This window comes from Streptomyces sp. NPDC018019 (assembly GCF_044327805.1).
In the GTDB taxonomy this organism is placed as follows: domain Bacteria; phylum Actinomycetota; class Actinomycetes; order Streptomycetales; family Streptomycetaceae; genus Streptomyces.
Genome location: NZ_JBIRGD010000021.1, coordinates 1 through 115,343 on the forward strand (window position 1 = coordinate 1; position 115,343 = coordinate 115,343).

90 protein-coding genes, 5 tRNA genes and 1 pseudogene (1 of these 96 running past the window's edge) are annotated in these 115,343 nt (G+C 72.7%); 55 read left to right on the forward strand and 41 right to left on the reverse strand.

The genetic code is table 11. The annotated features are described in order from the left end of the window. Positions 1-137 precede the first annotated feature (137 nt). Positions 138-593, reverse strand: coding sequence for a tellurite resistance TerB family protein (locus ACH4FX_RS29490; RefSeq protein WP_398484015.1), 456 nt, complete (start codon positions 591-593; stop codon positions 138-140). A gap of 185 nt (positions 594-778) precedes the next feature. Between ACH4FX_RS29490 and ACH4FX_RS29495 the strand changes: the two genes are divergently transcribed. Further along, positions 779-1,768, forward strand: coding sequence for a PrsW family intramembrane metalloprotease (locus ACH4FX_RS29495; RefSeq protein WP_398484017.1), 990 nt, complete (start codon positions 779-781; stop codon positions 1,766-1,768). A 105-nt stretch (positions 1,769-1,873) separates the two neighbouring features. Here the strand turns inward: ACH4FX_RS29495 and ACH4FX_RS29500 are convergent, their stop codons facing one another. Beyond that, positions 1,874-3,256 (reverse strand): alkaline phosphatase, encoded by a 1,383-nt coding sequence (locus tag ACH4FX_RS29500; protein ID WP_398484019.1) that lies wholly within the window; start codon positions 3,254-3,256, stop codon positions 1,874-1,876. A gap of 379 nt (positions 3,257-3,635) precedes the next feature. Between ACH4FX_RS29500 and ACH4FX_RS29505 the strand changes: the two genes are divergently transcribed. Then, positions 3,636-4,154, forward strand: a complete 519-nt coding sequence (locus ACH4FX_RS29505; RefSeq protein WP_398484021.1) for a DUF6344 domain-containing protein — start codon at positions 3,636-3,638, stop codon at positions 4,152-4,154. 14 nt (positions 4,155-4,168) lie between these two features. Here the strand turns inward: ACH4FX_RS29505 and ACH4FX_RS29510 are convergent, their stop codons facing one another. From ACH4FX_RS29510 to ACH4FX_RS29525, 4 genes are all read right to left on the reverse strand, one after another. Further along, complete coding sequence (locus tag ACH4FX_RS29510; protein WP_398484023.1) at positions 4,169-6,394, reverse strand: MFS transporter; 2,226 nt, start codon at positions 6,392-6,394, stop codon at positions 4,169-4,171. Positions 6,395-6,579: 185 nt separating this feature from the next. Continuing rightward, a complete protein-coding gene (locus ACH4FX_RS29515; RefSeq protein WP_398484025.1) occupies positions 6,580-7,182 on the reverse strand; it encodes a GNAT family N-acetyltransferase in 603 nt (200 codons plus the stop codon). Positions 7,183-7,406: 224 nt separating this feature from the next. Beyond that, entirely contained in the window at positions 7,407-8,711 is a 1,305-nt protein-coding gene (locus ACH4FX_RS29520; RefSeq protein WP_398484027.1) for a sensor histidine kinase, read from the reverse strand. A gap of 97 nt (positions 8,712-8,808) precedes the next feature. Continuing rightward, the gene (locus ACH4FX_RS29525) at positions 8,809-10,278 is read right to left on the reverse strand and encodes an MMPL family transporter (protein WP_398484029.1); all 1,470 of its coding nucleotides are present in this window, start codon (positions 10,276-10,278) and stop codon (positions 8,809-8,811) included. Positions 10,279-10,639: 361 nt separating this feature from the next. Between ACH4FX_RS29525 and ACH4FX_RS29530 the strand changes: the two genes are divergently transcribed. Genes ACH4FX_RS29530 through ACH4FX_RS29555 form a run of 6 tightly spaced genes read left to right on the forward strand, consistent with a single transcriptional unit; the run spans position 10,640 to position 16,106 of the window. Beyond that, positions 10,640-11,533: a 3-oxoacyl-[acyl-carrier-protein] synthase III C-terminal domain-containing protein gene (locus ACH4FX_RS29530; RefSeq protein WP_398484031.1), complete on the forward strand. Its 894-nt coding sequence runs from the start codon at positions 10,640-10,642 to the stop codon at positions 11,531-11,533. 26 nt (positions 11,534-11,559) lie between these two features. Next, positions 11,560-12,954: an ATP-grasp domain-containing protein gene (locus ACH4FX_RS29535; RefSeq protein ID WP_398484033.1), complete on the forward strand. Its 1,395-nt coding sequence runs from the start codon at positions 11,560-11,562 to the stop codon at positions 12,952-12,954. Next, complete coding sequence (locus tag ACH4FX_RS29540; RefSeq protein ID WP_398484035.1) at positions 12,944-14,236, forward strand: type III PLP-dependent enzyme; 1,293 nt, start codon at positions 12,944-12,946, stop codon at positions 14,234-14,236. Before ACH4FX_RS29535 ends, ACH4FX_RS29540 begins: the two co-directional genes overlap by 11 nt. A gap of 27 nt (positions 14,237-14,263) precedes the next feature. After that, positions 14,264-14,530: an acyl carrier protein gene (locus ACH4FX_RS29545; protein ID WP_398484037.1), complete on the forward strand. Its 267-nt coding sequence runs from the start codon at positions 14,264-14,266 to the stop codon at positions 14,528-14,530. Then, the gene (locus ACH4FX_RS29550; protein WP_398484039.1) at positions 14,527-15,372 is read left to right on the forward strand and encodes a hypothetical protein; all 846 of its coding nucleotides are present in this window, start codon (positions 14,527-14,529) and stop codon (positions 15,370-15,372) included. The genes ACH4FX_RS29545 and ACH4FX_RS29550 overlap by 4 nt, the downstream gene beginning before the upstream one ends. Next, a complete protein-coding gene (locus ACH4FX_RS29555) occupies positions 15,369-16,106 on the forward strand; it encodes a 4'-phosphopantetheinyl transferase family protein (RefSeq protein WP_398484041.1) in 738 nt (245 codons plus the stop codon). The genes ACH4FX_RS29550 and ACH4FX_RS29555 overlap by 4 nt, the downstream gene beginning before the upstream one ends. 79 nt (positions 16,107-16,185) lie before the next feature. Here the strand turns inward: ACH4FX_RS29555 and ACH4FX_RS29560 are convergent. Further along, positions 16,186-16,824, reverse strand: a pseudogene (locus tag ACH4FX_RS29560) (LuxR C-terminal-related transcriptional regulator); the annotation flags it as partial. A 263-nt stretch (positions 16,825-17,087) separates the two neighbouring features. Between ACH4FX_RS29560 and sbnB the strand changes: the two are divergent. The 7 genes from sbnB (at position 17,088) to ACH4FX_RS29595 (ending at position 36,391) form a co-directional block, all read left to right on the forward strand. Then, the gene (gene sbnB / locus ACH4FX_RS29565) at positions 17,088-18,131 is read left to right on the forward strand and encodes a 2,3-diaminopropionate biosynthesis protein SbnB (protein ID WP_398484043.1); all 1,044 of its coding nucleotides are present in this window, start codon (positions 17,088-17,090) and stop codon (positions 18,129-18,131) included. 47 nt (positions 18,132-18,178) lie between these two features. Continuing rightward, complete coding sequence (gene sbnA, locus ACH4FX_RS29570; RefSeq protein WP_398484045.1) at positions 18,179-19,162, forward strand: 2,3-diaminopropionate biosynthesis protein SbnA; 984 nt, start codon at positions 18,179-18,181, stop codon at positions 19,160-19,162. A 77-nt stretch (positions 19,163-19,239) separates the two neighbouring features. Further along, positions 19,240-27,171 (forward strand): amino acid adenylation domain-containing protein, encoded by a 7,932-nt coding sequence (locus ACH4FX_RS29575; protein ID WP_398484047.1) that lies wholly within the window; start codon positions 19,240-19,242, stop codon positions 27,169-27,171. A gap of 29 nt (positions 27,172-27,200) precedes the next feature. Beyond that, entirely contained in the window at positions 27,201-34,358 is a 7,158-nt protein-coding gene (locus ACH4FX_RS29580) for an amino acid adenylation domain-containing protein (RefSeq protein ID WP_398484049.1), read from the forward strand. 38 nt (positions 34,359-34,396) lie between these two features. Beyond that, positions 34,397-34,609, forward strand: a complete 213-nt coding sequence (locus tag ACH4FX_RS29585; protein ID WP_398484050.1) for an MbtH family protein — start codon at positions 34,397-34,399, stop codon at positions 34,607-34,609. Between the two features lie 5 nt (positions 34,610-34,614). Then, positions 34,615-35,580 carry an ATP-binding cassette domain-containing protein gene (locus ACH4FX_RS29590; RefSeq protein ID WP_398484052.1) on the forward strand — a complete coding sequence of 322 codons (966 nt, stop codon included), beginning with the start codon at positions 34,615-34,617 and terminating at the stop codon, positions 35,578-35,580. Further along, the gene (locus tag ACH4FX_RS29595; RefSeq protein ID WP_398484054.1) at positions 35,573-36,391 is read left to right on the forward strand and encodes an ABC transporter permease; all 819 of its coding nucleotides are present in this window, start codon (positions 35,573-35,575) and stop codon (positions 36,389-36,391) included. Before ACH4FX_RS29590 ends, ACH4FX_RS29595 begins: the two co-directional genes overlap by 8 nt. Before the next feature lie 119 nt (positions 36,392-36,510). On the opposite strand, the gene ACH4FX_RS29600 is transcribed toward ACH4FX_RS29595, so the two are convergent. Further along, complete coding sequence (locus ACH4FX_RS29600) at positions 36,511-37,257, reverse strand: BTAD domain-containing putative transcriptional regulator (RefSeq protein ID WP_398484056.1); 747 nt, start codon at positions 37,255-37,257, stop codon at positions 36,511-36,513. Between the two features lie 782 nt (positions 37,258-38,039). Here ACH4FX_RS29600 and ACH4FX_RS29605 point away from each other — a divergent pair. Continuing rightward, positions 38,040-39,014, forward strand: coding sequence for a D-alanyl-D-alanine carboxypeptidase family protein (locus ACH4FX_RS29605; RefSeq protein ID WP_398484058.1), 975 nt, complete (start codon positions 38,040-38,042; stop codon positions 39,012-39,014). Positions 39,015-39,154: 140 nt separating this feature from the next. On the opposite strand, the gene ACH4FX_RS29610 is transcribed toward ACH4FX_RS29605, so the two are convergent. Continuing rightward, complete coding sequence (locus tag ACH4FX_RS29610) at positions 39,155-40,384, reverse strand: MFS transporter (RefSeq protein WP_398484060.1); 1,230 nt, start codon at positions 40,382-40,384, stop codon at positions 39,155-39,157. Between the two features lie 86 nt (positions 40,385-40,470). On the opposite strand from ACH4FX_RS29610, the gene ACH4FX_RS29615 reads away from it, so the two are divergent. Beyond that, the gene (locus ACH4FX_RS29615; protein ID WP_398484062.1) at positions 40,471-40,890 is read left to right on the forward strand and encodes a MerR family transcriptional regulator; all 420 of its coding nucleotides are present in this window, start codon (positions 40,471-40,473) and stop codon (positions 40,888-40,890) included. Positions 40,891-41,079: 189 nt separating this feature from the next. On the opposite strand, the gene ACH4FX_RS29620 is transcribed toward ACH4FX_RS29615, so the two are convergent. Both ACH4FX_RS29620 and ACH4FX_RS29625 read right to left on the reverse strand, forming a co-directional pair. After that, entirely contained in the window at positions 41,080-41,751 is a 672-nt protein-coding gene (locus ACH4FX_RS29620) for a hypothetical protein (protein WP_398484063.1), read from the reverse strand. A gap of 213 nt (positions 41,752-41,964) precedes the next feature. Next, positions 41,965-42,038, reverse strand: a tRNA-Gly gene (locus tag ACH4FX_RS29625). Positions 42,039-42,644: 606 nt separating this feature from the next. On the opposite strand from ACH4FX_RS29625, the gene dcd reads away from it, so the two are divergent. From dcd to ACH4FX_RS29640, 3 genes are all read left to right on the forward strand, one after another. After that, positions 42,645-43,220: a dCTP deaminase gene (gene dcd, locus ACH4FX_RS29630; protein WP_398484065.1), complete on the forward strand. Its 576-nt coding sequence runs from the start codon at positions 42,645-42,647 to the stop codon at positions 43,218-43,220. Positions 43,221-43,236: 16 nt separating this feature from the next. Next, positions 43,237-43,734, forward strand: coding sequence for a phosphoribosyltransferase (locus tag ACH4FX_RS29635; RefSeq protein WP_030180867.1), 498 nt, complete (start codon positions 43,237-43,239; stop codon positions 43,732-43,734). 285 nt (positions 43,735-44,019) lie between these two features. Further along, positions 44,020-45,528 carry a ricin-type beta-trefoil lectin domain protein gene (locus ACH4FX_RS29640; protein ID WP_398484237.1) on the forward strand — a complete coding sequence of 503 codons (1,509 nt, stop codon included), beginning with the start codon at positions 44,020-44,022 and terminating at the stop codon, positions 45,526-45,528. Between the two features lie 72 nt (positions 45,529-45,600). On the opposite strand, the gene ACH4FX_RS29645 is transcribed toward ACH4FX_RS29640, so the two are convergent. From ACH4FX_RS29645 to ACH4FX_RS29660, 4 genes are all read right to left on the reverse strand, one after another. Then, positions 45,601-46,605 (reverse strand): Yip1 family protein, encoded by a 1,005-nt coding sequence (locus ACH4FX_RS29645; protein WP_398484239.1) that lies wholly within the window; start codon positions 46,603-46,605, stop codon positions 45,601-45,603. A 412-nt stretch (positions 46,606-47,017) separates the two neighbouring features. Next, entirely contained in the window at positions 47,018-48,028 is a 1,011-nt protein-coding gene (locus ACH4FX_RS29650; RefSeq protein WP_398484241.1) for an AraC family transcriptional regulator, read from the reverse strand. 241 nt (positions 48,029-48,269) lie between these two features. Beyond that, the gene (locus ACH4FX_RS29655) at positions 48,270-49,079 is read right to left on the reverse strand and encodes a trypsin-like serine peptidase (protein WP_398484067.1); all 810 of its coding nucleotides are present in this window, start codon (positions 49,077-49,079) and stop codon (positions 48,270-48,272) included. Between the two features lie 400 nt (positions 49,080-49,479). Then, positions 49,480-51,768 carry a (Fe-S)-binding protein gene (locus ACH4FX_RS29660; RefSeq protein ID WP_398484069.1) on the reverse strand — a complete coding sequence of 763 codons (2,289 nt, stop codon included), beginning with the start codon at positions 51,766-51,768 and terminating at the stop codon, positions 49,480-49,482. Positions 51,769-52,117: 349 nt separating this feature from the next. Here ACH4FX_RS29660 and dnaK point away from each other — a divergent pair, with 349 nt between their 5' ends. Genes dnaK through ACH4FX_RS29680 form a run of 4 tightly spaced genes read left to right on the forward strand, consistent with a single transcriptional unit; the run spans position 52,118 to position 56,312 of the window. Beyond that, positions 52,118-53,980, forward strand: coding sequence for a molecular chaperone DnaK (dnaK, locus tag ACH4FX_RS29665; RefSeq protein ID WP_398484071.1), 1,863 nt, complete (start codon positions 52,118-52,120; stop codon positions 53,978-53,980). Beyond that, a complete protein-coding gene (gene grpE / locus ACH4FX_RS29670; protein WP_398484073.1) occupies positions 53,977-54,636 on the forward strand; it encodes a nucleotide exchange factor GrpE in 660 nt (219 codons plus the stop codon). Before dnaK ends, grpE begins: the two co-directional genes overlap by 4 nt. A gap of 42 nt (positions 54,637-54,678) precedes the next feature. Further along, positions 54,679-55,854, forward strand: a complete 1,176-nt coding sequence (dnaJ, locus tag ACH4FX_RS29675; protein WP_398484075.1) for a molecular chaperone DnaJ — start codon at positions 54,679-54,681, stop codon at positions 55,852-55,854. A 5-nt stretch (positions 55,855-55,859) separates the two neighbouring features. Then, positions 55,860-56,312, forward strand: coding sequence for a heat shock protein transcriptional repressor HspR (locus tag ACH4FX_RS29680; RefSeq protein WP_398484243.1), 453 nt, complete (start codon positions 55,860-55,862; stop codon positions 56,310-56,312). Between the two features lie 60 nt (positions 56,313-56,372). On the opposite strand, the gene ACH4FX_RS29685 is transcribed toward ACH4FX_RS29680, so the two are convergent. The 3 genes from ACH4FX_RS29685 to ACH4FX_RS29695 all read right to left on the reverse strand — a co-directional run bounded on the left by ACH4FX_RS29685 (position 56,373) and on the right by ACH4FX_RS29695 (position 57,570). After that, a complete protein-coding gene (locus ACH4FX_RS29685) occupies positions 56,373-56,777 on the reverse strand; it encodes a hypothetical protein (protein ID WP_398484077.1) in 405 nt (134 codons plus the stop codon). Further along, complete coding sequence (locus ACH4FX_RS29690; RefSeq protein WP_398484078.1) at positions 56,774-57,022, reverse strand: hypothetical protein; 249 nt, start codon at positions 57,020-57,022, stop codon at positions 56,774-56,776. The genes ACH4FX_RS29685 and ACH4FX_RS29690 overlap by 4 nt, the downstream gene beginning before the upstream one ends. A gap of 143 nt (positions 57,023-57,165) precedes the next feature. Beyond that, positions 57,166-57,570 (reverse strand): pyridoxamine 5'-phosphate oxidase family protein, encoded by a 405-nt coding sequence (locus ACH4FX_RS29695; RefSeq protein WP_398484080.1) that lies wholly within the window; start codon positions 57,568-57,570, stop codon positions 57,166-57,168. Between the two features lie 439 nt (positions 57,571-58,009). Between ACH4FX_RS29695 and clpB the strand changes: the two genes are divergently transcribed. Further along, positions 58,010-60,658, forward strand: coding sequence for an ATP-dependent chaperone ClpB (clpB, locus tag ACH4FX_RS29700; RefSeq protein ID WP_398484082.1), 2,649 nt, complete (start codon positions 58,010-58,012; stop codon positions 60,656-60,658). 144 nt (positions 60,659-60,802) lie between these two features. Further along, on the forward strand, positions 60,803-61,339 hold the full coding sequence (locus tag ACH4FX_RS29705; RefSeq protein WP_398484084.1) for a YbjN domain-containing protein: 537 nt from the start codon (positions 60,803-60,805) through the stop codon (positions 61,337-61,339). An 88-nt stretch (positions 61,340-61,427) separates the two neighbouring features. Here the strand turns inward: ACH4FX_RS29705 and ACH4FX_RS29710 are convergent, their stop codons facing one another. Continuing rightward, the gene (locus ACH4FX_RS29710; RefSeq protein WP_398484086.1) at positions 61,428-62,642 is read right to left on the reverse strand and encodes a hypothetical protein; all 1,215 of its coding nucleotides are present in this window, start codon (positions 62,640-62,642) and stop codon (positions 61,428-61,430) included. Between the two features lie 147 nt (positions 62,643-62,789). Next, positions 62,790-63,968, reverse strand: a complete 1,179-nt coding sequence (locus ACH4FX_RS29715) for a pyridoxal phosphate-dependent aminotransferase (protein ID WP_398484088.1) — start codon at positions 63,966-63,968, stop codon at positions 62,790-62,792. Between the two features lie 271 nt (positions 63,969-64,239). On the opposite strand from ACH4FX_RS29715, the gene ACH4FX_RS29720 reads away from it, so the two are divergent. From ACH4FX_RS29720 to ACH4FX_RS29780, 13 genes are all read left to right on the forward strand, one after another. Further along, positions 64,240-64,533, forward strand: a complete 294-nt coding sequence (locus ACH4FX_RS29720; protein WP_398484090.1) for a hypothetical protein — start codon at positions 64,240-64,242, stop codon at positions 64,531-64,533. A gap of 300 nt (positions 64,534-64,833) precedes the next feature. Next, positions 64,834-65,352 carry a DUF2617 family protein gene (locus ACH4FX_RS29725; protein WP_398484092.1) on the forward strand — a complete coding sequence of 173 codons (519 nt, stop codon included), beginning with the start codon at positions 64,834-64,836 and terminating at the stop codon, positions 65,350-65,352. A 170-nt stretch (positions 65,353-65,522) separates the two neighbouring features. Next, positions 65,523-67,301, forward strand: coding sequence for a spermidine synthase (locus ACH4FX_RS29730; RefSeq protein WP_398484094.1), 1,779 nt, complete (start codon positions 65,523-65,525; stop codon positions 67,299-67,301). Positions 67,302-67,408: 107 nt separating this feature from the next. Then, a complete protein-coding gene (locus ACH4FX_RS29735) occupies positions 67,409-68,182 on the forward strand; it encodes an SRPBCC domain-containing protein (RefSeq protein ID WP_398484095.1) in 774 nt (257 codons plus the stop codon). 103 nt (positions 68,183-68,285) lie between these two features. Beyond that, on the forward strand, positions 68,286-69,134 hold the full coding sequence (locus ACH4FX_RS29740; RefSeq protein ID WP_398484097.1) for an aldose 1-epimerase: 849 nt from the start codon (positions 68,286-68,288) through the stop codon (positions 69,132-69,134). 66 nt (positions 69,135-69,200) lie between these two features. Then, on the forward strand, positions 69,201-69,743 hold the full coding sequence (gene pyrE / locus ACH4FX_RS29745) for an orotate phosphoribosyltransferase (protein WP_398484099.1): 543 nt from the start codon (positions 69,201-69,203) through the stop codon (positions 69,741-69,743). 195 nt (positions 69,744-69,938) lie between these two features. Further along, positions 69,939-70,961, forward strand: a complete 1,023-nt coding sequence (gene fbaA, locus ACH4FX_RS29750; RefSeq protein WP_398484101.1) for a class II fructose-bisphosphate aldolase — start codon at positions 69,939-69,941, stop codon at positions 70,959-70,961. Between the two features lie 833 nt (positions 70,962-71,794). Then, positions 71,795-72,208 carry a DUF3151 domain-containing protein gene (locus ACH4FX_RS29755; RefSeq protein ID WP_398484103.1) on the forward strand — a complete coding sequence of 138 codons (414 nt, stop codon included), beginning with the start codon at positions 71,795-71,797 and terminating at the stop codon, positions 72,206-72,208. A 224-nt stretch (positions 72,209-72,432) separates the two neighbouring features. Further along, on the forward strand, positions 72,433-73,299 hold the full coding sequence (locus ACH4FX_RS29760) for a tryptophan 2,3-dioxygenase family protein (RefSeq protein ID WP_398484105.1): 867 nt from the start codon (positions 72,433-72,435) through the stop codon (positions 73,297-73,299). Beyond that, complete coding sequence (gene kynU / locus ACH4FX_RS29765) at positions 73,292-74,476, forward strand: kynureninase (protein ID WP_398484107.1); 1,185 nt, start codon at positions 73,292-73,294, stop codon at positions 74,474-74,476. Before ACH4FX_RS29760 ends, kynU begins: the two co-directional genes overlap by 8 nt. Beyond that, on the forward strand, positions 74,473-75,225 hold the full coding sequence (locus ACH4FX_RS29770; RefSeq protein ID WP_398484109.1) for an alpha/beta hydrolase family protein: 753 nt from the start codon (positions 74,473-74,475) through the stop codon (positions 75,223-75,225). The genes kynU and ACH4FX_RS29770 overlap by 4 nt, the downstream gene beginning before the upstream one ends. 67 nt (positions 75,226-75,292) lie before the next feature. After that, positions 75,293-76,651, forward strand: a complete 1,359-nt coding sequence (locus ACH4FX_RS29775) for a sensor histidine kinase (RefSeq protein ID WP_398484111.1) — start codon at positions 75,293-75,295, stop codon at positions 76,649-76,651. Beyond that, positions 76,648-77,304: a response regulator gene (locus ACH4FX_RS29780; protein WP_398484113.1), complete on the forward strand. Its 657-nt coding sequence runs from the start codon at positions 76,648-76,650 to the stop codon at positions 77,302-77,304. Before ACH4FX_RS29775 ends, ACH4FX_RS29780 begins: the two co-directional genes overlap by 4 nt. 24 nt (positions 77,305-77,328) lie before the next feature. Here ACH4FX_RS29780 and ACH4FX_RS29785 read toward each other — a convergent pair whose 3' ends face one another. The 4 genes from ACH4FX_RS29785 to ACH4FX_RS29800 all read right to left on the reverse strand — a co-directional run bounded on the left by ACH4FX_RS29785 (position 77,329) and on the right by ACH4FX_RS29800 (position 81,353). Further along, positions 77,329-77,574 (reverse strand): hypothetical protein, encoded by a 246-nt coding sequence (locus ACH4FX_RS29785; protein WP_398484114.1) that lies wholly within the window; start codon positions 77,572-77,574, stop codon positions 77,329-77,331. Between the two features lie 90 nt (positions 77,575-77,664). After that, the gene (locus tag ACH4FX_RS29790) at positions 77,665-78,330 is read right to left on the reverse strand and encodes a DUF6082 family protein (protein WP_398484116.1); all 666 of its coding nucleotides are present in this window, start codon (positions 78,328-78,330) and stop codon (positions 77,665-77,667) included. Positions 78,331-78,771: 441 nt separating this feature from the next. After that, the gene (locus ACH4FX_RS29795) at positions 78,772-80,412 is read right to left on the reverse strand and encodes an ABC transporter permease (protein WP_398484118.1); all 1,641 of its coding nucleotides are present in this window, start codon (positions 80,410-80,412) and stop codon (positions 78,772-78,774) included. Then, positions 80,409-81,353, reverse strand: coding sequence for an ATP-binding cassette domain-containing protein (locus ACH4FX_RS29800; protein ID WP_398484120.1), 945 nt, complete (start codon positions 81,351-81,353; stop codon positions 80,409-80,411). The genes ACH4FX_RS29795 and ACH4FX_RS29800 overlap by 4 nt, the downstream gene beginning before the upstream one ends. Before the next feature lie 101 nt (positions 81,354-81,454). On the opposite strand from ACH4FX_RS29800, the gene ACH4FX_RS29805 reads away from it, so the two are divergent. Continuing rightward, positions 81,455-81,982, forward strand: coding sequence for a GbsR/MarR family transcriptional regulator (locus ACH4FX_RS29805; protein WP_398484122.1), 528 nt, complete (start codon positions 81,455-81,457; stop codon positions 81,980-81,982). A 24-nt stretch (positions 81,983-82,006) separates the two neighbouring features. On the opposite strand, the gene ACH4FX_RS29810 is transcribed toward ACH4FX_RS29805, so the two are convergent. Next, positions 82,007-82,954, reverse strand: coding sequence for a hypothetical protein (locus ACH4FX_RS29810; RefSeq protein ID WP_398484124.1), 948 nt, complete (start codon positions 82,952-82,954; stop codon positions 82,007-82,009). A 235-nt stretch (positions 82,955-83,189) separates the two neighbouring features. Here ACH4FX_RS29810 and ACH4FX_RS29815 point away from each other — a divergent pair, with 235 nt between their 5' ends. Further along, positions 83,190-84,476, forward strand: coding sequence for an adenylosuccinate synthase (locus ACH4FX_RS29815; RefSeq protein WP_398484126.1), 1,287 nt, complete (start codon positions 83,190-83,192; stop codon positions 84,474-84,476). Between the two features lie 140 nt (positions 84,477-84,616). Here ACH4FX_RS29815 and ACH4FX_RS29820 read toward each other — a convergent pair whose 3' ends face one another. The 3 genes from ACH4FX_RS29820 to ACH4FX_RS29830 form a co-directional block, all read right to left on the reverse strand. Next, positions 84,617-86,404, reverse strand: a complete 1,788-nt coding sequence (locus ACH4FX_RS29820; protein WP_398484128.1) for a serine/threonine-protein kinase — start codon at positions 86,402-86,404, stop codon at positions 84,617-84,619. 230 nt (positions 86,405-86,634) lie between these two features. Then, the gene (locus ACH4FX_RS29825; protein ID WP_398484130.1) at positions 86,635-87,150 is read right to left on the reverse strand and encodes a MarR family winged helix-turn-helix transcriptional regulator; all 516 of its coding nucleotides are present in this window, start codon (positions 87,148-87,150) and stop codon (positions 86,635-86,637) included. Continuing rightward, a complete protein-coding gene (locus tag ACH4FX_RS29830) occupies positions 87,147-87,878 on the reverse strand; it encodes a DJ-1/PfpI family protein (RefSeq protein WP_398484132.1) in 732 nt (243 codons plus the stop codon). The genes ACH4FX_RS29825 and ACH4FX_RS29830 overlap by 4 nt, the downstream gene beginning before the upstream one ends. Positions 87,879-88,109: 231 nt before the next feature. On the opposite strand from ACH4FX_RS29830, the gene ACH4FX_RS29835 reads away from it, so the two are divergent. Both ACH4FX_RS29835 and ACH4FX_RS29840 read left to right on the forward strand, forming a co-directional pair. Then, positions 88,110-88,781: a DUF4956 domain-containing protein gene (locus tag ACH4FX_RS29835; protein WP_398484134.1), complete on the forward strand. Its 672-nt coding sequence runs from the start codon at positions 88,110-88,112 to the stop codon at positions 88,779-88,781. After that, a complete protein-coding gene (locus ACH4FX_RS29840) occupies positions 88,778-89,617 on the forward strand; it encodes a polyphosphate polymerase domain-containing protein (RefSeq protein ID WP_398484135.1) in 840 nt (279 codons plus the stop codon). The genes ACH4FX_RS29835 and ACH4FX_RS29840 overlap by 4 nt, the downstream gene beginning before the upstream one ends. A 154-nt stretch (positions 89,618-89,771) precedes the next feature. Here ACH4FX_RS29840 and ACH4FX_RS29845 read toward each other — a convergent pair whose 3' ends face one another. Both ACH4FX_RS29845 and ACH4FX_RS29850 read right to left on the reverse strand, forming a co-directional pair. Next, the gene (locus tag ACH4FX_RS29845) at positions 89,772-91,166 is read right to left on the reverse strand and encodes a sensor histidine kinase (RefSeq protein WP_398484137.1); all 1,395 of its coding nucleotides are present in this window, start codon (positions 91,164-91,166) and stop codon (positions 89,772-89,774) included. A 2-nt stretch (positions 91,167-91,168) separates the two neighbouring features. After that, a complete protein-coding gene (locus tag ACH4FX_RS29850) occupies positions 91,169-91,969 on the reverse strand; it encodes a response regulator (protein ID WP_398484139.1) in 801 nt (266 codons plus the stop codon). A gap of 187 nt (positions 91,970-92,156) precedes the next feature. Between ACH4FX_RS29850 and ACH4FX_RS29855 the strand changes: the two genes are divergently transcribed. The 4 genes from ACH4FX_RS29855 (at position 92,157) to ACH4FX_RS29870 (ending at position 95,979) form a co-directional block, all read left to right on the forward strand. Further along, entirely contained in the window at positions 92,157-92,705 is a 549-nt protein-coding gene (locus ACH4FX_RS29855; RefSeq protein ID WP_398484141.1) for a hypothetical protein, read from the forward strand. A gap of 277 nt (positions 92,706-92,982) precedes the next feature. Then, positions 92,983-94,341, forward strand: coding sequence for an aspartate aminotransferase family protein (locus ACH4FX_RS29860; RefSeq protein ID WP_398484143.1), 1,359 nt, complete (start codon positions 92,983-92,985; stop codon positions 94,339-94,341). 260 nt (positions 94,342-94,601) lie between these two features. After that, positions 94,602-95,279: a GntR family transcriptional regulator gene (locus ACH4FX_RS29865; RefSeq protein ID WP_398484145.1), complete on the forward strand. Its 678-nt coding sequence runs from the start codon at positions 94,602-94,604 to the stop codon at positions 95,277-95,279. A gap of 49 nt (positions 95,280-95,328) precedes the next feature. Next, positions 95,329-95,979: a hypothetical protein gene (locus ACH4FX_RS29870; RefSeq protein ID WP_398484147.1), complete on the forward strand. Its 651-nt coding sequence runs from the start codon at positions 95,329-95,331 to the stop codon at positions 95,977-95,979. 192 nt (positions 95,980-96,171) lie between these two features. Here ACH4FX_RS29870 and ACH4FX_RS29875 read toward each other — a convergent pair whose 3' ends face one another. After that, positions 96,172-96,918, reverse strand: coding sequence for an SLATT domain-containing protein (locus tag ACH4FX_RS29875; RefSeq protein WP_398484149.1), 747 nt, complete (start codon positions 96,916-96,918; stop codon positions 96,172-96,174). A 299-nt stretch (positions 96,919-97,217) separates the two neighbouring features. Between ACH4FX_RS29875 and purD the strand changes: the two genes are divergently transcribed. The 3 genes from purD to ACH4FX_RS29890 all read left to right on the forward strand — a co-directional run bounded on the left by purD (position 97,218) and on the right by ACH4FX_RS29890 (position 102,902). Next, the gene (gene purD, locus ACH4FX_RS29880; protein ID WP_398484151.1) at positions 97,218-98,477 is read left to right on the forward strand and encodes a phosphoribosylamine--glycine ligase; all 1,260 of its coding nucleotides are present in this window, start codon (positions 97,218-97,220) and stop codon (positions 98,475-98,477) included. A 368-nt stretch (positions 98,478-98,845) separates the two neighbouring features. Continuing rightward, entirely contained in the window at positions 98,846-101,134 is a 2,289-nt protein-coding gene (locus ACH4FX_RS29885) for a hypothetical protein (RefSeq protein WP_398484244.1), read from the forward strand. A gap of 289 nt (positions 101,135-101,423) precedes the next feature. Beyond that, complete coding sequence (locus ACH4FX_RS29890; protein ID WP_398484153.1) at positions 101,424-102,902, forward strand: N,N-dimethylformamidase beta subunit family domain-containing protein; 1,479 nt, start codon at positions 101,424-101,426, stop codon at positions 102,900-102,902. A gap of 34 nt (positions 102,903-102,936) precedes the next feature. On the opposite strand, the gene ACH4FX_RS29895 is transcribed toward ACH4FX_RS29890, so the two are convergent. Then, positions 102,937-103,857, reverse strand: a complete 921-nt coding sequence (locus ACH4FX_RS29895; protein WP_398484155.1) for a LysR family transcriptional regulator — start codon at positions 103,855-103,857, stop codon at positions 102,937-102,939. A gap of 305 nt (positions 103,858-104,162) precedes the next feature. On the opposite strand from ACH4FX_RS29895, the gene ACH4FX_RS29900 reads away from it, so the two are divergent. Together ACH4FX_RS29900 and ACH4FX_RS29905 are read left to right on the forward strand one after the other, a co-directional pair. After that, a complete protein-coding gene (locus ACH4FX_RS29900) occupies positions 104,163-105,392 on the forward strand; it encodes an MFS transporter (RefSeq protein WP_398484246.1) in 1,230 nt (409 codons plus the stop codon). 296 nt (positions 105,393-105,688) lie between these two features. Further along, positions 105,689-106,591, forward strand: a complete 903-nt coding sequence (locus ACH4FX_RS29905; RefSeq protein ID WP_398484157.1) for a phosphoribosylaminoimidazolesuccinocarboxamide synthase — start codon at positions 105,689-105,691, stop codon at positions 106,589-106,591. Positions 106,592-106,699: 108 nt separating this feature from the next. On the opposite strand, the gene ACH4FX_RS29910 is transcribed toward ACH4FX_RS29905, so the two are convergent. The 9 genes from ACH4FX_RS29910 to ACH4FX_RS29950 all read right to left on the reverse strand — a co-directional run bounded on the left by ACH4FX_RS29910 (position 106,700) and on the right by ACH4FX_RS29950 (position 112,218). Then, positions 106,700-106,772, reverse strand: a tRNA-Gly gene (locus ACH4FX_RS29910). A gap of 34 nt (positions 106,773-106,806) precedes the next feature. Next, positions 106,807-107,436: a DNA-binding response regulator gene (locus ACH4FX_RS29915; RefSeq protein WP_398484159.1), complete on the reverse strand. Its 630-nt coding sequence runs from the start codon at positions 107,434-107,436 to the stop codon at positions 106,807-106,809. A 590-nt stretch (positions 107,437-108,026) separates the two neighbouring features. Next, complete coding sequence (locus ACH4FX_RS29920; RefSeq protein ID WP_398484161.1) at positions 108,027-109,436, reverse strand: sensor histidine kinase; 1,410 nt, start codon at positions 109,434-109,436, stop codon at positions 108,027-108,029. Beyond that, the gene (locus ACH4FX_RS29925) at positions 109,409-110,215 is read right to left on the reverse strand and encodes an ABC transporter permease (RefSeq protein ID WP_398484163.1); all 807 of its coding nucleotides are present in this window, start codon (positions 110,213-110,215) and stop codon (positions 109,409-109,411) included. Before ACH4FX_RS29925 ends, ACH4FX_RS29920 begins: the two co-directional genes overlap by 28 nt. Continuing rightward, positions 110,212-111,183: an ABC transporter ATP-binding protein gene (locus ACH4FX_RS29930; RefSeq protein WP_398484164.1), complete on the reverse strand. Its 972-nt coding sequence runs from the start codon at positions 111,181-111,183 to the stop codon at positions 110,212-110,214. Before ACH4FX_RS29930 ends, ACH4FX_RS29925 begins: the two co-directional genes overlap by 4 nt. A 172-nt stretch (positions 111,184-111,355) precedes the next feature. Then, positions 111,356-111,428: transfer RNA gene (locus ACH4FX_RS29935), tRNA-Gly, on the reverse strand. 75 nt (positions 111,429-111,503) lie between these two features. Next, positions 111,504-111,575 (reverse strand) — tRNA-Gly (locus ACH4FX_RS29940). 44 nt (positions 111,576-111,619) lie between these two features. Beyond that, a tRNA-Gly gene (locus tag ACH4FX_RS29945) sits at positions 111,620-111,691 on the reverse strand. 206 nt (positions 111,692-111,897) lie between these two features. After that, positions 111,898-112,218: an Lsr2 family protein gene (locus ACH4FX_RS29950; RefSeq protein WP_398484166.1), complete on the reverse strand. Its 321-nt coding sequence runs from the start codon at positions 112,216-112,218 to the stop codon at positions 111,898-111,900. Between the two features lie 300 nt (positions 112,219-112,518). Between ACH4FX_RS29950 and purS the strand changes: the two genes are divergently transcribed. The 3 genes in view from purS to purL are tightly spaced (each overlapping or abutting the next) and all read left to right on the forward strand, a layout consistent with a single transcriptional unit that may run on beyond the window. After that, positions 112,519-112,773 carry a phosphoribosylformylglycinamidine synthase subunit PurS gene (gene purS, locus ACH4FX_RS29955; RefSeq protein WP_398484168.1) on the forward strand — a complete coding sequence of 85 codons (255 nt, stop codon included), beginning with the start codon at positions 112,519-112,521 and terminating at the stop codon, positions 112,771-112,773. After that, positions 112,770-113,474 (forward strand): phosphoribosylformylglycinamidine synthase subunit PurQ, encoded by a 705-nt coding sequence (purQ, locus tag ACH4FX_RS29960; protein WP_398484170.1) that lies wholly within the window; start codon positions 112,770-112,772, stop codon positions 113,472-113,474. Before purS ends, purQ begins: the two co-directional genes overlap by 4 nt. Beyond that, positions 113,471-115,343: the 5' portion of a phosphoribosylformylglycinamidine synthase subunit PurL gene (gene purL / locus ACH4FX_RS29965; protein ID WP_398484171.1), read on the forward strand. It continues 377 nt past the right edge of the window; 1,873 of the gene's 2,250 nt are visible here — the first part of the coding sequence; its start codon is at positions 113,471-113,473; its stop codon lies off the right edge, out of view. Before purQ ends, purL begins: the two co-directional genes overlap by 4 nt.

The window sequence follows — 115,343 nt, forward strand, 5'->3', positions numbered from 1 at the left end:
CCTTTTTTGGGTTTGCCCGGGGGGGGGGGGGGGGGGGGGGGGGGGGGGGGGGGGGGGGGGGGGGGGGGGGGGGGGGGGGGCCGCGCCCCCGCCGCCGTGTGCCGTGCGCCTGGTGTGGGCGCGGGTGCCGGACCGGCTCAGAGGTCGAACTCGGCCGGCGGGATGTCCAGCGCGTAGCAGACCTCGCGCACCACGGCCTGCTCGGTCTTGTCGAAGTCGCCGTCGGCGCCGCCGATGACGATGCCGATCTGGATGACGGCGCGCGCCTCGACCGGCTTCTTCTTGACCTTGCCGATCTCCTGCATGAGGCCGACCTTCCCGAAGTCGAAGTCGGCGGTCAGCTTGTCGAGGTAGTCGTCGAAGCGGCGGCGCAGGTCGTCCGCGGAGAAGTTCTGCAGCACCTCGTTGGTGGCGATGAGCTGGGCCACCCGCTGCCGCTCGGAGGGGTCGACGTGCCCGTCGGCGGCGGCGACGAGCGCGCACATCGCCATGCTCGCGTCCCGGAAGGCGCCGCTCTTCAGTTCGTTCTTCTTCGCGACGAGCTGGGTCTGCATCGTCTGGGCGGAATCCTTGATCCGGTCCCACAGAGCCATGTGGATCTCCTTGTCGTTCCCGCGTGGTGCCGCGCATCGCTGCGATTCGAGTAATGCGCAAGCAAAATCTACAGGCTTGTAGATTCTGGCGCGGCGGGGTGGGGGTGGGGCCCGGCCGTTCGAGCTGCGCGCCCCGATCAAGTGATCGTAATGTGGGGCAAAACGGGCTCGATGAAGGGGGTTCCATGGGTTCCGTCTCCCCGCCCGCCGCGCCCGGCCCGCCGTCCGGCGCGCCTGGTCCTCCGCCTGCCGCATCCGGCGGCCCGTCCGGGGCCCCGGACGGGCCGGCACGTCCCGGCCTCTGGAAACGGTGTCTGGGCGGCGGCCTGCTGCTGTGGGTGCTCACCGCCGTCGTCACGTACGCGACCCGCAACACCACGCTGCTGCCGACCCTCATCCTCCTGGGCAGCTTCCTGGTCCCGGCCGCCTTCGTCCTGTGGGCGTACGAGAAGCACGGCCGTGCCCTGGGTGCCCACGTCCTGCTCAGCTGCTTCTTCGTCGGCGGCATCCTGGGCGTGCTGGGTGCCTCGGTGATGGAGTACTACCTGCTGCACCCGTCGCTGTGGATGTTCGTCGGCGTCGGGCTGATCGAGGAAGCGGTCAAGCTGCTCGCGCTGGTGTTCGTGGTCCGCCGGTGGCCGCGCCTGCGGGGTCTGCGGGCGGGCATGGTGCTGGGCGCCGCGGTCGGCTTCGGCTTCGCGGCCTTCGAGAGCGCCGGGTACGCCTTCAACGCCGTCGTCACGATGCAGGGCCTCAACCTGCGGGCGCTGCTGGAGACGGAGATCCTGCGCGGCCTGCTGGCGCCGTTCGGGCACGGCCTGTGGACGGCCATCGCGGGCGGCGTACTGCTGCGCTTCCGTGCGCCGGACGGGCGGTTCCGCCTCGCCGGGCCGGTGCTCGGCACGTACCTCGGTGTCTCGCTGCTGCACGCCCTGTGGGACTCCATGCACGGCATCGCGCTCTGGCTGGTCGCCCGGCTCACCTCGTCCGGCCTGGACCGCACGCTCTTCGCCCAGGGCTACCTCCCGCGCCCGAGCAGCGGCCAGAAGCATCTGTTCACCCTGTTCGCCGACGGTGGGCTCGTCGTCGTCTCGCTGATCGCCGTGGCCTGGCTGGTCTCCCTGGCGCGGAGCGGACGGAACGGGCCGGACCGGGGCGCCAGGGGCGGCGGCTGACGCGCCGTACGACGGCGGAGGGCCGGGGCACCCGCCCCGGCCCTCCGTTTCCCCCGTACCCCGAAGCCCCCCTCGGGTGTTCAGGTGGTCATGCCCGTCCCGGGCTCAGCGCAGCCGCAGCGCGGTGCGGAGGGTGGTGAACAGCTGCGTCTGGTCGGTGACGCCGAGCACGCGGTACGCCTGCGGGCCCTGCGCGGCGATCCGCACCTGCGTACCGGTGTGCTCCTGTGACTTGCCCGGCGTGTTGGTCGAGTAGTTGACCTTCAGCTTGCCGCCCTCGTCGGTGACGAGCGTCGAGGACAGACCGGGCGGGTTGGCGTCCAGCGGCACGATCTGGCTGGAGTGGCCGTGGTCGGCGGTGGTGACGACGAGCGTGTCGGGGTGCTTGGCGGCGTAGTCCCGGGCCACCTTGACGGCGCGGTCGAAGGCCGCGGTCTCGCCGATCTGCCCGCAGGGGTCGGCCGCGTGGTCCTGCTTGTCGATCGAGGCGCCCTCGACCTGGAGGAAGAAGCCCTTGTCCCGGCCGTGGCCGCGCTGCGCCCGCTGCTTCTTCTCCAGCAGCTGGATGGCCTTGGCGGCCTGCTCGTCCAGGGCGGGTGTGCCCTTGGAACGCTGCGGGTTGCTGGTGGTGCAGCGCTGCGGGCCGGTGCCGCCGACGGCGGCGGGCTTGCCGGTCCACTCCACGGGCACGTTGCCCGGCGCCAACAGCCCGAGCACCGGCTTGCCGCCCGCGACGCTCTGGACGCGCCGGAGGCCGTCCCGGTCCGTGACGATCTGGTAGCCCAGCTTGCGGGCCTGCTCGGCCACCGTCAGGCCCTTGTAGGGCCCCTCGGTGATCTTCTGGTCGAAGCGCTGCCTGCCGCCGCCGAGGAGCACGTCCACCTTGTGGTTCACGCTCTGCTCGGCGATCGAGCCGGGCCCGCCCTTGCTGATCTTGTCGGTGGGGCACTTGGCCATGTCGGCCGGACCCTGGCAGCTGCGGTCGGTGGCGTGCGCGGCGAGCACGGCCGGGGTGGCGTCGGTCAGCTCGGCGGTGGTGACGGAACCGGTGGCGTAACCGTTCTTCTGCGCCAGCTCCAGGATGGTCGGCAGCGCCTTGTCGCTGTCCGGCGTCTTGGAGATCCGGCCGTTGACGGTCTTGTGCCCGGTGGCCCAGCCGCTGCCGCTGGCCGCGGAGTCCGTGACGTAGTCCGGCTTCCCGTGCTCGTCCACGGCGTACGTCGTGTACGTGCCGGTCATCGGGAACCCGTCCATGTTCAGCCGCCCGGCGGCCCCCACGGTGTAGTCCCGGGCGAGGGTGATCTCGCTGTCCCCCATCCCGTCACCGATCAGCAGGATGACGTTCTTCGCCGCCCCGCCCCGGACCGCCCGCTCCACCTGGTGCTCGGACCCGAAAGCCGCGGCCCCCGCGGGCACGGCCGCCGCGGTGGCGAGCGCCACGGCGGCACCGGTGATGACGCTGCGGCGGGACAGGCGCAGTCTTCGCATGAAGTACTCCTCTTCGCACGTCGGCCGGTTGCCGACGCAGCGAAGCCCACCAGCCCCCGGTGAACCGCACATGACCGGCACACGGCGTCCTGGCCGCCGCCACGTCAACGGGGGTGGTCGGCGGGGCGGGGCGCCGCCGGGCCGGGAGCGGCGGCGGAAGATCCGGCGCTCCGTTCGACCGACCGGGTGGTGTTCATCCGAAGAACGGCGAATCGCGGGCGGGGGTGCTCGTGTTCGAGGGGCGTCTACACATCATGAGGAAAGTACGCAAATCGGTCATCGGGACAAGCGTCTCCGCGGCGCTGTGCCACCGCGTCACCGCGGAGCCGTCCCGAGGGCCGGGGAATGACCGCAGGACCGAGCAGAGAAGAGAGGGATCATGGCCGCCACCAAGGTCACGAGACTCTGGGCCGCTTTCGTCGTCGTCATCGTCAGGATGCTTGCCGCACTGGGATTCCGCACTCCCGCCGCCGCCACCGCCGCCCCGGCCCCCGCCGTGGGCGGGGACGGGGACAGGACGGCCGAGGCGTGGGCGTGGGACGAGGGGGTGGACGTCCCGCACGTACGGCAGGAACGGCACGTGCGGGAGGAAGTCCCCGAGGAAGTCCCCGACGCGTACGAGGACTTCGGGTACCCGTACGCACGGCCGGTGTACGCCGGGCCGCGGATGCTGTACGGACGTACCTTGCCGCCGACGATGAAGCAACGCATCCGCGCCGAGGCGCACGGTGCGGCGCCGAGCTCGCGCAGTGTGCTCGCCGACGCCTTCGACGCCCCGTACGCCGGGCCGGTGGGTGCGCCGGTGGGCGCGCCGCCGGTCCGGGCCGCGGCGCTGCCGTCGGCCCGCGGCGCGGTGCCCGCCGCCCGCCGGCCCGAGCGCGTGCTCTGCCCCGCCTGAAAGCCGGACCGGCATCAACCGGACTGCGGCCGCGGCCTCGTGGCGGCCTCGTGGGTGAGGTGGAAGTCGAGGCGGCGTTCCCGGTCACCGGTGGCGAGCGTGACCCGGTCGGCGTGCGGCGGGTAGCCGGCGGCCGTCAGGGTGCGGGCACCGCCCGTGAGACCGGTGAAGGCGAAGGTGCCGTCCGGACCGGTCACGGTGCGTACGGCGGATGAGCCGTCCGGTTCTCGGAGCGTGACGACGGCGTCCGGCAGCGGGCGGCCGTGCGGGTCCCGTACGGTGCCGCGGAGGACGGCCGCCGGGTCGAGCCGGACATCCTGGCGTACGGATGTGCCGGTGTCCGCGAGGGAGCGTGCGTGTGGCCGGTGGCCGGCGGCGCTCAGGATCAGGGTCAGTTCGCCCGGCGGGAGACCGGACAGCTCCCAGTCGCCGTGTGCGTCGGCGGTCGTGGTGGCCACGACCTCGCCGTCCGCGTCGGTGAGCACGACGCGTCCGCCGTCGAGCGGAGTGCCGTCGGTGCCGCCGAGGAGGGTGCCGCGGCAGTGGCGGGGACGTGACGGGCCGGCCGGGGCGGGCACATGCGGGGTGGCGGGCAGCGGCGTGGTGGCGCCGGTGGTGCCCGCCCCATGGGCGGTGGCGTTCGGTAGGGGGTCGTGGGCGGCGTGCGCCCCGGTTTCCCGGGTGCGGGTTTCGTCGTCCTGGGCGACCAGTTCGAAGGCACCGGTCTCCGTTTCGCCGCGGGCCAGCAGACGCGGCCCGGCCGCCGTGCGCGGGGACGGGAGGAACGCGGCGAACACCAGGCCGATGGCGACCGCGCCGGTGGCGATGGCGAACGAGGTGCGGAAGCCGGCCATGGTCGGCACCGTCACCGCGCCCGCCGGGGCGGACATGTGCGCCAGCACCATGCCGATGACCGCGCTCGACACCGAGGTGCCGATCGAGCGCATGAGGGTGTTCAGGCCGTTGGCGGCGCTGGTCTCCGACGGATCGACGGCGCCGATGATCAGCGCGGGCAGCGAGGAGTACGCCAGGCCGATGCCCGCGCCGACCACGACCGAGATGATCACGGTCTGCCAGGCGGCGCTCATCAGGCCCAGGCCCGCGCCGTAGCCGACGGCGATGACCAGCATGCCGAGTATCAGGGTGGTCTTGGGGCCGCGGCGGGCGGAGATCCGCGCGTACACCGGGGCGGTGAGCATCATCGTCAGGCCGAGCGGAGCCACGCACAGGCCCGCGACCACCATCGACTGGCCCAGCCCGTAGCCGGTGGACGCCGGGAGCTGGAGGAGCTGCGGCAGGACGAGCGAGATCGCGTAGAAGGCGACGCCGACCATGATGGACGTGAGATTGGTGAGCAGTACCTCGCGGCGCGCGGTGGTGCGCAGGTCCACCAGCGGTGCGGCGACGCGCAGTTCGTAGACGCCCCACAGGACCAGCAGGGCGAGCGCGCCGCCGAACAGGCCGAGGGTGGTGGGTGAACCCCAGCCCCAGTCGCTGCCCTTGGTGATCGGCAGCAGCAGGCAGACCAGACCGCCGGTCAGCCCGATGGCACCGAGCGCGTCGAACCGGCCGGTGGCCCGTACGGCGGACTCGGGGACGCAGACGACGCTGAGCACCATGGCCAGGACGCCCAGGCCCGCGGCGCCGAAGAACAGCGCGTGCCAGTCGGTCTGCTGGGCGACCAGGGACGCGGCGGGCAGCGCGAGGCCGCCGCCGACGCCGATGGAGGAGCTCATCAAAGCCATGGCGGAGCCGAGGCGTTCGCGCGGCAGCTGGTCGCGCATGATGCCGATGCCGAGCGGGATGGCGCCCATGGCGAAGCCCTGGAGCGCCCGGCCCACCAGCATCGTGACCATGTCAACAGTGAAGCCGCAGATCAGCGAGCCGGCGACCATGAAGGCGAGGCTGGTCAGCAGCATCCGGCGCTTGCCGTGGAGATCGCCGAGGCGGCCCATGATGGGGGTGGCCACGGCGCCGGTGAGCAGGGTGGCGGTCATGACCCAGGTGGCGTTGCCGGGGGCGGTGGCCAGCAGGGCCGGCAGGTCCTTGATGACGGGGACCAGCATCGTCTGCATGACGGCGACGACGATGCCGGTGAAGGCGAGGACGGGGACGACCGCTCCGCTGCCGGTCCGCCGGGTTCCCCGCGCGGTGTCGAGGGGCGGTGCGGTGGGCTCGGGCAGGGGATGCGCGGCGGCGTGCGCCGGGTCCCCGGCGCGCTGGTCCGTCATCTGCGGCATACGTGCGGCCTCCGGTCGGTGCAAGTGGATGCCCCTTGAACGCATTTCTGGGCGTGGGCATTCCAACGGGCTCCGGTGGGGCGGCACTCGGGCCGGAGGGAGGTGGACGCGTCGTAGTACTCGGCTGCGGGCCCGGCCCGGGCCCCGGAATGGCCGGATCCGGCCGCTACTGCCGAACTATCAGCTCAGATCCGCGGCTTGCGGGTCATGGCCCAGGCGCGGGGGCCGCCGCCGGGCAGGACGAGATCGGCCGTCACCTCGAAGCCGAGGTGCTCGTAGAAGCGCACGTTGCGCTCGTCGGCCGTCTCCAGGAAGGCGGGTACGCCCGCCGCGTCGGCGGCCGCCAGCCCGGGACGGATCACCGCGCGGCCCAGGCCGCGGCCCTGCCGGTCCGGGTCCACACCGACCGAGCCGAGGAACCACACCGGTTCGGTGGGCCGGTGCGGGGCCATGGCGGCCTCGGCCTGCGCGGCGGTCTCGGCACGGTCCCCGGCGACCTCCGCGAACAGCGGGCCGATCTCGGCGAACACCGCGCCCGCGTCATCGGTCTCCGGCGTGGTCCACACGGCCACCGCGTCGCCGTCGTCGGCCACCCAGACCCGGCCGTGGTCCAGGCCGATGCGGGTGACGAACAGTTCGTTGAAGCGGTGCAGCCGCCCGAGGTGGTCGTCGGCCGCGATGGTGTGGCGGGTGAAGGGGTAGTCGGCGAAGGCGCGCTGGAGGGTGCGCAGGGCCCGGGGCAGGTCCGCACGGGTGGCGGGGCGGACTACGGGGGTGTGCGTGGTCATGCGGGGCATCGGTTCCGTTCGGTCGGTGGCCGGCCGCTCCTTGAGCGCCGTAACGGTGACGGCGTGGGCGAGACCCGCGGGGAGCCAGCGCCCTGGCACGTCATGGCGACTTTGCAAGCTCTTGATGATCGGACGCCAGTGGCCGCGCGTCGCGGGCCGTGCATTCAGGCCAACGGGCCCAGGTCGGCGTGCGACCTGGGCCCGGCGTGGGGGGAGGGGAGGGGTCAGGGCATGACCGTCAGCGCGCAAGGGATCTGGAGGCTGACGGTGGTGGGGCCGCCGACCGGGCTGCTGATGCCGAGGGTGCCGTCGAACGCGGCCAGCCGCCGCTGCACGCCCTGGAGGCCGGTGCCGGACTCCAGGCCCGCGCCGCCGTTGCCGTCGTCGGTGACGCTCATCGTCAGCGCGTTGGCGCGGTACTGGATGTCGATCAGCACCCGGCGCGCCCCGGAGTGCTTGGTCGCGTTGGCCAGCAGCTCGCACACGGCGAAGTAGGCGGCGGACTCCACGGCCGGCTCCGGCCGGGCCGGCAGGTTCGCGGTCACCTGGACCTGGAGGCGGCTCTCCAGCGCGAGCGAGCGGACGGCGTCCACCAGGCCGCGGTCGGCGAGCACCGGCGGGTGGATGCCGCGCACCAGGTCGCGCAGTTCCTCCAGGGCGCGGACGGAAGCGTCCCGGGTCTCGGCGAGCAGGGCGCGGACGGCCTCCGGGTTCTCGTCCAGGAGCGATTCGGCGGCGCCCAGCTTCATGCCCATGGCCAGGAGCCGGGCCTGCGCGCCGTCGTGCAGGTCGCGCTCGATGCGGCGGATCTCGGCGGCGGAGGAGTCGACCACGTCGGTACGGGTGCGGGACAGGTGCTCGACCCGCCGCCCCATCCGGGCCTTGGCGGTGGGCGCCAGCAGGGAGTGGGTGATGCGGGCGTGCAGGCGCAGCACGTACGGGGCGATCAGCAGGCCGACCGGGATCTCGACCAGACCGAGGCCGCCCGCGATCCAGGCGGCGTCCTGGCTGCGGACCGGCACGAACATGTACCAGGTGCCGTCCCACGCCTCGATGACCGGTTCCCAGATCAGCGGCAGCAGCATGCCGAACAGGCCGTGGACGAGCATCGCGAACGGGACGATGGCGAACAGGCCGGTGATCGTGACCGCGCACTGGGCCCAGAGCATGTCGCGCCACGTCGCGCTGTCCGTGAAGATCGCCTCGCACTTGCGCCAGGCGCCCTTCCAGCCGCCCTCGGTGCGCGGCGCGGGCCCGTACGGCTCGGCGACCGGCACCCCGGTGTTCGCGGTCAGCCGCCGCTGCGTGCTCGCGGACCAGCGCAGCGCCGCGACCAGACCGGGTACGAGGAAGAGCCCGAAGCCGAGGAGCGTCAGGGACATCCCGACGATCGCGAACCAGGCGAGGAAGACGGCCAGCAGACCGAGGAAGAACATGGTCAGCCCGCGGCCCATGGCTATCCACCCGGCGGTGAACCAGTTGCGTCCCTGACGCGCGGGCTGAACGTCGCTGTGTGAACCTTCGGTCATCTCATTCGTCTCCGTGTCTGTGCTGCGTGCAGGGCGTTCCCGGCGTCGTGCGTATCCATCCTCCGGCGCGCGGGCCCGGTAATCAGTGGTGCTAGGCCTACTTCTGGGGAAAGGAATGCCCCGTCTGCCGGGCGGTGCCGCGGTCCCACCAACGGGTTCCGGACAGCAGGACGGACAGCGCGGGCAGCGTCAACGCCCGTACGACCGTGGCGCTGAGCACGACGGACGCGGCCAGGACCACGGCCAGCCGCCCCACTTCGACCGAGCCGGTGCGCTCGGCGAGCAGGAAGACGGTGCACATGATGACGGCGGTGACGGTGGTGCCGTCCGATGTGGAGGTGAGGGCGCGGGCGGTGGCCTCCCGGGGCCGCAGACCGGCGGTCCGCAGCTCCACGAGGCGCAGCACGGCCAGGCGCAGCAGCAGCACCGAGACGGCCAGCGCCAGAACGAAGCTGAGCAGCGGCGCCCAGGCCGCCGGGGTGCTGTGCCCCCAGGAGCCGGGGGCCTGTCCGGGCTTCCAGGCGCGCAGCACGAGCGTCGCCGTCCCGCACGCCGCCGCGGCGGCCAGGGTGGCGGGCACGGTCACCGCGACGGCGGCGGGCGCGGAGCGGAACACCGCGGTCAGCGCGGCGAACGCCAGCAGGACGGTGGACACGATCACCGCGACGATGGTCGCCGCGGAGATGCCGTGCGCCTGCGCGGCCTCGGCGGTGTGCAGCAGGGCGGCCGGGTGGCCGGGGAGTTCCGGGCGCCACCACGCCAACGGCAGGGCCAGCGCGGCGAGCAGCACCACCGAGACCGTGAACGTCCAGCCGGGGCGGCGGGTGCTGGGCCGCAGCAGCAGCGGCCACAGGCGGGGCGGTCCGAGCCGGTAGGTCAGCCGCCACAGCACCGGCAGCCGCGGCCAGCCCAGCCGCCGCCCGAAGCGGGCGGTCACCGCGGGCAGCACGGTCAGCGCGGCCAGCATCACCGCGGCGACCGTCAGGAGCACCCCGATCGCCACCGCCGACAGCATCGCGTCGCCGGAGACGAAGAGCCCGCAGACCACCGCGGCCGTCACCAGGCTGGAGAGCAGGACGGTCCGGGCGGCGTCGGCCGCCGTACGGGCCACGTGCGGGCGCCGCGTGCCGTGCCGCCGGGCCCGCCGCTCGAACCACAGATACAGCAGGGAGTACGTCAGGCCGAGCGCGGTGCCGAGCACGGCGACCAGCGCGAAGACGGATGCGGACGGACCTCGCCCGGGGAACAGCCGGGCCACCACCCCCCACCAGCCGGCGGCCACGGCCACCGAGCCCGCACTGACCAGCAGCGCCACCACCGCCGGGATGACCGCCGCGAGCAGCGCGACGAGCAGCAGCAGGACCGCGGCGCAGCCGGCCAGGGCGTACCCGAGCGTGCGGCGGCCCGCCGAACCGTCGTCGAACAGGTCGCCGACCGGGGTGCGCAGGGCCACGGAGCCGCCGGTCACGGACACCGCGACGACGGCCAGCCACAGGGCGAGCGCGGGCCACGGGTGCCCCGCGCTCCAGCCCGCCAGCCTGCCCACGGCCACCTTCAGGCCCGTCACACCCACCGGTCCACCTCTCCATAGTCCTCACCCGGGTCCCGGGTCCCCTCCCGGGGCCGCAGGGACGGGCCGGGTGAGGCTCTGTCCATGCTCAGGGGTGCGGCTCGGCGCGCACACAGGTACTAGGACGCCTCGACAAGTAGTGCTAGCACTACCGGACTTCCCCGTTTCCGGCGGTACGCGCCCGCGTACGGTGGTCCGTCATCGACCGGTCACTGGACTGTCAGCAGAATTGGCCAGACTGGCCCGGAAAGCGCATCGCTGGAAATGACAGACAGACGGGGAGCGCGCGCGTGCCGAGAGTTTCCGGAGCGGCCGGATGACATCATTCGCCGCTGTTTCAACGTACCTCCCCCCGAGCGTGCCGATTTCCGAACTCCGGGAGGAATCCCCGCTCGACGCGGGAATGGTCCGCCGCTTCCAGCGCTTTTACGGGCTGGCATCGGTGTGCCGGGACCCGGAGCGCACCGAGGCGGAGCTGCTGCTCGCCGCGGCGGCCAAGCTCGACGGGCTGCGCGGCCAGGAGGAGCGGGTCCGGTATGTCGTCCAGGCCCGTACCTTCGTCAGCAGCAGGCCGGATCCTACCAACGCCCTGCGGTACATCGGCAAGGAGCTGGGCCTGACGAACGCCACCGTCTTCTCGGTGGCCGGGCAGGCCTGCGCCAGCGGCCTCCAGGCGGTGGACGTGTGCGGCCGGCTGCTGGCGGCGGACGGTGACCCGGACGCGCTCGCGCTGGTCCTGACCGGCGAGAAGACCTTCACGCCGGTCGCCCGGTGCGTACCGCGCAGCAATGTCGGCGGGGAGGCCGCGGCGGCCGTGCTGGTGCGCCAGGGCGGCGCGGCGGACGGCGACCGGGTGCTCGGCCGGGCCGTGCGGACCTACGGGCAGTTCCACGCCGAAGCCATTACCGGCGAAGCCTCGTCCGCGGAGTTCAACAAGCTCTACCCGGACGCGCTCGCCGACGTCATGCTGGCCGCCTGCACGAATGCCGGGGTGTCGTTCGACGACCTCGACCTGATCATTCCGCACAGCGTCAACACCATTTCCTGGAAAGCGATCGCCGACCGATTCGGCCTTCCTTTGGAACGCATTTTTCTGGACAACATCCCGGTGACCGGCCACTGCTTCAGCGCGGACCCTTTCATCAACTACGGAACGGCCGGACAGCTCGGCCGGCTGCGCCCCGGCGCGCGGTATCTGCTGACCGCCGTCGGACTGGGCGCGACGTACGCGGCGACGGTCGTCGAGCACTGACCGGCCACACCGGGCGAGGGGACATCATGGAATCGTTGCTGCCGGGCTTCAACGCCCGTCTGAAGGCGGCCGTGGCCGGGAGCGAGCAGGTACCGTTCGTCTTCCTCGGCAATTTCGAGGTCGAGGAACAGTGGGCGGTCGGCGAACCCGGCCTGCCGCGCATGGGGTTCACCGGCGGCGGTGCCGTGGTGAACTCGATGGACGAGTTCGCCATGCTGCTGGCGGGCGCGGGCGACCACGTCGTGCTCAAGGCGCGGCCGGACGCCGGTTACCTGGCGTACCTGCGCGGCCTGGGCCTCGCGCTGCCCACCGTGCACGTCGTCGCCGAGTCCGACCCGGCGCGTACGGTCTCCCAGGACGCGCTGGCCGATCCGGCGCTCCAGGCCGCGCTCGCGCAGGCCGGTGACGGGCCGATGCTGTACGCACACGGTGTCTCCGGGGTCGAGGAAGAGCTGGCGGAGCGGACCGGGCTGCCGCTCGCCCACCCGACGGCCGCTGTGTGCAAGGCCGTCAACAGCAAGATCTACAGCCGCCGGGTCGCCGACGAGCTGGGCATCCGCCAGGCGCGGGGCTGGGCGTGCGACACCGTCGTCGAACTGACGCGCGCTGTCGATGAGGCCCGTCACCTGCTGGCCGAGGGCCGCAAGCTGGTCCTCAAGGACGCCTACGGCGTCTCCGGCAAGGGCATCATGGTCATCGAGAGCGAGCGGCGGCTCGACCGGGTGCACCGCATGGTGCTCGCCCGCGCCGAGACGGCCGGCAGCGACCGGGCCGGGCTGGTCCTCGAAGAGTGGGTGACCAAGCAGACCGACCTGAACTACCAGGTGACCGTGGGCCGGGACGGCTCGGTGCGGTTCGACTTCGTCAAGGAAGCGATCACCGAGAACGGTACGCACAAGGGTCACCGGATGCCCGCCCGGCTCACCGCGGCGCAGCTCGACGCGATCACCGACGCCGGCCTGCGCATCGGCGCGCGCCTGGCCGCCGACGGCTACTTCGGCGTCGCGGGCATGGACGCCCTGCTGCTGCCGGACGGCTCGGTCTTCCCGGTCATCGAGATCAACGCCCGCAACAACATGTCCACGTACCAGGTGCGCCTCCAGGAAGCCTTCGTCGGCACGGGCCGCATCGCGCTCGCCCGGCACTACCCGCTCAGGCTGGCCGCGCCGCTGCCCTTCGAGGAGCTGCACCGCACGCTCGGCGGCCTGCTGCTGGAGCGCCCCGACGGCGCCGGGCTGCTGGTGAACAACTACGCCACCGTCAACGCCGCCGTCAGCACCCTCGCCGAGCCCGGCGCCACCGCCGACGGCCGGCTGTACGGGCTGGTCGTGGGCGACACCGCGGAGCAGGTCACCGCGATCGACACCGAGATCACCGCCCGGCTGGCCGCGGTGACGGAAGGAGCCGTCCATGTCGGCTGAGTTCGAGATCCAGGGCATCGGCATCACCGAGCTGGCCGAGCGCCACGGCACACCGATGTACGTGTACGACGGGGACGCGCTGGCCGCGAACTTCCGCAGCCTGCGCGAGCGCCTGCACCCGCGCGCGGAGATCTTCTTCTCCCTCAAGGCGAACCCGAACGTCTCCCTGTGCGCCCTGCTCGGCGCGCAGGGCGCCCGCGCCGAGATCTCCTCGATGACCGAGCTGGTCACCGCCCGCCGGGCGGGCATCGCACCGCGCGACATCATCTTCCTGGGCCCCGGCAAGAGCCGCGCCGAGCTGGCCGCCTGCCTGGACGAGGGCATCTACGCGATCGTCTGCGAGTCGCTGGGCGAACTGGAGATCATCGACGAGCTGGCCCGGGAGCGCGGGGTGACCGCCCCGGTGGCGCTGCGCGTCAACCCCAGCTTCGCGGTCAAGGGCTCCGGGCTGACCATGGGCGGCAAGCCGCGCCAGTTCGGCATCGACGAGACGGTCCTGTTCGACCAGTCCGACCTGGCCGGACGGCACGCCAACGTCCGGCTGATGGGCGTGCAGGTCTACATGGGCACCCGCATCCTCAGCGAGGAGGTGGTGGCCGAGAACACCGGCCGCATCTTCGACCTCGCCGAGCGGCTGTCGGAGAAGCTCGGATTCGCTCTCGACCTGGTCGACTTCGGCGGCGGCTTCGGCGTCGCGTACTTCGACGGGGAGCAGGACCTCGACCAGGAGCGCTTGACCGCGCTGCTCAACCCGGTGATCGAGGAGTTCGCCGCCCGGCACCCCGGCACCCGGCTGATCAACGAGCTGGGCCGCTACCTGACCGCCCCGTACGGCACCTACGTCTCGCGGGTGCGCTACGTGAAGACCTCGATGGACGAGAACTTCGCGGTGGTCGACGGCGGCACCAACCACCACATGGCGGCCGTCGGCATCGGCTCCTTCGTCAAGCGGAACTTCCCGATCCGGCTGCTCAACCGCACGGACGGTGACGAGACCGAGAGCTGGCACGTCACCGGGCCGCTGTGCACGCCCAACGACACCCTCGGCAAGAAGGTGCAGCTGCCGCCGCTGCGGCCGGGCGACCTAATCGGCGTGCTGCGCTCCGGCGCGTACGGGCCGACCGCCTCGCCGGTGCACTTCCTCAGCCACGGCTACCCGGCCGAGGTACTGGTGACCGGCGGCCGGGACCACCTGATCGGCGAGCGCGAGCAGCCCGAGGACCTGCTGCGGCGCCAGCGCCTGTACACGGACGACGCGCCCGCCGCCGACGCCGCCCACTGACCTACCGACACCCAAGGAGATCCCGACATGCCGCAGACCGCTGAGAGCACCGCGCAGGACCAGACGATCACCGCCGTCCGCGAGGCGCTCGGTGACGTGCTGGAGCGCGAGCTGCCGGACCTCGGCCCCGACGCCAAGCTCTTCGACGACTACGGCCTGGACTCCACCGGCGTCCTGGACCTGCTGATGCGCCTGGAAGAGGTCTTCGACGTCGAGTTCGACACCGAGGAGCTGGAGATGAGCCACTTCGCCACCGTCCGGACGCTGGCCGACTACGTGGCCGCCGCGCGGTGACGCTGCGCCTTTCGGGGGCGGTGCACCGCGCCTTCACCGGCCGGCCGCCCGCCCCCGCCGACCCGTTCCTGGTCCGGATCTACTCCGACATGGCGGAGCTGTACGGCACCGCCTTCGACCAGGAGCGCTTCGAGCACGCCAACCGCAACACGTTCACCGACATGGCGCGCGTGCTGCTCGACGCGCTGCCGCCGCTGACGGACCCCGTCGACCTGGTCGTGGTCGCCTCGGCCGTGCCGGACTTCGACCCCCGGCAGTCGGCGGTCTCGTATCTGACCGATGCGCTGCCGGGCACCCCGGTGGCGTTCACCCTGAGCGACCAGGGCGACGCGGCCCCGTACACGGCCCTGCGGCTGGCCGGGCAGTACGCCACCGAAGGCCGGACGAAGCAGGCGCTGATCACGGTCGTCGACCAGACGACGGTGCCCGCGAACCCCGGCCCGCCCCGGCAGGGCACGGACGCGCGGGACGGCGCGGCGGCGCTGCTGCTGTCCGCCGAGGGGCCGGGGGCGCCGGCCGGCGTCCGGCAGTACGGGGGGCTGACGCCCGAGGACGCGCACGCGCTGCTGCGCGAGGCGCTGCCCGGCGGACTCTCGGCGCTCCTCCTGGGCGGCGGCCTCGACCCGGAGCGGGTCACGGTGCCGTCCGGCGTGGCGGTGGAGCCCGCGTCCGCCGAGTTCCCGTGCAGCGGCGTCTGGGGGCTGCTGGCCGACCGGCTGCCGCACTTCGCCGGGCAGCGGCGTCCGGTGGTCCTCGCCGACTTCGTGCCGCAGGGCACGGGCGAGGCCAAGGCCGGGGAACTGTCCTTCTGCGTCGTCGATTTCGGCTCCACGCGCGCGTGACCGGAGCGGGGTGTCCGCCGGACGGCACGGTGCACGTCTGGCGGATACCGCTGTCCGCGCCGCCGCAGGTCGTCACCGCTCTGACCGCCCTGCTGGGGCCCGAGGAGCGGCAGCGCGGCGCGCGGGCCCTGCCCGACGACCGCGCGCGCTTCGGCATCGCACACGGCGCCACCCGGATGGTCCTCGGCGACTATCTGGGCGTGCCGCCCCAGTACCTGCGCTACACCTACGGGCGCTGGGGCAAGCCGGCCCTCCTCGGCCAGCCCGGCCTCTGTTTCAATCTCTCCCACTCCGGCGGTCTCGCGCTGCTGGCGGTCGCCATGGGCCGTGCGGTCGGCATCGACGTGGAGCGGGTGCGTCCGGCCGACCGGGCGCGCAAGGCCGCGCGCTGGTTCCCGCCCGAAGAAGCCGTGTACGTACGCGCGGCGTCCGACACCGCTGATTCGGCGGCGCGTTACGCATCGCTGTGGACCCGCAAGGAAGCGTGGGTCAAGGCGGCGGGCGGGCGCATGGTGCACGGGTTGCGGCTGCCGGTGGGGCCGGACCTGCGAGACGGCGAGGTCGTACGGGACCCCGAAGGGCGCGTACCCGGGCAGTGGTCGCTGACGGGTGTCCCGGTGCCGGACGGATACCTGGCGGCGCTGGCCGTGGCCGCGGATGCGGCGGCGGAGCCCGTACGCCTGGAGGTCAGGCAGTGGCGAACGCACCGGGCGCCATGCCCGGGGGAGTCTTAGGGGAACGGCCGGAGGACACGCTGTTGGGGCCTGATCCCGGCGCCGGGCGGGAAGCCGCCCCGCCCCGGGTCGTGTCGTTGTTCAGGTACGTCAGCACGGCCTGTACCCGGCGGTTGTCGTCCTTGGACGGCAGCAGCTGGAGCTTGCTGAAGATGTTGTTGATGTGCTTCCCGATGGCCTTGTCGGTGACGAACAGCGACTCGGCGATGCCGGCGTTCGACTTGCCCTCCGCCATCAGGCCCAGCACCTCCAGCTCGCGCTGGGTCAGATTGCCCAGCGGCTCCCGGCGCGACCCGTTGTGCAGCAGCTTCTCGATGACCTTGGGGTCCATGGCCGTACCGCCGTCCGCGACACGGCGCACCGCCTCGATGAACTGGCCGCTGTTGAGCACCCGGTCCTTGAGCAGGTAGCCGACCGATCCCGTTCCGTCCGCGAGGAGTTCGCGGGCGTAGAGCTGTTCCACGTACTGCGACAGCACCAGGACGGGCAGTCCGGGGATCTGCCGACGGGCCTCCAGGGCGACCTGGATGCCCTCGTCGGTGAAGGTGGGCGGCAACCGTACGTCCACGATGGCCACGTCGGGGCGTTCGTCGACGAGCGCGCGCAGCAGCTCCGGCGCGTTGTCGACGGACGCGACGATGGTGCAGCCATGGGCCGCCAGCAGGCGCTCCATGCCTTCCCTCAAGAGGAAGAGGTCTTCTCCGAGGACGACGCGCATCCTGGCCTCCCCGCGGCAGTCGGTCGGTGACGCCGCCCACCGCACACAGCGCCTCTAATGAACCGGACTCTACCGCTCCTCCCTGACGGTCCAGTGACGGATGAATGACGGAATCGGCCGCCGCACGGCCGGCCGGAGCGGTAATCGACTGGTCATCGAAACGTCAGTGGCGTCGGGAAGTGTGGTTTCCCGGCACCGATGCCCCCTGACGCGCCCGCGCACCGCGGTGCGGACGTCAGTCCCGGATCAATGGTGGAGTTTCCATGCCCTCCTCTGGCACTGAGGTACCGTCGTTCTCCGTCGTCTCGGGCGAGCAGGTCTCCCGAGTTCTGCACGGGCAGGAAAAGCAGATCGTCGATCTGGTCGACTACGCCTACCGCGTGCACGGCGTCGGCGACACCGTCAATCCGCCGTCCTACTTCCTGAAGTTCGAGGACCGGCCGTCGGCGCGCATCATCGCGCTGCCCGCCTCCGTGGGCGGCGAGGTGGGTGTCGACGGCATCAAGTGGATCTCCAGTTTCCCGGAGAACATCGCCTCGGGCCTGCCGCGCGCCTCGGCCGTCCTCATCCTCAACGACCGGGACACCGGTTATCCGTTCGCCTGCATGGAAAGCTCCATCATCAGTGCCGTGCGCACCGCGGCCTCCGCGGCGCTCGCCGCCGACTGGCTCACCCGCGAGCGGGGCCGCCCGAAGCGCGTCGGGTTCATCGGCACCGGCCTGATCGCCCGCTACATCCACACCTATCTCGCGGGCACCGGCTGGGAATTCGACGAGATCGGCATCCACGACCTCAGCAACGAGTACGCCGCGGGCTTCGAGGAGCACCTCGACGACGCCGGCAGCACCGCGCGCACGGTGATCCACGACTCGGCCGAGAGCCTGATCCGCAGCAGCGATCTGGTCGTCTTCGCGACCGTCGCCGGCACCCCGCACGTCACCAGCCCGGCGTGGTTCGCGCACAACCCGGTGGTGCTGCACGTCTCGCTGCGCGACCTGGGCCCGGAGGTCATCAAGGCGTCGTCGAACTTCGTGGACGACGTCGAGCACGTCATGAAGGCGAACACCTCCGTGCACCTCGTCGAGCAGGAAGTGGGCAACCGCTATTTCATCAACGGCACCCTGCACAACGTGATGACGGGAATGGTGAAGATCCCGCAGGACCGCCCCGTCGTCTTCTCGCCGTTCGGCCTCGGCGTCCTGGACCTGACCGTCGCCAAGCACGTCTACGACGAGCTCGCCGCGGACGGCGGGCTGCACGCGGTCGACGGCTTCTTCCACGAACTGTCCCGGCACGGAAAGAAGTAGCCGCCGCCCCGGACAGGACCACACGCCTGCGGTTGGGAGGACCGGACGTGCCCGTTATATCCGCCCCGCACGAATTCAACGTGCCGGATCTCTTCGTCGACCTGAACAACGTCCTCGGAGAGAATCTCTATCTCAAGTGCGAAGGCTTCAACTTCGCCGGATCCATCAAGCTCAAGGCCGCCGTGGAGATGATCGCCCGCGGTGAGCAGGCCGGCACCCTGCGGCCCGGTATGACCCTGGTCGAATCCTCGTCGGGCAACCTCGGCGTCGCCCTGAGCCTGGTGGCCAGGAGCAAGGGCTACGGCTTCGTGTGCGTCACCGACAGCCGCTGCACCCTCGCCAACCGCCAGCGCATGGAGAACCTCGGCGCCCAGGTCCGCATCATCACCGAGCCCGACCCGGAGGGCGGCCTGCTCGGCGCCCGCATCCGGTACGTCCGGGACCTGTGCGCGAGCGGCGACGACTACGTCTGGCTGAACCAGTACGCCAACCTCGGCAACTGGATGAGCCACTACCGCACCACCGGGCCCGAGATCGCCGCCCAGTTCCCCGACCTGGACGTGCTGTTCATCGGCGCCGGCACCACCGGCACCCTGATGGGCTGCGCCCGCTACTTCCGCGAGAACCAGCCCTCGGTCACCGTCGTCGCCGTGGACAGCGTCGGCTCGGTCACCTTCGGCACCCCGGCGGCGCCCCGCATGATCCCCGGCCTGGGGACCAGCGTCCGCCCGCAGATCCTCGACGAGTCGTACGTGGACGCGGTGGTGCACGTCCCCGAGACCGACACCGTCCGCATGTGCCACCACCTGGTCCGGCACGGCTACGTCCTCGGCGGCTCCACCGGCACCGTGCTCAGCGGGGCCCGGCGCTGGATCGCGGAGAACCGGCCGGAGCGGGACATCGTCGGCGTGGCCGTCTCGCCCGACCTCGGCGACCACTACCTGGACACCGTCTACCAGGAGAAGTGGCTCCAGGACATCTACGGCCTGAGCCCGGACGAGCTGTCCGAGGCGTCCCCGGCCACCGCGTAACGCCCCGGGCCGCACGGTCCGCCCCGCCCGCCGCACCGAACCCTTCCCACCCGCAGGTCCTCCAGGAGGTTGCTGTCATGACCGCACGTATCGAGCCGGGTCTGCCGCTCACCGCGGCCCAGACCGAGATCTGGTTCGACGAGCAGTTCGCCGACGGCGACCTGGCCTACAACATGGCCGACCACTTCGACATCCGCGGCCCGCTGGACGCCGCCCGCCTGGAGACGGCGCTGCGCCTGGCCCTCGACGAGGCCGAGTGCTTCCGCGTCCGCTTCACCGAGGCGGACGGCGAGCCCCGGCAGACCGTCGAGCCCCTGGAGACCCTGCCGTACACCACGGTCGACCTGAGCGGCGCCGACGACCCGGAGGCCGCCGCCCGCGCCTGGATGGCCCGGGACCTGGACCGCCCGATCGACGTCCTGTCCTTCCCGCTGATGCGGGCCGCGCTGCTCACCCTCGGCCCCGGCCGGGCGTTCCTCTACCTGTGCGCGCACCACATCGTCAGCGACAGCTTCGTCCGCCCGCTGTTCTACCGCCGGCTGGCCGACCTCTACACCGCCCTGCACGAGGGCCGCCCCACCGACGAGGGGCAGCTGCCGCCGCTGAAGACACTGGTGGACGACGAGATCGCGTACGCGTCGTCGCGGCGCGCCGAGCGGGACCGCGCCTACTGGGCCCGTGCCTACGCCGACGCACCCGACCCGGTCAGCTTCTCCGGCCGTGAACCGGCCCCCGCCCGCGGCTTCCTGCGCCGCAGCACGACCCTCCCGCGGCCGGTGGTGCAGCGCCTGCGCGCCGCCGCGAGCCGCGCCCGGGTGACCTGGCCGACGCTGGTGATCGCCGCCGCTGCCGCCTACACGCAGCGGCTGACCGGCGCGGACGAGATCCTGCTGACCCTGCCGGTCAACGCGCGCACCAGCGCCGCCGGCCGCTCGGTGCCCGGCATGGTCGCCAACTACCTTCCGCTGCGCGTCGCCATCGCGCCCGGCACCACGCCCGGCCAGCTGCTGCGCACGGTCGCCGACGCCCTGCTGCGGACGCTGAACCACCAGCGCTACCGAGGCGACCGGGTACGCCGCGACATGGGCCTGCGGGCCGACGACCGGCGCCCCTTCGGCCCGTTCGTCAACGTCCTGCCGCCCGAGCCGGAACTCGCCTTCGGTCCCTGCGCGGTGACCCTCACCAACCTGTCCACCGGCATCGTCAACGACTTCATGTTCGCGGTCTCCGACTCCGCGGGCGACGACGTCGAGATCCACCTCAACGCCAACCCCGAGCTGTACTCCGCCGCCGACCTCGACGCCCACCGCGACCGCTTCGCCGCCTTCCTGGACGCCCTGTCGCAGGCGGCGGCCGACCGCCCGCTCGCGGGCGTCGGGGTGCTCGCGGAGGCGGAGTCGCGGCGGCTGCTGGTGGAGTGGAACGCGACGGAGCGCGGTGGTGGTTTCGCGGGTGTGGTGGAGCGGGTGCGGGAGCACGCGTCGGCTCGTCCGGATGCGGTGGCGGTGGCCGACGGTGAGGTGCGGGTTTCTTACGGGTCCCTTGCCGTGTGGGCCGATGGTGTGGCCGGGCGTCTGACGGAGGCCGGGGCTGAGTTGGGTTCGCTGGTGGCTGTGCTCGGTGAGCCTGGGGCCCGCTATGTCGGGGGTGTGCTGGGCGTTTTGCAGGCGGGTGCCGCGTGGCTGCCGTTGGATGTGGAGGCGCCGATCGCCCGGCAGACGGGTCTGCTCGCGGACAGCGGCGCACGTTTCCTGCTGGCCGGGCCCGGGCAGGTGGCGCGGGCCGAGGAGATCGTGGCGGCGGCCGGTTCCGGCGTACGGGTGCTCGTACTCGATGACCCGTTCCCGGGTGCGGGGACGCGGGCGGAGGGGCTGGGGCCCGTACGTGGGGGTGAGGACGATCTCGCGTATGTGATCTACACCTCCGGTTCCACCGGTCGCCCGAAGGGTGCGATGGTGCACCGGCGCGGCATGGTCAACCACCTGCTGGCCAAGGTCGAGGACCTGGCGATGGCCGAGGGCGATGTGCTGGTGCACAACGCGCCGGTGACCTTCGACATCTCGGTGTGGCAGATGCTGGCCGCGCTGGTGGCGGGTGGCACCACCCGCGTCGTGGACCGGGTGACCGCCGCGGACCCGGACGCGCTGTTCGCGGTGACCGTCGACGAGGACGTGACGGTGCTGGAGGTCGTGCCGTCGCTGCTGCGGGCCGCGCTGGACGCGTGGGAGACGGCGGGGGGATTCCCGTCGCTGCCGAAGCTGCGCTACCTGGTGGTGACGGGCGAGGCGCTGCCGGTGGACGTGTGCCGCCGCTGGTTCGCCCGCTATCCGGGGATTCCGCTGGTCAACGCGTACGGACCCACTGAGTGCTCGGACGACGTGACGCACGCGGTGCTCGACGCGTCGAGCGAGCTGGGCACCCGGACGCCGATCGGGCGGGTGGTGCGCAACACCCGCCTGTATGTGCTGGACGACGCGCTGCGGCCGGTGCCGGTCGGTGTGCCCGGTGAGCTGTATGTGGCGGGCACGGGTGTCGGACGCGGTTATCTCGGTGATCCGGGGCGGACGGCTTCGACGTTCATGGCCGATCCCTTCGGTCCGGCGGGTACGCGGATGTACCGGACCGGTGACCGGGTGGTCTACCGGCCGGACGGGCAGCTGGAGTTCCTGGAGCGCCGGGACCATCAGGTCAAGATCCGTGGCCGGCGTATCGAGCTGGGCGAGATCGAGGCGGCCCTGCGGGCCGACGAGGGTGTCACGGACGCGGCGGCGCAGGTGCACACCGACGCGGCCACCGGCCGTAAGCGCCTGGTCGGCTATCTCGTCGGACCGGCCGGGGCGGACGAGGTGCGCGCCGCGCTGGGCAAGGTGCTTCCCGAGTACATGATTCCCGGTGAGTTCGTCGCGCTCGAAGCCCTGCCGCTCACCCCGAACGGCAAGGTCGACCGCAAGGCCCTCACCGCCCCCGGGACGACCGCCGCGCCCTGGTCCGGCCGCGCCCCGCGCACCCGCGAGGAAGAGGTCCTCTGCGCCGCCTTCGCCGAGGTGCTGAGCCTGCCGTCCGTCGCCGCCGACGCCGACTTCTTCGCGCTCGGTGGGGACAGCATCAGCTCTATCCAGGTCGTGAGCCGGGCCCGTAAGGCGGGCCTGGTATTCGCGCCGCGGGACGTGTTCCTGCGCAAGACCCCGGCCGCCCTGGCCACCGCCGCCCGCGCCGCGCAGGACGCGGCGGCGGTGATCGGCACGGACGACGGGGTCGGCGAGCTGGAGATCATGCCGATCGCCCACCAGCTGCGGGAGGACGGCGGCCCGGTCGCCGGTCCGGTGGGCTCGTTCGCGCAGTACGTCGTCGTGCAGGTCCCGGACGGCGTGGACACCGGGCGGCTGGCCCGTGCGCTGCACGCGGTGACCGACCGGCACGACGCGCTGCGAATGCAACTGGACGTGCCCGTAGAGGGCTTGTGGACCCTGAAGGTAAGGCCGCAGGGCAGTGTGGACCTGACGGGTGCGGTGTCCGAGGCCGCCGTACCGGCCGACGCGGACGGTGACGCGGTGGTCGTCGAACAGGCCGCCGTCGCACAGCGGCGCCTCGACCCGACCGCCGGCCGCCTGCTCCGGGCCGTCCTGCTGAACGCCGGTCCCGCACAGCCCCGGCGGCTGCTGCTGATGGTGCACCACCTGGCCGTGGACGGCGTGTCCTGGCGGGTGCTGCTGCCGGACCTGGCCGCCGCCTGGTCGGCCGTCGAAGCGGGCCGTACGCCGGAACTGGCACCGGTCGGCACCTCGTACCGCAGCTGGGCGCGGCTCCTGGCCGACGACGCGCGTACCGCCGCCCGTACCGCCGAGCTGCCGCTGTGGACCGGGAACGCGAGCGGCCCCGATCCGCTCCCCGGCCTCCGCGGCCTGGACGCCGCGCGGGACACCTACGCGACCGCCCACCGCCTGCGCGTGGAGCTGCCGGCCGAGCAGACCGCGGCCCTGCTGACCGAGGTGGCGCCGGCGTTCCACGCCGAGATCAACGACGTGCTGCTGACCGGGCTCGCGCTGGCGGTGGCCGACTGGCGCCGCCGCAAGCACCCGGCCGACGGCCCGGACGCGGGCACGGACACGCTGATCGAACTCGAAGGCCACGGCCGCGAGCAGGTCGTGGACAACACCGACCTGTCCCGTACGGTCGGCTGGTTCACCAGCGCCTTCCCGGTCCGCCTCGCCCCCGGGGCGCTGGACTGGGACGAGGTCTGGGCGGGCGGCGACGCCGTCGGCACCGCCGTCAAGCGGATCAAGGAGCAGCTGCGGGCCATCCCCGACCACGGCCTGGGCCACGGCCTGCTGCGCTACCTCAACCCGCAGACCAGCGCCCTGCTGGCCCGCCACCCGCGCCCGCGGATCGGGTTCAACTACATGGGCCGGTTCACCGCCGCCGGCGCGGCCGACTGGTCGCTGTCGGGCGAGGGCGCCGCGGTCGGCACCGCCGCCGCTCCCGAGATGCCGCTCCAGCACGTCCTGGAGGTCACCCCGGTCACCGAGGACCGGCCCGACGGCCCGCACCTGGTCGCGGACTGGCTGTGGGCCGGGGAGATCCTGCCGGACGAGGACGCGCGGGACATCGCCCGCACCTGGTTCCGCGCGCTGGAACTGCTGGTGACCCACGCGGCCCGGCCCGGCGCGGGCGGCCGGGTGCCCTCCGACCTGCCCCTGGTGTCGGTCACCCAGGGCGAACTGGACGCGTATGAGGCGGAGATGGCGGCCTCCGGCCTGGCGGACGTGCTGCCGCTGGCGCCGCTCCAGAAGGGCCTGTTGTTCCTGTCCGAGTACGAGCGGGACGGCGTGGACGCGTACGTCCTCCAGCTCGGCCTGGAACTGGGCGGGGACGTGGACGCCGACAGGCTGCGCGCCGCCTGCGCCCAGCTGCTGCACCGGCACCCCAACCTGCGGGCCACCTTCCGGCACCGCGAGACCGGCGCGCCCGTCCAGCTGGTACCGAATGCGGTCGAGGTGCCGTGGCGGGAGACGGACCTGTCCGCCGACGGCGCCGATGCCGTGGCCCGTCTGGCGGACGGGGAACGCGCCCGCCGCTTCGACCTCTCCGACCCGGCCGAGGCGCCCCTGATGCGCTTCGTCCTGGCCCGCACCGGACCGGACCGGCACCGCTTCCTGTGGACGATCCACCACAGCCTGGTGGACGGCTGGTCGATGCCGCTGCTGGTCAAGGAGCTGTTCACGCTGTACGCGGCCGGTTCTGGCGCCGGTGCCGCCGCTGCCGAGCTGCCCGAGCCCGTGCCCTACCGCGACTATCTGGCCTGGCTGGCCGAGCAGGACACCGAGGCGGCGCTGGCGGCGTGGAAGGAGGCCCTGCACGGCGTCGAGGAGCCGACCTTGGCCGCCCCGGAGGGCGCCGGGCGCGCGGCCGTCCTCGCGGAGACGGTCACCACGGCGGTGCCCGAGCCGTTGGCCACCGGGCTCGCCTCCTGGGCACGCGAGCGCGGCCTGACCCTGAACACCGTCTTCCAGGGCTGCTGGGCCCTGCTGCTGGGCAGCCTCACCGGCCGCGACGACATCGTGTTCGGCGCGGTCACCTCCGGCCGCCCGGCCGAGGTCCCCGGCGTCGAGAGCATGATCGGCCTGTTCCTCAACACGGTGCCGGTACGGGTACGGCCCCGGCCCGAGCAGACCGTCGCCGACCTGCTCGCCGGCATCCAGGAACGGCAGTCCGCCCTGATGCCGTACGAACACGCCGGGCTGGCCGAGATCCAGAACCGGGCGGGTATCGGCGACCTCTTCGACACCGTCCTGCTCTTCGAGAACTTCCCGCTGGACGAGGAGAGCGTCCGTGCCGCCGCCACCGGCCTGCGCCTCCTGGAGGCCGAGGCCCGCGACGGGCGGCACTACCCGCTGAGCCTGGCGGTCCTGCCCGGCGCCGGCCACCGGCTGGACCTGCGCTTCGACTACGCGCCCGATCTGTTCCCCCGGGACGCGGTCGAACGGCTCGGCAACCGCTTGCTGCACCTCCTCGCCGCCGTCCCGGCCACCGCCGACCGGCCGCTGGCCGCCCTCGGCCTCGTGGACGAGGCGGAGTCGCGGCGGTTGCTGGTGGAGTGGAACGCGACGGAGCGCGGTGGTGGTTTCGCGGGTGTGGTGGAGCGGGTGCGGGAGCACGCGGCTGCCCGTCCGGATGCGGTGGCGGTGGCCGACGGTGAGGTGCGGGTTTCGTACGGGGCCCTTGCCGTGTGGGCCGATGGTGTGGCCGGGCGTCTGACGGAGGCCGGGGCTGAGTTGGGCTCGCTGGTGGCTGTGCTCGGTGAGCCCGGGGCCCGCTATGTCGGGGGCGTATTGGGTGTCTTGCAGGCAGGCGCCGCGTGGCTGCCGCTGGATGTGGAGGCGCCGATCGCCCGGCAGACGGGTCTGCTCGCGGACAGCGGCGCACGTTTCCTGCTGGCCGGGCCCGGCGAGATGACCCGTGCGCGGGAGATCGCCGAGGCGTACGACGGTGAGCTGCGTGTGCTGTGCCTGGACGAGCCGTTCCCGGGTGCGGGGACGCGGGCGGAGGGGCTGGGGCCCGTACGTGGGGGTGAGGACGATCTCGCGTACGTGATCTACACCTCCGGTTCCACCGGGCGTCCCAAGGGCGCGATGGTGCACCGGCGCGGCATGGTCAACCACCTGCTGGCCAAGGTCGAGGACCTGGCGATGGCCGAGGGCGATGTGCTGGTGCACAACGCGCCGGTGACCTTCGACATCTCGGTGTGGCAGATGCTGGCCGCGCTGGTGGCGGGTGGCACCACCCGCGTCGTGGACCGGGTGACCGCCGCGGACCCGGACGCGCTCTTCGACGTGACGGTGTCCGAAGGCGTCTCCGTCCTCGAAGTCGTGCCGTCGCTGCTGCGGGCCGCGCTGGACGCGTGGGAGACGGCGGGTGACGGGTTCCCCTCGCTGCCGAAGCTGCGCTACCTGGTGGTGACGGGCGAGGCGCTGCCGGTGGACGTGTGCCGCCGCTGGTTCGCCCGCTACCCGGGCATTCCGCTGGTCAACGCCTACGGGCCCACCGAGTGCTCGGACGACGTGACGCACGCCGTACTGACCGTGGACACGGACCTGTCGGGCTCGCGGACGCCGATCGGCCGCGTGGTGCGCAACACCCGCCTGTACGTGCTGGACGACGCGCTGCGCCCCGTACCCGTCGGCGTGCCCGGCGAGCTGTACGTCGCGGGGACCGGCGTGGGCCGTGGCTACCTGGGTGATCCCGCGCGGACAGCCTCGACCTTCATGGCTGACCCCTTCGGTCCGGTGGGTACGCGGATGTACCGGACCGGTGACCGGGTGGTCTACCGGCCGGACGGGCAGCTGGAGTTCCTGGAGCGCCGGGACCATCAGGTCAAGATCCGTGGCCGTCGGATCGAGCTGGGCGAGATCGAGGCGGCCCTGCGGGCCGTCGAGGGTGTCACGGACGCGGCGGCGCAGGTGCACACCGACGCGGCCACCGGCCGTAAGCGCCTGGTCGGCTATCTCGTCGGACCGGCCGATCCCGCCCGCGTACGGGCCGACCTGTTGCTCGTCCTGCCCGAGTACATGGTCCCGGGCGAGTTCGTGACCCTGGGCGCCCTGCCGCTCACCCCGAACGGCAAGGTCGACCGCAAGGCCCTCACCGCCCCCGAGGCGACCGCGCCGGCGCACGGGGGCCGGGCGCCGCGCACCCCGCAGGAGGAGTTCTTCTGTGCGGCCTTCGCCGAGGTGCTGGACCTGCCGTCCGTCGCCGCCGACGCCGACTTCTTCACGCTCGGCGGGGACAGCATCAGCTCCATCCAGCTGGTCGGCCGGGCCCGTAAGGCCGACCTGGTGATCACGCCGCGGGACGTGTTCCTGCACAAGACGCCCGCCGCGCTCGCCACCGCCGCGCAGCCGGCCCAGGAGGCGCCGGCCGCTTACCAGCCGGTGGCCGCCGACCAGCCGCTGGTCGCGCTGTCGGACGACGAACTCGACGAGTTCGACATGGAATTCGGGGACTTTCAGTGAGCTCGGCGAAGGACGAAGGGAAGGGCGCCGTGAAGCGTTCGGGTATCAGTGACGTACTGCCACTGGCGCCGTTGCAGAAGGGACTGTTGTTCCTCTCCGAGTACGACCCGCAGAGCGCGGACGCGTACTCGCTGCAACTGAGCGTCGAGCTGGACGGGCCGCTCGACACGAGCGCGCTGCGCGCCGCGTGCGCCGGGCTGCTGCGGCGCCACCCCAACCTGCGGGCCTGCTTCCGCCGCCGGGCGACCGGTGACCCCGTACAGCTCGTCCCGCACGAGGCCGAGCTGCCGTGGCGTGAACTGGACCTGCCGGACGCGGACGCCGAGCGGTTGCGCGCGGCGGCCGACGAGGAGCGGGGCCGCCGCTTCGACCTGGCCCGGCCGCCGCTGATGCGGTTCGTGCTGGTCCGGCAGTCGGCACAGCGGCACACGTTCATCTGGACGCTGCACCACAGCCTGGCCGACGGCTGGTCGCTGCCGATGCTCATCCAGGACCTGTTCACGCTGTACGCGCACGGCGGCCGGGGGGACGGCGCCGGGCTGCCGGAGGCCGCCCCGTACCGGAACTACCTGGCCTGGCTGGGCGCGCAGGACGAGGCCGCCGCGCACGCCGCGTGGCGCGACGCGCTCGCCGGGCTGGCCGAACCCACCCGCCTGGCCCCGGCGGACGGCCGTACCCCGGTGCTGCCGCACTCGCTGACCATGGACGTGCCCGAGCGGCTGGCGGCCGACCTGGCGGCGCGGGCGCGCGGCCTCGGTGTCACCCTCAACACCGTCTTCCAGGCCGCCTGGTCGCTGGTGCTGGGCGCCCTCACCGGCCGCGAGGACGTGGTGTTCGGCACCGTCACCGCGGGCCGCCCGGCCGAACTGCCCGGTGTCGAGACGATGGTCGGCCTGTTCGCCAACACCATTCCCGTACGGGTGACGGCGCGCCCCGGCCAGACGGTGGCGGCGCTGCTCGCGGACGTCCAGGAGCGGCAGTCCGGGCTGATGCCGTACGAGCACGTCGGGCTCGCCGACATCCAGCGGCAGGCCGGCATCGGTGAACTCTTCGACACCGTCATGCTGTTCCAGAGTTACCCGATGGACGAGGACCGACTGGCGGCGTCGCTGCCGGGGCTGCGGGTCATGGACGCGGCGATCCGCTCCGTCACCCACTACCCGCTCGCCCTCGCCGTGCTGCCCGGCCCCGGCACCCGCCTCGGACTGCGTTTCGACTACGCGCCCGACCTGTACGGGACCGCCGACGCCGAGCGGTTCGGGCGGCGCCTGCTGCGCGTACTGGAGGCCGTCGCCGCCGACCCGGAGCAGCCGCTCGCCCGCATCACCGTGCTGGAACCGGAGGAGGCCGGACTGCTCCGGGCGGCCGGGGACGCCGTGGCCACCGCGGCACCGGCCCGGCCGGTGACCGAGGCCGTCGAGGAGCGGGTACGGGAACTGCCCGACGACACCGCCGTGGTGTGCGGGGACGACGCCCTCACCTACCGCGAGCTGAACGCACGCGCCAACCGCCTCGCGCACGCCCTCGTCGCGCACGGCGCCGGGCCCGGCCGTACCGTCGCCATCGCGCTGCCCCGCTCCACCGGCCTGGTCGTCGCCGCGCTCGCGGTGCTCAAGACCGGCGCCGCCTACCTGCCCGTCGACCCGGACCACCCGGCCGAGCGCAACACCGTGGTCCTGGAGGACACCCGGCCCGTCCTGGCGCTCACCACGACGGCCACCGACGGCGGCCTGCCGGACGCCGGACAGACCCGCTGGGTCATGGACCGCGAGGACGTCGCGGCGCTGGTGGCGGGGTATCCCGACACCGACCTCACCGACACGGACCGGGCCCGTCCGCTCGGCGCCGACGACGCCGCGTACGTCCTGTTCACCTCCGGCTCCACCGGCCGCCCCAAGGGCGTCGTGGTCACCCGGGGCGGCTTCGCCAACGTCATCGAGGACATCCGGCACCGGTACGCCCTGGAGCGCGGCGAAACGCTGCTCAGCGTCACCACGTTCGGCTTCGACATCGCCAACACCGAACTGTTCGGGCCGCTGGTCAGCGGCGCCCGGCTGGCCCTGGCCGACCGGGAGACCGTACGGGACCCGGCCGCGCTCGGCCGCGCGGTCACCGCCACCGGCGCCACGGTCCTCCAGGCCACGCCGAGCCTGTGGCAGGCGCTGGTCACCGCGGCACCGGACGTGCTCGGCGGCGTCCGGGGCTTCGTCGGCGGCGAGGCGCTGAGCGAGCCGCTGGGCGAGGCGCTGCGCAAGGCCACCGCGAGCATCACCAACATGTACGGGCCCACCGAGACCACCATCTGGTCCACCGCCGCCCCGGCGCTGGACGGCGTCCGGCCCGGCGCGCCCGCCATCGGCTTCCCGGTCGCCAACACCCGGCTGCACATCCTGGACGACTGGCTGCGGCCGGTCGCGCCCGGTGTGGTCGGCGAGCTGTACATCGCGGGCGCCGGACTCGCCCGCGGCTACCTGGGCCGCCCCGGCCTGACCGCCGAGCGGTTCGTGGCCGACCCGGCCGGCGGACGGATGTACCGCACCGGCGACCTGGTGCGCCTCGGCGCCGACGGGCAGGTGGAGTACGTCGGGCGCGCCGACCACCAGGTCAAGATCCGCGGCTTCCGCATCGAGCTGGGCGAGATCGAGAACGCGCTGTCCGGCCACCCGGAGATCGGCCAGGCCCTCGTCGCCGTACGGGAGGCGCGGCCGGGCGAACCGCTGCTGGCCGGCTATCTCACCCCGGCCGAGGGCGCCGCGGCGCCGGAGCCCGGCGCGCTGCGCGCCTACCTGGCCGAGCGGGTGCCGGAGTACATGGTGCCCGCCGCCTTCGTCACCCTGGACGCCCTGCCGCTCACCCCGAACGGCAAAGTGGACCGCAAGGCCCTGCCCGACCCCGAGCTGCGGCACCGGGCCACCGGCCGGGCCGTGCGCAGCCCGCAGGAAGACCTGCTGTGCCAGGTGTTCGCCGAGGTGCTGGGCCTGCCGCGGTTCGGTCCCGAGGAGGACTTCTTCGCGCACGGCGGGCACTCCCTGCTGGCCGCGCGGGTGGTGAGCCGTATCCGTACGGTCCTGGGGGCCGAGGTCCCGGTCCGTGCCCTGTTCGAGGCGCCCACGCCCGCGGGGCTGGCCGAGCGGCTGCCGCGCGCCGGAACCGCGCGCCCCGCCCTGCGCCCGGGAGTCCGGCCGGAGGACGTACCGCTGTCCTACGCCCAGCTGCGGCTGTGGTTCCTCAACCGGCTGGACGGCGCGCACGGCACGTACAACATCCCGCTCGCCCTGCGCCTGACCGGCGACCTCGACCGGGACGCGCTGAGCGGCGCGCTGCGCGACCTCGTGGGCCGTCACGAGAGCCTGCGGACGGTCTTCCCCGACCGTGACGGGAACCCGCGCCAGCACGTACTGCCCTTGGCGGAGACCGGGTTCGGGCTGCGTGAGCACCCGGCCGACGCGGCACGTCTGGACGCACTGCTGGCCGGGGAAGCCGCCCGCGGCTTCGACCTGGCCCACGAGATCCCGCTGCGCGCGGACCTGTTCCGGCTGTCCGCCACCGAGCATGTGCTGCTGCTCGTCCTGCACCACATCGCGGGCGACGGCTGGTCGCTGACCCCGCTGGCCGGCGACCTCGCCCGCGCCTACGCCGCCCGGCGCGGCGGCACGGCCCCGGAGTGGGCCGAACTGCCCGTCCAGTACGCGGACTACGCGCTGTGGCAGCGCGAGGTGCTCGGCGACGAGGACGACGCCGGCAGCCCCGCCGCCCGCCAGCTCGCGTACTGGAAGAACGCGCTGGCCGGACTGCCCGAGGAGATCGGGCTGCCCGCGGACTTCGCCCGCCCGGCCGTCGCCGGGCACGAGGGCGCCGAGCACACCGCGGTCCTCGGCCCGGACCTGCACCGCGCCCTGGCCGGACTGGCCCGCGCGCACGGCGTCAGCCTGTTCATGGTCGTCCAGGCCGCGCTGGCCGCACTGCTGACCCGTATGGGCGCCGGGGAGGACATCCCGCTCGGCAGCCCGATCGCGGGCCGTACGGACGAGGCGCTGGACGACCTGGTGGGCTTCTTCACCAACACCCTCGTCCTGCGCACGGACACCTCGGGCGACCCGGCCTTCACCGAACTGCTGCGCCGCGTACGGGAAACGGACCTGGCCGCGTACGAGAACCAGGATCTGCCGTTCGAGCGGCTGGTCGAGGTCTGCAACCCGGTCCGGTCGCTGGCCCGGCAGCCGCTGTTCCAGGTCATGCTGGCGTTCCAGAACACGGCCGGTGCCACGGTCGCGCTGCCGGGGCTGTCGGCGGCCGTACAGCCGGTGGGCAGCACCACGGCCAAGTTCGACCTGGCGTTCCAGCTCACCGAGCGGTCCGCGGAAGACGTCGCGGAGGGTACGGAGTTCGGCGGCATCGACCTGGTCGTCGAGTACAGCACCCAGCTGTTCCGGCCGGAGACCGTCCGGCAGCTCACCGAACGCTTCACCCGGGTCCTGACGGCCGTGGCCGCCGCCCCGAAGGCGCCGCTGAGCAGCATCGACGTCCTGGGCGACGCGGAGCGCCGGCGCGTCGTCGGCGACTGGAACAGCGCCACCACCGAGGTGCCCGCACGGACCGTCGCGCAGCTCTTCGAGGCGCACGCCGCCCGGCAGCCGGACCACGAGGCCGTCGTCCTCCGCGACACCTCGCTGACGTACGGGGAGCTGAACGCGCGCGCCAACCGGCTGGCCCGTGTGCTGGCCGGGCGCGGCGCCGGGCCCGGCACGCTGGTCGGCCTGCTGCTGCCCCGGTCGGTCGAGATGATCGTGTCGATCCTGGCCGTCCTGAAGTCCGGTGCGGCCTATCTGCCGCTGGACCCGGACTATCCGGCCGACCGGATCGCGTACATGGTCGGCGACGCCGCACCGGTCTGCGTACTGGCCGCGCCCGGGACGGGCGGGACCCTGCGGGACGGCGGGGCGCAGGTGATCGAACTCGACGGCGGCCTCGCGGGCGACGCGGTGCCGGGCACCGACCTGACCGACGCCGACCGTACCCGGCCGCTGACCCGCCGTGACGCCGCGTACGTGATCTACACGTCCGGATCGACCGGGCGGCCCAAGGGCGTGGTGGTCGAGCACGCGGGCGTGGCCGCGCTCGCCGCCGACCACATCCGGCGCTTCGGGCTCGGCGCACGCTCCCGCGTGCTCCAGTTCGCCTCGCCGAGCTTCGACGCGGCCACCGCCGAACTGTCGATGGCCCTGCTGTCCGGCGGCACGCTGGTACTGGCCACACCGGAGAGCCGCGGCCCCGGCGAGCCGCTGGCCGAGCTGATCACCCGGCACGGCGTCAACCTCGCCGTGCTGCCCCCGGTCGTGCTGGCGGCCTTCCCCGAGGACGTCACCCTGCCGGGCGACCTGACCCTGATCACCGCGGGCGAGGCACTGCCGTCCGAGGTCGCCGCCCGCTGGTCGGCCGGCCGGTCCCTGTACAACTGCTACGGGCCCACCGAGTCCACCGTCTGCGCCACCTCCAGCGACCCGCTCACCGGCGCCGGCAGGCCGCCCATCGGCCGACCGCTGGCCAACACCCGGGCGTACGTGCTGGACGGCCGGCTGAACCCGGTCGCGCCCGGCGTGACCGGCGAGCTGTACCTCGCGGGCGCCCAGCTGGCGCGCGGCTACCTCGGCCGCCCGGGCCTGACCGCCGGGCGCTTCGTGGCCGACCCGTTCGGCCCGGCGGGCGCGCGGATGTACCGCACCGGCGACCTGGCGCGCTGGACGGCGGACGGCATCCTCGAATACGCCGGGCGCGTCGACGACCAGGTCAAGCTGCGCGGCTTCCGTATCGAACTCGGCGAGATCGAGAGCGCGCTGGCCGCGCACCCCGGCATCGCCCAGGCGGTCGCCGCCGTACGGGAGGACCGCCCCGGCGACCGGCGGCTGGCCGCGTACCTCGTACCGGAGGACGCGCCGGTGCCCGCCGCCGCGCTGCGCGAGCACCTGTCCGGACTGCTGCCGGACTACATGGTCCCCAGCGCCTTCGTGACGCTGGACGCCCTGCCGCTCACCCCGAACGGCAAGGTCGACCGCAAGGCCCTGCCCGCCCTCGATCCGACCGCGGCGGCCGCCCACGGCCGCGCCCCGCGCACGGCCCACGAGACGCTGCTCTGCCAGGTCTTCGCCGAGGTCCTGAACCTGCCCGCGGTCGGCGCCGAGGCGGACTTCTTCGAGCTGGGCGGCGACAGCATCCGCTCCGTCCAGGTCGTCGGCCGGGCCCGCACGGCCGGTCTCGACCTCGCGCTGCCCGACGTGTTCCGGCACAAGACCGTCGAAGCGCTGGCGGCGGCCCTGGAGCGGAGCGGCCGGGCCACCGGCACCACGTTCCTGGACCGGGTACGGCAGCGGCTGGACGACCCGGCCGCCGGCGCCGCGCCGCTGGACCCGTACGGCCCGGTGCTGCCGCTGCGCTCCACCGGCGACCTCCCGCCGCTGTTCTGCGTGCACGGCGGCATGGGCTTCGCCCTGCCCTACCTCGGACTCACCGGGCACATCGACGAACGGCACCCGGTGTACGGCCTCCAGGCGTCCGGCCTGAGCGGCACGGGCCCGCTGCCGGGGAGCATCGCGGAGGTCGCGGCCGAGTACGTCGAGCGGGTCCGCGCGATCCAGCCGGCCGGCCCGTACCACCTGCTCGGCTGGTCCTACGGCGGCATCGTCGCGCACGAGATGGCGGTGCAGCTGGAGGCGGCGGGCGAGAACGTGGCGCTCCTCGCCAACCTGGACAGCTACCCGGCCGGGCCCGCCGATCCCGTCCCCACGGACGCGGAACTGCTGACCGCCGTCCTCGAATACTGCGGCCTGGAGAGCACGTCCGAGGCGGACGGCGACGGGCCGACACCCGAGACGGTCCGCGACGCCCTGCGCCGGGCCGACAGCCCGCTGGGCGACCTGGACATCCCCCGGCTCGTGGACGTCATGCGCAACCACGTCCGCCTCGTCCAGGAGCACACACCGGGCCGCGTACGGGCTCCGATGCACCTGTTCGTCGCGGAACTCGGCCTGACCCCGGCGGAGCGCGCCGCACGGCCCGGCCGGTGGGCCGCGCACACCGGCGACACGACGGTTCACCCGGCCCCGTGCGGCCACGAATTCATGATGCATTCCGGGCCGCAGACCGCCATCGGCCGCGCCGTCGCCGCCGAACTCGGCCTGCTGCACGGCTGACCCGCCCCCGTACCACCCACGATCGCGAGGAGACTCCCATGGCGAACCCCTTGGACAACGAAGACGGCACCTTCCACGTCCTGGTCAACGACGAGGGCCAGCACAGCATCTGGCCGGTCTTCGCCGAGGTGCCGGCGGGCTGGACGATCACCCTCGAAGCGCGGCCCCGCGCCGAGGCGCTGGCCGCCGTCGAGCGCGACTGGACCGACATGCGGCCCAAGAGCCTCGCCACCGCCCACGCCGGCAGCTGACCGCGATGGGGGCGGACACCGCGGTCTACGCGGAAGGGCTGCAGAAGCGCTACAAGAGCCACCACGCGCTGCGCGGCGTCGACCTGTCGGTGGCCGCCGGCTCGGTGCTCGGTGTGCTCGGCCCCAACGGGGCGGGCAAGACGACGACCGTACGGGTGCTGTCCACGCTGCTGACGCCGGACGCCGGGCACGCCACCGTCGCCGGGTACGACGTGGTGCGCCAGAGCAAGGAGGTGCGCCGCCGGATCGGCCTGGCCGGACAGTACGCGGCCGTCGACGAGCTGCTCACCGGGCGCGAGAACCTGGTCCTGCTCGGCCGGCTGCTGCGGCAGGGCCGGCGCGGCGCCCGGCAGCGGGCCGCCGAACTGCTCACCCGGTTCGAGCTGGAGGACGCCGCCGACCGTCCGGTGGGCACCTACTCCGGCGGTATGCGGCGCCGGCTCGACCTGGCCACCTGCATCATCGGCCGGCCGCCGGTGCTCTTCCTGGACGAGCCGACCACCGGCCTGGACCCGACCAGCCGCACCGTGCTGTGGAAGGTGGTGCGCGAACTCGTCGGCGAGGGCATCACCGTCCTGCTCACCACGCAGTACCTGGAGGAGGCCGACCAGCTGGCCGACCAGATCGTGGTGATCGACACCGGCAAGGTGATCGCCGCGGGCACCCCGGCCGAACTCAAGCGCACCGTCGGCACCGACCACCTCCAGGTCGCGGTCGCCCGCCCCGGCCAGCTGCCCACCGCGCTGTCCGCCGTCTCCGCCCTGGCCGCCGCCGAGCCGGTGGTGGACGCCGCGGCGCTGCGGCTGACCGTGCAACTCGACACCGGCCTGGAGAGCGTGGCCGCACTCGCCGGCGCGCTGCGGGCCGCGGGCGTCGAGGTCACCGACTTCGAGGTACGGCGCCCCACCCTCGACGACGTGTTCTTCCAACTGACCGAGCGCAACGAGCCGGAGACGAGCGTCCATGAGTGAAGTCCGCGTCGCCACCGTGCCGCCGGGCGGCCCGTTCGCGGGCCTGGCCGACACCGCCGCCCTGGCCGGGCGGCACCTGCTGCACCTGCGGCGGGCGCCGGGGAAGTTCCTCGGCATCGTGATGAACCCGCTGATCCTGCTGATCGCGGTGGGCTATCTCTTCCGCAACTCCATCTCGGTGCCCGGCAGCGGCAACTACCAGGAGTACCTGATGGCCGGGGTGGCCGTGCAGGTCGGACTGGCGAGCATCGGGCCCACCGCCATCGGTGTGGCGATGGACATGCGCGGCGGGCTGGTGGACCGCTTCCGGTCGCTGCCGGTCTCCCGTACGGCCGTCCTGGTCGGCCAGACGCTCTCCGACCTGATCGTCTCGGCGCTCGGGCTGGTGATCGTGATGCTGGTGGGCCTGGCCGTCGGCTGGCGCCCGCACGCGGGCCCGCTGTCGGTGGCGGCCGGCTTCGCCCTGATCCTTGCCTTCATCTACACCATGCTCTGGGTGGGCGTGCTGCTCGGCCTGCTCCTGCGGTCGCCGGAGACCATCGACTCGGTCGGCGCGATCGTGCTGGTGGCGTTCTCGTTCCTGTCGAACGCCTTCTTCTCCGTGGCGGGGCTGCCGTCGTGGATCCGGCCGCTGGCCGAATGGAACCCGGTCAGCGCGGTGGTCACGGCCTGCCGCACCCTGTGGGGCAATCCGGTGGTGACCGGTACGGGCTTCCCGGCGGACCACCCGGTCCTGGTGACGGCGGGCACGCTCGCCGTGCTGCTGGCCGTGTGCGTACCGCTGAGCCTGCGGGCGTACCGGAAGGCGTGAGCGGGCGGATGCGGCGCCACCGGGGCCGGACGGACGAACGGGGCGCCACGGGGACTCGTATGAGCCCCGGGGTGGCGCCCCGTTCATCTCAGCGAACAATCCGGGCAGGGTCGGCCCGGTCAGGCCCGTGCGTCCAGCACCGGGTCCTGGGACAGTACGGACTGGTACAACTCCCGCAGCGAACGCCCGACATCGAGCCCGAGTTCGTTCACCAGCCAGGCGCGGGTGCGCTGGTACACGTCCAGCGCCTCGCTCTGTCTGCCGCAGCGATAGAGCGCAATCATCAGCTGCTCGCTGAAACGCTCCCGCCCGGGGTGTGCCACGACCAGTTCCTGGAGGTCGGCGATGACGTCACGTTCGCCGCCGGTGTGCAGCTTGACCATCACCAGGTCTTCCCGGAGCGTCATCAGCCGCTCTTCGAGCTGGGCGGCCGTGGACCGGCAGAGCAGTCCTTCGCCCGCGTCCAGCAGCGCCGGACCGCGCCACAGCCGTAGCGCCTCGTTCAGCACCTCGCCGGCCCGCCCGGGGTCGTCGCGCAGCAACTCCGAGCCCTGGGAGGCCAGTCTGAGGAACCGGACGGCGTCCGTCGACTCGGGCGGCAGCGCGAGCAGATAGCTGTTGTTGGCCGTCACCACCATGTCGTTGGGATGCACGCCCAGTTCCCAGCTCTCCAGCAGCTTGCGCAGCCGCACGGTGTTGGCGTGCAGCGCGTTCCTGCTGTTCGCCAGGTCCTTGTCGGGCCACAGCTCGGTGACCAGCGTGTCCCAGGAAACCGTCCGCCCGGCGTGCAACGCCAGGACGGTTAACAGGGTGCGCACCTTCTTCGCACGTATCCGGTAGGTCTTTCCCCCGTGTTCGACGCCCATCGGGCCAAGAACATTGATCAGCACCGGTGTGTCCCATCCCCGCTGGTGCTCGTAGAGCCCGCATCTGCCGGCGACTGTCCCCCCGGTCCGGTAGGAGCGGAAGCTCGGCGGCGCGCCCTACCCCCGGGACCCGGCTGCCATCGCGAATGCCAACGCTACGTACGCAGCATGTCTTTGACGCTTTTTGTCGCTCTCTTGGTGGTCTATACCTAGACCATTGAGATCTTTCCTCCTTCGATGATGCCTGTCAAGCGTCGAGAAAGGTGCATAAATCCGCCAAAGGGCAGGGTAAGTCTTGAGTTTCAAAGGCATCTTTGCCAAGTCGCGTCGGTGCGCGGCGCCTTCGCCGCCCCCGCGCCCCGGCGGTGCGGTGACCAGGCCCTCGACACTCCGGGACCTTTGCCGTCAAGACCGACAACCGTCCGGACCCGCTGATTCCGCAATGGGTCCGCCGGGCGCGTCGGTTACGCGAATATTCCCCGTGCCGAATTTCTCACCCGACTGCCCAATTCAAGCGTCAACGACCGTACGTCGGCCGTTCGTGGAATCTTCATGGCGGGGTGGCGCAATTGCCGGACCGGCAGCGTCACTTTGCCACCACGCGCCACCGGCCGGGCGGGCCGCCGGCCCCGCGGCTCCGCGCCGGCCCCACCCGCGATACCCCATCGGTCACCGATGGCGTTTGATGTACGGGGCATCCTTTGCCCGACCGCAGGTCACGGGGGCACCGGCCGGACACCCGCACGTCCGGCCACCAGCACGACAGATACGGAGCGTTCCACTTGTCCGCCAGAGTTCTGACGACCCGCGCAGCAGCCGTCGCCGGCGGCGCCCTGCTGGCCCTCACTCCCTTGACCGCCCAGGCGGCCCAGACAGCCCCGGCGCCCCAGGCCCCGCACGCCGCTTCAGCCGCCCAGGCGCCCCGAGTCCCCCAAACCCTTCCCACCATCGCCGCCAAGGGCGCCGTCCTCATCGACGGCACGAACGGCACCACCCTCTTCGGCAAGGAGGCGGACACGGCCCGCCCCATAGCCAGCACCGCGAAGATCATGGCGGCTTCGGTGGTCCTGGAGACCCCGGGCGTCGACCTGGAGGAGCGGGTCCCCGTACAGCAGAAGTACCGCGATTACGTCACCGAACACGGCTCCAGCACCGCGGACCTCCAGACCGGCGACAAGCTCACCGTCCGCCAGCTGCTCTACGCCACCCTCCTGCCCTCCGGCGCGGACGCCGCCTACGCCCTCGCCGACACCTTCGGCACCGGCGCCACCAGCGAGGACCGCACCCGGTCCTTCATCACCCGGATGAACGAGGAGGCCGCCGAACTCGGCCTGCCGCACACCAGGTTCGACTCCTTCGACGGCGCGGGCGCCGACTCCAGCACCCCGGCCGAACTGGCGAAGCTGGCCCGGCACGCCATGCAGGACGACACCTTCCGCACCATCGTCAAGACCAAGCAGTACAAGGGCGAGGCCCCCGCCGCCAACGGCCGCACCCGCTACTACACCTGGAACAACACCAACCAGCTGCTCGGCTCCTACAACGGCGCCATCGGCATCAAGACCGGCACCACCACCCCGGCCGGCGACTGCCTCGTCTTCGCCGCCACCCGCGGCGACAAGACCCTCATCGGCACCGTCCTCAACAGCAAGGACCGCTACACCGACGCCGCGAAACTCCTCGACCACGGCTTCGGCACCACCCCCGCCGAACCCATGAAGCTCCGCGCCCTCCCGGCGAACAGCCAGCGGGACTGAGCCACCTGGGCTGATCCTCCTGACCGGGCCGAACGTCCGACCGGCCCGAACACGGCGACAGGCGCGGCCCAGTGATGGCCGCGCCTGTCGCGCACCGCCTCGCTCCGCGCCCGTACGGAATCGGGACAGTCCCCCCGCCGTCACCCCGCGCTACGGCGGACCGGGAAGCCGTGCGTACGGGCCACGAGAACCACCGCCAGTACCGGGACCAGCAGAACCAGCACGCTCCAGGGGAACGACGAGGTGCCGAGCGCGTCCAGCAGGATGCCGCCGGCCACGCCGCCGCCTGCCATGGCCACGTTCCACAGGGTGACCAGCATGGCCTGCGCCGCGTCGGCCTGGTCGCCACCGGCGTCACCCGCCGCGGTCTGGAGCAGGGTCGGCGCCCCGCCCCAGCCGAAGCCCCAGAGCACCACCGCCACATACACCAGTGCGGGTACGTCGGCGAGCAGCGCCAGGACCGCGCCGGCCACCGCGATGAGAAGTGTGCCGGCGATCATCAGGGCGCGCAGCCGCCGGTTGATCAGGGCGCCGACGGCCCAGATGCTGAGCAGCGAGGCACCGCCGAAGACCAGCAGGACGACGTCGGTCTGTCCGCCCATCCCCAGGTGGTCGAGGAAGGTGGCGACATAGGTGTAGAGGATGGTGTGGGCGAGGACGAACAGGAGGGTGACCACGAGGACCGGGGTCACACCGGGCACCTTGAGCGCTCCCAGCATCGAGGGTGAGGTGCCCTTCTCCGTACGCTGCCCGGGGTAGTCGGGAACGGCGGCCAGGATCCACCCGAGCAGGACGACGGTCAGCCCGGTCATGATGAGGAAGGCGGCCTGCCAGCTGATGAGCTTGCCGATGAACGTCCCGGCCGGCACTCCGAGGGAGAGCGCGACGGGGATACCGGCCATGGCCACCGCGATGGCCCTGCCCTCCAGGTGCGCCGGGGCCATCCGGCGGGCGTAACCGGCGAGCAGCGCCCAGGCCAGCCCGGCGGCGACCCCCGCGGCGAACCGGGCCACCATGGTCAGCGGGTAGGACGCGGAGAGCGCGGTCACCGTGTTGGCGACGGCGAAACCGGACATCGCGGTCAGCAACAGCCTCCGGCGGCGCCACCCGGCGGTGGCGGCGGACAGCGGCATCGCCGTGAGCACGGTGCCGAGGGCATAGACGGTCACCGTCTGGCCGGTGGCCGGCTCACCGACCCCGAGGTCGCCGCTCATCGCGGGCAGCAGCCCGGCCGGCAGCGTCTCGGTGAGACTCGTGATGAACACGGCGGTCGCCAGCGCGAGCAGCGCCGGAACGGGAAGCTTCGTGTACGGACGCGGCGACACCGCGTCTCCAGCCAGGGAACCCCTGGTCAGCTCTGTGTGCGACATGGCAGCATGCTGAAACCCTCACATAGGTGTGAAGGTCAAGCCGGCCCGGCGGGACGGGCCTTGTGCCCGTTCACGGAGTGGTGGCAATGCGCATCGGAGAACTGTCGGAACGCACCGGAACATCGCGGCGGATGCTCCGCTACTACGAGGAACAGGGCCTGATCGCCTCGACGCGGTGCGCCAACGGCTACCGCGACTACGACGAACTCTGCGTCGACCGCGTCCACCAGGTGCGCGGCCTGCTCGACGCGGGCCTGCCGACGCAGACGATCCGGCAGATCCTGCCCTGCCTCGGCCCGCCCGGCCGGATCGACATCCCGAACCCGACCCCGGAGACGATCGCCCTCCTGGAGCGCGAGTGCGAGCGCATGACCCGCAGAATCACCCACCTGAGCCGAAACCGGGACGCCCTGCGCGACTACGTCACCTCGGTCCGCAATACCCTTCTCCCCGAAGCCGGGCCTTCGTCGCGGGAGCGGCTGACGGAGGTCGAAACGGCACGGTGAGCCCGGGGATCACCCGGCTTCCGGGCCTGCGAGGGTGCGTGTGGCGGTCAGGCTCTGTGCGCGGTCGGGCGCAACGCCGCCCGGACCGTGAACCGCGGTTCCAGACGTGCCCAGGAGTTTCTTGGCGCGCCCGGCGTCACGGGCGTCGTCACTTCATACTGACGAGTCGAGGCCGTGGTGGAGTCGGAGTCAGGGCGTTGCGGTGGCCGAGAGGGCGCCCAGGGCGAACTTGTGTGTCTGTGCGGCCGCCTCGTCGATGGGCACGTGCTTGCCGTCCGGCGGGAAGAAGTCGACGACGCCGATCGCGCCGTAGTTCGCCCAGAAACAGGTCGTCATGGGGAAGGTGTCACTGACGTTCTGCTGGCACTTCAGCACCAGGTCCTTGGTGGTGAAGGTTTTGGGCTCGCCGACCGGGTTCCGCCCGTAGCCCTTCTCCAGGTCCATGGTGCGGGAGAAGACCTTGCCCAGCGAGGCGGTGGGGTCCGCGATCTTTCCGTACAGGTTCGTCCGGGTGGTGAGGTTCGGCGCAGTCACCCGCATCCCACCCTTGCTGAGAGTGATGCGCGTCGCGCCGAAGCAGGAGACCTGGTCCTCCCCGGACTCCTTGATCTGCGGCAGGTCGTCGTCGCCGGTGACCGACATGTCCAGGTCACTGCCGAAGCGAAAGCCCCCGTTGCCCTTGTCGCAGGTCATGCCATCCAACGTGGGCACGCGGACTGCTCTGTACCGTGCTCCGTTGTCGGCGGCGAGTTTTTCCGCCTGCGGCAGGGCGTCCTTCTTGTCGCCGTCGTCCGAGCCGCAACCTGCGGCGAGCACGCCGACGGCTATGACGGCGGTCAGAATCCCCCGCTTGTTGTTCATCGCCGGTCTCCCCCGATCAGTGATCTTCAGGAGATCCTATGGGCAGAGCGATCTGGGATCATGCGGTCTGACGGAAGTCCAGGTCGCTCGGCAGCGGGGCATGGCCGTCAACTCGGTACGCAAGACGGCGCTTTGTGGCACGCGAATGGCTCGCGGTCCCGAATTGATCCGGACAACAAAGAAGCCCCAGGCCACTGACCTGGGACTTCGTCATGGAGCGGGTGACGGGAATCGAACCCGCGCTCTGAGCTTGGGAAGCTCATGTTCTACCATTAAACTACACCCGCTTGAGCGCCACCCGTAGTGAGGGCGGTGCAGCGTCGCACACTCTACCCCATTGCAGGCCCCCGGTGCAGTTGACCGTGGGGTCCGGGTGTGTATGGGGGGTGCGTTGCGGTGTGGGGTGCGGGAGTTGGGGCGTACGGTTGGGGCGCGGAGTGCCGCGTGTGGTGGCGCCCAGTTCATCCCCTAATGTGGCTTTTGTTGTCCACGCACTTGGGAGAGGACTTGATGGAGCGCACCGTCGTACGTTGTGCCGAAGGGCACGTGTTCAGCACCGCTTCGTTTCCCATGCAGACCACGGACCGGCTCGGCCCCGGCCGGCTGCTGCGGTGTCCGCGCTGTGCGCGGCTGCGGCATTCGGTGCCGGTGGCGTGCGAGAAGCGCTGAGGCCGGGGCCGTCGGGTCCGGACCGTACGCCGTAGGACGGCGGTGCGGTGGCGGGCCGGGTGGCGATGCGAAGCGGACGGCAGCCGGTGGAACGGCTGTGAGAGTTGTGGGCGAGGGCCCGGTCCCGGAGGGGGCCGGGCCCTCGCCGTGCAGGGGGGCGGGGAGGGGGCCCGCCGCGGCGGTGGTGTGCGGAGCGGGTGGATCCGGGCGCGTATCCTCGATGCGTGCTTCTCTCAGACAAGGACATCCGGACCGAGATCGACGCGGGCCGGGTCCGCATCGATCCCTACGACGAGTCGATGGTGCAGCCGTCGAGTATCGATGTGCGCCTCGACCGGTACTTCCGGGTGTTCGAGAATCACCGGTACCCGCACATCGATCCCGCGGTGGAGCAGCAGGACCTGACGCGCGAGGTGGTGCCGGAGGGGGACGAGGCCTTCATCCTGCACCCCGGCGAGTTCGTGCTCGCCTCGACGTACGAGGTCATCACGCTGCCCGACGACCTCGCGTCGCGGCTGGAGGGCAAGAGTTCGCTGGGGCGGCTGGGGCTGCTGACGCACTCGACGGCCGGGTTCATCGACCCGGGTTTCAGTGGGCATGTCACGCTGGAGCTGAGCAACGTCGCGACGCTGCCGATAAAGCTGTGGCCGGGCATGAAGATCGGGCAGCTGTGCATGTTCCGGCTGACGTCGGCCGCCGAGCACCCGTACGGCTCCGAGAAGTACGGCTCGCGGTATCAGGGCCAGCGGGGGCCGACGCCGTCGCGGTCGTTCAAGAATTTTCATCGGACACAGGTCTGAGGGTGCGAGAGAACCAGTGAGTGGTGTGCGCGAGAACCTGACGTACGAGCGCTTCGGTGGCGCGATTCGCGAGCTGGCGCAGACGATCGCCGACGACGGCTACGAGCCCGACATCGTGCTGTCGATCGCGCGCGGCGGCGTCTTCGTGGCGGGTGGTCTGGCGTACGCGCTGGACTGCAAGAACATCCACCTGGTGAACGTGGAGTTCTACACCGGCGTCGGTACGACCCTTGAGATGCCGGTCATGCTGGCGCCGGTGCCGAACGCGATCGACTTCTCCGACAAGAAGGTGCTGATCGCCGACGATGTCGCGGACACCGGCAAGACGCTGAAGCTGGTGCACGACTTCTGCCTGGGGACGGTGGCCGAGGTCCGCAGCGCGGTGATCTATGAGAAGTCGCACTCCCTGGTGAAGTGCGAGTACGTGTGGAAGCGCACGGACGAGTGGATCAACTTCCCGTGGAGCGTCGAGCCGCCGGTGGTGCGGCGCGAGGGGCAGATCCTCGACGCCTGAGGGACCCCGTCCCCGACCGTTCCGGTCTTCTGAAGGGCCCGCCGGAGTTTCCGGCGGGCCCTTCGGCTTCTCCAGGTGGGTCTGGCGAGCGGTCGGCGGGCCCTTCGTCTTCCCCTGGTGGGGCTGCCGAGCGTTGGGTGGGCCCTTCGTGTTTACGGGGCGGAAGGTGAAATCGGGCCAATCCCGTTCCGGCTGTTCCGCCGGTGACTACCTCCGAGTAGAAACCGGGCGGTAACTGCAGACCGGAGGGGAGGCCCAAGGGTGCGTGCGAGAGCGGGGCGGCTGATGGCCGCCGCAGCGGCGTTGGCGGTGGGGTTCGGCGGAGCGGGCGTGGTCGCGGGGGTGGGCGCCGGTACGGCGGTGGCCGCCCAGGCCGGTCCGGCGGCTTCCAAGCCGCTGCCGCCCGAGCTGGAGAAGATCCGGGCGGCCGAGGCCGTCAAGCTGTACGGGGACGCGGGCGAGCGGCCGGCCGCGCAGCGCAAGACCTCGCTGATCTCGCTGGGCGACAGTGAGATATCGGGGGAGGGCGTGGGGACGTACGAGCAGGGGACGGACGGGCCCGGCAACTGGTGCCACCGTTCGCCCGACGCGGCCATCCACCGTACGGGCATCGCGGCCGACGTGACGTACAACGTCGCCTGCTCCGGTGCCTCCACCGTCAACATCAACATCGGCGGGACCAAGCAGTACGCCGACGAGCTGGTGCAGAGCGACAACCTGGCGATCAAGGCCCGCAACACCCGGCTGAAGATGGTGCTGCTGGTGGCCGGCGCCAACGACGACCTGCAGTTCGGACCGGTGATGACGGACTGCGTCACGCGCTGGTTCACCTTGCAGGGCCCCTGTGAGCCCAAGTACGCGCCGGGCTGGCAGGGCCGCGTCGACGGGCTGGTGCCCAAGGTCGAGCGGAGCGTGCGCGACCTGCGGACCGTGATGCGCGACGCGGGGTACGCGGACGGCGACTACAAGCTGGTCGTGATGGGCTACCCGAGCCCCATCGGGCCGGACATCGAGGACAACCCGAACTTCCCGGGCAAGCTGCCGGGTGGCTGCACAGGCTACACCTCCGACTCGGCCTGGGGACGGAACGCCGCCGTACCGGCCTTCGAGAAGGGCATGCGCAAGGTCGCCGCGGACACCGGCGCGACCTACCTCGACAACTCGCGGCTCTTCCACGGCCACGAGGTGTGCATGGAGGACACCTGGGCCCGCGGCCTGTACGTGGACCTCACCAACCCCTTCCCGCCGGACGCCAATTCCGTACGGCAGTCCTTCCACCCGAACGCGCGCGGCCACGGTGCCTTCGCCTCCTGCCTGACGCAGCTGTACGCGTCCGACCGGCGTGAGGCCTCCTGCACCGACCCGGCGAGCACCGGGCAGCCGAAGCTGTACCCGCTGGCCTGGGACGATGTGTACAAGCCGCTGAAGAACGCCGGTACGGGCAGCTGTGTGGACGCCAAGGAAGCGAGCAGCCGTAACGGTACGGCGGTCGTGGGCTGGGACTGCAACGGCCAGCGCAACCAGGAGTGGTGGCACGACGCGGAGCGGCGCTCCGTCCACGTGGGGCTGACCCAGGACCGGTGCCTGGACGTGCCGGGCGCGAAGTACGAGGCCGGGGCCGGTCTGGTGCTGTGGAACTGCTCGGGCGCGGCCAACCAGCAGTTCGTGAAGGACACCGCGAGCGGTTCGGTCCGGCCGGCCGCCGCGCCGGGTCTGTGCCTGACGCTCGGCTCGGCCAAGGACGCGGTACGGCTCCAGAAGTGCGACGGTTCGGCGGCGCAGCGGTTCGCGTGATCCGGTGATACGTGGAAGGCCCCGCTCCGGCTGGAGCGGGGCCTTCCACGGGCCGGATGAACCGGCGTGCGGCTAGAGCGTGCCCAGCTTGACCAGGGCGAGCAGCGCGACCAGCTGGATCGCGGAGGCGCCCAGGGCCTTGGGCCACGGCAGGTCGTGCGACTTGCTCACCATCGAGGTGAAGAGCGCGCCCGCGGCCAGCCAGGTGGCCCAGCCCACCACCTGCACCAGCGTGCTGTCGCCGCCCAGGAACATCGCGAAGAGCAGCCGCGGCGCGTCCGTGATCGCCATGATCAGCATGGACAGGCCGACGGTCGGCTGCCAGGCGCCGTCGCCGCCGAGCTGGCGGGCGAGGGTGTGGGTGACCGCGCCGAGGATCAGCCCGCCGACCACGAACATCACGGCGGTGATGAGCACCCACGGGATGCTGTTGGAGAGCGTGGCGTTGAGCACGTCCTCGCGGGCCTTGTCGAAGCCGAAGACGGCGAGCAGGCCGTAGACGAACGTGACGATCAGGGCCGGGCCCCAGACCGGGTGGTCGCGCATCTGCCAGAAGGTCGGCGCCGGGCGGGTGACCAGGCCGGTCAGCAGCTGCTTCCAGGGCAGCCGGGGGCCGGCCGGCGGAGCCGTGGCCTGGCCCGCGCGGTAGGTGCCGCCGTCGCCGTAGCCGTCGTCGCCGTACCGGCCGCCGTAGCCGCCGCCGTCGTCGTAGTCGCCGTTCGGCGGGCCGCCGGCATGCGGACCGTAGGCGTCCGGGGCCTCGCCGACGCTGAACTGCTGGGTGTGGCCCGGGGCGTTGTCGTTGGCGTACGGGGCGTACGACTGCTGCTGCGGCTGGTAGCCGCCGTCACCGAAGTACTCGGGCTCGCCGTGCCGGTCGCCGCCGTACGGGCCCCCGGGATGCGGGCCGCCGTACGGCTGCGGGGGCTGCGGCGGCCGGTGCGGTTGCTGCTGCCACTGCTGCCCGTGCGGAGGCGGGGGCTGCTGTCCGTACGGCTGTCCCTGCTGTCCGTACGGTGCCTGCTGCCCCTGCTGCTGCGCCTGTTGCGCGGACCGGGCGTTCCGTCCGCGACCCATCCTGAATCCAGCCACGCCATCGAACGTACCTGGTCTCGGAGGCCCGGGGGCCGGGCCCGGGGGCACCGGCCCGCTTTGCTGCCGACCTGTGACATCCCCTAGGGGAGCGGGGGCGGGTTCCCCGAGGGGCCGCGGCTCCGCCGGCCCATGAGGCATCGGATCATCGTCGTCCGACGCCCCACGGGCGGGAGGGTCCGGCTGCGGTTACGGGGGGATACCGGCCGGCACCCAGGGGCCGGCCCACCGGTGAGTGCCGCCGTCGGCACTCACTGACGGGACGAACGCATCGGCGATGCCGACTCGGCCCTGGCACCCCGACCGTAGCGGCACGGGAACGGCGGCATGATCCATTCTGCGCAGCCGGTATCCGGATCACGCTGCGTGTTCGTCGGGGGGTGGCCGTCCCGGCCGCTCAGGGTGCTTGCAGCGTCTGTGACGGCGTCTCCCCGAACCGCTCCCGGTAGCTGCGCGCGAACCGCCCCAGGTGGACGAAGCCCCACCGGTACGCCACCTCGCCCACACTCAGCTCGCCCGGTCCCGCCCGCCGCAGCTCGTCCCGTACGCGGCTCAGCCGCACGTCGCGCAGGTACGCCATCGGTGACATGCCCACGTGCCGGCGGAAGCCCTCCTGGAGCCACCGCACGCTGACCCGTGCGACGGCGGCGAGTTCGGCGGTGTCGAAGGGGTGCTCGGGCCGGCCGTGGATGGCGTCCAGCGCGCGCTTGACGGGCGCCGGGCGGTACGAGGGCGCCGCCGGGGCCGACGGCCGGCTCAGCTCCTCGCGGTACGGGTGGTCGGCGGCCAGCAGCAGCCCGCCCAGCAGCGCCTCTTGCAACGGGGCCGACACCAGCGGCTGGTGCAGCAGCCCGCCCGCTTCCTGGACGTCCTGTACGGCGGTGCGTACCAGCCGCGCCCAGCTGAGCCCGGGACCCCGGGACACGTCGAAGCCGGGGGCGAAGCGCACGGGTGCCCCGACGGTCCTGCCGAGCATGTGCTCCAGGTGCCGCTCCAGGTCCGTCGTACGGATCTTCACCGCCAGCAGCCGGCAGCCGCCGTGCCACCGGTCGATGGTGGTGGCGCCGTCCGGCCGGAACACCCCGGCCCGGTCGGGCGTGGTGGTCTCCGCCGCGCCCGTCCCCTGCCGCCACTGGATGCAGCCGCTCAGCGGCACGTCCACGTGGTACGCGCCCAGCTCCCCGAACCGCAGCCGCAGGTCGGTGCCGAACCCCACCTCACCGACGGTGACCCCGCCCAGCTGCATCACGTCGAGGTGCGCGCCCACGTCGTCGCACGGCCGGAGCCGGTCGATGTGGTTGGCGTAGAACGCCTCACCGAGCGCCCACCGCGCCTCGTCGAGGTCCGCCGTCCGCACGGACAGCACAGGGGAACCCGACGGGGGCGCCGCCCCCGGCTCCACAGACATGTTCAGCACGACCCTTTCCCCCGGGCATACAGGTTCCCCCGGGCAGACAGAACCGTCCGTCCGGTACCGCCTGCCTCAACTGCGCACGCGGGAAAGGATATGTGCAGGGACCAGTCGGTTGGCGGGGGTCATGGGTATGCGGCCTTCGGCGCGGACTGCGCAAGGGAACGGGCGGGCCGGGACGTGCCGGGCGGTCAGGACGGTCGCGGTCAAGGACGGCCGTGATCAAGGACGGCCGCGGTCAGGAGGGTTTCGCTGCCCCGCCCGTCACCCGCTCGTACAGCTCCCGCGCCTGCCGGTCGAAGAGGACGGCCGTCGACTCGGCGTCCGTGTCGCCGCCGCTCAGCACGCCGATCAGGCGCCCGGGGCGGCGGGCGTCGTGGTGGTCGGCGAGCCAGGGGCCGCCGCTGGTGCCGTCGTAGAAGCCGCCGCACCGCATCTGCATCATGTACGGCTCGTCGTCGTCGCGCTCGGTGTCCGTGGTGCAGGTGACCGGGCGGTTCTCGGGGTTGTACGTCTCGTTGGGGTAGCCGACGACGGTGACGTGGCGGCGCGGGCCGGACGACCAGTCGGGGGTGGCGGCGCCGACGACCTCCTGCACGGAGCGGCCCTGGGCGTCCGGCTCGACGGTCAGGAAGGCGTAGTCGCCCCGGTCGTCGTCCTCCTCCCGCCACGCGTCGGGTACGTGGATGCCGCTGACCTTCCACTTCCCGTACGGAAACGTGCCGTCGCCGGCCCCGGAGAAACGGGGCGCGAACTGGAGGTCGCCGGTGAGCGGGCCGGGCTCGTCCCCGTCGGCCGCGTCCCCGCTCTGGAAGTGGACGCAGTGCGCGGCGGTGGCGAGGACATTGCCCTTCGGGCTGTCGACGACGCTCGCGGTGCAGTGGTGGTCCCCGTCGGCGAACAGCACGCCGACGAACGGCAGGCCCTCGAAGTGCCGGGCGGCGGGCTGTGCGGGATCCGCCGCCTGCGAGAGCCCGCCACAGGCGGTGAGCCCGACGAGTGCGGTCAGCGAGGCGGCCGTGACGAGGGCGACGGAAGCGGATCTCATGTACGGGACGGTACGACGTCCCGGCCCCGCCACGTCGCGACGACTTCGGTACGTCGTGACGGGGGCGGAGCGTCGGGACGCTCACGGAGCGTCGGACCGTCCGGGGCGCGTGGTGCGGGCCCGAGCCCTCCAGACTTCGTCCTCCGGTCCCGGGCCCTCTCGTGCGTGTCAGGCTGCCGCGGCGTGGGTGGGGGACGACTGCCCCCACCGGCCGGTGGGGGCCTGACGGCGGGAGGGGGTGGGCCGCAGGACGAAGTCCGGAGGACCGGCCCCGTGCCCTGGGGGCGGGGCGCCGCCCGGCATGGCCGTACACCACGCGGACGGTACGGCCCGGCTCCCGGAACGCCGACGGCCGGCCCCGCCGCAGCGGGACCGGCCGTCGCCGGGCGGGAGGGGCCGGTTACTTCACCGGCTCCGGCTCGGGAGCGTCCGTCGCGGTCTCCTCGCCCGCCGGGTCGACCGGGGTCCTGACGGAGTCCAGCAGCAGCTGGGCCACGTCCACGACCTGGACGGACTCCTTGGCCTTGCCGTCGTTCTTCTTGCCGTTGACCGAGTCGGTCAGCATGACCAGGCAGAACGGGCAGGCGGTGGAGACGATGTCCGGGTTCAGGGACAGGGCCTCGTCGACGCGCTCGTCGTTGATGCGCTTGCCGATCCGCTCCTCCATCCACATGCGCGCGCCGCCCGCGCCGCAGCAGAAGCCGCGCTCCTTGTGGCGGTGCATCTCCTCGTTGCGCAGTCCGGGCACCTTGGCGATGATCTCGCGCGGCGGCGTGTAGACCTTGTTGTGGCGGCCCAGGTAGCAGGGGTCGTGGTACGTGATCAGGCCCTCGACCGGGGTGACGGGGATCAGCTTGCCCTCGTCGATCAGGTGCTGGAGCAGCTGGGTGTGGTGGATGACCTCGTACTCGCCGCCGAGCTGCGGGTACTCGTTCGCGATCGTGTTGAAGCAGTGCGGGCAGGTCGCGACGATCTTCTTCGCCGACTTCGGCTTCCGCGTCGCCGGGTCCTCGTCGTCCTCACCGAAGGCCGCGTTGAGCGTGGCGACGTTCTCCGCGCCGAGCTGCTGGAACAGGAACTCGTTGCCCAGCCGGCGCGGCGAGTCACCGGTGCACTTCTCGTCGCCGCCCATGATCGCGAACTTCACGCCCGCGATGTGCAGCAGCTCGGCGAAGGCCTTGGTGGTCTTCTTGGCGCGGTCCTCCAGGGCGCCCGCGCAGCCGACCCAGTACAGGTAGTCGACCTCGGTGAGGTCCTCGACGTCCTTGCCGACGACCGGGACCTCGAAGTCGACCTCCTTGGTCCACGCCAGGCGCTGCTTCTTGGCCAGGCCCCAGGGGTTGCCCTTCTTCTCCAGGTTCTTGAGCATCGTGCCGGCCTCGCTGGGGAAGCTGGACTCGATCATGACCTGGTAGCGGCGCATGTCGACGATGTGGTCGATGTGCTCGATGTCGACCGGGCACTGTTCCACGCACGCGCCGCAGGTGGTGCAGGACCACAGCACGTCCGGGTCGATGACGCCGCCCGCGAGGCCGCCGTCGGGCGTGGCCTCCAGGGAGCCGACCAGCGGACGCTCGGCCTCCGCGAGCGCCGCCGCGGGCACGTCCTTGAGCTGGGCGGCACTCGCCTTCTCGGCGCCCTCCGCGTCCTTGCCGCCGCCGGCGAGCAGGTACGGGGCCTTGGCGTGCGCGTGGTCGCGCAGCGCCATGATCAGCAGCTTCGGCGACAGCGGCTTGCCGGTGTTCCAGGCGGGGCACTGCGACTGGCAGCGGCCGCACTCGGTGCAGGTGGAGAAGTCGAGCAGGCCCTTCCAGGAGAAGTGCTCGACCTGGGAGACGCCGAACTGGTCGTCCTCGCCCGGGTCCTCGAAGTCGATCGGCTTGCCCGCGCTGGTCATCGGCTGGAGCGCGCCGAGTGCGACATCGCCGCTGGACTCCCGCTTGAACCAGATGTTCGGGAAGGCCAGGAAGCGGTGCCAGGCCACACCCATGTCGGTCTTCAGCGCGACCGTGATCATCCAGATGAAGGAGGTCGCGATCTTCAGGCCGGCGAAGAAGTAGGTGAGGTTCTGGAGCGTCGCGACGTCCATGCCCGCCAGCCACGAGACCACCGGGTACGAGATGAAGAACGATGCCTCGTAGCCGTCCACGTGGTGCTGGGCGCCCTCCAGCGCGTGCAGCATGAAGATGCAGACGCCGACGATCAGGATGACGGCTTCGACGAAGTACGCCTGGCCGGTGTTGGAGCCGGTGAACCGGGACTTGCGGCCCGCGGCGCCCGGCCTGCTCAGCTGCCGGATGCCGATCAGGACCAGGATGCCGAGCACCGTCATCGTGCCGAGGAACTCGACGAAGACGTTGTACGGCGCCCACTCGCCGATGACGGGCAGCAGCCAGTCGGCCTTGAAGAGCTGGCCGACGGCGTTGACGATCGTCAGCAGCAGCGAGAAGAAGCCCACCGCCACGAACCAGTGCGCGACACCCACCACGCCCCAGCGGTTCATCCGGGTGTGGCCGAGGAACTCCTTGACCACCGTGACCGTGCGTTGCTTGGGGTCGTCGGTCCGGGTGCCGGCCGGCACGGGCTGGCCGAGCCGCAGCCGGCGGACGATCTGCAGGATGGCACGGCCGAACAGTGCTACGCCGACCGCGATTAGGACCAGCGACACGATGATCGCGGCGAGTTGCATGGGTGGCTCCTCGGGCCTGCGAGTGCGGGGGTTACGGGGAATACTTGAGGGGCTGCGCGTACGTACGAGGGGTACACGGAGTCCGCGGGGACGGGATCTACAGCGATTACTAAGCAGTAACTTTTCGGGTCTGCGCTGAGGTTACCCAGTATCCCGAGCCCCATGAAGCCGCCCGGCCGGTGATCTGTGTCGCGCAGGCAACCCTTCGCGCCCGCCGCCGCGTCCCCCGTACCGTGGATGACGGGGCGCTCGACATAAAAGTTGAGTGAGCCCGGCTCAGGTCAATTGACAGGACGCTGGACGTGCTGCACCCTTGAGCCTGTTCCACTCAAGTCATGGAGGAATCGAAATGGCACGTGCGGTCGGCATCGACCTGGGCACGACGAACTCCGTCGTCAGTGTTCTCGAAGGCGGTGAGCCCACCGTCATCACCAACGCCGAGGGCGCCAGGACCACGCCGTCCGTCGTCGCCTTCGCCAAGAACGGCGAGGTGCTGGTCGGCGAGGTCGCCAAGCGCCAGGCGGTCACCAACGTCGACAGGACGATCCGGTCGGTCAAGCGCCACATGGGCACCGACTGGAAGGTGAACCTGGACGGCAAGGACTTCAACCCGCAGCAGATGAGCGCCTTCATCCTGCAGAAGCTCAAGCGGGACGCCGAGGCCTACCTGGGCGAGAAGGTCACCGACGCGGTCATCACCGTTCCGGCGTACTTCAACGACTCCGAGCGCCAGGCCACCAAGGAGGCCGGCGAGATCGCGGGCCTGAACGTCCTGCGCATCGTCAACGAGCCCACCGCCGCGGCCCTGGCCTACGGCCTGGAGAAGGACGACCAGACCATCCTGGTCTTCGACCTCGGTGGCGGTACGTTCGACGTCTCGCTGCTGGAGATCGGCGACGGTGTCGTCGAGGTGAAGGCCACCAACGGTGACAACCACCTCGGTGGTGACGACTGGGACCAGCGCGTCGTCGACTACCTGGTCAAGCAGTTCCAGAACGGCCACGGCGTCGACCTGTCCAAGGACAAGATGGCGCTCCAGCGCCTGCGCGAGGCCGCGGAGAAGGCGAAGATCGAGCTGTCGTCCTCCACCGAGACGACGATCAACCTGCCTTACATCACCGCCTCCGCCGAGGGCCCGCTGCACCTGGACGAGAAGCTCACCCGGGCGCAGTTCCAGCAGCTGACCCAGGATCTCCTGGAGCGCTGCAAGACCCCGTTCCACAACGTGATCAAGGACGCCGGCATCGAGCTGTCCGAGATCGACCACGTGGTCCTGGTCGGCGGCTCGACCCGGATGCCGGCCGTCGCCGAGCTGGTCAAGGAGCTGACCGGCGGCAAGGACGCCAACAAGGGCGTCAACCCGGACGAGGTCGTCGCCATCGGCGCGTCGCTGCAGGCCGGTGTCCTCAAGGGTGAGGTCAAGGACGTCCTCCTGCTGGACGTCACCCCGCTGTCCCTCGGTATCGAGACCAAGGGCGGCATCATGACCAAGCTCATCGAGCGGAACACGACGATCCCGACCAAGCGCTCGGAGATCTTCACCACCGCCGAGGACAACCAGCCCTCCGTGCAGATCCAGGTCTACCAGGGCGAGCGCGAGATCGCGGCGTACAACAAGAAGCTCGGCATGTTCGAGCTGACCGGTCTGCCCCCGGCCCCGCGCGGCGTGCCGCAGATCGAGGTCACCTTCGACATCGACGCGAACGGCATCATGCACGTCGCGGCGAAGGACCTCGGCACCGGCAAGGAGCAGAAGATGACCGTCACCGGCGGCTCCTCGCTGCCGAAGGACGAGGTCGACCGGATGCGCCAGGAGGCCGAGCAGTACGCGGACGAGGACCACCGCCGCCGCGAGGCCGCCGAGTCCCGCAACCAGGGCGAGCAGCTCGTCTACCAGACGGAGAAGTTCCTCAAGGACAACGAGGAGAAGGTCCCCGCCGAGGTGAAGACCGAGGTCGAGACCGCCGTCGCCGAGCTGAAGGAGAAGCTCAAGGGCGAGGACACGGCCGAGATCCGCACCGCGACCGAGAAGGTCGCCGCGGTCAGCCAGAAGCTGGGCCAGGCCATGTACGCCGACGCCCAGGCCGCCGGTGCGGCCGCGGGCGGTGCCGAGGGCGCCGCCGGTGCCGGCCAGCAGGCCAAGGCCGACGACGACGTGGTCGACGCCGAGATCGTGGACGACGAGAAGCCGAAGAAGGACGGTGCCGCGTGACGGAGGAGACTCCGGGCTTCGAGGAGAAGCCCGACGTCCCCGCCGAAGCCGCACAGACCCCTGATGACGCGGCGCAGGCCGAGTCCGCCGACAAGGCGGGCTCGGCCCCGGCCGGGGAAGCGAACCAGGACGTAGCTCTCACGGCGCAGCTGGACCAGGTGCGTACCGCGCTCAACGAGCGCACCGCGGACCTCCAGCGGCTCCAGGCGGAGTACCAGAACTACCGCCGTCGGGTGGAGCGGGACCGGGTGTCGGTGAAGGAGATCGCCGCGGCGAATCTGCTCACCGAGCTGCTGCCCGTGCTCGACGACGTCGGCCGGGCCCGGGAGCACGGCGAGCTGGTCGGCGGCTTCAAGTCGGTGGCCGAGTCGCTGGAGACCGTGGTGGCCAAGCTGGGCCTCCAGCAGTTCGGCAAGGAGGGCGAGCCCTTCGACCCGACGATCCACGAGGCGCTGATGCACTCGTACGCTCCGGATGTCACGGAGACCACGTGCGTCGCCATCCTCCAGCCGGGGTATCGCATCGGTGAACGAACGATCCGCCCCGCGCGGGTCGCGGTGGCCGAGCCGCAGCCGGGCGCGCAGTCCGGCAAGGCCGCCTCGGAGGACGACGCCAAGGCTTCGGACGAGGAGAGCGGTGGCCCGGACGAGGGCTGACGCGGCGGCGGAAGAAGCAGTACGGGAGGAGGGACGTCGGGGATGAACACCAAGGACTTCGTGGAGAAGGACTACTACAAGGTCCTCGGCGTCCCGAAGGACGCCACCGAGGCGGAGATCAAGAAGGCGTACCGCAAGCTGGCCCGGGAGTTCCACCCGGACGCCAACAAGGGGGACGCCAAGGCCGAGGAGCGCTTCAAGGAGATCTCCGAGGCCAACGACATCCTCGGTGACCCCAAGCGCCGCAAGGAGTACGACGAGGCGCGGGCGCTGTTCGGCAACGGCGGCTTCCGCGCGGGCCCCGGCGGCGCCGGTGGTGGATCGTTCAACTTCGACCTGGGCGACCTCTTCGGAGGCGGCGCGCAGGGCGGCTCGGCGGGCGGCGGCTTCGGCGGCGGGCTCGGCGACGTCTTCGGCGGCCTGTTCAACCGCGGTGGTGGTACGCGTACGCAGCCGCGCCGCGGCCAGGACGTCGAGTCCGAGGTGACGCTCAGCTTCACCGAGGCGGCGGACGGGGCGACGGTCCCGCTGCGGATGTCCAGCCAGGCGCCGTGCAAGGCGTGTTCGGGCACCGGCGACAAGAACGGCACGCCGCGCGTCTGCCCGACCTGCGTCGGCACCGGGCAGGTCAGCCGCGGCGGCGGTGGCGGCTTCTCGCTCACCGACCCGTGCGTGGACTGCAAGGGCCGCGGCCTGATAGCCGAGACGCCCTGCGACGTCTGCAAGGGCAGCGGTCGGGCGACCAGTTCGCGCACGATGCAGGTGCGTATCCCGGCGGGCGTCTCCGACGGGCAGCGCATCCGGCTGCGCGGCAAGGGCGCCCCGGGCGAGCGCGGCGGCCCGAACGGCGACCTGTACGTCGTCGTGCACGTCGACGCCCATCCGGTCTTCGGCCGCAAGGGTGACAACCTGACCGTCACCGTGCCGGTCACCTTCCCGGAGGCGGCGCTGGGCGGCGAGGTGCGGGTGCCGACACTCGGCGGCCCGCCGGTGACGCTCAAACTGCCGGCCGGGACTCCCAACGGACGTACGATGCGCGTGCGCGGCAAGGGTGCGACGCGCAAGGACGGCACCCGCGGCGACCTGCTGGTCACCGTCGAGGTGAGCGTCCCCAAGGACCTCGGCGACACGGCACGGGAGTCGTTGGAGGCCTACCGTGAGGCAACCGCGGGGGAGGACCCGCGGGCGGAGCTGTTCCAGGCCGCGAAGGGAGCATGAGTCGGATGGATGGCCGGGGCGGGCGTCGGAACCCGTATGAACTGACCGAAGAGTCGCCGGTGTATGTCATCTCCGTCGCGGCTCAGCTCTCCGGTCTGCATCCGCAGACCCTGCGGCAGTACGACCGGCTCGGCCTCGTCTCGCCGGACCGTACGGCGGGGCGCGGCCGGCGCTATTCGGCCCGGGACATCGAACTCCTCCGGGAAGTGCAGCGGTTGTCGCAGGACGAGGGCATCAACCTCGCCGGCATCAAGCGCATCATCGAACTGGAGAACCAGGTCGCGGCCCTGCGGCAGCGGGTCGCCGAGCTCCAGCACGCGGTCGAGGGCGCGGCTGCCGCCATGCAGCAGCGGGAGGCGGCCGTGCACGCCTCGTACCGCCGGGACCTGGTGCCGTATCAGGATGTGCAGCAGACCGGCGCGCTGGTCGTGTGGCGTCCGAAGAGGCGGTCCGAGTAGGCCGGCATCGACCGCAGGCCGGGGCCGGGGTGCACAGCGCAGCCCGGCCCCGCCGCTGTGTCAGCAGCCGTTGTAGCCGGCCGTCGGCATGGACAGGCGGCGGTGCACCTGGGACTTCATCGCGCTGGTGTAGACCGGCTCGTCGTAGTCGGCGATCTCCAGGCGGACGCCGGCGGCGGCGCAGCGGGCGGTGAACTCGTCGGCCGAGGCGATGGCGTTCTCCAGGGCGCGGCGGTTGGGGGCGACGAACACGTCCACCAGCCCGGCCTCCACGTCCTGCCACAGCGCGGCGTGGTCGGCGCGGAGCTGGTGCACGCTCAGCCGGCAGGTCAGGTCGTAGTCGCGGGCCTCGGCCCAGCGGGTGCACATGGCGTGCTGGCTGCGGTCGTCCACCAGGAACGGATCGTCGTCCAGCCCCGACAGCGGCATGAGGCAGGCGATCGCCGTCACTCGGACCGAGTTCATCGTGCCCCCCGGGACGTGGCGAGTGTGGGAGTGACGATACCGCCGTGCGCGTGCCGGGGTGGAGGGGCGGTGCCGGGCGGTGAGGCGTATCCGCACGCATGGCAGATCGCCCAGCCGTCCTGGTTCACGGCGAGCTGGCCGCCGCAGCGGGGGCACAGCTCGGCGCGGACGGGCCGGTGGCGGGGTGCGGGAGCGCGGATGCCGGTACGGGCGGGGGCCGGTCCGGTGCGGGATGCAGACGCCATACGCTCTCCAGCTGCCGTGCTTCGCTCCGCGGGGTGTCGTTTCGCGAGCGGTGGGCTTCCGCGTTCGGCATAGCAGGGGCGGGTACCGCGGTGGAACCACGCCGTCCGAATCCGGCCAGGTACGGACCTGGCCGGCCGGTGAGCTACGCGCGGCCCAGCGCCCGGGTCACGGTGATCTCCACCATCACCCGGTCGGGCTTGGGCGTCGGGGTGCGGCCGTACCGCTCGGCGTAGCGCCGTACCGCGTCCGCCACCACGTCCGCGTCCGTACGGATGCGGGCGACGCCCTCCAGGGTGGCCCAGCGCTTGCGGCTGACCTGGCACACCGCGACCGGGGCGCCGTCCGGGCCCCCGGCGAGGATGTGGCCGACCTTGGCGCTGTCCTTACGGGTGATCACACGGGCGATGCGCTGGTTCGCGTCGAACGTGACACCGACCGGGACGACGTGGGGCGTGCCGTCGGGGCGCAGGGTGGTCAGCGTGCACATGAGGTGCTCGCTCCAGAAGGCGAGGTACTCGGGGCTGAGGTCATCCAGGTCGTGGGCCATGAGCGGAAGAGTAATTGGGGTTCCTGTGGGGATGCCGTGCGCAGGGGCTGCAAAGGAACCGTGAAGGCAGCGTGGAGCCAACGGGGAGATGCCGCAAAAGCGCCGTATGTGTTGCGAGGACGGAGGCGGGAGCGCCCGGTTCCATGGCCGCCAGGGCCGGCCGAAGCCGGGGCGACGGAGGCAGGTCGGGCGGGGGTGTACGGGGGTCGGCGGTGCCCGTACGGCGGGTCCCGGGGGCCTGCACGGGCAAACCGGAAGGGCCGCGAACGGCATGGCCCGCCGTCCCCGGTGCACCCGTAGAAGGGCCGGAAGACGCCGTACGGTGTCCGGATCGGCCTTGAGTGGAATAGACTCAACTTATCGGACGTTGATCTGAGCAGGTTTGGCCGCGCGGACCGCGGCACCGACCACGCACACGAGCACAAGGAGGAGCGCGCGAGTGGACGCCGAGCTGACCAACAAGAGCCGCGAGGCGCTGAGCGCCGCCAACGAGCGGGCGGTGACGGCCGGACACGCGGACATGACCCCCGCGCACCTGCTGCTCGCCCTCCTCGCCGGCACGGACAACGAGAACGTCACCGACCTGCTGGCCGCCGTCGAGGCGGACGCCGTCGCGCTGCGCTCCGGCGCCGAGCGCCAGCTGGCCGCCCTGCCCAGCGTGCAGGGCTCGACCGTCGCCCCGCCGCAGCCGGACCGGGACACGCTGGCCGTCATCGCCGACGCCGCACAGCGCGCCAAGGAGCTGGGCGACGACTACATCTCCACCGAGCACCTGCTCATCGGCATCGCCGCCAAGGGCGGCCGCACCGGCGAGCTGCTGGCGGAGCAGGGCGCCACGGCCAAGAAGCTGCTGAGCGCCTTCGAGGACAGCCGGGGCGGCCGGCGGGTGACCAACCCGGACCCGGAAGGCACGTACAAGGCGCTGGAGAAGTTCGGCACGGACTTCACGGCAGCGGCGCGCGACGGCAAGCTGGACCCGGTCATCGGCCGGGACCAGGAGATCCGCCGGGTGGTGCAGGTGCTCTCCCGGCGCACCAAGAACAACCCGGTGCTCATCGGCGAGCCCGGCGTCGGCAAGACCGCCGTCGTCGAGGGCCTGGCGCAGCGGATAGTGAAGGGCGACGTGCCCGAGTCGCTGCGCGACAAGCGGCTGGTGGCGCTGGACCTGGGCGCGATGGTGGCGGGCGCGAAGTACCGCGGTGAGTTCGAGGAACGGCTCAAGACCGTCCTCGCGGAGATCAAGTCCAGCGACGGCCAGATCATCACCTTCATCGACGAGCTGCACACGGTCGTCGGCACCGGCGCCGGCGGCGACTCCGCGATGGACGCGGGCAACATGCTCAAGCCGATGCTGGCCCGCGGTGAGCTGCGCATGGTCGGCGCCACGACCCTGGACGAGTACCGCGAGCGCATCGAGAAGGACCCGGCGCTGGAGCGGCGCTTCCAGCAGGTGCTGGTCGCCGAGCCGACCGTCGAGGACACCGTCGCGATCCTGCGCGGCCTCAAGGGCCGGTACGAGGCGCACCACAAGGTGCAGATCGCGGACTCGGCGCTGGTCGCCGCCGCCACCCTCTCCGACCGCTACATCACCTCCCGCTTCCTGCCGGACAAGGCCATCGACCTCGTGGACGAGGCGGCCTCCCGCCTCCGTATGGAGATCGACTCCTCGCCCGTGGAGATCGACGAGCTCCAGCGCTCCGTCGACCGGCTGCGCATGGAGGAGCTGGCGCTGAAGAACGAGACCGACGCCGGCTCCGTGCAGCGCCTGGAGAAGCTGCGCAAGGACCTCGCCGACAAGGAGGAGGAGCTGCGCGGCCTGACCGCCCGCTGGGAGAAGGAGAAGCAGGGCCTCAACCGCCTCGGCGAGCTGAAGGAGAAGCTGGACGAGCTGCGCGGCCAGGCCGAGCGCGCCCAGCGCGACGGTGACTTCGACACCGCCTCCAAGCTGCTGTACGGGGAGATCCCGGGCCTGGAGCGGGAGCTGGAGGAGGCCGCGGCGGCCGAGGCCGAGCAGGAGGCGTCCCAGGACGCCAAGTCCTCGATGGTCAAGGAGGAGGTCGGCCCGGACGACATCGCGGACGTGGTCGGCTCCTGGACCGGCATCCCGGCCGGCCGCCTGCTGGAGGGCGAGACGCAGAAGCTGCTGCGCATGGAGGACGAGCTGGGCAAGCGTCTGATCGGCCAGGCCGAGGCGGTCCGGGCGGTCTCGGACGCGGTGCGCCGTACCCGCGCCGGGATCGCCGATCCGGACCGTCCCACCGGCTCGTTCCTCTTCCTCGGCCCGACCGGCGTCGGCAAGACCGAGCTGGCCAAGGCGCTCGCAGACTTCCTGTTCGACGACGAACGGGCGATGGTCCGGATCGACATGAGCGAGTACGGCGAGAAGCACAGCGTGGCCCGGCTGGTCGGCGCCCCGCCCGGCTACGTCGGCTACGAGGAGGGCGGCCAGCTCACCGAGGCGGTCCGCCGCCGCCCGTACAGCGTCGTCCTGCTGGACGAGGTGGAGAAGGCCCACCACGAGGTCTTCGACGTTCTGCTCCAGGTGCTGGACGACGGCCGGCTCACCGACGGCCAGGGCCGCACGGTGGACTTCCGCAACACGATCCTGATCCTGACCTCGAACCTGGGCTCCACCTTCCTGATGGACCCCCTGCTGAAGGAGGACCAGAAGAAGGAGAAGGTCCTGGAGACGGTGCGGGCGTCCTTCCGGCCGGAGTTCCTGAACCGGCTGGACGACCTGGTCGTCTTCCACCCGCTCGGCACCGACCAGCTCCAGCGGATCGCGGGCATCCAGATCGGCCACCTCCAGCGCCGGCTCGCCGACCGCAGGCTGACGCTGGACGTCACCGACCGCGCCCTGACCTGGCTGGCCTGGCTCGGCCAGGAGCCGGTCGTGGACCAGCCTCAGGAGGCTTTCCCGGGGCCCGACCTGTCCTACGGCGCGCGCCCGCTGCGCCGCCTGGTCCAGACGGCCATCGGCGACCAGCTCGCCAAGGCGATCCTGGCGGGCGAGGTGCGGGACGGCGACACCGTACGAGTGGACGTCGCCGAGGACGGCCGCTCGCTGGTCGTCGGCCCCGTACGGTAAGGCGCACCGGACCGGTCACGGGTGTTCCGCCGCCTTCCTTTCCGCCGGGCCGGTTCGGCCCAGAGCGGAGAGGGGGCGGCGGGCTTGCCAGGACGGGGCCGGGATGGGGGAGGATGGCGAGGACCATACGAAGGGAATTCCACGGTGAGCATCGACCCGTCCTCGATCCCGAATTTCGGGGGCCAGCCCGAACCGCAGCCGTCGGGGCCTGATGGTCCCGTCCTGCCCGACCAGGACCTGGTCAAGCAGCTCCTCGACCAGATGGAGCTGAAGTACGTAGTCGACGACGAGGGTGACCTCGCCGCCCCGTGGGAGCAGTTCCGCACGTACTTCATGTTCCGCGGCGAGGAGGAGCAGCAGATCTTCTCCGTCCGTACGTTCTACGACCGCCCGCACGGCATCGACGACAAGCCGAAGCTGCTGGAGGCGATCGACGACTGGAACCGCCGGACGCTGTGGCCCAAGGCGTACACCCACACCCACGACGACGGCACGGTCCGCCTGATCGGCGAGGCGTCGATGCTGATCGGCACCGGCGTCGCGCTTGAGCACTTCGTGTCGAGCACGGTCAGCTGGGTCCGCGCGTCGATCGAGTTCGACAAGTGGATCGTCGAGCAGCTCGGCCTGGAGGCCGACATCGAGGGTGACGGCGACGCGAAGCCGGGTGACGAGGAGGCGTAGCCTCCGCGCCGCCGCAGGCCGTGCGCCGCAGGCACCGGCGGGCCCCGGAGCGATCCGCTCCGGGGCCCGCCGCCGTTCCCGGGCGGGCTCACAGCGGCTCGGGCGCCATGGTCAGCAGGTACAGGCCGTAGCCGAGGGAGAGCACGGCCAGCGAGCCCGTCGCCAGCACGACGGTGCGCGGCCGGGCGCGGGCCAGCGCGACCGCCGCCGGGAGGAGCAGCGGGAAGGCGGGCAGCAGGAAGCGCGGCTTGGACGGGAAGTAACCGGTGCCGCCGAGCGCGATCGCCACCAGTACGGCGGCGTAGACGAGCAGCGGCAACGGCGGCCGGTCCAGCACCAGGAGCACGAGGAGCAGCAACGCCGCGGCGATCACCGCCGCCGCCATGGGCTGCACCAGCGCCCCGTCGTGCAGGAACAGCCGCTTCACGGACCGCAGGGTGTCCCGGCCGAAGTCGAAGCGGGAGCCCCAGATCTCCTGCACCTGGAAGTAGCCGCGCGGCCCGGCGCCGGTGCGGGCGCCCACCCACAGGACGTAGGCGAGCCAGCCCGTGGGGGCGATCAGGGCCGCTGCCCAGTAGTGCCGGAGGGGGCGTCCCTGCCGCGGTCCGGGGCCGTCCCGGTCGCGCCCGCGCCGCCAGGTCCGTACGGCCGCCGCCGCCATCACCGCCGCGGCGACCGCGAGGCCGTTCGGCCGGGCCAGACCGGCCAGGACCGCCAGCGCCCCGGCCCACAGCGGGCGGTCGGTGAGCAGCGCGTACAGCGCCCAGGCGGCCAGCGCGGTGAGCAGCGGTTCCGTGTAGCTCAGCGACTCGATGACGGCGTGCGGGACCAGGGCCCACAGCGCCACGAGGAACGTGCCGGCGCGCCGCCCGTACAGGTGCGCGCCGACCGCGAAGATCCCCCAGGCGGCCACGGCGGCGGCCGTCCACGCGAGCAGCAGCCCGGCGTTGAGCGCGCCGCCCGGCACGACGGCGGACAGACCGCGGATCAGCGCCGGGTACAGGGGGAAGAAGGCCAGGTCGGCGAGGGGTTCCGGGGGCCACATGTGGTGGGGTGTCGGGGAGCCGTAGCCGTACCGGGCCACGCTCAGGTACCAGTTCGAGTCCCAGGTGGCGCCGAGCAGATTGCGCGGGTGGCGGCCGGTGCGCCAGGCCCACAGGGCCGTGCACAGGGCGCCCGCGAGGCGGATGGCCGCGAAGAGCGCGAGGGCCGGCGCCGCGCGGCGCAGCGCGGCCCGGACGTGGACGCGTACGGAGCCGGGCCGTGGCGCGGCGGCTGCGGTGTCGACGGTCTCGGCGGACACGAAACACCTCCGGTACGCGCGGCGGCCCCACACCGGGCCCAGGCGCCCGGCGCACCCCGACACCACGACTCTCGGTGCCGCCCGCCCGCCACGCGACCCCTGTAGGCCGGCCGGGTGGTGCACAGGGGCGCGCGGGGCCGGGTCCGCTCAGAGGCCGCGGAGGCGGTCGACCGCTTCCCGGAGGACCTTCTCCTGCTTGCAGAAGGCGAACCGGACGTACGGGGCGCCCTGGTCCTGGTGGTCGTAGAAGACGGCGTTGGGGATGGCCACGACGCCGGCGCGCTCCGGGAGGGCGCGGCAGAAGGCGAAGCCGTCCTCCTCGCCGAGGGGGCGGATGTCGGTGGTGACGAAGTACGTGCCGGACGGGCGGAAGACGCGGAAACCGGCGGCGGCGAGGCCGTCGGCCAGCAGGTCGCGCTTGGCGCGCAGATCGTCCCGCAGCCCGGTGTAGTAGCTGTCCGGCAGCGCCAGCGCCTCGGCGACCGCGTACTGGAACGGCCCCGCGGAGACGTAGGTGAGGAACTGCTTGGCGGAGCGGACGGCGCCGATCAGCTCCGGGGACGCGGTGACCCAGCCGACCTTCCAGCCGGTGAAGGAGAAGGTCTTGCCGGCCGAGCCGATGGTGACGGTGCGCTCGCGCATGCCGGGCAGGGACGCCAGCGGGATGTGCTCGCCCTCGAAGACGAGGTGTTCGTAGACCTCGTCGGTGATGACCAGCAGGTCGCGCTCGCAGGCGAGGCGGGCGATCTCGGTGAGTTCGGCGCGGTCGAGGACGGTGCCGGTGGGGTTGTGGGGGGTGTTGAGGAGGATGAGGCGGGTGCGGTCGGTGATGGCGTCGCGCAGCTCGTCGAGGTCGAGGGCGTATGTGCCGTCCTCGGCGGACGGGCGCAGCGTCACCGGGACGCGGGTGCCGCCCGCCATCGCGATGCACGCGGCGTAGGAGTCGTAGTACGGCTCCAGCGCGATCACCTCGTCACCGGGCTCCAGGAGGGCGAGCAGCGAGGCGGCGATGGCCTCGGTGGCGCCCGCGGTGACCAGGACCTCGGTGTCGGGGTCGGGGGCGATGCCGAGGTGGCCGTAGAAGCGGTGCTGGTGCGCGGCGACGGCGGCGCGCAGTTCGGGGACGCCGGGGCCGGGCGGGTACTGGTTGCCGCGGCCGTCGCGCAGTGCGCGGACCGCCGCCTCCCTGACCTCCTCGGGCCCGTCGGTGTCGGGGAAGCCCTGTCCCAGGTTGATCGATCCGGTGCGTACGGCGAGCGCGGACATCTCGGCGAAGATCGTCGTACCGAACTCGGCGAGGCGGCGGTTGAGCAGCGGTCGTGACATGTCCGCCATCCTCCGTCGAACCTCTGGACTTCCTCAACTGTGCTTTGCCGCCGGTGCGGTCAGGGCATGAGAGCCGCACCGACGGCACGTCGCGGTGCGGGCCGTCCGGCGGGCGGACCGGACGCACCGGTACCCGCCGGATCGCACCGGAGTGGATCAGCGCGGAACGGAGAGGGATTCAGGGACATGTACGACGGGCTCCGGGCCGGCCGGGTACGGGCGGTGCCGGAGCGGGTGCCTCGCTTCGGGGGACGGAAAGGAGTGTGGGGCAATGATGGGTTTCATGGTCTTCCTGGTGATCTGCGGGGTGGTCGCGGCGCTGGTGGCCGTCGCGGCGCAGAGCCGTGACGACGGACGCCGCAGCCTCCGCAAGGGCCGGCGGGACGGCACCGGCTGGTGGGTGGCCGGTGACCCGGGGCCGGGCGGCGGACATCACCACCATGGCCACTCCTGCGGCGGGCTCTCCTCCTGCGGCAGCGGGCACTCCTCCTGCGGGGGCGGCGGGGGCGGGCACTCGTCCTCGTCCTGCGGTGGCGGCGGAGGGGGCTGCGGCGGCGGTTCCTGACGCGTTGCTGCCCCGTACACATGCAGGCGGACCATTCATCTCCGCATATGCGCCGGGTGGGGCCAACGCCCGCTGGACGGTGGGCTGTTGAACAACTGAACTGAGTGGCCCTCTGAGGGATGGAAACCCTACGAAGATGGGTAAAAACGCTGTGGGCCCCGCTCTTTTCATGATTCCCTCTCCTTAGAGAATCCCAGTTCTCGGACCCCACGTGGGCACGAGCCGGCAGACAGACACCACCTGATCCCGTCTCCGGGGCAGGCCGGCCCACCATCCACTGCGTGCTTGCGGAGCCGACCCATGCTCACGACCCTGAAAACGGCTTACACCGACACCCGTGCCTCCGACCTGGCCTGGGCGCTGGGCAGGGAGCCGCTGCCGGCTCTCGCCGTGCTCGACCTGGAACTCGCCGACGTGCACGTCCAGTTGCGGCTGCTCGGGGCCTCCCACCAGGTGCTCCTGGAGGAGGAGCGCGGCACCTGCTCCGAGACGGTCGCCTGCATACCCGGCAGCAGCACCCCGCTCCCGCTGGGCGTGGCGAAACGCATCGGCGACTGGGAATACGAATTCGCCGCGCACGTCGAGACGCTCTCGCACGGCTCGTTCGCCGGGCGCGCGCAGGAACTGCTCGCCCTGGTCGCCGAACACCCCCACGGCCTTGCCGGAACGTTCCCGGGCTCGCCGCACGCGTTCACCGCGATGCTGGCGCAGCGCGAGGACGGGCAGGTGCGCTGGCGTACCTGGCACGCCTATCCGCAGGAGGGGCGTCTGGTCGCGACGCGCACGCGGGTGGGCGTCCGGATGACGGCGGCACTGTGACGGCCCGCCGCGCGCACCGGGCCCGGCCCGCCGGCTCGCGGGCCGGGCCGGGCGACTGGCTCACGGCCCGGGCCGGCGTGACGCACGTGCGCCAAGTCGCCGGTGTGGAACGCCCACTACGCTCGTGTGGGTGACGTAGGGCCACCCAGGCGTCACGTAGCGTTCACGACATGATCGACCCGCCAGATCCAGTCCACCGCGGTTCCCCCCTTCCGGCGGAGACCAGAGGTCCGGCGCGACTGCCCGTATCCGCCGGGGCCGGCCGGCTGCTCGTCCTGGCCACCGTCTTCGTCTGCGCCGCCTGCGGCATCGTCTACGAACTCGAACTGGTCGCCCTGGCCTCCTACCTGACCGGCGACTCGGTGACCCAGGCCTCCGTCGTGCTGTCCGTCATGGTGTTCGCGATGGGCGTCGGGTCGCTGCTCGCCAAGCGGCTGCGCTGCCGGGCGGCGGTCGGCTTCGGCGCGCTGGAGGCGGTCCTCGCGCTGGTCGGCGGCTTCTCCGCGATGGCGCTCTACGCCTGCTACGCCTGGTTCGGCCAGTCCCGTTCCGTCCTGGTCGCCTTCTCCCTGGCCATCGGCATGCTCATCGGCGCCGAAGTGCCGCTGCTGATGACCCTGATCCAGCGGGTCCGCCGCCAGGACGCGGGCGGCGCGGTGGCCGACCTGTTCGCCGCGGACTACGTCGGCGCCCTGGTCGGCGGCCTGGCCTTCCCGTTCCTGCTGCTGCCCGTCCTGGGCCAGGTCTCCGGCGCCCTGCTCACCGGTTCGGTCAACGCGGTGGCCGGGGGCGGGCTGGTGCTCTGGCTCTTCCGCAGCGACCTGTCCGTACGGTCCCGCTGGACGCTGATCGCCGCCAACGTCCTGGTCCTGACGCTGCTCGCCGCCGGGACGGTGCTGGTGGCCCCGTTCGAACGGGCCGCGCGGGACGCGGTGTACGGGTCGGCGGCGCGGGTCGCGGTCCGTACCGGCGTGCAGGAGGTGGTGATCACCGGCGGGACGGGCCCGGCCGCCACCGGCCGCACCGGCCGGGCGGGGGACACGGACCCGGCCGACTACCGGGGCAGTTCGGGCCGCGGCGCGGCCAAGCGGGAGCGGCCGGCGGGGGCCGGCGGGACGCCGGGGACGGCGGGCGGGCCGCTCGGGCTCTACCTGGACGGGCGGCTGCGGGCCAGCGCGGGCGACGAGTTCCCGTACCACGAAGGGCTGGTGCACCCGGCCATGTCCGGCGGCCCGCACCACCGGGTGCTGGTGCTGGGCGGCGGTGACGGGCTCGCCGCCCGCGAGGTGCTGCGCTATTCCGGCGTGCGGTCCGTGACGGTCGTCGAACTCGACCCGGGCGTGCTCCGGCTGGCCCGCACGGACCCGGGGCTGTCCGCGCTCAACCGGCACGCGCTGGACGACCCGCGGGTGCGGACGGTCACCGGCGATGCGTTCGAGTGGCTGCGGCGGGGCGGAGCGGCCCACGACGGCGGACCGTACGACGTGATCGTCGCCGACCTCCCGGACCCGTCCGGCACGGCCAGCACCAAGCTCTACTCCCAGGAGTTCTACGGCCTCGCGGCCCGCGCGCTGGCCGCGGACGGCCGGCTGGTGGTGCATGCCGGGGAGCCCGAGGTCCGGCCGCGCTCGTACTGGACGGTGGAGGCGACCGTACGAGCCGTGGGCCTGCGGACCGGCCCGTACTGGATCCCGGGGCGGCGCACCGGCCCGGACGGTGCGGCGGAACGCTCCTGCGCCCCGGTCCCGCACGGCGCCGGCCGCGCCGCCTGCGGCTGGGGCTTCGTCCTGGCCGCGCGCCGCACACCGTCACTGGACCTGGCGCCGGACGCCCCCGCGCTGCACTCGCTGACCCGCGACGGCCTGCGGGCCGCCGGCCGCGCCGCCCGCCACGACCGCATCGACGGCCTGCCGCCGTCCACCCTGATGCACCCGCGCCACCTGGACTGACATCCGGTGGGCCGGACGCCCGCGGACCCGGGCCGGACCGGTGGCGCGGAGAAAAATGGTGCCGGACCGGGCACGTGTGCCGGGAGGGCTGGGTAGGCTCCTTTGCCATGGAGCACGAGGTGTACGTTCCGTTTCCCGTCGAGACCGTGCGGCAGGCGCTGACCGAGCCGGAGCGCGTGGCGCGCTGCATCCCCGGGTGCCAACTCGACGCCGACGCGGACCCCGGCACCCCCGGCGGACGGCTGCGCCTGCGCATCGGCAGTTCCACGATCACCTACCGCGGCACGCTGACCGTCACCGCCCGCGACACCGGCACGGTCACCGTCGAGGCGAGCGGGATCGAGTCGCGCGGCGACGGCTCCGCCGAGCTGGCCCTGACCGTACGGCTCGCCACCGCGCCCGACGACACCGGCGCCACGGTCCTGAGCTGCACCGGCACGGTCACCAGCACCGGCCGTCTCGCGGAGGCCACCGACCAGGCCGCCGAGTCGGCCGGCCGCCGCGTCCTGGACCGCTTCGCGGCCAACCTCGCGGCGGACCTCACCGACAACCCGCCCGAGGAACGGGACGCCGACGTGCCGGCCGCGCCGCCCGCCGCCACCGGCGTCTTCGACTCCGAGGTCCCGCCCCCGTCGCTCGACCCGCTGGCCGACGACGACCAGGACGGTACGGCGCCCGCCGAGGCCGCGCACGCGCGCCGCACGATGATCGGCCGCAGTGCCGAGGAGGTCGACCACGCGCCGCCGCGCGGCCGGTACGCACCGGTCCCCGCCCCGCAGTCGGCCACCACCTCCGCCACCCTGCGCTGGGCGGCCCCCGCGGCGGCGCTCGCGCTGGCGTCTGCGGTCGTGGTGGGGCGGGTGCTGCGGCGACGGCGCTGAGCGGGGGCGGGCGGCCGGTCCGTGGCGGGCACTCGCCTGAGCTGCGCGCGACATCGCGCCTGCGCACCGCCGTACCGCGCGGGCACCCCGTTAGGGTCGGACCGTGAGTGACAACGACACGCGAAACGCCTCGCCGGGGCAGGTGCGACTGGCCGCCGGCGACACCGAACTGACCGTGGACCCGGCCAACGGCTGCCGGCTCGCGAGCCTGCGCATCGGCGGCACGGAAGTGCTGCGGCAGGGCGCCAAGTACGGCTCCTTCCCGATGGTGCCGTGGTGCGGCCGGATCAGGGACGGGCGCTTCCGCAACGGCGGCGAGGTCCACCAGATGCCGCTCAACTCCCCGCCGCACGCCATCCACGGCACCGGCCGGAACGTCGCCTGGAAGACGGCGCGCGCGGACGCCACCAGCGCCGTGTTCACCTACGACCTCCTCGACCCGGCCGCCGCGCCCTGGCCGTACCCGGGCCGCGTCACCCAACTGGTCGAGCTGGCCGAGGACGGCAGCTCCCTCACCCTGACCATGGGCGTCGAGGCGAGCGCCGACTCCTTCCCGGCCCAGGCCGGCTGGCACCCGTGGTTCCTGCGCCGGCTCGGTGAGGAAGGGCGGCAGAGCGAGGACGTACGGATCGGCTTCGCCGCCGCGTGGCAGGAGGAGCGGGGCGAGGACCACCTGCCCACCGGGCAGCGGATCGACCCGCGACCGGGCCCCTGGGACGACTGCTTCGGCATGCCGGACGGCGTGGACGTCACCCTCACCTGGCCGGGCCGGCTGGAGCTGAAGGTCACCAGCGGCGCCGAATGGGTGGTCGTCTACGACGAGCAGGAGGCGGCGGTGTGCGTGGAGCCGCAGTCCGGCCCGCCGAACGGGCTCAACACCGCGCCGCGCCTGGTCACGCCCATCGAACCGCTGGAGATCTCCACCACGTGGTCCTGGCGCGCCCTGTCCTGACCGCCGGTGGCCCCCGGCCCCACCGGTGTCCGGCCGGGGCCCGGGCCACGTTCTAAGCTCGTGCGCATGACTGACGACGTACGCGGCGATCTGCTGCGGCAGATCAAGGACAAGGCCGTGGTGCACGGCAAGGTGACGCTCTCCTCCGGCAAGGAAGCCGATTACTACATCGACCTGCGCCGGATCACCCTCGACGGCGCGGCCGCGCCCCTCGTCGGGCAGCTGATGCTGGACATCACCGCCGACCTGGACTACGACGCGGTCGGCGGGCTCACACTCGGTGCCGACCCGGTCGCGACCTCGATGCTGCACGCCGCCGCGGCGCGCGGCCGGCGGCTGGACGCGTTCGTCGTCCGCAAGGCGCAGAAGACGCACGGGATGCAGCGGCGGATCGAGGGCCCGGACATCAAGGGCCGTCGGGTCCTGGTGGTCGAGGACACCTCCACCACCGGCGGCTCGCCGCTGACCGCCGTCGAGGCGGCGCGTGAGGCGGGTGCGGAGGTGGTCGCGGTCGCCACGATCGTGGATCGCGGGGCGGAGTCGGCCATCGCCGATGCGGGGCTGACGTACATCACCGGGTACCAGCTGGGCGATCTTGGCCTTGCCTGACGGTGCGCCGCGCTGACCAGCGGTTATCGCAAACGGGTGGTTGGTTTCACGTGAAACCGGCCACCCCTTTGCGTGCGGGTGGCGTGTACGGGATGTGGAGCAAACGGCCGAGTCTGGGAAGATGAGCTACGGCGATGTCGTCGCCCCCTGGTCAGGGCCCAGAACGCACACCCGCACATCACAAGGAGCGGACAGATGCCCATCGCAACTCCCGAGGTCTACAACGAGATGCTGGACCGGGCGAAGGCAGGCAAGTTCGCCTACCCGGCCATCAACGTGACCTCGACGCAGACTCTGCACGCAGCGCTGCGTGGTTTCGCCGAGGCCGAGAGCGACGGCATCGTCCAGATTTCCACCGGCGGCGCGGAGTTCCTGGGCGGCCAGCACAACAAGGACATGGTGACCGGCGCGGTGGCGCTGGCGGAGTTCGCGCACATCGTCGCCGAGAAGTACGACGTCAACGTCGCGCTGCACACCGACCACTGCCCGAAGGACAAGCTGGACGGCTACGTCCGTCCGCTGCTGGCCATCTCCGAGCAGCGGGTGGCCAAGGGCCAGAACCCGCTGTTCCAGTCCCACATGTGGGACGGCTCCGCGGAGACGCTCGCGGACAACCTGACCATCGCCCAGGAGCTGCTGGCCCAGGCCGCCGCCGCGAAGATCATCCTTGAGGTCGAGATCACCCCGACCGGTGGCGAGGAGGACGGCGTCAGCCACGAGATCAACGACGAGCTGTACACCACCGTCGACGACGCGCTGCGGACGGCTGAGGCGCTGGGCCTGGGCGAGAAGGGCCGCTACCTGCTGGCCGCCTCGTTCGGCAACGTGCACGGCGTCTACAAGCCGGGCAACGTGGTGCTCCGCCCCGAGCTCCTCAAGGACCTCCAGGAGGGCGTGGCCGGCAAGTACGGCAAGCAGTCCCCCTTCGACTTCGTCTTCCACGGCGGCTCCGGCTCCACGGCGGAGGAGATCGCCACGGCGCTGGAGAACGGCGTCGTGAAGATGAACCTGGACACGGACACGCAGTACGCGTTCACGCGGCCGATCGCGGACCACATGTTCTGCAACTACGACGGCGTCCTGAAGGTCGACGGCGACGTCGGCAACAAGAAGACCTACGACCCGCGCAGCTGGGGCAAGCTGGCCGAGGCCGGCATGGCCAAGCGCGTCACGGAAGCCTGCGCGAACCTCCGCTCCACCGGCACCAAGATCAAGTAACCGGCGCCACCAGGGCCCCGCGTTCAGCCTGAACGCGGGGCCGTTCGCGTTTCGCCTCCGGCGGGGTGGGCGGGACAAACGGCGCGCCCTGGTGGGGGTGCGCCGTTCGCCTCCGGCGGGGGCGGGGCTGTGAAGCTCGCCTGGTGGGGGTGCGCCGTTCGCCTCCGGCAGGGGCGGGCCTGTAAAGCTCGCCCGGTGGGTGTGCAGCTTTTCGCTTCAGGTCCGGTGGGTGGGGGCTCGGGGCCCCTCCGGGGTCTCTCCTCGGCGCCGTTGAGCCCGCGCGGGCGTAATACGTAACCTAGTCGCCCGGTCGTCCTGCGGGGAGACCCCGGAGTGTCCCCGAGCCCGCGCCGTAGGCGACTTTCCCGCCGTCGTGGCGAGGCACTGACACCACGGGCGTCACTCTGCTCCGCGCGGAGTGGGCCCCGGCCGGCGCATACGCGTACGCGAGCCCCGCCATCTGGTGGGCGCCCGCCCCGGTCACCGTTCTTTTCCACCCCCACCGGGTCGAGCACGCCCAACGACCGGAGGGGGCGTGCAGGGGGCCATCCCCGCAGGACGACCGGGCGACTAGGTTGCCGAATACCCCCGCCAGGGCTCAACGGCGCCGTGGGGGTCCCCCCGGCCGAAGGCTGGGGGAGAGATGGCCCCCTGCACGCCCCCGCACCACAACGAAACCACATGCGAACCACGCGCAGCGCGAAGGCCCACACCCCCACCCGCCGCGACAGCGGCATGCGCAGCGCGAACGGTCCGGGCCCTCCGAGGTCCCAACATCGACTGCCGTCGGGAATCTGCGGCTGCCCCCGGGAACCCTTGGCAAACTGATAGGCATGGCCATTCACGAAAACCTCCTCGGGGGACCGCCCCCGACCGAACTGCCCGACGACCCCGAGCCCCGCGAGCTCCTCGCTTCGGGGGCCGCGCCGGCGGATGTCGCGGCGAAGTATCCGACGTCCTCGCTGGCCTGGGCGCAGCTTGCCGATGACGCGTTCCAGGCGGGGCGTACGGTCGAGTCCTACGCGTACGCCCGTACCGGCTATCACCGGGGGCTGGACGCCCTGCGCCGGGCCGGGTGGAAGGGGCACGGGCCGGTGCCGTTCGAGCACGAGCCCAACCGGGGTTTCCTGCGGGCTCTGCACGCGCTCGCCCGGGCCGCACAGGCGATCGGTGAGCAGGAGGAGTACGAGCGCTGCACGACGTTCTTGCGGGAGTCGTCGCCGACCGCGGCGGACACCCTTTCGTAAGGCGCTGAACTGCGCTTCCGGCTGAGGGCCGGAGAAGACAGCGGGCCGGTCGCGCATGCGCGACCGGCCCTTCGCGCACGGCCGGCGGCCTCTTGCGCGCCTTCCGCGGAGCACGGATGATGCCAATGGGCCGGGAGAGTCCGTGCCCGAGGGGACCGGGGCTCCGTTTGCCGACGGGAAGGAGCGGACCGCTACCCGGAAGCCAGCACATCGAGGAGTTCCTCATGTCGCAGCAGTCCGCCCCGCAGGGAGAGCCGGCGCAGCCGGAGGCCGGCCCGCGGCGGCCCGATCTGAGCATCGGGAGCACGGGCACGACGCCGTACGAGGACTATGTCCACGCGGACGTGCTCACCCACCTCCAGCACCCGCTGTCCGACGACCCGGGCGAGATGGCGTTCCTGGTCACGACGCAGGTGATGGAGCTGTGGTTCACCGTCATCGTCCACGAGTGGCACACCGCGGCGCAGGCGCTGCGCCGGGACGATCTGCTGGTGGCGATGGAGGCGCTGGAGCGTTCGACGCATCAGCTGGAGGCGCTCAACGCGGCGTGGAAGCCGTTGGCCCGGTTGACTCCCGCGCAGTTCAACGCGTTCCGGGGGGCCCTGGGCGAGGGGTCGGGGTTCCAGTCGGCGATGTACCGGCGGCTGGAGTTCCTGCTGGGCGAGAAGTCGGCGTCGATGCTGGTGCCGCACCGTGGGGCGCCGCGTGAGTACGCGGAGCTGGAGAAGGCGTTGCAGGAGCCGAGCCTGTGGGACGAGGTGCTGCGGCTGCTGGCGCGCCGGGGGTATGCGATTCCGGGCGAGGTGCTGGACCGCGAGGTGACGGCGCGGTACGAGCCGGACGCGCGGGTCGAGGCCGTGTGGGCCGAGGTGTACGCGGGGCCGCGCGACGGTGAGCTGGTGCGGCTCGGCGAGGCGTTGACGGATGTCGCGGAGCTGGTGTGGCGCTGGCGCAACGACCACTTGGTGGCGACACGGCGGGCGATGGGAGCCAAGATGGGTACCGGCGGTTCGGCGGGTGTGGCCTGGCTGGAGAAACGGGCCAGCAAGAACGTTTTTCCGGAGCTGTGGACGGCGCGCAGCCATGTCTGAGCACGCGGAGCGCGCCGCGGCGCTGGACGAGGAGGACGAACTCCGCCCGGTACGGGAGAGGTTCGTCCTGGACGACTGCGTGTATCTGGACGGGAACTCGCTGGGGGCGCTGCCCCGTCACGTTCCCGGCCGGGTCGCCGAGGTCATCACCCGCGAGTGGGGCGAGTTGCGCATTCGCTCCTGGGAAGAGGCGGGCTGGTGGACCGCGCCGGAGCGGGTCGGCGACCGGATCGCCCCGCTGCTGGGCGCCGCGCCGGGACAGGTGGTGGCCGGCGACTCGACCAGCGTCAACGTCTTCAAGGCGGTGGTCGGCGCGGTACGGATGGCCGGCGGGGGCCGGGACGAGATCCTGGCGGACGAGGCGTCGTTCCCGACCGACGGCTACATCGCGGAGTCCGCCGCGCGGATGACGGGCTGCACGCTGCGCGCCCTGCCGGCCGAGCGGATTCCCGCCGAGGCCGGCCCGCGTACCGCGCTCGCGCTGGTCAACCACGTCGACTACCGCACCGGGCGGCTCAACGACCTGCCCGGTATCACCGCCGCGCTGCACGAGGCCGGGGCGGCGGCGGTCTGGGACCTGTGCCACAGCGCGGGCGCCCTGCCGGTCCGGCTGGACGCGCACGGCGTGGACTTCGCGGTGGGCTGCACGTACAAGTACCTCAACGGCGGGCCGGGCGCGCCCGCGTACCTGTATGTGCGCGAGGAGCTCCAGGCTTGCTTCGACTCGCCGCTGCCCGGCTGGAACTCACATGCCGTGCCCTTCAGCATGGACGTCGCGTTCGCCCCGGCCGACGGCATCACCCGCGGCCGTGTGGGCACCCCGGACATTCTGTCGATGCTCGCTCTGGAAGCGGCCCTGGACGTCTGGGACGGCGTACGCATCGAGGCCGTACGGGCCAAGAGCCTCGCGCTCGGCGACTTCTTCCTGGAGTGCGTGGACCCGTACATACGGCAGGGGCGGGTGCGCTGTGTCACGCCGTCCGAGCACCGGCTGCGCGGCAGCCAGATCGCGCTGGCCTGCGCGGACGCGGGCAAGGTGATGGCGGAACTGATCGCGCGCGGAGTGATCGGGGACTTCCGCCACCCCGATGTGCTGCGCTTTGGGCTCACGCCGCTCTACACGTCGTTCGCGGACGTGGCGCGCGCCGCGCAGGTGCTGGGCGAGGTCCTGGAGTGAGCGGTCAGGGCGCCGGGGACGAGGAGGCGGAGCTGCTGGCCCGCGCGCCCGCGGCGCCCGACGCGACTCTGGTGTACGGGCCGCATCCGGACCAGGTGATCGACCTGTACGGGCCGGGGGCCGAAGGGCCGGTGGTGCTGTTGCTGCACGGCGGGTTCTGGCGCGCGGCGTACGACCGCAGCCACCTGTCGCCGCTCGCGGCGGAGCTGGCCCGGCACGGGCTGCCGGTCGCGCTGGCCGAGTACCGGCGGGTGGGCGCGGGCGGCGGCTGGCCGCACACGTACGAGGACGTGACGGACGCGGTGGCCGCCCTGGAGCGGCCCGTGGTGGCCGTGGGGCATTCGGCGGGCGGGCATCTCGCGCTGCTCCTGGCGGACCGCCGCGGCCCGGACGCGCCGCGGCGGATCGTCGCCGTGGCGCCCGTCGCCGACCTCGCGCACGCCCACACGCTGAAACTGAGCGACGGCGCGGTGACGGAGTTCGTGGGCGAAGGGCCCGGCCTCCCGGACCGGCTCGCCGCGGCGGACCCCGTGCGGCGGCTGCCGGGAACGGTGCCCGTGACGATTCTGCACGGCACCGCCGACCCCGAGGTGCCCGTGGAGCTGTCCCGGCGCTACGCACGGGCCGCGCGGGCCGCCGGCGGCACCCGGCCGGAGCTGCGCGAGCAGGCCGGAACGGGGCACTATGCGCCGGTCACCCCCGGCACCGCCGCCTTCCGCGTCCTCCTCGCCACCCTGCGTAGTACTTGAGGAGGAGGCCCGCAGATCCGCTCAGGAGGGGACGCCCGCGGGTCGCCCGCTGCTTACGGTGGTGAGCGTGAACCAGACGACCCACACGCAGCGCGACGACCTGCGCTCGGAAGCCCGACTCGTCCGCGGGGCGCTGAACCGGCTGCGCCAGGACCTGATCGTGGACGCCTTCGCCTTCCGCCCGATGCTGCCCCTGGACGACGCGCGGGTGTCCGGCTGGTCGTGGGCTCCCCAGCGGCTGCGGCGCCATGTGCGCTGGGCCCCGCACTTCGTGCTCGTGGGCATCGCCGCCGTCGTGTTCCTCGGGGCCACGAGCGTGCTGGCCCGGTCCGGCCCGCTGTCCTTCCTCTTCACGGTGGTCTCCAGCTTCCTGCTCGCCGCGCCGCTCGCGCTGACGCTCTTCCGCCCGGTCGGCGCGTTCTGGCTGTCGGGCGCGGCGCTGTTCTTCGCGATGCTGGTGTACGCCGTCACCGGGTCCGGGTCCGCCGGGTACGAGGTCGGCGCCCTCACCCACATCGCCGTGATGGCCCTGGTCGTGCTCCGCACCCGGCCCCGGCTGGCCGCCGAGATGTGGCTGGTCACCATGGTCGCGGGCGGTGTCATGGTGCTGCTCGTGCCGCGGCGGGTCTCGGACGTGGCGGCGTACGCGGTGCTCGCGGTGATCATGCTGGTCCCCGCCGCCGCGATCCGCGCCTGGCGCGAGGAGCGGCAGCAGGTGGTCGAGACGCAGACCGCCACCGCCGAGGAGCGCTCGCGGCGCACGCTGCTGGAGGAGCGCGCCCTGATCGCCCGCGAACTGCACGACGTGGTCGCGCACCACATGTCCGTCATCGCCATCCAGGCCGAGGCCGCCCCGTACCGCGTCAAGGACACGCCGCCCGAGCTGGCCACCTCCTTCTCGACCATCCGGGAGAACGCGGTGGCCGCGCTGACCGAGCTGCGCCGCATCCTCGGCGTCGTACGGTCCGAGGACCCGGACGCCTTCGCCGACGCCGACCCCGAGGCGCCGCAGCCGACCCTGGCCAGCCTCGATGCGCTGCTGGAGAGCGTGCGCAGCGCCGGGCTGGTCGTCGAGGCCGTGATCACCGGCGCGCCGCGGCCGCTGCCGCAGGGCGTCGAGCTGTCCGCGTACCGCATCGTCCAGGAGGCGCTGAGCAACACCCTGCGGCACGCGCCGGGCGCCGAGGCGCGGGTGGAGATCTCGTACGTGCTCGGCGGGCTGGGACTGCGTATCGTCAACGGCAGGGCGAGCCGCCTGGCCAAACCGTCGCCGGGGGCCGGACACGGCGTACTGGGAATGCGGGAACGGGTGCAGATGCTGGGCGGGGAGATGACGGCCGACCACACCGAGGAGGGCGGGTTCGAGGTCGCCGCCTTCATCCCGGTGTCGACGGCGCCGGGCGCGGCGGAGGGGAAGACGGCGTGATCCGGGTACTGATCGTGGACGACCAGGTCATGGTCCGTGAGGGCTTCTCGGTGCTGCTGGGCGCGATGCCGGACATCGAGGTGATCGGCGAGGCCGTGGACGGGCGGCAGGCGGTGGCCAAGGTCGCCGAGCTCCGTCCGGACGTGGTGCTGATGGACATCCGGATGCCCGAGATGAACGGGCTGGAGGCGACCCGCGAGATCGTCGCCGCGGACGCGGACGCCAAGGTGCTGGTGCTGACCACCTTCGACCTGGACGAGTACGTGTACCAGGCGCTGCGGTCCGGGGCCAGCGGCTTCCTGCTCAAGGACGCCTCGGCGGGTCAGCTCGCGGAAGGCGTGCGGATCGTGGCGAACGGTGAGGCGCTGCTCGCGCCGGCCGTCACCAAGCGGCTGATCTCGGAGTTCTCCAAGCTCGGTACGCCGCGCCCGCCGACGCAGGAGCGCGTCGGCGACCTCACCGAGCGGGAGACCGAGGTCCTGGTGCTGGTGGCCCAGGGGCTGTCCAACGGTGAGATCGCCGAGCATCTGGTCGTGGCCGAGTCGACGGTGAAGACGCACGTCAGCCGGATTCTGGTGAAGCTGGGGCTGCGCGACCGCACCCAGGCGGCGGTCTTCGCGTACGAGGCCCGGCTGGTCACGCCGGGCGGCTGAGGGGCGGCGGGCCGGTCCGCCGGGTCACAGCCGGGCGATGTCGGACTTGGCCCGCAGCAGGGTGTCGCGGGTGATCACGACGATCCTTTCGTAGTCGGCCCGGCTCGCGTCGCCCGGCAGCTTCGCGTCCAGGTCGGCCGTCATGTCGGTGCCGATGACGGCGAAGCGTCCGTCGCTCAGCTCGAAGAGGTCCGGGCAGCTGCCGTTGCCCATGCTGCCGCGCTCCTGGGGAGTGGCGCCCAACCGTCGAGAGATATCGAGTGCTGTCATCGGGCCGGAATACCCCGGTGGTACGCGGCAGCGCGAGCCGAATTGCGGAAGTTTTTCTTTTCGGTGCAGGCCGTTACACCTGTGAGCGTCTTATTGCTCGGTGTGTTGACCTTCGATCAAACGCAGATTCGGTGTGTGGGGTGCCTGTGCGTTCGTCTGGGTCAGTGCTTCGTCGACGAGGGCGGCGAAGCGGCGCTCGTGCGAATCGGGGTCCATTTCGGCGCGCATGAAGCGGGCCGATTCCCAGTAGCCGCGGAAAGCCGGCGAGGTGACGATGTAGCGCAGGTGGCCGAGGGCCTCCCGGTCGCTCAGCATGTCCAGCTTGTGCGCGAGCATGCTGTGGCAGTAGATCAGATTCGCGTACAGATACTGCCGGTTCTCCTTCTTCGACAGGCCCGGGGCGAACTCGGGCCATACCTCGGCCAGCTCCGGATCGGCGATGCTCATCTTGAGCAGGTCCATGTGCAGGCGCCGCAGGCCGGCCTCGGCGCTGCGGTGCAGTTCGCCCGCCGACCGGCGCATCTCGTCGCGCTGCAACTCCAATTCGGCCCGTTGCAGCCGCATCTCGGCGCGCTGCAGTTCCAGTTCCTGGCGTTGCAGCGAGGTCTCGTCCCGCTGAAGCCGCAGCGTCCTCGCCATGTAGAACAACACCAGTACGGCAGTGGAGGAAGCCGCGGCGCCATAAGCCTGGCCCGCGTTGCCACTTCCCGGGGTACGCAGTCCGGGCACCATCGTCATGACCAGGCTGAACAGCACACAGGCCGCTCCGGCCGCCAGGACGACCCCCAGATTCCGCAGTACCCAGATCGCTGTGCGTGGTCCCATTCCGTTCACGGACACCTCCGCCCGCCCTTGGGCATGAAACCGCGGCGTGCCGGTGCTTTCCGCGCCGCCATCGCCGCTCGCCGGGTTTGTGCCCCGCCGCAAACGCGGACAACCGCGTCCCGTGGCGTGGTGCGGAGCACAGGGGCGCGGAATGCCCCACTCCCGCTCCACTGGTCTTTCCGGGGCGCTCACGGATCAGCGGTGGCGGTATGAGGTCTCTACCAGTTGGAGCGGATCGGGAGCGCGGGCGCCGGACCGGCGTACGCCCCCGGACGGGAATCGCTCCCGCCGTACGGCACATCAGGCGTACGGGGAGTGCGGCGCCGGAGTCCGCCGCGGCTCCGGCGCCGCGCGTGAGGCGGGCCGCCCGGGTCAGCCGATGTCCCGGCGGCGCAGCGCTGCCAGGCCCGCCGCCACGCACACCGCCGTCAGGGCGAGCAGCCACAGGAACGGTGCCGCGGTGGCCTCGTCGCCCGGCAGCTTCGGGAGGTGGCCGAACGGCGACAGGTTCATCACCCACTGGGGGAGCCGGACGGCCGGGCCCACCCAGCCGATGCCGAGGCAGCCGCCGACCACGGCCCAGGTGACGGCCGCGGCCCTGGGCAGCGCGCCGACCAGCAGCACCGCCAGGCCGGTGAGCGTCCAGACCGCCGGGACCTGGGCGAGTGCCGCGCCCACCGCGGGGCCGAGCCGCCCGCCCACGTCACCGGCCGTCAGGCCGTACGTCAGGCCGAGGCCCAGGCCGCCCAGGAGCAGCACGACGGCCGTGCCGCCGAAGGCGACGGCCAGGTGACCGGCTGCCCAGCGCAGCCGGCCGACGGCGCCCGCCAGCACCGGCTCGGCACGGTCGCCGGTCTCCTCGCCGCGCAGCCGGAGCACCGCGCCCGCCGCGTAGATCGCCGCGACCATGCCGAGCATGCCGGTCAGGGCGGACACGAAGGCGTCGGACAGCCCCTGCTGCCCGCCCATCCGCTGGAATATCTCGCGGGTCTGCGCGTTGTCGCCGACCAGGTCGGACGCGCCGTCGACGATGCCGCCGAAGACGGCGCCGGCGAGCAGGAAGCCGGCCGACCAGCCGAACAGGGCGGTCCGCTGGAGCCGCCAGGCCAGGCCGGTGGGGCCGTTCAGGGAGGCGGGCGCGCGGGCCGGACCCGGCCGGGCGGGCAGGAAGCTCATGCCGAGGTCGCGGCGGGCGGTGAGCGCGTACGCGGCGCCGGCCGTGACGGCCGTACCGGCGAGGAAGAGCAGCAGGACCCACCAGCGCTCGCCGGCGAACGCGCGCAGGTGCTCGGCCCAGCCGATGGGCGAGGCCCAGGTCAGCGGGGAGGAGGCGTCCTCGGTGGCGGCGTCGCCCGCGGCCCGCAGGACGAAGGCCGCGCCCAGTACGGCCCCGGCCAGCCCCTTGGCGGCCCGCGCGCTCTCGGTGAGCTGGGCGGTGACCGCGGCCAGTCCCGCGAAGACCAGGCCGGTGCCGCCGACGGCGAGGCCGAGGGCGAGCGAGCCGCCCGCCGGCTGCCCCGCACCGGCCAGTCCGGCGGTGATGAGCAGGGCCAGCGCGGCATCGGCGGTGAGCGCGGCGAGCAGGGCGGCGGTGAGCGGGGCGCGCCGGCCGACCATGGCCGCGGAGAGCAGCTCCTGGCGGCCCGTCTCCTCCTCCTCGCGGGTGTGGCGCACGACGATCAGCAGGCTCATCACGCCGGCCAGCAGCGCGGCGATGCCGCCGATGCGCCAGGCGGTCAGGCCGCCGAGGGAGTCGCTGAACACCGGGCCGTAGACGGCGCGCAGCGAGCCGTTGCCGGTCATCGAACTGGCCACGTCCGCGCGCTTGGCGGGTGTGTCGTAGAGCGTTTCGAGGGCGCTGCTCATGCCGACGACGGTCAGCCCGAGCAGCACCACCCAGGCCGGGATCATCAGCCGGTCGCGGCGCAGGGCCAGGCGCAGCAGGGTGCCGGTGCCGGCCAGGTCGCGGGAGCCGCCGGTGCGGACGGCCGCGGGGAGCGGTACGGCGGTCATCGCAGGGCCGCCTTTCCGGGCGCCGGGGCGGCGGGCGCCGGGGCCTGGGCGCCCCGGGTGCCGTCCTGGTAGTGGCGCAGGAACAGTTCTTCCAGCGTCGGCGGGGTGCTGGTCAGGCTGCGGACCCCGGACCGGCTGAGCGAGCGCAGCACCGCGTCCAGCTTGTCGGTGTCCACCTGGAGGCGGACCCGGTGGCCCTGGATGCCGAGGTCGTGCACGCCGGGCAGGCGGGAGAGCCCGTCGGGCGCGCCGGCCAGTTCGGCGGTCACGCTCGTACGGGTCAGGTGCCGCAGGTCGGCGAGGGAGCCGGACTCGACGGTGCGGCCCTTGCGGATGATGCTGACGCGGTCGCACAGCGCCTCGACCTCGGACAGCACATGGCTGGAGAGCAGCACCGTACGGCCGCGGTCGCGCTCCTCGGCGACGCAGTCCTGGAAGACCTCCTCCATCAGCGGATCCAGCCCGGAGGTCGGCTCGTCGAGGATGAGCAGGTCCACGTCGGAGGCGAACGCGGCGACCAGGGCGACCTTCTGACGGTTGCCCTTGGAGTACGTCCGGCCCTTCTTGGCGGGGTCCAGCTCGAAGCGCTCCAGGAGATCGGCCCGGCGGGCCCGGTCCAGGCCGCCGCGCAGCCGCCCGTAGAGGTCGATGACCTCGCCACCGGAGAGGTTGCGCCACAGCGTGACGTCCCCGGGGACGTACGCGATCCGTCGGTGCAGGGCGACCGCGTCGCGCCACGGGTCCTTGCCCAGCAGCTGCGCGCCACCCCCGTCGGCGCGCAGCAGTCCGAGCAGGACGCGGAGGGTCGTGGACTTGCCCGCGCCGTTGGGGCCGAGGAAGCCGTGCACCTCACCCGCCTCGACGTCGAGGTCGAGACCGTCCAGCGCCTGGGTCCGGCCGAACGCCTTGCGGAGGCCGGACACCGTGATTGCCTTCGTCATGTTTCTGAAAGTACGCTGATTTCACAAACTTGTGAAGTTAAGGAATCGTGTAAAATCGTGGCGGAGTTCCGGGCCGGGGGAGCAGGGGAGAGGATGAGACGGTGAGCGAGCAGGCGGCGCAGCGGCGCGAGGACCAGGACGGGACCCGGGAGCGGGACGAGGAGGCGGTCTCCCGGTTCGTGGAGCGCTTCGCGGCGGAGCTGACCGAGGCGGGCATGCAGCGGATGGCCTCCCGGGTCTTCGCGGCGCTGCTCGCGTCCGACTCCGGCGCCCTGTCCTCGGCCGAACTGGCCGAACAACTGCAGATCAGCCCGGCCGCCGTCTCCGGCGCGGTCCGCTACCTGGTGCAGGTCAACATGGTCCGCCGCGAGCGCGAACCGGGCACCCGCCGGGACCGCTACCGGCTCTACAGCGAGCTCTGGTACGAGAGCCTGGGCAACCGCGACAAGGTCCTGTCCCGCTGGGAGGAAGTGCTGCGGGAGGGCGCCGAGATGCTCGGGCCCGACACGCCCGCCGGCGCCCGGGTCGCCGAGACCGTCGAGTTCTTCGAGTTCATGCAGGGCGAGCTGGTCGCGATGCTGGACCGCTGGCGCGAGCACCGGGCGCGGCAGCCCGGGCGCGAAGGCTGAGGCACCGGACGGGGCGCCCGCGCGTCAGCCGTGCGGCAGCGTCAGCCGCCACGCGTCCGGCTGCACCGTCCACGTACGGGTCCTGACCGGGCCGCCGACCGCCACGTCCGCCCGGTAGCGGAAGTCGGCGCCGGACACGGTCACCGCCCGAGCCCGGGCCCGTACCGGCGGCTCGGCCGCCTGCCAGTGGACGACGACCTCGGCCAGCCCGCCGCCGTCCGCGCCCTCGCCCGGCGTCACCGAGACCCACCGCACCGGCCGGTCCAGGTCCGCCAGCACCACGCCGTCCGCCTCGACCCGCAGCCGGTGGCCGAGGGCGCCGGCGTGGCCTCCGGCGGCCGGGCGGGCCCGGGCGGTCAGCCGTGCCAGGGCCGCGCGGGCCCTGCGCAGCGGTACGCGCCACCACGCCGCGGCGGTGTCCGGGCGGATGTCCGCCCCCGGGCCCGCTTCGGGAACGCGGGGCGGGACCGCGTCGAGGGCCGCCCCGTCCGCGCTCTCGCGGGGCCGCGGCAGGCCCCGCCCACCGGTGCGCTCCCGGCGGCCGGGCCGCCCGCCCGCAGCCGTCTGGGACGGGATGTCCAGGCCGCCGAGCACGATGCCGTCGCTGTCGTCCGTGAGCAGGTGCAGGCTCTGCTCCGTACCGTCCAGGACGGTACGGGCCGCGGCGACGGTGTCCGTCGGCACGCCCAGCGCCCGGGACAGCGCCACCGCGCCCGGCGCGCCCACCGGCACGATCGCCAGGGCCACCCGCCCCAGCTCGCGCTCCTTGTGCAGCAGTGCCACGGCCCGCAGCAGGGCCCGGTCGTCCCCGATCACCACGGGGCGGCGATGGCCGCGGCGGGCGAGCGCCCGCGCGTACTCCTCGGGACCGTCCGGAAGGCAGATCTTCGTGGCCGCGCCCGCGCACAGGACGTCCTTGGCGATCCGTACGGACTCGCCGTCCGCGCTGCGGGCGGCCGGGTCGATGACCACGAGCAGAGGGTGTTCCCGTACCCCGTCCGGGAGGGAGTGCCCAGAAGGCTGCGCCGACACCTCGGTCCTTCCTCAGGTAGCATCTCGGTGCAAGAGCCCCTTGCGCTATTGCGCCAGGGGCTTCGTCTATTCCGGGGCACCGGTTCGACGGCTCCAGCGATGTCGTACGCATGCAACCGCACGCATACGGCCTCGCGCACGTTGGACATGCCCCGCCCGGAAGGGGTGTACGCCTGTGCCCGCACTTGTGCTGCTCGGTGCTCAGTGGGGTGATGAGGGCAAGGGAAAGGCCACCGATCTGCTCGGTGGATCCGTCGATTACGTGGTGCGTTACCAGGGCGGCAACAACGCCGGTCACACGGTTGTCGTAGGCGACCAGAAATACGCGCTGCACCTTCTCCCTTCCGGAATCCTCTCGCCGGGGTGCACCCCGGTGATCGGCAACGGTGTCGTCGTCGACCCGGCGGTCCTGCTCTCCGAGCTGAGCGGACTCAACGAGCGCGGCGTCGACACGTCCAAGCTGGTGATCAGCGGCAACGCGCACCTGATCACGCCGTACAACATCACCGTCGACAAGGTCACGGAACGTTTCCTCGGCAAGCGCAAGATCGGTACGACCGGCCGGGGCATCGGCCCGACGTACGCCGACAAGATCAACCGCACCGGCATCCGGGTGCAGGACCTCTTCGACGAGTCGATCCTGCACCAGAAGGTCGAGGCGGCCCTCGACTTCAAGAACCAGGTGCTGGCCAAGCTCTACAACCACCGCGCGGTGGTCGCCGAGCAGGTCGTCGAGGAGATGCTCAGCTACGCGGACCAGATCCGGGACTACGTGGCCGACACCACCCTCCTGCTGAACAATGCGATCGACGACGGCAAGGTCGTCCTCTTCGAGGGCGGCCAGGGCACGCTGCTCGACGTGGACCACGGCACCTACCCGTTCGTGACCTCCTCCAACCCGACCGCGGGCGGCGCCTGCACCGGTGCGGGGGTCGGCCCCACGAAGATCAGCCGGGTCATCGGCATCCTCAAGGCGTACACCACCCGGGTCGGCGCCGGTCCGTTCCCGACCGAGCTGTTCGACGCGGACGGCGAGGCGCTGCGCACCATCGGCGGCGAGCGCGGTGTGACCACCGGCCGCGACCGGCGCTGCGGCTGGTTCGACGCGGTCATCGCCCGCTACGCGACGCGCGTCAACGGCCTGACCGACTTCTTCCTCACCAAGCTGGACGTGCTCACCGGCTGGGAGCAGATCCCGGTCTGCGTCGCCTACGAGATCGACGGCAAGCGCGTCGAGGAGCTGCCGTACAGCCAGACCGACTTCCACCACGCGAAGCCGATCTACGAGACGCTGCCGGGCTGGTCCGAGGACATCACCAAGGCCAAGACCTTCGGCGAGCTGCCGAAGAACGCGCAGGCGTACGTCAAGGCGCTGGAGGAGATGTCGGGCGCCCCGATCTCGGCGATCGGCGTCGGCCCGGGCCGGGACGAGACGATCGAGATCAACTCGTTCCTGGACTGACGGGTCCGACCGGTCTGCCGGGCCCGAAGGGCCTGCCGGGACCGGCGGCGGTCCCGCCCGTCCATCGCGACGACGGCAGGTGAGCCGCGTCCCGCTCCGACCGGAGCGGGACGCGGCTTCCGTTCCCGGGGGCGGTGCCCTCAGCCCTTCTTCGTGTACGTGAGCGTCGGCTTGCCGTTGTCGAAGACGCGGCGGAGCTTGCCGTCGGGCTGGAGGCGCAGGGTGCTGGGGGCGCCCGCGCTGCAACTGGTCGCCGGGCCCGCCACGACGGTGGTCGGGCCGAGGCGCAGCGGCGGGCCGGGGTTCATGAGGATGGCCTTGAACTCGCAGTGGAACGTGGCGCCGTTCGCTTGCATGGACATGACGGTGTCGCCGACCGCGCCCTGGGTGAGGGTGAAGCGGTAGCCGGGGCCGCCCTTGGCGCTCCTGGCCTCCCACTCGCCCAGGAACTTCTGCGGGATGCCGCCGGGCTCCTTGCCGGCCGCCGCGCCGACCTTGCCGTCCGCCGCGGCCACGGTGCCGCCGTCGGCCTGTGCGGGCGTCCCGTCGCCGTCCTCCGGGCTGAACAGGAGGTAGGCGATGCCGATGCCGGCGGTGGCGAGGCCGAGACCGAGGGCGGCGGCGATCCCGGCGGTGCGGCGGCGGCTCGTGCGGCCGGAGCCGGCGTGACCGGCGTGACCGGTGTGGCCCTTGCGGCGGCGGTTGTGGGCGTGGGCGGCGGTGGCCGAGCGCGGCGGCGAGGCGGCGGAGCCGGCCGGCGGGGGTGTGGGCGCGTGGGCCGGTGCGTACGGGGACGGGCCGGCCGGGCCGGCGGCGGGAGCCGGAGCGGTGGCCGGGGCAGGTGTGGGGGACTGTTCCTGGGCGGCGGCCTGACGGTCCCAGGACCGGTCGGAGTTCTCCCAGGACCGGTCGCCGTTCTCCCACGAACGGTCACCGTTCGTCCGCGACCGGTCCGGGTCCTCGTATGTCCCGTCGGGCGCCTCGTACGCTCCGTTCGGGTTCTCCGCGTCGAGCAGCTCGACCGCGTGCCGCCCCAGCTCGGCGATGAGCGAGCCCGGCAGCCAGGGCTCCTGCCCGTCGTCGTCGGACCTGGTGTACGCGATGAGCTGGTCCGGCGTCGGGCGCTGCGCCGGGTCCTTGGAGAGGCAGGCGGCGACCAGGCTGTGCAGCCCGTACGGCAGCCCGGTCAGGTCGGGGTCCTCCTGGGCGATGCGGTACATCAGCGCGTGCACACCGCTGTCCGCCCCGCTGAACGGCAGCCGCCCGGTTGCCGCGTACATCAGCACCGAGCCGAGGCAGAAGACGTCGGTGGCCGGGGTGACCGGCCGGCCGCGCACCTGCTCGGGCGACATGAAGCCGGGCGAGCCCACGGCCTGGTTGGTGCGGGTCAGCCCGCCGCCGACGGTCACCGCCTCCAGCGCCCGCGCGATGCCGAAGTCGATGACCTTCGGGCCGTCGATGGTGAGCAGGATGTTGGACGGCTTCAGGTCGCGGTGCACGATGCCGGCGGCGTGGATGCTGCGCAGCGCGCCCGCCAGGCCGCCGGCGAGGATGCGTACGGAGCGTTCGGGCAGCGGCGTACGGCCTTCGGTGATCACCTGCCGGAGCGAGGGGCCCGCGATGTAGCCGGTGGCGACCCACGGCGTCTCGGCCTCGGTGTCGGCGTCCAGGACCGGCGCCGTCCACTCGCCGCCGACCCGCCGCGCGGCCTGCACCTCGTGCCGGAACCGGGCCCGGAAGTCGTCCTGGCCGGACAGTTCGGTCTTGACCAGCTTGACGGCGACCGTCCGGCCCCGGTCGGAGCGGGCGAGGTAGACCCGGCCCATGCCGCCCTCGCCCAGCCGGCCCAGCAGCCGGTACGCCCCGATCCGCGGCGGGTCCTGGGGGCCGAGCTGCCCGAGGCGGCCGCGCTCTGCGCGCTCATTCACGTTCCGCTTGCCCTTTCACCTTGTTCGCCCTGTGCTCCCGGACGTGCCCTGCGGGGACGGTGCCGCAGACGCGAACGTTCTGGACGACGCCGCCGGTTTCGGTTCGGTTCCCCGGTGGCCGTACCGGCCGTGGCCCAGCGTGGTGGCGCGAGGCTCGTGGCGGAAGGGGTCGGGCGGCCGGGTGGGCCGGGAGCGGGCTTCGGGACGGCGGGCAGGACGCGGGCGAGAACTCAGTGACCGAGGTTATCGAGCGCCCGGGACAGCGTCTCCACCGCCTCCATGACCGCGCGGAACTCCGCCGGTCCGCCCAGCTGTTCGGACAGCTCGGCGGCGAACGCGCCGTGATCCGGGGTGATTCGCCGCAAAGCGGTCAGACCGTCGTCGGTGAGGGCGAGCAACTTGGCCCGCCGGTGGGCGGGGTTGGGCCGGTATTCGGCCAGCCCCTCGGCCACCACCAGGTCCGCGACCCGCTGCACGCTCTGCCGGGTGATGCCCATCGCCCGCGCGATCCCGGCGACGGGCAGCGGCCCGCCCGCCACCGCGCCGAGCACCTGCCACCGGGCGGTGGTCAGCCCGGCCGGGCGCGCCAGCCTCTCGGACACGCCGAGGAACTGGCCGTTGAGGCGGAAGACACCGAGGGCGGTGCGGCTGAGGAGTTCGGGGGCGGTGGGAGTGGTGGGGCCATTGGGGGCGGGTTCGGTGGGCGGGGTGTGGTCGGCCCCGGTGGCCGGTTCCGGTACGGTCACGCCGCCGCCTCTTCCGCCGCCTCTTCCGCCGCCTCTTCCGCCGCCTCTTCCGCCGCCTCTTCCGCCGCCTCTTCCGCCGCCTGGCCCGCGGCCATCAGGACGGGGAAGGCGCTCGCGTCCGAGTGCCGGAAGAGCCGGAACCACGCGTCGAGCACGTGCGGTTCCATCACGTCCAGTTCGGCGAAGATCTCCCGGGCGAAGGCGGCCGGCTCGGTGGGCCCGGCCGTGATCAGCCCGCGGTCGCGCACCGCGGCGGCTTCCCGGTAGTGCTCGCCGCCCCGGTACCCGTCCTGCGCGGCGAGGTGGTCGGCGGCGCCACTGGTGTGCGTACGGTCGTCGAGCAGTCCCTCGCGGGCCAGTCCGGCGGTGGCGCCGCAGATGGCGGCGACCGGGACGCCCGCGTCCAGGAACGCGCGGGCCTTGCGGGCGAACGGGGCGAGGGTGTCTCCGGCGTCCCACAGGGCGGCGCCGGGCAGCAGCAACAGCGCGCTGTCCTCGGGGGCGAGGGCGTCGAGCGCGAGGTCGGGCGTGATCCGTGCGCCGCCCATGGTGGTCACCGGACGTCCGTCCGCGAGGCCGACGGTCACGACGTCGAAGCCGGTGCGGCCGACGCGGAAGGCGTGGCCCGTGCGCAGGTGGGCCGTGGCGTGGCCGTACTCCCAGTCGGCGAGCGTGTCGTAGACGGCGAGGTGGACGGTGGCGCGGGGCCGGGCGGTCGGACGGGTCATGGTGACTCCCCCTGGTGAGCGGGCCGGGCCGCGGGGTGCGGCGCGAGGCCCGATGACAGCATGTTGTCGTAATGGCAGAAGGCTGTCAAAGAGGTGGCCGGGTATCCGCCGTCCGGGTGGGCCGGGTGTGTCAACCCGCGGGGACGCGTTAACCCGCGGGGAGGGGTGGAGTTAACCCGTCCGTTCCTAGCGTCTGACGCGTACCGATCAGCGACCGACAGGAGACGCGCCATGGAGACACTGGGGCAGCTGGCCGCCCACCTCGTGCTCGACCTCGCCGCGGTGAGCGTGCTGACGTTCGCCATCTACTACCCGCGCCACCGGCGCCGCGACCTGGTGCCCGCCTACTTGGCGCTGAACGTCGCGCTGTTCGCGGTCGTCTCGGCGCTGGCCCAGGTCGGCGAGGGGGGCACGGCGCTCGGCTTCGGTCTGTTCGGCGTGCTGTCGATCATCCGGCTGCGCTCCGACTCGATCCAGCACGAGGAGGTCGCCTACTACTTCACGACCCTGGTCCTCGGCCTGCTGTGCGGCCTGCCGCACCTGGACTTCGGCATCGCCGCATCGTTCGCCGTACTGCTCCTCGTGGTCATGTACGGCGCCGACCACCCGCGTCTGATGTCCCGCACCTGCCGCACCGTCGTCACCCTCGACGTCGTGCACACCGACAACCGCTCCCTCCACGAGGAGCTGGTGCGCCGGCTCGGCGAGCCGCTCAACTGGACGGTCAAGGAAGTCGACTATGTCCGGGACCTGATGGTGGTGGACGTCCGCTTCCGCCTGCCGGAACCTTTCGGCAGGCCCGCTCGTACGACCTCACAGCGCGGCCACCGCAGCCGGCCCCGCACGATCACCCGTTCCCCCGCGCATCCGCAGCCCCGTCCCCTGTCCGAGGAGACCGTGTGATTCCCGCCGTACGGGCCATCGCCCGCGCCGCCATGGCCGCGCGCCCGATAACCCTCTCCGAACTCCAGGCCCGCGCGGAGCTGATGGCCCGCATCGACCACAGCTACCTCGTACCGGTCGAGATCTTCGCGGACTTCGCGGCCCGGCTGACCGACCCGCACCGGCCGGGCGGCCCGTACCACGCGCTGTGCATCAACGGCCGCCGCTGGTTCGGCTACCACTCCGTCTACTACGACACGCCCGACCTGCGGGCCTTCCACGACCACCGGCAGGGACGGCGGTACCGCTACAAGATCCGCGAGCGGCTGTACGAGGACTCCGGCGAGCGGCAGTTCGAGATCAAGCTCAAGGGACGGCGCGGCGAGACGGTCAAGCGGCGGCGGCCACTGCTGCCCGGCGAGGCGACGCTGGGGCGCGGCCCGCGCGGCTTCCTGGCCGCCGTCCTGCACGGCACGTACGGCATCGCCGCGCCCGAGTACCTGGTGCCGTCGCTGGTGACCGACTACCGGCGCGCCACATTCGTCGCCGACGACCAGCGCATCACCTGCGACGCCGCCCTGGTCTGCCGGGACGCGGGCACCGGCCGCAGTGTACGGGCCGACGGCGGCCTGGTCCTGGTCGAGACCAAGACCGCGGTCACCGGCCACCTGACGGACGCGGACCGGCTGCTGCACACCTACGGGCTGCGCGCCGCCGAGTTCACCAAGTACTGCGGGGCGCTGGCCGCGCTGCGCCCGGGGCTGACGGACAACCAGTGGCGGCGTGCGGTGCGGATGGCGTTCCCGGGAGCGGGGGCCGGCGGGCCCGCCACCGGTATGCGGGTCACCGCTGGTTGACCGCTGCTCGACCGCTGGTTGTCCATGGCTGACCATCGGCTGATCGACCGCTGATCGGCCACGGGGTGTCCGTCGGCAGGCCGTCGGCTGATCCACCGCTGGTCGATCACGGGCTGTCCGCCGGCTGTCCGACGACCGGCCGGTTGACGGCCTCTCAGGCGCTGCGGTCCGGCTCGGCCGCCGTACCGAAGCGGGCCGTGACGCGGGCGCCGCCGCCGGCCGCCGTGCCGCACTCCAGCGAGCCGTCCGCCTCCTCCGCCGCCCGGCGCACGATGTCCAGGCCCAGGCCCGTCGAGCCGCCGCCGCTGCGGCCGCGCTCCGGGACGTGGCCCGCGGGGAAGCCGGGCCCGTCGTCCTCGACGGTCAGACGGCCGGTGCCCGCGTCCTCCCGGGCGACGGTGACGCGCAGGCCGGCGCCGTCCGGGGTGTGGTCGAAGACGTTGCCGATCAGGGCGTCGACGGCGGCGGCGAGACCGGCCGGGTCGGCCCGTACGGGGACCGGGCCGCCGGGGGCCGCGAAGCCCAGCTCCCGGCCCTGGTCCTCCGCCAGCGGGCGCCAGAAGTCGGCGCGTTCGCGGGCCACGGCGGCCAGGTCCGCATGGGCGGGCCGCTGCGCGGCGGGGACCGGGGCCGGTCCTTTCCGGGCGGTCGCCACCGTGCGCACGGGCTCGCGCAGCGGTGTGCGCGCCGTACGGATGACCTCGTCGACGCTGCGCTCCAGCGCCGCCACGTCCGCCGCGATCCGCTCCGCCTCCGCCGGGTCGCGCAGCCCTTCCGCGTCCAGGCGCAGCACCGCGACGGGGGTGCGCAGCCGGTGCGCGAGGTCGGCCGCGTTCTCGCGTTCGGCGGTCAGGAAGCCGTCGATGCGGTCGGCCAGGTGGTTCACCTCGCGCGCCACCGCGCGCAGCTCGGGCGGCCCGGAGGGCTCGGCACGGGCCGCCAGGTCGCCCGCGGCCAGCCGGTCGGCGACCTGGGACAGCCGGCGGGCGGAGCCGACGAGGCGGGCGCCGAGCCGGTCGGCGACCAGCAGTCCGAGCAGCACCAGCGCCGCGCCGATCCCGGCGATCTCCAGCGAGGAGGCCAGCGTGCCCGCGTACAGCTGGTCCTCCGTGAGCGCGACGAGGACGACCGCGGTGCCGCCCGCCACGCCCTGGACCGGCACCAGCACGGTCCGGCCCCCGCCCGGCGGCTCGTAGGTGAACGCCCGGCCGTAGCGGGCCAGCCGGACCGCGTCGGTGACGGGCGTGGCGGGCCCCAGCACGGTGCCGTCCGCGAGCACGACGGACGTACGGGGGAGGCCGGGGCCGTTGGCGGAGTCGACGATGCCCGCGGCGGCCCGGTGCGCGTCCGGGGCCGCGCCGGGACCGCCGCCCCGCGCACCGGCCAGCGCCTGGCCGACGCCGGTGGCCAGCGAGTGGGCGCGGGAGGTGGCGTCGGCGGTGGCCCGGTCGGCGGCGTGGCTGCGGGTGAGCAGGGCCAGCGGCACCAGCAGGGCGGCGAGCACCAGGGCGGTGGTCGCGGCGGTCAGGAGGAGGAGGCTGCGGCGCATGGTTACGGCCCGGCCGGGGCCGGCGTGTCCGGCAGGTCCGGTCCGCCTGGCCTGTTCGGCAGGTCCGGTCCGTCCGGTCCGTCCGGCCCATTCGGCAGGTCCGGCAGATCCGGTCCGTCCGCCGGGTCCGGGGCCGCCAGCTTGACCCCCACCGTACGGACCGTGTGCAGGTAGCGCGGATGCTGCGCCGTCTCGCCCAGCTTGCGGCGCAGCCACGACAGATGGACGTCCACCGTCTTGTCCGCGCCGCCCAGCGGCTGCTGCCACACCTCCGCCAGCAGCTCCCGCCGGGAGATCACCTGCCCGGCCCGCCGCGCCAGATACGCCAGCAGGTCGAACTCCCGGGGCGTGAGGTCCAGCGGCGCCCCGTCCAGGGACACCTCGCGCGCCGCGGTGTCCACCAGCAGACCGCCGACCCGCAGCGCGGGCTCCGGCGCGGCGGTGCCGAGGCGGCGCAGCACCGCCTTGATACGCGCGTCCAGCTGGGCGGCCCCGAACGGCTTGACGATGTAGTCGTCGGCGCCGTCCCCGAGGACCGCGACCATGTCCGGCTCCTCGTCGCGCGCGGTGGCCACGATCACCGGTACGTCGCTGACCGCCCGCAGCATCCGCAGCACCTGCGCGCCGTCCACGTCCGGCAGCCCGAGGTCCAGGACGACGAGGTCCGGACGGTCGGTCACGGCGGCGTCCAGGCCGGACATGCCGGTCGCCGCGGTGGCCACGGCGTGGCCGCGGTCGCGCAGCGCGCGCAGCAGCGCACCGCGCAGTTGAGGGTCGTCCTCGACGACGAGGAGGTGGGACATGCCCGTCACCGTAACCAGGCCGGGTGCCGCCGCGGGAGACGACGCGGGGCGTCGGCGGCGGCCGGGCCAGGGGTTTGTCCGGGCCTTAACCGGACGTTAGGAATGGGTGCGGGAGGGTGGCCGGGACGGTGATCGCAGGCCGTACGGCTCCCCGGGGCGCGCGGCAGGACGGCAGGAGGGACGCGCGATGGCGTGGCGCAGTGTGGCGGCGACGGCGGCCTGGGTGTGTGCGGTGGCCGGGGCGGGCGCCCTCGGTGCCTGGTCCCTGGCGAGCGCCGACACCGGCGGGCGCAACGCGCGGGCGGTCCCGCTGGACGACGGCGCCGTACGGGACAAGCTCGCCGCGGCCCGCGCCGCCTCACCGGCACCGGAGCCCTCCTCGGGCACGTCCTCGGGCGCCCCCTCCGGTACGCCCTCCGGCCCGGCCGCGACCGGTTCGTCGCCCGGTTCCCCGTCCGGTTCCCCGGCCCGTCCCGTGGCCGGCGGCACGGTCCGGCTGGCCGGCGGCAGCGCCACCGCCGAGTGCCGTACGGACGGCCGGATCTATCTCACGGTCTGGAGCCCGGCCACCGGCTACCGCGCGGACGACGTACGGCGCGGGCCGGCCGCCACCGCCGCGATCGAGTTCGAGCCGCTCGACGACCACGCCGGGGACGATCACACGTACACGCTGCGCTGTACGGCGGACGGCCGCCCGCAGGCCGCATCGGCCCCGGACGACGATGACGACGACTGAGCCGCCGCCTTGAGACGCCGGGGCCCGTGAGCGGCCGGGGCCTGCCTCTTGAGACGCCAGGGCCCGTGAGCCGCCGGGGTCCGCGTGAGCTGCGGGGCCCGTCCCCGAGCCACCGGGCCCGCCCTGGAGTTTCCTACAGCCCCACCGACAGTCTGTCCGCGCCCGTGCTGAGCGCCATACACAGTGTCGGTACCTGCGGCCGCGCGCTGATCCCTAGGCTGAGGGCGTCCGCCCTTCCGTGTCCCCGGGTGGGCCCGAGCGATCCGAGGTGGAGACCGTGACCACGACGCAACCCGACCCGGCAGCCGGCGCGGCGGTGAAGGCCGCCGACCGCGCGCACGTCTTCCACTCCTGGTCCGCGCAGGGCCTGATCGACCCGCTGCCGGTCGCCGGCGCCGAGGGCTCGTACTTCTGGGACTACGACGGCAACCGCTACCTCGACTTCTCGTCCCAGCTGGTCAACACCAACATCGGCCACCAGCACCCGAAGGTCGTCGCCGCGATCCAGGAGCAGGCCGGGAAGCTGTGCACGATCGCGCCGGGCTTCGCCGTGGACGTACGGGCCGAGGCCGCCCGGCTGGTCGCCGAACGCACCCCGGGCGACCTGGACAAGATCTTCTTCACCAACGGCGGCGCCGAGGCCGTGGAGAACGCGGTCCGCATGGCCCGGCTGCACACCGGCCGCGCCAAGGTGCTCTCCACCTACCGCTCGTACCACGGCGCCACCGCCGCCGCGATCAACCTGACCGGCGACCCGCGCCGCTGGCCCTCCGACACCGCCTCGGCCGGTGTCGTGCACTTCTGGGGCCCGTTCCCGTACCGCTCGCCCTTCCACGCGGAGAACGAGGCCCAGGAGTGCGAGCGCGCCCTCGCCCACCTGGAGGACACCATCGCGTTCGAGGGACCGCAGTCCATCGCCGCGGTCATCCTGGAGACCGTGCCCGGCACCGCCGGGATCATGGTCCCCCCGCCCGGCTACCTGGCCGGCGTCCGCGAGATCTGCGACCGGCACGGCATCGTCTTCATCCTGGACGAGGTCATGGCGGGCTTCGGCCGTACGGGCCGCTGGTTCGCCGCGGACCACTTCGGTGTCACGCCGGACCTGCTGACCTTCGCCAAGGGCGTCAACTCCGGCTACGTACCGCTGGGCGGCGTCGCCCTCTCCGCCGAGATCGCCGCCACCTTCGACCGGCGCCCCTACCCGGGCGGCCTGACCTACTCCGGCCACCCGCTGGCCTGCGCCTCCGCCGTCGCCACGATCAACGCGATGGCCGAGGAGAAGATCGTGGAGAACGCCGCGGAGATCGGCGAGAAGGTCATCGGGCCGGAGCTGCGCGCCCTCGCGGAACGGCACCCCTCGGTCGGCGAGGTGCGCGGGCTGGGCGTCTTCTGGGCGCTGGAGCTGGTCAGGAACAAGGAGACCCGCGAGCCGCTGGTCCCGTACAACGCGTCCGGCGCGGCGGGCGCCCCGATGGCGGAGTTCGCGGCGGCCTGCAAGCGCGGCGGCCTGTGGCCCTTCGTGAACATGAACCGCACCCACGTCGTGCCGCCCTGCACCATCACCGAGGCCGAGGCCAAGGAGGGCCTGGCCGCGCTCGACGCGGCGCTGACGGCGGCGGACGCCCACACGGTCTGAGACGGGACGCCGCTCCGGCCGCCGAGGCTCCCGGCAGCCGCCCGAGGCCGTCCGACCGGGGTCCGTCCGTCCGAGGCCCATTCGCCCCAGTCCCCCGGCACCCGCCGGGGGCCCCAGCAGGCCCGCCCGTCCCGGGCCTGCCCCCGCACCATCGTCGCCCCGCCCGTCCCCCTCGCCTATCGTGAGGGCCAGGGCCGCTCTCCTCGCATGCGGTCGTACGGACCAGCCGGCCCACGAGGCCGCCGAAGGAGACGGACACGATGCCCGCCGGCCCAGGCAGCGGAGTCATACGGCGCAACACGCTGCGCCAGCAGATCGCCGACGCGCTGCGCGACGAGGTGCTGGCCGGGCGGCTGCCCTGCGGACACCAGTTCACGGTCAAGGAGATCGCCGAGCAGTACGGGGTCTCCGCGACGCCCGTGCGCGAGGCCCTGCTCGACCTGTGCGCCCAGGGGCTCCTGGACGTCGAGCAGCACCGCGGCTTCCGGGTGCACGCGTTCACGGCCGCCGACTACCGGGCCATGGTCGAGGCCCGCACCCTGATCGTCGAGGGCATCTTCCGCACCCGCGCGGAGCGTGCGCTGAGCACCGCGCCCCCCGCGGTGCTCATGTCCGTCAGGCGCCGCGCCGAGGAGGCGGAACGGGCCGCGCGCGCGGGCGACTTGGACGTCCTGATCGGCTACGACCTGCGCTTCTGGCGTGAACTGGGCAGCCTGGTGGGTAACCCGTACATCAGTGACTTCCTGGACCGGGTGCGGGTGCAGAGCTGGGTCTTCGCCGTACCGCTGCTGCGCCGCGAGACGGATCTGCGCGGCCGGCTGTGGCACGGTCACCGGGACCTGGTCGGCGCCGTCGTCCGGCACGACCTGGCCGAGGCGCAGCGGCTGGTGCGCGAGTACAACGAGCACTCCCTCGCCCTCGTCGGTGGTCCCTGCTAGCACTACGCTGTCCCGACCGCCCCCCACCCGACCGGAAGCGAGCTCATACGTGGCATGTGACCTGTGGCTGGTCCCCCTTGTCGATGTGCTGTGCCACAGCCCCGACAACCCCTTCTCCGAAGAGATCGCCGCCTACGACAAGGCCCTCACGGAAGCGGGACTGCCGCCCGTCCCCGTCTTCAGCTACATGCCCGGCCTGTCCGGGGACGTCGCCCCGGTCGCGGGCTTCGACTACGACGCGCTGCACTTCCTGCGGCGCGCCTACCTGCTGCGGATATGCGGGCTGGAGGTGACGCCGGTGGACGAACTGGGCGGGGACTACGAGCAGTTGCTGGAGATGTTCGAGACCACGGCCAAGGAGTCCCACCTGGTCTGGCACTACGACCACGCCGGGGCGTACGTCCCGGTCGACTTCCCGCACCCGCTGGCCACCGACGAACTCCTGGAGGGCGGCGGCCCGCTGGGCTCCGCGCACGGCCTGCTGCGCGACCTGGAGCTGGTCGCGCCGTCCATCGGTATCGATCCGGCCAATCCGCCGGCCGCGCCCGAAGCGCCGTCCCGGCCCACCACCCTGGAGGAACGGGTGGGCGGGCCGCCCCTGGACGACAGTCCGTTCGCGCGGGAGCGGCACGTCTGGCTGGGGCTGCACGCAGCGGCGACGCGGAGCTTGGGCCAGGGCTCGATGATCGTGTTCAGCTGACCGTCGCCGTCCCCTCGGCGCCCGGCGCCTGAGGTCCGGCACTCGGTGTCCGGTGCCCGGCATCCGGTGCCCGGCGCCTGGGGTCCGGCGGCGGCCGACGGGACCCGGTATCCGGTATCCGGTATGCGGTGTGCGGGCCGGTGTGCGGAGCGCTCGGCGCGGCGCGCGGTGCCGCGCGAGCGGGCGCGCGCCTCAGCGTGGTGGCTCGGGTGGCCGCTGCCGCGGCATGTTCGGGCGGGTGCCCGGCGGGAGCGTGATCCGGCCAGGTTGCGGACCGCCGGGTTCCGGCCGTTGCCCCCACTGCGCCGTGGCCCGGGCGGCGGGCGGCAGCGGGCCCGGCCGGAACTGGGACATCCAGTCGGCGGTCTCGGCCCGCACCAGCTCCGCGATGTCCTCGTTGAAGCGGCGCAGCACGCCCAGGCAGCGCTCCGCCGCCTCGCTGGCGGTGCCCTCCGTCGGGCCCAGGACCTCGCGTACGTTCTCCGACGCCCAGTCGAACTGGAGCGCGTCCAGCCGCCGTTGCACCGCCTGCGCGGTCGCCACGTCCCGCATCCAGCCGGCCGTCACCCCGAAGAACCGGTCGCTGCCGACGCACACCGCCGCCACCAGCAGCGCCAGGTACCCCCACTTCGCCCCGCCGGGGGCCACCCCGGTCAGGTCCAGCAGCGGCATCAGGCCGCCCACCGCCACGCCGGCGGCGGCGCCGAGCCGCAGCGCCCGCGCGCCGCGCCGCTTGGCCACCCGGTCGTGCAGGTACCAGGAGGCGGCCTGCAGGGCGCCCGCCTCGACCCAGTGGTACAGCTCGTCGAGGCGTTCAGCCGGCTCGCCCCAGTCCCCGAGCGGGAAGGGGCGGCCGCCCAGGTCGCCGCGACCGCGGCCGCCCCCAGGCCCGCGCTCCTCCCGAGGGGGCCCCTCGGGCTGCATCTCCGGCTGACTCACCCGTGCACTCCCTCAGCAGATACGTGCGATGCACGCGGTACGTACGAGACAACCGGTGCGCCCCACCTTCCTACCGCCGAACGGTGGGCCTCGCCCCCAAGATCGCTTTATTTCCGCCCGGAAGTGGTGCGGAATCCGGTATAGGGCCATGCCCGCTCTCACTCGAAAGAGTTGCCACTGCCCGGCGTCGCCCGGTTTCCCCGGCTTCCGCCCGCCTCGTCCCCGCGCCCCGCCCGGCTGTACGGGGCCCCTCAGGGGCGCCGCCCGGGGCCGGGGCCGACGGCGACTAGGCTGCACACGTGAAGGTCCTCGTCATCGGCGGCGGCGCCCGCGAACACGCCCTGTGCCGCTCACTGTCCCTCGACCCCGACGTCACCGCGCTGCACTGCGCCCCCGGCAACGCCGGTATCGCGGAAGTGGCCGAGCTGCACACCGTCGACGCCGTCGACGGCGCGGCCGTGGCAGACCTGGCGCGGCGCCTGGAAGCGGACCTGGTGGTGGTCGGTCCCGAAGCGCCCCTGGTCGCCGGTGTAGCCGACGCCGTCCGCGAACGCGGCATCCCGGTCTTCGGCCCGTCCGCGCGCGCGGCCGAGCTGGAGGGCTCCAAGGCGTTCGCCAAGGACGTGATGGCCGCCGCCGGGGTGCCCACCGCCCGCAGCTACCTGTGCACCACCCCCGCGGAGATCGACGAGGCGCTGGACGCGTTCGGCGCCCCGTACGTGGTCAAGGACGACGGCCTGGCGGCCGGCAAGGGCGTCGTCGTCACCGAGGACGTCGTGGCCGCCCGCGCACACGCGCTGGCCTGCGACCGCGTCGTCATCGAGGAATTCCTCGACGGCCCGGAGGTCTCGCTGTTCGCGGTGACCGACGGCGAGACGGTCGTGCCGTTGCAGCCCGCCCAGGACTTCAAGCGCGCCCACGACGCCGACCAGGGCCCGAACACCGGTGGCATGGGCGCGTACAGCCCGCTGCCCTGGGCCGACCCCAAGCTGGTCGACGAGGTGCTGCAAACGGTGCTGCAGCCCACCGTCGACGAGCTGCGCCGCCGCGGCACGCCCTTCTCCGGGCTGCTGTACGCGGGCCTGGCGATCACCTCGCGCGGCGTGCGCGTCATCGAGTTCAACGCGCGCTTCGGCGACCCCGAGACCCAGGTCGTGCTGGCCCGGCTGCGCACCCCGCTGTCCGCGCTGCTGCACGCCGCCGCGACCGGCACGCTCGCCACGCTGCCGCCGCTGCGCTGGAGCGACGACGCGGCGGTGACGGTCGTCGTCGCCGCGCACAACTACCCGGGTACGCCGCGCACCGGCGACCCGATCGGCGGCCTGACCGAGGTCGCGGAGCAGGACGCCCCCGGCGCGTACGTCCTGCACGCCGGCACGAAGAAGGACGCCGCCACCGGTGAGGTCGTCAGCGCGGGCGGCCGGGTGCTGTCCGTGACGGCCACCGGCACCGACCTGACCGTGGCCCGGGAGCGCGCCTACCGGGCGGTCGGCCGGATCACGCTGGACGGGTCCCACCACCGCACGGACATCGCCGCGCGGGCGGCGGGGGAGAGCTGAGGGGCGGGCCGCCTCCTTCCCCGTCCCGGCTCCGGCCCGCGCCGGAGGATTTTGGCCGGGATGGGGCTCCCGGCTTTGCCCAAAGCCATTCCATCGAGTGACCGCGCCGCTATCCGGCTGACGGGGCGGGACGCCCCAACTAGGGTTCCCCGCAAGCGTCCTGTGGCGCCCGTGCCGCCCGGCGGCACGGCTGTCACGGCGGCGTCCGGCAAGTGGCTCACCGGCATTGCGATGTCAGTGGCCGGTGCCACAGTGGTGGAGAGTGAGCAACGCCGTCGGAGCCGTCCGCGACCCCGGCACCGTTGCCCCGCTCTTGTCGTCCCGTGTTCTCTTCGTCCCGTTGATCAGGACAGCAGGGGGTGTACAGGCTGGTGGCAGGTCCGGAAGCAGGAGCAGAGGCGGCGCGCGCCCGCGCGCTCGCGGTGCTGCGGATCCGCGGCGCGGCGCTGGGCGTGGCCCTGGTGCCCGCGGCGGTGGCCGTGGTGCTGCTCGTCGGCGGACTGACCGGCCGCATCGGCCGCGCCGATCCCGTCACGAGTTCCACCGGCTGGGACACGGCGCGCTGGGTGGTGACCGGCCTCGCGCTGGTCGTGCTGCTCCTGGCGGCGCTCGTCACGGCCGTCATCGTCCGGGCCCGGCCCGCGCTGAGTCCGTCCGTCCCCATAGCGGAGGAGTCCGCACCCGACCTGTACCACCTCGTACGGGACCTGGCCGACCGCCTGGAAGTGCCGGCGCCCTCCGCGATAGCCCTGACGCCCGACTGCGACAGCTGGCTGGAGGACCGTACGCACCGCGCACACGGCGCGCCGCGCGGCAACGGGGCGGACGGCCGGGGAGCGGGCGCGGGAGCGCGCGGCGAGGCGCGCGCCGTGCAGGCGCCGGTCCTGGTGATCGGCTCGCCGTTCATGTGGTGGATGCGGGTGGCCGAGCTGCGCGCGCTGCTGGCCCCCGTCGTGGCCGGCACCGGCCCGTCCGCCAACCCGGACATAGCCGCGGCCCGCCGTTTCGTCCGGGGTCTGGACGCCGCGGTGGCGGTCTCGACGCGTGCCAAGAGCCCCCTGAGCGCGCCGGCGCCCGCGTTCGTCGGCTGGGTCGCGCGCCTGCTGCTGCGCGCCTGCCGCGAGCACGCCATGGAGATGGAACGATGCGTCGCCGCCGCCGCCTCCGAACGGGCCCAGAACGTCGACTACGGCCTGCGGATCGTCGCCCAGGAGCAGGTCGGGCTGGCGTACGCGGGCTGGGACCGGCTGCTGACCAGGGTCGCGCTGCCCGCCTGGCGCCTGGGCCGCTGGCCCTCCCGGCTGGACGCCGGCGTGGTGTCCGCGCTCACCGAGCTGTCCCGCCGTGACCGGCTGGCCGAAGGTTTCACCTCGCGCCTGGGCGAGCGCCCCGCGTGCGACCTCCTGGAGGAGCCCGGCGCCGTGGACCGCGCCGCCTCCCTCCTCGCCGCCCGCCTCTTCCACGGCGGCCCGGCCGAACCGGGCCCCGACTGGTCCCCGGTCGGCTGGCAGCAGTATCCGGAAGAGGTCGTGGACCGTAAGTGGCGCCTGGAAGCGGCGCGGCTGCACCGCGTACTGGACGCCCTCCCGCCGGACGCGGGCGGCACCAGTCCACCGCGCGCCCCGGCGGCGCCGGAGCACGTCGCCCGCCCCGACTGCCGCATACCGCGCCCGGCACCGCGGTCGCCGGAGCCGCAGGCCCCGGAGCACCTGACGTCCCCGGCAGCGGGGGAGCGCACCGCGGACGCGCCTCCGGGCCCGGAGGCGGCGGCTCCGGAGGGCCTGACGAGCCCGGAGGACCGATCGGCTTCGGACCGGACAACGGATTCGACAACGGATTCGGACCGCGACGCTTCGGACCGCGAAGCTCCACACCGGCCGACGTACCTGGAGAAACGGACGGTGGCGGAGCCCCAGCCCGCCGAGGAGCCCCGGGCCACCGCGCAGCCCTCAGCAACCGGGGAAGCCCCGGCCACCGCGGATGGCCCGGCCACCGCGGACGGCCCGGCGAGCCCGGATGCCGCGGCTTTCCCGGATCCCTCGGTGCCCCCGGAGGTCCTCCCCGAGGCCGTCCCGGACTCCTCGGCCCCCCTGGACTCCTCACCCCCTCCGGACACCCCGCCCGCCCCCGGCCTGGCCGCGGAATCGCGTCCGTCCGTTCCGGCCCGGTCCGCCGATCCCGGTCCGGCGAGTTCCGGGCCCACGCTGATCCGGGTCATCGAGCGGCTGGTGGCCGACGGGCAGACGAGCGATCTCGTCGCCGCGCGGCTCGGTGCCGAGGTGGCGCGCGAGGAGCGCGCGGAGGCGGCGCGCCAGGCGGCCCGCGGGCCGGTGGCCGACGGCCCGGACGCGGGCGTGTCCTGGGGCGACGGTCTCGCGGACGGGCTGCCGCTGTTCCCGATGCAGCCCCCGCGCACGGGCCGTGAGCTGCTCGCCGACCACGTCACCGCGATGGTCTGCTGCGCCGCCGTGGACACCGCCGGCGCCGCCCCCGGCCTGGACTGGCTGGACGGCCCGATCCTGCTCGTCGACGGGGTGCGCCGCTCGGACCTGGGACACCCGGTGCTCCGGCTCGTCGACGACGGCGACGCCGGACCGCTCGGCGACTGGCTCGGCGAGGTCGGGGTGCGCCCCGAGAAACCGGTCCGGCTCGTGTGAGGGCGCCGACGGCGCGCAAGGGGCGTACAGGGGCGCATTGAGGGGCATGAAGAAGGCGAGTGCGCCTGTTGTGGGCGCCCACTCCGCATCACCCGCACGACCGGGCTGAATGTTTCCCTCCAGTTCGTCGTTCATGGCCGGAACCGTCGCGAATTCACGACGAAGGGTGACGGAGCAAGTGCGTAATGTGATGTGCTGGGATCGGCCCCAGTCGTTCAATCGAGCACGAAATCTGAGTGCCGCGGCGGCCTGCTCAGTCGGCGGGGGGACGCAGGGAGGGGAGTACGAGGTGGGGACGGAGCAGATCCGGCGCTGGGAGTCGGGAGCGCTTGCGCACGCGGTCACGGACCCGTTCGGACAGGGCCCGCTGCCCTGGCTGCGCGGCAGCGAGAACTACTTCGACTCCGGTCAGGTGGTCCCCTGGTACGTGGACCCGGCGGTCGCCCCCGGCGAGAAGCGCCTGCCCTCGCCCCGCTCCAGCGCCGGCCCCCGTACGGCCGACGACGTGCGCCAGCAGATCAAGGGCTTCGTGAGCACCGGCGCGGTGGCCCCCGGTGAGGCCATCGACTTCCGGGTCTCGGTCGATCCGCCGCAGCCCTTCAGCATCGACATCTACCGCATCGGCCACTACGCGGGCACCGGCGCCTCCAAGATCACCACGAGCCCGCGGCTGGCCGGCATCGTGCAGCCCGCGCCGCTCGCCGCCGACCGCACGGTCTCCTGCCACCACTGGTGGCTGTCCTGGCGTCTCCAGGTCCCCACGTACTGGAAACTGGGCGCCTACGTCGCCGTCCTGACCACCGCCGACGGGCACCGCAGCCATGTCCCGTTCACGGTCCGCGACACCCACCCCGCCGACCTCCTGCTGCTCCTGCCCGACATCACCTGGCAGGCGTACAACCTCTACCCGGAGGACGGGCGGACCGGTGCCAGCCTGTACCACGCCTGGGACGCGGACGGTTCGCTGCTCGGCGAGGCCGACGCCGCCACCACCGTCTCCTTCGACCGGCCGTACGCGGGCGCCGGCCTGCCGCTGCACGTGGGCCACGCCTACGACTTCATCCGCTGGGCCGAGCGCTACGGCTACGACCTCGCGTACGCCGACGCCCGCGACCTGCACGCCGGGCTGGTCGACCCGTCCCGCTACCGCGGCCTGGTCTTCCCCGGCCACGACGAGTACTGGTCCCAGCCCATGCGCCGGACCGCCGAACTGGCCCGCGACAGCGGCACCTCGCTCGTCTTCCTGTCCGCCAACACCATGTACTGGCAGGTCGAACTGGCCCCCTCGCCGGCCGGCCCGGACTCGCTGCTCAGCTGCCGCAAACGCCAAGGGCCCGGCAAACCAGCCCTGTGGCGCGAGGCCGGCGACCCGGAGCAGCTGCTGATGGGCATCCAGTACGCGGGCCGGGTGCCGGAGCCCGCGCCGCTGGTCGTCCGGAACGCGGACCACTGGATGTGGGAGGCGACCGGCGCCCACGAGGGGGATGAGCTGCCCGGCCTGGTCGCCGGCGAGGCCGACCGCTACTTCCCCCGTACGGCCCTTCCGGAGCACAGCCACCGCATCCTGCTGGCCCACTCCCCGTACATGGACAGCGAGGGCACGCGCCGCCACCAGGAGACGTCGCTGTACCGCGCCCTCAGCGGCGCCCTGGTCTTCGCTTCCGGCACCTTCGCCTGGTCCCCGGCCCTGGACCGCCCCGGCCACGTGGACGAGCGCATCCAGCGCGCCACGGCCAACCTGCTCGACCGCATCTGCAAGCGCGACTGACCGGGGGCGGACCGGCCCCGTCGCCGGTCCGCCGCTACCGCGCCGCGATCGGCCCCAGCTCGCGCGCCAGCGCCACGGTCAGCGCCCGGAAGATCCGCACCTCGGGGTTGGGGTCGCCCGCCCGCGTCACGAGCACGCTGTGTGCGCACGGCGCGTCCAGCACCGGCACGTACACGGTCCCGGGCCACGGGTAGTAGCGGGCGAAGGACTTCAGCCCGGAGCCCGCCCCGCGGCCCGCCGCGACGCTGGTCAGCACGTCGTGCGGGGTCAGCGCGCAGTCCGGGGCGCGCCGCTCGCCCGCGTCGAAGTACAGGTAGTCGGTGAACGGCCGCGGCGTGTGCCGGGGCAGCCGCAGGTACGGCAGGTCGATGACGTCCGCGACCCGTACGCCCGTCGCCGCGGCGTCCGCGAGCGGCGAGGCGGCCGTGACCGCGACGATGCGCTGTTCGGTGGTCAGGACGTCCACTTCGATGCCCTCGGCCTCGATCGCGGGCCGGACGAACGCGACGTCCACCCGGTCCTCGCGCAGGGCGCTGCAGTGCTCCGTGAACGTCAACTGGACCAGCTTCAGTGGCACGTCCGGGCGAGCCCGCCGGAAGGCGTTGACGGCCGCCGGTGTGACCTCGGCCGAACCGTGCCCCATCACACCGACCCGCAGTCCGCGCGCGGCCAGGGACGAGGCCGCCGAGGCGCGTTCCGCGGCCTCGGTCACGTCCTCCACGGCGGCGTTCGCGGCGGCCAGCAGCGTACGGGCGTGCGACGCCAGCCGCTGCCCGGCGGCGGTCGGCCGGACGGGGCCGTTGCCGCGGTCCAGCAGCCGGGTACCGAGCTCGCGCTCCAGCTGCTGTACGTGCTGGGTGACCGCGGCCGGCGACAGGAAGAGCCGCGACGCGGCCCGCCCGAAGTGTCCCTCCTCGACCACCGCCAGGAAGGAAGACAGCCGTCGCAGATCCATAGCTGCCACGATAAATCGCACGCGAGTCCGGAGGCGGGTGCCGTTCACGATTCCTGAACGGAGGCGGCGCGGAGGGCCTCCGGCCTCGTACAACAGCTTCCATGAGCACGTCCTCCGCCGAATGCCGCACCCCTGCCCGGCCGGATACCACCGCCGGGCCCCGCACCGCTGCTGTTGCGAGCGCCGCAGTCGACTCCCGTCCCGGTGCCGCTGCCGACCCGCACCCGCCCGCCGCGCCCCGGATACCCGGTGACCGTGCCGCCGGTGCGCCGGCCCGGCCCCGGCACTGGCTGCGCGCGGGCTGGATGATGACGGCCTCCGGCTGGAGCGCCAACCAGTTCTCCGCCCTCCTCGGTGCCTACCGCGGCGACCTGGACCTGACCACGGCCACCACCACCGCCCTCTTCGCGGTGTACGTCCTCGGCCTGATCCCCGGGCTGCTGCTGGGCGGCCCGCTGGCCGACCGGCGCGGGCGGCGCCCCGTCGTCTTCACCGCGCTCGCCACGGCCGCCGCGGCGACCTGCCTCCTGATGGCGGGCCCGGCCGCCGCCTGGCTGCTGTGGCCCGGCCGCTTCCTGACCGGTCTCGGCGCGGGTGCCCTGCTCACCGCGGGCAGCGTCTGGATCAAGGAACTCTCCTCCGCGCCGCACGACCCGCACACCGCCCCCGGCACCGCGGCCCGCCGCTCCGGCCTCTTCCTCTCCGCCGGCTTCGCCTCGGGCGGCCTGGCCGCCGCGCTGATCGCCCAGTGGGCGCCGTACCCGATGGTCATGGCGTACGTCCCGCACCTGGCGCTCTCGGCGGCAGCCGCGGTGGCCGCCGCCCGCGCGCCGGAGACGGGCCGGAGCGCCACGGGCGGGGGAGCCGACCGCCGCGCCACCGAAGCCGCACCACGCCCCGCCACGCACCGTGCTACCGGCGACGCCCCTCACCACGACACCGACGCCGATCACCGCGCCGCCGACCGCTCCTCCAGCGCCTTCTTCCGGCGGCTGGTCGCTCCGGTGGCGCCCTGGGTGTTCGCCGCGCCGACCATCGCCTTCGTGACCCTCCCGGGGCTCGTCGGCGCACACCTGGACGGCTGGCAGACGGTGTACGCGGGCGTCGCCACCGCCGTGACCCCCGGCGCCGGACTGCTGGTGGCGCCGCTCGCCCGACGGCTCGCCGCCCGGCACCGCCTGGCCACCGCCGCCGCCGGACTGGCCGCCGTCGCGCTCGGCCTCCTCATCGGCGCCGTCGCCGTCGCGGCCGGGCAGCCCGCCGTGGCACTGTGCGCCGCTGCGGTGCTCGGCGCCGGTTACGGGCTGTGCGTGGCGTACGGCCTGACCGAGGTCGCCGCGCTGGCGCCGCCGCACCGGCTCGCCAGGCTCACCACCCGCTTCTGGACCCTCGCCTACCTGGGCTTCTTCGCCCCGTACGCCATCACCGTACTCAGCTCCTTCTGCTCCCCGTCGATCATCCTCGCCGCCGCGGCACTGCTGGCCGTCCTCACCCTCGTCGCGGTCGTCCGTACGGCCCGCCGCGAGCGGGGCTGACCCGAGCTGGCCGGGGCGGACCGGAGCTGACCGGGGCGGACCGGAGCTGGCCGGGGCGGACCGGAGCTGACCGGGGCAGCCCTCGCGTCCGTACGGGAGGCCGTGCGGACGCCGATGCCGGTGCGTACGGCTGGCCCCGTACGGCCCCGCACCGATGCGTACGCCCTCTCGTACAGCCCTCCGGCGCCGCTGCCACCGGTCGCCCACTACCAGCCACCCCCGACCCTGGGACGCCGTCCCGACCCCGCATACGGGAGAATCGGACCGACGCCTGGATCAACCTACGCGGAGGCAGCGTGTCCGGTTTTGTAGAAAAGCCCGAGGCAGTGGAGGTACCGGGACTCACCCACCTCCACACCGGCAAGGTGCGCGACCTCTACCAGAACGCCGACGGCGACCTGATCATGGTGGCCAGCGACCGCATCTCGGCGTACGACTGGGTACTGCCCACCGAGATCCCGGACAAGGGGCGGGTGCTCACCCAGCTGTCGCTGTGGTGGTTCGACCAGCTGGCCGACCTCATCCCCCACCACGTGCTGTCCACGGAGCTGCCGCCCGGCGCCCCGGCGGACTGGGAAGGCCGTACGACGGTCTGCAAGTCGCTGACCATGATCCCGGTGGAGTGCGTCGCCCGCGGCTACCTCACGGGCTCCGGCCTCGTCGAGTACGAGCAGACCCGTACGGTCTGCGGGCTGGCGCTCCCCGAGGGCCTGGCCGACGGCTCGGAACTGCCCGCGGCGATCTTCACCCCCGCCACCAAGGCCGCCGTCGGCGAACACGACGAGAACGTCTCGTACGAGGAGGTCGCGCGCCAGATCGGCGCCGAGACCGCCGCCCAGCTCCGGCAGGCCACCCTCGCCGTATACGGGCGGGCCCGCGACATCGCCCGCGAGCGCGGCATCATCCTGGCGGACACCAAGTTCGAGTTCGGGTTCGACGGCGCGCGGCAGCTGACGCTGGCGGACGAGGTCCTCACCCCGGACTCCTCCCGCTTCTGGCCCGCGGACGTGTGGCAGCCGGGCCGGGCCCAGCCCTCCTTCGACAAGCAGTTCGTCCGCGACTGGCTCACCTCGCCGGCCTCCGGCTGGGACCGCAAGAGCGAGCAGCCGCCCCCGCCCCTGCCCCAGGAGACCGTCGACCGCACCCGCGCCAAGTACATCGAGGCGTACGAGCGGCTGACGGGACTCACCTGGAGCTGAGAGCTGAGAGACGAGGCGCACAGGGCCGGGACCACGCCCCCGGCCCGCCCCACTGCGCCCCCCGAACACGAAGAAGGCCCCGGTCGCATGACCGGGGCCTTTTCCCTGAGCGGACGACGAGGCTCGAACTCGCGACCTCAACCTTGGCAAGGTTGCGCTCTACCAACTGAGCTACGTCCGCCTGCCCCGCGCTCAGCGGCGCGGTGCGGGGTCCACTATAGCCAACCTCGCGCGCGGGCGATGCGCGCTGCCGCGTGACGGTTCTCGGCGGACAGCTTCGCGGTGGCCGAAGAGAGGTAGTTGCGCACCGTCCCCGGCGACAGCGCGGCCCGCTCCGCGATCTCCGCGACGGGCGCGCCGTTCTCCGCGTACTCCAGCACCTCCGCCTCCCGTACGGTCAGCGGCGAGTCCCCGGCGCTGATGGCGTCGGCCGCCAACTCCGGGTCCACGTAACGGTTTCCGGCGTGCACCGAACGGATGATTTCGGCCAGTCGCTGTGCCGAGACGGTTTTCGGCACGAACCCCTTCACCCCCGCTTCCAGGGCCCGCTTCAGGTGGCCGGGGCGCCCGTGGCTGGTCACGATCATGGTCCGGCAGTCGGGCAGCCGGCTGCGCAGAGATGTGGCCACTGCCACACCGTCCAGCCCGGGCATCTGAAGATCCAGTACGGCGACATCGGGCCGATGCGCCAGCGCCATCGCCAACGCCTCCGGTCCCGAACCGGCCTCGGCCACGACCTGAAGATCATCTTCCAGGGCCAGCAGCGCGGCCAGCGCCCCCCGGATCAAATGCTCGTCATCAGCCAACAACACCCGCACCGAACCCGAACCCTCCGCCGCGTCCACGCCCGCCCCCGCTTCCACGCCCGCCCCCGCCTCAGCTCCCGTCTTAGCCCCCGCCTCAGCCCCCGCCTCCGACTCCGCAGCCTGCTCCGGCTCGGCTACCGGCCCCGGCGCCTGTGAGCCCCGTTCCGGCCCGGGTATCTGTCCGGGGGCCTGCGGGGCCCGATCCAGTCCCGGCGCCTGCCCAGGCACCTGCGATCCCTGCTCCGGTTCCGGTTCCCATCCCTGCGGAGCCCGCCCCGATCCAGCCACCTGCCCGGACGTCTGCGCGGCTGGTCCCGGCTCGGACGCCCGCCCGGATGTCTGCGTGGCTGGTTCCGGCTCGGACACTCGCCCGGACGTCTGCATGGCTGGCCCCGGCTCGGACGCCTGCGCAGCCCCCACCGATTCCACTCCCGGTCCCGGCCCCAGCCCGGCCGCCGACACCCGTCCGGTCTCCTGCCCGGCCGTCGGCACCCGCCCCAGCCTCTCCGTGCGCTGCGCCTTCGCCATGGTCTCCGCTTCTCTCACGTCGCTCTGTCCCTACGGCCGTGTGCCCGACGGGCTCCGGCGGCCCGGATGGCGTCCTACGCCCGCCCCGCATGGCCGGGTCCCTACGCGGACTCATGTGCCCCAACGGGCAGTCCGTCCGCAGTGGCCCCCGGCGCGTCCTCCGCCGGTCGGTCCTCCAGCGGGACGTGGGCCCGCAGCCAGAAGCGCCCGTCCGGCCGGGGGCCGACGAGGAGGGTGCCGCCGAGGGGCGCGAGCCGTTCCCGCAGTCCGGCGATGCCGCTCCCGGCGCCGCAGTGGGCGGCGTCTTCCAGCACACCGTCGTTCTCCATCGTGAACACCACCGCCGGTCCGGACGGCGCCGCCGCGGACGTCCGGACGCCCGCCCGGCCGTCGGCCGTGCTGTGGGCCATCACCCGCAGCGTCAGCCAGCAGGTGGCCGCGTTCGCGTGCCGCAGCACGTTGGTGGTGCCTTCCCGTACGACCCAGGCCAGCACGGACTGCACCCGCTGGGGCACCTCGGCACTGTCCTCCTGCTCGATCAGGCACTCCACCCCGGCCGCCCGGAGGACCGCCCGCGCTCCCGCCAGCTCCACCTCCAGATCGGCCTCCCGGTAGGCGCGGACCACGTCCCGTACCTCCCGCTGGGAGTCCTGGGCCATCTGCTGCACCTCGGCCATCTGGTCGGCGGCCTCCGGCCGTCCCTTGCGGGCCAGCCGCACCGCCAGCTCGCTCTTGAGCGCGATCACGGCGAGGTTCCGGCCGACGACGTCGTGCATGTCCCGCGCGAACCGCAGCCGTTCCTCGGCGACCGCGAGCCGGGCCTGCGCGCCCTTGGCCTCGTCCAGCTCGCGCATCGCGGCGAGGATCCAGCCCCAGCTACGGCACGTCAGCGCGGCGAAGACCGCGGAGAAGGCGAGGGGGAACGGCAGTCCCGCCACGAACTCGATCGGGAGGCCCGCAAGAGCCGTCACCGTCATGATCACCGCAGTGACCACGACGCACACCAGCGTCTGCCAGCGCTTCTTGATCACGAGCGACAGGAGACAGCTGGTGGGCAGGGTGGGGAAGAGCATCACCGTGGACCAGACCTGCGGGTTCGACGACAGATCGAAGGTCCCGATCAGGACCGCGACCAGGGTCACCGAGCCGGCCGACAGCACTCCCGACACGGCGATCAGGCGCCACGGCGCGGCGGTGTCGTACACGTAGTGCGAGAGCCCGCGCTGTACACCGGGGATGAAGACGCAGCACTGCACCGTCCCCAGGACTATGAGCGGCACGGTCGGCAACAGGGGCCGCTGGCCCACCGCCGTGGTGACGATCGGCGCGACCAGCCAGCCGGTGAACATCAGCCACGGTGTCACATACAGCGACCACCGCGCCCACAGGTAGACCTGCGCGACCCTGCCCCGCCCCCGCCACTTGCGCAGCTGCCCGTGGATCACCGGCTCCGCACCCCCGTCGTCCTCAAAGCCGTACATCGTCAGTGCCGCGGCTCCCAGCGGAACCACTTCCGTACAGCAAACACCGCGAGCGCGGCCCAGGCCAACGCGATGACCAGCCGCTTCACCATGTCGGTGAGGTCGGCCCCGCCGAGCCAGCCGTCCCGCACCAGGCCCATCACCGGTGACAGGGGCAGCAGTTCCAGGATCGCGGCGATCCGGTCCGGCAGGATGTCGAGCGGCACGACCATCCCGGACCCGCCCATGGATATGAAGACGAACGGCAGTGTGGTCAGCTGGGCCGCCTCGGCGCTCTTGGTGATGGCCGTGGAGGCGGCGGCCATCGCCACCACAATCACCATGCCGAGGAGCACACCCAGCAGGAGCAGATGCGGGGCCTTGGGCAGGCCCACCTTCAGGGCCAGCCCGCCGCAGACCACCAGCAGGAGACACTGCGCCAGCCCGATGAGCACCGTCGGCAGGGCCGTCCCCGCCAGGATCTCCCGGTCGGTCAGCTCACCGCAGCGCAGCCGCTTGAGCACCAGTTCCTCGCGCCGCGTCACCAGCGCGCCCGTGACGGTCGAGTACACCGCGAAGATCAGCACGAAGCCGATGGTTCCCGGCAGCAGGACCGTGCCGACCGACAGGCCGTTCTGCTGCAACGGCATCTCGGCCACCGCCCGCTGCATGGCGAAGGCCATGATCAGGGGCATCAGCAGTGCCATGAACAAGGTGGTCTTGTTACGGCCCAGCAGGGTCAGCTCCGCGCGGGCCAGCGCGATCAACCGGTCGCGCGACCCCTTGCGGGCAGCCGTCCCGGGCCTCGTCTCGATGCCGGCGACGCTCACTTGTCCTCCAAACCCTTGGCGATCCGCAGGAACGCCTCCTCCAGCGACGCCGAGCGGGCATCCAGCCCCCGCAGCTCGATGTCCTTGTCCCGCGCCCACAGCAGTACGCCGGTCGCGGCCCGCTGCAGATCGGTGGTCCGCAGCCGTATGGTGCGGCCGGCCGTCTCATGTCCGTCGACGCCCAGTTCCTGGAGCGGCGGCAGGTCGCCCACGAGGAAGCCGTCGGGCAGTTCGAAGGAGATCTGGGCGGGGTGGCTGGCCACCACCTCCGCGACCGTGCCGGTCGTCGCTATCCGGCCCCGGTGCATGATCGCGAGGCGGTCGGCCAGCCCCTCGGCCTCTTCCAGGTAGTGGGTGGTCAGCACGACGGTCGTACCGTCCGCCCGCAGCTCACGTATCAACTCCCAGGTCGCATGGCGGGCTTCGGTGTCCAGGCCGGTGGTCGGCTCGTCGAGGAACAGCACCTCGGGCCGCCCCAGCGTCGCCATGGCCAGGTCCAGCCGCCGCCGCTCACCGCCGGAGAGCATCTTGATCCGCACGTCCCGGCGGCGGGTCAGGCCGACCATCGCCAGTGCCTCGTCGACCGGCCGGGCGCCGGTGGTCGTGCCGGCCCACATCCGTACGGCCTCGGCCGCCGTCAGGTCCGAGGGGAAGCCGCCCTCCTGGAGCATCACGCCGACCCGCGGCCGGACCCGGTCCCGGTCCGCGTACGGATCGTGGCCCAGCACGCGCACCGTGCCCCCGGTCGGTGCGGCCAGCCCCTCCAGAAGCTCGACGGTGGAGGTCTTGCCCGCGCCGTTCGTACCGAGCAGGGCGAACAGCTCGCCGCGGGCGACGGAGAAATCTATGCCCCGCACCGCCTCGAAGCCCGCTTCACCCTTCTTCTTCCGACCGCCCCCGGACGGCCCGTACCGCCTGCGCAGGCCCGTGACGTCGATCACGTCCGCGCCGTAGTCCCCGATGTTCATGCTTCAAGGCTCCCGCCGGAACCCGGCCCGGGGCAGTGCGGCTTGTCATCGACCCAGATGACAAATGTCAGGAGAGGAAACGGAAACCGGGGTTCCTGGAGGGCGAGCGGGCGGCGTCCGGAGATGGGCACACGAAGAAGGCCCCGGTCGTGTGACCGGGGCCTTTTCCCTGAGCGGACGACGAGGCTCGAACTCGCGACCTCAACCTTGGCAAGGTTGCGCTCTACCAACTGAGCTACGTCCGCAGGCATCCGACCGGCTTTCACCGGGCGGCGCGACAGCTACTCTACCTGATCCACAAGACCGGTTGGTACTGCCAGAGCGGGTGACAGGGATTGCACACTGCGCCTCCCCCTTGGAAAGGGGGCGCTCTACTACTGAGCTACACCCGCATGACCACCATCCACCAGGCCCCAAGGCCGGTCGATGCTGTCAGAGCGGGTGACAGGGATTGCACACTGCGCCTCCCTCTTGGAAAGAGGGCGCTCTACTACTGAGCTACACCCGCGTGACTCCTCGGGATCCGGCCTTCCGGCCTCGCCCCTCGGCGCGCTCCAGACTCTAGCTGATCAACGGGGGTGCTGTGCAACTCGGCTGCTGGGCAGTGGAAACCGGCCCGCGCCCGCCGGCCGCCCCGCTGTCGCGCGCCGCCCTCCTCGCGTCGTCCGCACGTCGTCCGGCCGTCGGCTCACGGCCGGACGACGGGGAACCGGGTCAGCTGTTGGCCGCTTCGAAGGCTTCGTAGACCTTCTTCGGGATCCGGCCGCGCGGGGGCACGTCCATGTGGTGGGAGCGGGCCCAGGCGCGCACCGCGGCAGGGTCGGGGGTCACGGAGGTGTGGTGGTAGGCCTTGCCGGACTTCGACCGCTTGCGGCCGGCCTCCACGAACGGGGCGAGAGCGCCGCGCAGTTTCTTCGCATTGGCGGGATTGAGGTCGATCTCGTACCACTTCCCGTCCAAACCGAAGGTGACCGTCTCTGCGGCTTCTCCGCCTTCGATGTCATCGGAGAGCGTGACTACTACGCGCTGCGCCACGGATATCGGTCCTTTCGAGCAGCAATCCCGTCCTGACATGGAGGGATGCTGCAGATCCGGCTGATTGGGATCAATGCATTTTCATTTGTACAGCGACGGGCATTGCATCGTGAAGCCCAGTTAATTTCCTCAGCGTGTCCTTGCGCAATGCGGACCCTAGGTCTTTTCTGAGATTTTCCCCACCGATCACCGGAGCCGATGCCGCACCGTGATGGCACCGTCATGATATCTATGCGCGTAGATTTTCGAACACGGTACTGTGATGGCACCGCCTTACGCACCACACCATCGGGAGTGCCAGTGGCACGCGTCGTAGTCGACGTCATGCTCAAGCCGGAGATCCTCGACCCGCAGGGGCAGGCGGTGCAGCGCGCACTGCCACGCCTGGGATTCGAGGGGATCCGCGACGTCCGTCAGGGCAAGCGTTTCGAACTTGAGGTGGAGGGCCCGGTCGACGACGCCGCCCTCGCCCGTATCCACGAGATGGCCGAGACCTTCCTCGCCAATACGGTCATCGAAGACTTCACCGTCCGCGTCGACGAGGCCGGCTCATGACCGCACGCATCGGAGTCGTGACCTTTCCGGGCACGCTCGACGACCGCGACACCCAGCGGGCCGTGCGGCTCGCCGGGGCCGAGGCGGTGCCGCTGTGGCACCGCGACAAGGACCTCAAGCAGGTCGACGCCGTGGTGCTGCCCGGCGGCTTCTCCTACGGCGACTACCTGCGGGCGGGTGCCATCTCGCGCTTCTCGCCGGTGATGGAGACCGTGATCGAACAGGCCAGGGGAGGACTGCCGGTGCTCGGCATCTGCAACGGCTTCCAGGTCCTGACCGAGACGCACCTGCTGCCCGGCGCCATGCTGCGCAACGACAGCCTGCACTTCGTCTGCCGCGACCAGAGGCTGCGGGTGGAGAACGCGGACACCGCCTGGACCACCGACTACACGGCCGGCCAGGAGATCTCCGTACCGCTGAAGAACATCGACGGCCGGTACGTCGCCGACGAGCGCACCCTCGACATGCTGGAGGCCGAGGGCCGGGTCGCCTTCCGCTACCTGACCGAGGGGGACACCGCCGACGGCTACGGCAACCCCAACGGCTCGCTGCGCGACATCGCCGGCATCACCAACGAGGCGGGCAACGTCGTCGGCCTGATGCCGCACCCGGAGCACGCCGTCGAGCCGCTGATCGGCACGGGCCGGACGGACGGCCTCGGATTCTTCACCTCGATCCTGAAGAAGTTGGTCAACGCATGACGCTCGACACGGTCAAGCACGCAGCCGAGACGCCGGACACCGACCAGCCCTGGGCCGAACTGGGCCTCAAGCAGGACGAGTACGAGCGCGTCCGGGAGATCCTGGGCCGGCGGCCCACCGGCGCCGAACTGGCCATGTATTCGGTGATGTGGTCCGAGCACTGCTCGTACAAGAGCAGCAAGGTCCACCTGAGGCAGTTCGGGCAGAAGGTCCCCGAGAACGACGCGATGCTGGTGGGCATCGGGGAGAACGCGGGCGTCGTGGACGTCGGCCACGGCTACGCGGTCACCTTCAAGGTCGAATCGCACAACCACCCCTCCTACGTCGAGCCGTACCAGGGCGCCGCCACCGGTGTCGGCGGCATCGTCCGCGACATCATCGCCATGGGCGCCCGCCCGGTCGCGGTCGTGGACCCGCTGCGCTTCGGCGCCGCCGACCACCCCGACACCAAGCGCGTCCTGCCGGGCGTCGTCGCGGGCATCGGCGGCTACGGCAACTGCCTGGGCCTGCCCAACATCGGCGGCGAGGTCGTCTTCGACGCCTGCTACCAGGGCAACCCGCTGGTCAACGCCGGTGCCATCGGTGTGATGCGGCACGAGGACATCCACCTGGCCAAGGCGTCCGGCGCCGGCAACAAGGTCATCCTCTACGGGGCCCGGACCGGCGGCGACGGCATCGGCGGCGCCTCCATCCTGGCCTCCGAGACGTTCGACGACGCGAAGCCCTCCAAGCGTCCGGCCGTCCAGGTCGGCGACCCCTTCCAGGAGAAGCTGCTCATCGAGTGCACCCTGGAGGCGTTCGCCGAGAAGCTGGTCGTCGGCATCCAGGACCTCGGCGCGGCCGGTCTGTCGTGCGCCACCAGCGAGCTGGCGTCCAACGGCTCCGGCGGCATGCGCGTGGAGCTGGACGACGTACCGCTGCGCGACTCGACGCTCTCGCCCGAGGAAATCCTCATGAGCGAGTCGCAGGAGCGCATGTGCGCGGTCGTCGAACCGGAGAAGGTCGAACGGTTCCTGGCGATCTGCGAGAAGTGGGACGTCACCGCCACCGTCATCGGCGAGGTCACCGACGGCGACCGGCTGGAGATCTACTGGCACGGCGAGAAGATCGTCGACGTCGACCCGAAGACCGTCGCCCACGAGGGCCCGGTCTACGAGCGCCCCTACGCCCGCCCCGCGTGGCAGGACGACCTCCAGGCCGACGACGCCTCCCGGCTGCCGCGGCCGGAGACCGGCGAGGCGCTGCGCGAGCAGGTCCTCGAGCTGGTCGCCTCGCCCAACCAGGCGTCCAAGTCCTGGATCACCAGCCAGTACGACCACTTCGTACAGGGCGGCACGGTGCTGGCGCAGCCGGAGGACGCCGGCATGATCCGCATCGACGAGACGTCCGGGCTGGGCGTGGCCATCGCCACCGACGGCAACGGCCGCTACGCCAAGCTGGACCCGTACCACGGTGCGCAGCTGGCGCTGGCGGAGTCCTACCGCAACGTCGCGGCGACCGGCGCCAAGCCGCTGGCCGTCTCCGACTGCCTGAACTTCGGCTCGCCCGAGGACCCGGCGGTCATGTGGCAGTTCGCCGAGGCCGTCCGCGGGCTCGCCGACGGCTGCCTGGAGCTGGGGACGCCGGTCACCGGCGGCAACGTCTCCCTCTACAACCAGACCGGTGAGGCCGCCATCCACCCGACCCCGGTGGTCGCGGTGCTCGGTGTGATCGACGACGTCAGCCGCCGTACGCCGGTCGCCTTCGCGGACGAGGGCCACCTCATCTACCTCCTGGGCGACACCAAGGAGGAGCTGGGCGGCTCGGCCTGGTCCCAGGTCGTCCACGGCCACCTGGGCGGCCTGCCGCCGCAGGTGGACCTCGGCCGGG

Bases quoted from the DNA above. Each gene is read 5' to 3' on its own strand.
- ACH4FX_RS29615 (WP_398484062.1), top strand. From the start codon at position 40,471: ATGCGCATCGGAGAACTGTCGGAACGCACCGGAACATCGCGGCGGATG.
- pyrE (WP_398484099.1), top strand. From the start codon at position 69,201: ATGACTGACGACGTACGCGGCGATCTGCTGCGGCAGATCAAGGACAAG.
- ACH4FX_RS29655 (WP_398484067.1), bottom strand. From the start codon at position 49,079: ATGAGATCCGCTTCCGTCGCCCTCGTCACGGCCGCCTCGCTGACCGCA.
- ACH4FX_RS29540 (WP_398484035.1), top strand. From the start codon at position 12,944: ATGTCGGCTGAGTTCGAGATCCAGGGCATCGGCATCACCGAGCTGGCC.
- ACH4FX_RS29755 (WP_398484103.1), top strand. From the start codon at position 71,795: ATGGCCATTCACGAAAACCTCCTCGGGGGACCGCCCCCGACCGAACTG.
- ACH4FX_RS29690 (WP_398484078.1), bottom strand. From the start codon at position 57,022: ATGGCGTCTGCATCCCGCACCGGACCGGCCCCCGCCCGTACCGGCATC.
- ACH4FX_RS29730 (WP_398484094.1), top strand. From the start codon at position 65,523: ATGATCGACCCGCCAGATCCAGTCCACCGCGGTTCCCCCCTTCCGGCG.
- ACH4FX_RS29835 (WP_398484134.1), top strand. From the start codon at position 88,110: ATGGAGACACTGGGGCAGCTGGCCGCCCACCTCGTGCTCGACCTCGCC.
- ACH4FX_RS29620 (WP_398484063.1), bottom strand. From the start codon at position 41,751: ATGAACAACAAGCGGGGGATTCTGACCGCCGTCATAGCCGTCGGCGTG.
- ACH4FX_RS29660 (WP_398484069.1), bottom strand. From the start codon at position 51,768: ATGCAACTCGCCGCGATCATCGTGTCGCTGGTCCTAATCGCGGTCGGC.
- ACH4FX_RS29800 (WP_398484120.1), bottom strand. From the start codon at position 81,353: ATGACGAAGGCAATCACGGTGTCCGGCCTCCGCAAGGCGTTCGGCCGG.
- ACH4FX_RS29900 (WP_398484246.1), top strand. From the start codon at position 104,163: ATGATGACGGCCTCCGGCTGGAGCGCCAACCAGTTCTCCGCCCTCCTC.
- ACH4FX_RS29505 (WP_398484021.1), top strand. From the start codon at position 3,636: ATGGCCGCCACCAAGGTCACGAGACTCTGGGCCGCTTTCGTCGTCGTC.
- ACH4FX_RS29500 (WP_398484019.1), bottom strand. From the start codon at position 3,256: ATGCGAAGACTGCGCCTGTCCCGCCGCAGCGTCATCACCGGTGCCGCC.
- ACH4FX_RS29510 (WP_398484023.1), bottom strand. From the start codon at position 6,394: ATGCCGCAGATGACGGACCAGCGCGCCGGGGACCCGGCGCACGCCGCC.
- sbnB (WP_398484043.1), top strand. From the start codon at position 17,088: ATGCCCTCCTCTGGCACTGAGGTACCGTCGTTCTCCGTCGTCTCGGGC.
- ACH4FX_RS29640 (WP_398484237.1), top strand. From the start codon at position 44,020: ATGGCCGCCGCAGCGGCGTTGGCGGTGGGGTTCGGCGGAGCGGGCGTG.
- ACH4FX_RS29545 (WP_398484037.1), top strand. From the start codon at position 14,264: ATGCCGCAGACCGCTGAGAGCACCGCGCAGGACCAGACGATCACCGCC.
- ACH4FX_RS29725 (WP_398484092.1), top strand. From the start codon at position 64,834: ATGCTCACGACCCTGAAAACGGCTTACACCGACACCCGTGCCTCCGAC.
- ACH4FX_RS29600 (WP_398484056.1), bottom strand. From the start codon at position 37,257: ATGGGCGTCGAACACGGGGGAAAGACCTACCGGATACGTGCGAAGAAG.
- ACH4FX_RS29735 (WP_398484095.1), top strand. From the start codon at position 67,409: ATGGAGCACGAGGTGTACGTTCCGTTTCCCGTCGAGACCGTGCGGCAG.
- ACH4FX_RS29515 (WP_398484025.1), bottom strand. From the start codon at position 7,182: ATGACCACGCACACCCCCGTAGTCCGCCCCGCCACCCGTGCGGACCTG.
- ACH4FX_RS29495 (WP_398484017.1), top strand. From the start codon at position 779: ATGGGTTCCGTCTCCCCGCCCGCCGCGCCCGGCCCGCCGTCCGGCGCG.
- ACH4FX_RS29845 (WP_398484137.1), bottom strand. From the start codon at position 91,166: ATGCGCCGCAGCCTCCTCCTCCTGACCGCCGCGACCACCGCCCTGGTG.
- ACH4FX_RS29850 (WP_398484139.1), bottom strand. From the start codon at position 91,969: ATGTCCCACCTCCTCGTCGTCGAGGACGACCCTCAACTGCGCGGTGCG.
- fbaA (WP_398484101.1), top strand. From the start codon at position 69,939: ATGCCCATCGCAACTCCCGAGGTCTACAACGAGATGCTGGACCGGGCG.
- ACH4FX_RS29575 (WP_398484047.1), top strand. From the start codon at position 19,240: ATGACCGCACGTATCGAGCCGGGTCTGCCGCTCACCGCGGCCCAGACC.
- ACH4FX_RS29645 (WP_398484239.1), bottom strand. From the start codon at position 46,605: ATGGGTCGCGGACGGAACGCCCGGTCCGCGCAACAGGCGCAGCAGCAG.
- ACH4FX_RS29855 (WP_398484141.1), top strand. From the start codon at position 92,157: ATGGCGTGGCGCAGTGTGGCGGCGACGGCGGCCTGGGTGTGTGCGGTG.
- dnaJ (WP_398484075.1), top strand. From the start codon at position 54,679: ATGAACACCAAGGACTTCGTGGAGAAGGACTACTACAAGGTCCTCGGC.
- ACH4FX_RS29590 (WP_398484052.1), top strand. From the start codon at position 34,615: ATGGGGGCGGACACCGCGGTCTACGCGGAAGGGCTGCAGAAGCGCTAC.
- ACH4FX_RS29490 (WP_398484015.1), bottom strand. From the start codon at position 593: ATGGCTCTGTGGGACCGGATCAAGGATTCCGCCCAGACGATGCAGACC.
- ACH4FX_RS29715 (WP_398484088.1), bottom strand. From the start codon at position 63,968: ATGTCACGACCGCTGCTCAACCGCCGCCTCGCCGAGTTCGGTACGACG.
- ACH4FX_RS29680 (WP_398484243.1), top strand. From the start codon at position 55,860: ATGGATGGCCGGGGCGGGCGTCGGAACCCGTATGAACTGACCGAAGAG.
- ACH4FX_RS29785 (WP_398484114.1), bottom strand. From the start codon at position 77,574: ATGACAGCACTCGATATCTCTCGACGGTTGGGCGCCACTCCCCAGGAG.
- ACH4FX_RS29535 (WP_398484033.1), top strand. From the start codon at position 11,560: ATGGAATCGTTGCTGCCGGGCTTCAACGCCCGTCTGAAGGCGGCCGTG.
- purQ (WP_398484170.1), top strand. From the start codon at position 112,770: ATGACCGCACGCATCGGAGTCGTGACCTTTCCGGGCACGCTCGACGAC.
- ACH4FX_RS29650 (WP_398484241.1), bottom strand. From the start codon at position 48,028: ATGTCTGTGGAGCCGGGGGCGGCGCCCCCGTCGGGTTCCCCTGTGCTG.
- ACH4FX_RS29930 (WP_398484164.1), bottom strand. From the start codon at position 111,183: ATGAACATCGGGGACTACGGCGCGGACGTGATCGACGTCACGGGCCTG.
- ACH4FX_RS29795 (WP_398484118.1), bottom strand. From the start codon at position 80,412: ATGACCGCCGTACCGCTCCCCGCGGCCGTCCGCACCGGCGGCTCCCGC.
- ACH4FX_RS29720 (WP_398484090.1), top strand. From the start codon at position 64,240: ATGATGGGTTTCATGGTCTTCCTGGTGATCTGCGGGGTGGTCGCGGCG.
- ACH4FX_RS29585 (WP_398484050.1), top strand. From the start codon at position 34,397: ATGGCGAACCCCTTGGACAACGAAGACGGCACCTTCCACGTCCTGGTC.
- ACH4FX_RS29830 (WP_398484132.1), bottom strand. From the start codon at position 87,878: ATGACCCGTCCGACCGCCCGGCCCCGCGCCACCGTCCACCTCGCCGTC.
- ACH4FX_RS29695 (WP_398484080.1), bottom strand. From the start codon at position 57,570: ATGGCCCACGACCTGGATGACCTCAGCCCCGAGTACCTCGCCTTCTGG.
- ACH4FX_RS29685 (WP_398484077.1), bottom strand. From the start codon at position 56,777: ATGAACTCGGTCCGAGTGACGGCGATCGCCTGCCTCATGCCGCTGTCG.
- ACH4FX_RS29865 (WP_398484145.1), top strand. From the start codon at position 94,602: ATGCCCGCCGGCCCAGGCAGCGGAGTCATACGGCGCAACACGCTGCGC.
- ACH4FX_RS29520 (WP_398484027.1), bottom strand. From the start codon at position 8,711: ATGACCGAAGGTTCACACAGCGACGTTCAGCCCGCGCGTCAGGGACGC.
- ACH4FX_RS29895 (WP_398484155.1), bottom strand. From the start codon at position 103,857: ATGGATCTGCGACGGCTGTCTTCCTTCCTGGCGGTGGTCGAGGAGGGA.
- ACH4FX_RS29610 (WP_398484060.1), bottom strand. From the start codon at position 40,384: ATGTCGCACACAGAGCTGACCAGGGGTTCCCTGGCTGGAGACGCGGTG.
- ACH4FX_RS29595 (WP_398484054.1), top strand. From the start codon at position 35,573: ATGAGTGAAGTCCGCGTCGCCACCGTGCCGCCGGGCGGCCCGTTCGCG.
- dnaK (WP_398484071.1), top strand. From the start codon at position 52,118: ATGGCACGTGCGGTCGGCATCGACCTGGGCACGACGAACTCCGTCGTC.
- kynU (WP_398484107.1), top strand. From the start codon at position 73,292: ATGTCTGAGCACGCGGAGCGCGCCGCGGCGCTGGACGAGGAGGACGAA.
- ACH4FX_RS29760 (WP_398484105.1), top strand. From the start codon at position 72,433: ATGTCGCAGCAGTCCGCCCCGCAGGGAGAGCCGGCGCAGCCGGAGGCC.